Source organism: Aequitasia blattaphilus, assembly GCF_024721305.1.
GTDB lineage: Bacteria > Bacillota > Clostridia > Lachnospirales > Lachnospiraceae > Aequitasia > Aequitasia blattaphila.
The window spans coordinates 1-115343 of sequence record NZ_JAMXOD010000003.1 but is presented as its reverse complement, the minus strand read 5'-3'; the positions used below and the strand labels follow the sequence as shown (position 1 = coordinate 115343).

Here is a 115343-nt window from a genome sequence, read left to right as displayed (position 1 = left end):
AGGTGATTGGATGTTCCGAACAAGGAAGAGGTATTCAAGGTCAGGCACTTCCGATATTTGGAAAGGATAAGCCAGTTTTTACTAAAGAAGAATGGAAAAAACTATGTGATGGAATGAATAAGCTAGGTAAGATAGCGGAAGAAAAAGGGATGAAATGCAGCCTTCATCATCATATGGGAACGGGCATTCAAACACCAGAAGAGATTGATGTTTTTATGGAAGGAACAAATGAAAATGTGTATTTACTGTTCGATTCGGGACATATCTATTTTTCAGAAGGAACGCAAGAAGCAGTAGATGCTCTTATTGAAAAGTACATCCATAGAATTGCCCATATCCACTTAAAGGATGTTCGTAAGGTGAAACGAGATGAGACAATTCAAAACAACATGTCCTTTCTTGATGCGGTAAAAAATGGAACATTTACGGTTCCAGGAGATGGAGATGTATCCTTCGATCATATTTTTGAAGTGATGAGTCAAAATAATTACACAGGATATATGTTAGTAGAAGCAGAGCAAGACCCGGCAAAAGCAAATCCCTTTGAATATGCCTTAAAGGCTCGCAGCTTTATACGAGAGAAGACAGGAATATAGTATTGGTATAATATAAGAGGGACTGAGCACTAAGTGAATTACTAGTGTTCAGTCCCTCTTGAAATATTTATAGTGTGGTTTTTGCTGTATCTTTTTTTATAATACGAGAAAGGATAAAGGAGAAGACGATACAAAGGAGCGCTGCGACAACAGCATACACCCAGGTCATTTTAAAGCCAGCCGCTCCGTAGCTGTCCATCCAGGAACCAACTAAAGTATACATAAATAAGTCAGGTGCGTATCCAAGACAAGAAGCAATACCAGATACACGACCACTCATGGAAACAGGAATGCCAGCATCATCGTGTACTGCGAAATATTGGCTTCTTACAGCGTAGATAAATAAAAGACCAAACATAAAGTTGCCGATTACTGCGCCTAAGAGACTTGCCTCAACTGGAAGGAAAATAAGCATTGCAAAGCAAAGTGCCAAGAAGAAACATCCACCAACAATAACTTTGATTCTGGATTTTAACTTATCTGCAAGGAATCCACCAATTACACCGCCTAGACCCTGTACTAAGTAACGTATAGCACCAAGTGTAGAACCAAGAGCAGCAGATAGCCCGAAGTATTTTACAGCATATGTATTCACGTAACCAATTAGGCCATATACACTGTAGGCAGTAAAGATGATTGCTACCAGAATCCAAACCCGAGGGATTGTAAGTGCTTTGAACATTCCTTTTGTGACTTCCAAAATACTTTCACTTTTTTCTTCCTTTTTAGTATCTTCGATGAAAATAAAGTTTAAGATTCCAATAATAATTACAACAACAGAACATAGTTTAATTGCAGCCGAGGTACCTAGGATCTCACTCTTTACCGCAAAATGGGAGTACACAGCTGTCATACCAAACACAAGAAGTGCGTTTAAAACACCGCGAAGTCCTTCCTGCAGTCCGAAAAGACGGCCTTGTTCCTCAGAAGTACCAAGCATACGGGTTGCTTTAATGCATGCAGACCAGTAGGTGATAATTGTAGATATTCCCATCAATACAAAGATTAATCTTGCCACATTATAACTGGGAAATGTGGAGAACCAAAGTCCTAAAATACCGGTTATAATGAAGGAGAACGTAAGCAACTTTCTGGCTGAGAATTTATCTGCTACAATTCCTCCAATAAAATAAGATAAAGTTGCCATTGTTGCATAGCCGGAAGAAAGAAGACCCATCTGTGCATTCGTAAGACCCATTGCCTCTTGGATTTGTGGGTAGAATGTCTCCCGTATATATGGAAGCTGAAAGATTATTCCTGCGCCTGCTGCTAAGAGAAGCAGTGTTCCATATTTTTTGATAAAGCTTTTTTTTGAATCACTCATATATGACCCTCCCTGTTTTTAGGATAACTATTTGTTTTACAAAAACGACAAAAAAGGCAGCTTCTACCAGTGTAGAAGCTACCTATCTCTCTCATCTCTGCAAGTAACTTGAAATAATCATATAGCGATACCTTTTTTTTGTCAATCAGTCAAATGAACCAAAAACGAATTTCAAATCCTATACATAATGCACAATTGACAATTTTACTATTCTTGTTTATATTGAGATTAGTTACAAACAGAGATAAAGAGAAAAGTAACTCGTAGTGTCCTAACGAATAGGATATTGACGGGGAAGTTTTCTCTTTTTTTATTATCTAAAAATAGAGCGTTCCCCACAGGCACAGTTCATTGTTGAAAGGAGAGCAAGAAAATGGAATTACAAAAAGAGCGGATAGTTGAGGAACTGATTAATATTTTGGGCAGTGACAGAGTTATCACAGATGAGACAGTCTTAAAAGAAAGTAGCTTGGATCGCTACAGAAAATTTGAGCAGGTGCATGAAATATACACACAGCCAATGCCGGCAGCAGTTGTGTATGTGGAGTCAACAGATGAGGTGAAGAAAGTATTGATGTTTGCCAATGAACATGGAGTTAACGTCGTTCCAAGAACGGGACAGTCTGCAATTGAAGGCGGACTGGAAACAGCAAAAGAAAACTCTATTGTAGTAGATGGATCGGGAATGAATAAAGTACTTAAGATTGATAAGTATAATATGCAGGTTACAGTACAGTGTGGTGTTCCATTGCAAGAATTAGATGATATGCTAAGAGAACAAGGATATACAACTGGCCACTCTCCACAGTCAAAACCTCTTGCGCAGTTAGGTGGATTAGTTGCAACCAGGAGTATTGGACAGTTCTCCACGCTATATGGTGGAATAGAAGATATGGTAGTCGGATTGGAAGCAGTATTTCCAAATGGAGAAGTGTGCCGTGTGAAAAACATTCCAAGAAGAGCAGCAGGTCCAGATATCAGACACGTTGTCATTGGAAATGAGGGAGCGCTTTGCTACATTACAGAAGTGACAATTAAAATTTTCAAGTATCAACCAGAAAATAATCTGTTTTTAGGATATACGATTGACAATATGAAAAATGGATTTGATGCATTAAGAGCTGTTATGGTAGAAGGATTTAAGCCTTCAATCGCAAGACTTTATGACGCAGCAGATGCAAGTCTTCATTTTGACTGGTCAGGAGATAAAAATGTATTGATTTTCATGGCAGAAGGTCCAAGTGGAATTACAAATGCAACAGCCAAAGGAATCGATGAAATCGTCAAAGGATTTCCAGGAGTAGATACTGTTGATTCTAAGATTATTGAAAAATGGTTTGCAGGACTTAACTGGGGACCGGAAGAAATTGCAGAAGAAAAGTTGGAGATATTAGCAACCAATAATATTGGTATTACAACGGAAGTTTCAGGATGCTGGGATTGTATCTATGAGATTTATGACAATGCTTGCAAGAGAATTATGGAGGAAGTTCCAGACATGACATTAATGGGAGGACATTCTTCTCATAGCTATATCAATGGAACCAATATGTATTTTGTTTACTATTATAATGTAGTAGATTGTACTCCTGAAGAAGAGATTAATAAGTACCACAACCAAATCAACAGAATTATTTGCGAAGAGGTTATTAAATATGGCGGTTCTATCGTTCACCATCACGGACTTGGAAAAGCCAGAGCGCATTACGTATGGGAAGAATATGGCTCATCTTTCTATATACTGGATACGCTTAAAAAGGCATTTGATCCGAACGGTATCATGAATATGGGAACATTAATCCCAATTAAGCACAATGAAAAGCATCCTTGGGAGTTTTAAGGTTGTACCGGATTTAGATCTTCTGTCTACAGAAGATTGGGAGCCAGGAGATAATCACCTGGTAGATACAAGCTTTGTCAAATCCATGTTGAATGTATTTGACGAAAGCGCATTGGAAATGATGCTTAAGCTCTCTGATATGGGAGAGGGCTTAGGCACTTCCATTAAGCTTAATGGCGTTACGATAGGAAATAAGATATGTGATAATTATCTGAAAACCTTGTATGCATTAGGCTTTGATAGAGCCGATCGGATTGAGAGTGATGGAGATGTTTTGTTTGAGCCGGGGAAAACTACGGCGATAATGAAAGATTACATAGATAGAAATGAAATGCCAGATTTGATTATTATGGGTAGTAAAAGTGCAGATAATGCAAGTGGGTGCGTGCCTCTTTTTCTGGCTGAGGAATTAAAAATACCGTGTGTGACATCTGTAATCAATATGGAACTTTTGGAGAACGATCGAATAAGGGTCACGAATCTATATGATGGAGGAACACAGATTCGCGATATACAAGGAGCTTTTATCGCAGTAATCGGTGATGTTCCAGGTACTTATCTTCGCGTACCAACCTTAAAGGATCGTATGAAGAGAGGTAAGAAAGAAATTGTACCTGTTTCAATAACAAGTGAAGATAGAACAGGAGCTCATACTCTTGTAAATTCTTATCCGGTGATTGAAAAACGAGAAGGTATAATTGTTTCAAAAGAAGATTTATATCCCTTCTATTTAAAGGAAAGGATGATGAAATTATGAGATGTCAGATTATCTTAAATGCTTTTAAGGGAGATTTGGAGAAGCAATTGGAAGAAGTGAATTGCTTTATTTCCGAATCACGAGAGGATATAGAATTGAATAACGTACTTATCATCGGTGGAGACGAAATGGATGGAGATGATAAGGAGAAGCTAACGGAAATGGTCCCCACATCCTCCGTTATTTTTGTTTTCATGGAACGGTATAACAGTGAAATTCTTTTGAAATATCTGGAGACGATAGTTGAAAAGGAAGATATCTGCATTTTTAGTTCTGGTTATATGGGATTGGAAATAGCACCCAGACTGTCCTACCGATTAAAGGGAAGTGTTCTAACAGATTGTGAGAGATGCTACGAAAAAGAAGGAGGGCTTTTCGGTGAGAAGAAGTTCTATTCCGGTCATATGATGGGAGAGTACAAGCTTTTAAATACACCCGTTTTTCTCTGTCTTTCAAAAGGACAAAAACGGTTGCCTGCAGAGAGTGGGATTGAGACGAAAGCTACAGAGGTATACCTAAAGGATGATGGGGATTTCTTCTCAAATGTAAAGCAAGTCGAGGCAAAACAGGAAGAAGATTTTACGAAAAGCTCCTTTGTATTAGTTGCAGGGAAAGGTGCAAAAAATCAAGGAACCATTTCGCAGCTAAGGGAAATGGGAGAGCGCATTGGCGCATCTTTTGGAGTCTCCAGACCAGTGGCGATGAATGGATGGGTTCCAATGGAACGATTAGTGGGAGCCTCAGGAGCAATATTAGCACCAAAGATTGCGATTGTAGCAGGGGCGTCCGGTGCACCGGCACTTTACGTAGGGGTTGAAAAAAGTGATTTCATTATTGCAATCAACAATGATGAAAAAGCACCAATCATAAAAAAAGCAGACATAGCAGTAATCGGTGATGTGACGGAGGTTTTAGAAGCAATTGTAAAAGAAATTCTGGGAGAGGAAGAAGCAAATGAGTAGAGAGATATACCCGATGGAAGAAAAATACCAGGAATACCTGACAGATGAATCCAAAAATCAAGGGAGTGCAGTTAGTATTTCTTTTCCGGAGTCAGAAGAAGAAATCCAAGAAATTATGGAAACTCTTGGAAAAGAGAATATTCCGGTTACAATCCAAGGCTCTATGACAGGAATTGTGGGTGGAAGTGTCCCTGTAGGTGGACATATTATGAACCTACAGAAAATGAAGAGGATAGAGGCATATACAGATAATGATGGTCCGACTGTAACTTTGGAGCCGGGAGTAAGTTTGGAAGAACTGGAGCAGGGAATTAATCGGAATTTCAAGGGGAAAGGGTATTTTTGGCCCCCTTCTCCAACAGAAACGACAGCTAGTATAGGTGGGGTATTGGCTACTGCTGCGAGAGGAATTAACATAGCTTACTATGAAGACACGAGGAAGTATGTCTCAGAGATTCATTTGGTGGATGGAATGGGAAAGCTTCACATATTGGATAAAAGTTCACTCGACACGGTAATCGGAAGTGAAGGTCTGTACGGGGTTATCACAAAAGCCACTTTGCTTTTGGAAAAGAAACCGGAGGAGAATTGGGGAATCACCTTCTTTTTTGAAGAATTAGCCCAGGTTAATGATTTTGTGAATGGAATAGAAGAGATAGAAGATACTCCGTTTGGTTACATCGTTGCAATGGAGTATGTTGACCGTGCTTCCATCGATTTAGTCGAAAGCAAAAAAGAGTTTATGACAAAAATAAAAGAACTGCCGGACGTAGAACCTGAATTCAACCATTTGCTCTATATTGAGATTGGAGGAAAAGAGGATGCAATCACGCAAATAGCCGAGAAACTGATGGAGCTTGTGATTCAATGCGATGGTAATCCAGATAAAGCGTGGGCGGTAATGGGTGAAGCGGAAATACAGAGAATGCGTGCCTTTCATCATAGTGTGGCAGAATGTACGAATCTCTTTATTGAAGAAGCACGAAGAAACGATGACAGGATCACGAAATTAGAATCCGATATGGCATTGCCTGGACTCTCATTAAAAGAGTGTGTGGAATTTTATACGGAGGCGGCAAAGGCGAATAATATAGACATTACAATATTTGGACATGTAGAAGGAAGATATCTTCATGCCAATATTCTTCCGAAGAATTATGATGAGTATGAGAGAGGAAGACGCCTTCTATCATTCTGGAATCAGAAAGCTTATAAGAAATATAAAAAGATTACGGTAGAACATGGAATTGGTAAAGTAAAAAGTGATTTGGCAGGTTGTATTTTCACGAAAGATCAAATTGCTCAGATAGAAGAGCAGAAGAGAAAGTATGACCCCAATCGATTGTTAAATCGAGGAAATATATTCAGTGAGGATGCATATGATAAAGATTGCAGTGTGTATGAAGCAGGTTCCGGCTTATAGTGAAGGAGACATGGATGAAAAAACTGGTCTTATGAAACGAAGTGGACTGGAAACCATTACAAATCCTTATGATTTATCAGCCCTAGAGGCAGCACTTCGCATCAAAGAAGAAGCAAATGCCACGGTCGATGTGTTTTCTATGGGACCAGAGAATGCAGAAGCTATGATAAAGGATGCCTATGCTTATGGGGTGGACAAAGGCTATCTGTTAACGGATTCAAGATTCGGGGGTGCAGATGTACTCGTGACATCTTACACTTTGATGCAGGGGATTCTTGCAGTTAATAAATATGATTTGATTATATGTGGAAAGCAGACAACGGACGGAGACACATCTCAAGTAAGTCCGGCACTGGCAAAATGGTTAGGACTTCCAAATTATCAGGGAGTCATAAAGCTTTTGGAGATATCCAATGATGGCATGGAGATTCATCAGGATCTGGGAGAATTTATTCAAGTTTTGAAAATAAACTATCCTTGTTTGATTTCAGTGAACCGAGAAGGGTTTGTTCCACGAATGCCTTCTTTTAAGGGACGGTTAGAAAGTAAAAACAAAAGTGTAAATGAGATGTCTATTGACAATCTGGAAGATGGTGATGTGAATCATTATGGAATCAAAGGCTCCACAACAAAGGTTAAAAAAATCTTCCCACCAAAAAGAACACAAGCAGTGGAAGCACAGGTTTTAGAAGGAATGGATGGAGCAATGGAGATACTGTCCTTCCTTAGGAAGGATTAGGAAAGCAATATGAGAGAAGAGAAAGGAATATTTGTTTTCTTAGAGTATACCAGAGGGAAAATTGAAAAAGTAAGCTTGGAATTGATTGCCAAGGCTTGTGAATTGCAAAAAATCTGTAATGAGCCTGTTTACGGCGTAGCAATTGGAGAAGAAAGTAAGGAGATTGAATCACAGCTTTGCAGCCTGCCGATTGAAAAAGTGTGGTGGTATATCCAGGAAGGTGCCTGCCTTTCCGAGTTGTGGGAGGAGGCAATGGTGGAATGCATCGAGAAAATTTCACCTTCCATTTTACTCCTTGGAGGGACACCAATTGGAAGTGGATTTGCTTCCCGCATTGCAGTAGCGATGAAAACAGGGGTGACAGCAGATTGTACAATGCTTGAATTTGATGAGAATAGGAATCTGGTTCAAACGAGACCGGCCTTTGGTGGCAATATTATGGCAAGTATTTTGACGGAAAGAACAAGGCCTCAAATTGCAACAGTAAGACCGGGGATTTTTCCGGCTCTTACAGACAGTAGTGGAAAGACAGTAGTTGAAAAGAAGACATTAGGTCAAAAGAATAAATCACCCCAGTTGTTGGCACGAGAGGAAAAGGAAGAGAAGGGAGGAATTACAGATCAGGAGATTTTGGTAGTTGCGGGAAGAGGAGTGAAAAAAAAGGAGGATTTGGAGCTTTTAAGAGAGTTGGCTCACCTTCTGGGAGGAGAGCTTGCTTCCAGCAGAGCGCTAGTGGAAAAGGGATGGATGTCTCAAAAAGCCCAAATCGGAGTATCGGGAAATGTGGTCAAACCAGAGGTGATAATAACCTTTGGAGTATCCGGAACAATTCAGTTTATGACTGGTATGAAGAATGCAAAGAAGATTATCGCAGTGAATATAGACAAGACAGCGCCTATTCTCAGTGTGGCACATTTGCCTATAGTAGGAGATTTGTATACAATAGTACCAAACCTAATAACCCTTTTAAAGAAAGAATAAGTGAGGTCAGATATGGAGAATGCATTACAGTATTTTTTGGATAGTACGGAAGGAACACCGATAATTGCAGGGATAAAAAATGATGAGTGGCTAAAGGCATGCAAAGAGTCCTCTTGCGACATTGTTTACATTTTGTATGGAGATGTGTGCAGTATTGCAGACATTGTAGAGGAAGTGAAGGAAGCCGGTAAAATGGCGGTTGTACATGTGGATTTGATCACAGGATTATCTACACGAGATATTTCAGTGGATTTTATCAAGAAATATACGAAGGCAGACGGAATCATTAGTACGAAACCATTTTTAATAAAGAGAGCAAATGAGCTGGGTCTTTTTACGGTACAGAGATTTTTTATGATTGATGCGATTACTTATGCAAACATCAAGAAGCATGTAAAAGAGAATAATCCAGATGTTGTGGAAATTATGCCAGCAGGTCTTACGAAAATGATTCGGTATGTATTGGAGCAGGTGGATAAGCCTTTGGTGGCCAGTGGATTAGTTCTTGACCAAGAGGATGTAATGGGTGCCTTAAAGGCAGGAGCGATAGCTGTATCTACGACAAATATGGAGGTGTGGAAACTTAATGAGTAAAAAGCTAAGAGTGGAGGGAGCGGATGATTGAGTTTAAAAATGTGTTCAAGGCATACAAAGGGAACAAGGTCATATCCGATATCTCTTTTACGATTAATACCGGTGAGTTTGTTGTAATTATCGGAGCGAGCGGATGCGGGAAAACAACGACATTAAAAATGATTAACCGTCTAATTGACCCCACTGCAGGGCACATATTAATCGATGGAGAAGATATCAGTAAAAAAGATCTCATAAAGATGCGAAGAAAAATGGGATATGTAATCCAACAGACCGGATTGTTTCCACATATGTCTATAAAAGATAATATTGAGATTATACCGAAGGTGGAAAAATACAGTAAAGAGGATATACAAAAGAAAACGTACGAGCTTATGGAGATGGTTGGACTTAATTGCGAGGAGTTTTTGGATCGTTATCCTGCGGAGTTAAGCGGTGGACAACAACAACGTGTAGGAGTGGCAAGAGCTTTTGCGACAGATCCTGATATTATCTTAATGGATGAGCCCTTGTCAGCTCTCGATCCGATTACGAGAATCGGATTACAAGACGAGTTGGTGGAGCTGCAGAGAAAGCTGAAAAAGACGATTGTATTTGTGACCCATGATATGGATGAAGCGATAAAGATTGCAGATCGAATCTGCATCATGGATAAGGGACATATCGTACAGTATGATACCCCGGAAAATATTTTAAAGAGTCCAGCAAATGATTTTGTATCAGAATTTGTAGGGAAGAAACGTATTTGGGCTTCTCCTCAGTTTATTAAAGCGAAGGACATAATGGAGGAGAATAATATTACGGGCAACGGCAACTTATCTCTTTTTAAAGGAATGGAAATTATGCGCAGTGCCAAAGATGACGCATTGATGATTGTGGAGGCAAAAACAAAAAAGATACAAGGTGTTTTGTATGCACAGAGCGTTCCCTTTGATATGGACCGTACTTTGCCTATAAAGCAGGTGATGGAAGAAAACTACATATATGCCAGTCCAGAGGATTCAATACTGCAGGTGTTAAAGGCTGTAATGAAAAATGATATCTCCAGTATTCCGGTAGTGGATGCGGAGGGAATGCTGCAGGGTGTTATTACGAGAAGCACTTTGATTGCCACTTTAAGTCAACAGTATATGAAAGAGGAGGTATAAGATGGGATTTATAGATTATATAATAATGAACCGGAATCAGATTCTGTCACTCCTTTTGAACCATATACAGTTGACGGCGATTGCAGTGGGTTTGTCTCTTTTAATTGGAGTACCTCTTGGTATTTTAATCTGTTACGTTCGAAAATTGAGTAAGCCTATTATAGGTCTTGCCAACGTAATCCAGGCAATTCCCAGTATGGCAATGCTGGGGTTTGCAATTCCTTTTCTTGGAATCGGGACATTACCAGCGGTTATCACAGTTGTGTTATATTCGTTACTTCCGATAATCAAGAATACATATACAGGGATTGCGAATATCGATAAGGATATGGTAGAGTCTGCAAGAGGAATCGGACTGACAAAGTTTCAGATATTAACGAAGGTACAAATTCCTATTGCGTTACCTGTTATTATGGCAGGAGTTCGTATATCAGCGGTAACAGCTGTCGGTATGATGACAATCGCAGCATTTATCGGTGCGGGGGGATTGGGATACCTAGTCTTTTCAGGAATCCGTACAGTCAATAATAATCAGATTTTAGCAGGGGCGATTCCCGCCTGTTTACTTGCCCTATTTGTAGATTATTTGGCGGGATTAGTCGAAAAAATCGTGACACCAGTTAGTCTTCAGAATTCGGAAAGAGTATCATTAGCCCTTGTAAAAAAGAGACGGAAGCATCAAAAAATAATTCTGGCAGTTTGCGCATGTATGGTGGCAGTTCTTTTTCTTTATACGGGAATTAGTACAAACAAAAAAAGTGATAAGTCGATTACAATTGCAGGAAAGGATTTTACAGAGCAAAGCATTTTAACTCATATGCTGGCAGATATGGTAGAAGACAGGACAGACATTGAAGTGCGCAGAGAAAGTGAGTTGGGAGGAACTCAGGTCTGTATGGGAGCTTTAAAAACAGGAGAAGTAGATATGTATATTGAATATACAGGAACAGCCTATGGTGATACCTTAAAACATCCCATGTCCAGTGACATGAAAAAAGTATACAATACAGTTAAAAAGGAATTTAAAGAAGAATTTGATATTGAAGTTTTGGAACAAATGAACTTTAATAACACGTATACGTTAGCGGTTCGGCCGGATACAGCAAAAAAATATAACCTGACCACTATTAGTGACTTGGGAAAAGTGTCTCCGAATCTAACCTTTGGCGCAACCTTGGAATTTCTAAATAGAAGTGATGGATTTCCAGGACTTTCTGAAGTCTATCGTATTAATTTTAAAGAAACCGTTGGAATCGACGGCTCTCCTAGGTATACAGCCCTCAACAGTCAAGAGACTGATGTTGTAGATGCTTTTGCAACAGATGGGCTTATTAAGAAGTTTAATCTTCAAGTTCTGGAAGACGATAAAAATTTCTTTCCACCTTATTATGCTATTCCGGTGATACGTGGAGAAGTTTTAGAAAAATATCCAGAGATACAGGAGCCGATAGAGGAATTAAGGCAGATTCTAACGGATGAAGTGATGATGGAATTAAATTATAAGGTAGATGAGTTACAGATGACTCCAAGAGAGGTTGCAAGAGAATATTTAGAAGATGCAAATCTTTTATAACTTTGTGAAAAACTACCAAAAAAGTAATAGATTATTGGGTGATTTCCTGATATTGACAATAGAAATTATGGCTCGTATAATGAGGTTAGTTACTTAACAGAGACGGAGAGATGAGTGACTTTTACCAAGTTTTGGTGAAAGTTGCTCTTTTTTTGTCTAAAAAAATGAAAAAGTGGAGGTATTACAAAATGGGATATGACATTAATGAATTTGGATTGGATTTCTTTGAGATTAAGGGGAAGAATGTAGTCATTACGGGAGGAAACAGTGGTCTGGGACAAACCTTTGCTCTTTCATTAGCAAAAGCCGGTGCAAACATCTTCTGTGCAAGCTATGTGGATGATGATGGTACGACAAAAAAATTAATCGAAGGTGCTGGGGTACGATATGAGTTTATGCAAGCAGATATATCTGTTAAGGGAGTGCCAAAGACAATCGTTGAAAACTGTGTGGAAAAATTCGGTAGCGTTGATATACTAGTGAACTGTGCAGCGATTTGTAATATCAATGATGTTTTAGACTTTGACAGAGATGACTGGGATCCAATGATTGCAATCAATCTCACAGCCTCTTTTGAGTTGAGTCATGAGTGTGCAAAATATATGATTCCTCAAAAGAGTGGTAAGATTATTAATATCTGTTCTTTATTCTCCTTCCTTGGAGGTTTAGGTTCTCCTGCATATGCGGCAATGAAACATGGGCTTACAGGGCTGACTAAGGCTTATGCAGATGAGCTTGGTAAATACAATATTCAGGTAAATGGAATTGCACCAGGATATTATGCAACTGATATTACGGTACAGACGAGAAGCAATCCTGAAACAAACAAAAAAGTATTGGATCATATTCCAGCAGAAAGATGGGGAGAAAGACAAGACTTAATGGGAGCGTGTGTATTCTTAGCAAGCAAGGCTTCGAACTATGTAAACGGAACGATGCTAGTTGTTGACGGTGGATATCTTGTACGCTAGGAAATGATAACTAAGGGAAGGTACTTAAAAGATGAGTGAAAAATATATTATCGGAATTGATGAAGGCTCTCAAAGCGCCAAGATTTTAATTTTTGATACAAAGGGAAGAATTGTGTGTGAAGGAAAAGAAGCATTACGTCCTTACAATCTTCCAAAAGTTGGATACGTTGAGCATCCTGATGATGATTGGTGGACAGCTATCTGCGTTGCAGGAAAAAAGTGCATGGCAAATTTTAAAGGAGATGTGAAGGACATTATAGGTATTGGTCTTTGTACAATTCGTTATTGCAGAGCGTATTTAAAAGAAGACGGAACCTTAGCACAGCCAGCACTTAGTTGGATGGATGTACGAGTGGCACAACCTTATGAACATACAAATGGTGATGTGAAATATATTGTGGCTTCTTCGGGATATATTACCCATAGATTAACAGGTGAGCGGAAAGATACGGTTGCGAATTATGAAGGGGTTTGGCCAATTGATATAGACAATTGGAGATGGTCAGATGAAGAAGAGGCATACAAAACCACAGGAATGCCAAGGGAAATGCTTTTTGATTTGGTAATGCCTGGAGAGATTCTTGGATACGTTACGAAGGCTGCAAGTCTTGCAACAGGGTTGCCAGAAGGCCTTCCAGTGGTTGCAACTTCAAACGACAAGGCTGTTGAGGGACTTGGATCTGGTTGTGTTGGTGAAACGACAGCGTGTGTGTCTTTAGGAACATATACAGCAGCAATGATGGAAGGGAAAGAAAATTTAAAGAATACAAAAGCAGTATGGCCCAAATTTTCTTGCATTCCGAATAAGTATCTTTATGATAGCAATGGCATTCGAAGAGGAATGTGGATGATTAGCTGGTTTAAGGATATTTTAGGTGAAGGATATGAAATCGTCGCAAAGAACAAAGGCATTTCACCGGAAGAACTTCTCAGCGAAGAGGCGGCAGAGGTTTCTGTGGGAAGTGATGGATTGGTAATGGTTTTAGACTGGCTGGCACCGGTAGACGCTCAGTATAAAAAAGGAATGATGATTGGATTTGATGGACGTCATACTCGAGGCCATATATATCGTTCTCTGCTGGAAGCGGTAGCAATGACAATGAAACGCCACGTGAATGATATGACAGATGAGTTGAAAGTGGGATTAGATAAAATCATCATTACAGGCGGTGGATCCAATAGTGATTTGTTTATGCAGATTTTTGCAGATGTCTTTGGGATTAAGGCGGTTCGTAATGAAGTAAATGGAGCGGCAGGTCTTGGATCGGCGATTTGTGTTGCCATAGCATGTGGTGTATATGAGAATTTTGATGAAGCAATTGAAAATATGGTGCGAATTAAAGATGAGTTTATTCCGAAAGATGAAAATGTGGAAATATATAAACGAATAAGCGAGGTTTATGATGGAATTACAGAATACACCGACCCCTTACTCAAACAAATGCATAAAGTTTTCAAATAGGAAACCTCGTATCCTTATCACAAATGATGATGGCATTCTATCCCCGGGAATCCAGGCAGCAGCAGAAGCTGTTGCAGATTTGGGAGAGCTCCTAATCATTGCACCAGACAGACAGCAGACGGCTATGGGACGATCTTTTCCGAGACAAGCAAATCAAGGAATTATAAAAGAAGTAGCTCTTACACTAAACGGCAAAAAGAGAGTAGCATACTCTATTATTGGTTCGCCGGCATATGCAGTCGCCCATGGTGTTTTGGAGATGACAAAGCGTAAACCGGATTTATGTATCAGCGGAATAAACTACGGTGAAAATTTAGGGCTTTTACTGACTTGTAGTGGAACGCTAGGTGCGGCGATGGAGGCGAATTCTCATAGGATTCCTGCACTTGCCTTTTCAAGAGAGGCAGAGGTAAGTCAACATTTACTTTCTGATTATCCGAAATTGTCGTGGGAAAAGGAAAAGAGTGTGGTACGTTTCTGGACTGAAAAAGTTTTAAAGGAAGGTATGATAAAAGAGTCCAGTATCTTAAATATTAATATACCGAGGGAGATTCAAGCGAAAGAGGATTTTAGAATCACGAGGCAGGCAAGTGAGAATTATTTCGAATTTATTCCACCGAATAAGCGGGATTTGGATACGCCCTATGAGTTAAAATCTCAGAGAATAATACCTGAGAATAGATTGAATAAGAATTCAGACATTTATGTATTTGCTATTGAAAACAAAATATCAGTGACACCTTTGACGTGGGATTTTTCTATATAAGGGTACGAAAGAGAGGCTTAAACGGTCTCTCTTTTTTGCGGAAAAGTAAAAGAGATTTTTTATCATATAATTGATAATGATTTACATTATCAATTAAAAGGATTAAAATAAGCCTATTCATAACGCAGGAATAGAAATGTTATGAACGTACTATCAGATAGATTTATAAAAAGGAAAGAGGTAGAAAAATGGAAAAGAGGAAAGCAGTATTCAGTAATAAAGTATTACTAATTGTTGCAGCTGTAGCATTAACGATGGCAGCAGCAGTAGGATTTACTTATGCATGGTTTACAACATCAGTAAATATGGGAAATACATCAGTAAACATGGGACGACTTCAAGTGGAAGCAACATTTCCAACAGAAGATGAAGCCGTTGTATATGAACCGGGATTAGAAGTAGAGAAAAGCGGAAGCTTAAAAAATACTGGGAGCATGGCATCCTTTGTTAAGGTAACCATTGAACCAACAGTAATCAAGAGATCGGATGAGAACGGAAATCCAACAACTCCAAGTGCTCCAATTACAGATGACCCTAATGTATTGCAGATTTTTGATGATTCTTTACTGGGTTATAAGATGGAAGGAGAGGAGGGAGCAGACAGCTTTTACTGGTATAAAGACGGGGAAGGAAATTATTACGTGCTTATGGATGGAAATGCAGCTCCGGACGTGAATTATACCGTTGCATTTAATGGTTCTGGAATGGGAAATGATTATCAAGGTGCAGAAATTATTATCTCAGGAAATTGGAAGGCGACTCAGGCACTGGAGCAAGCAATTGTTGATGAATTTGGTGTAGACTTTGATAGCTTAGAGTTTATTGCGAATGATTTAGGAGCTTCACCAGTTGGCAGAAGTGCAAGAGTGGCAATGACAGCAGAGCAAGCAGAGGCAAAAGCGGCTGCAATTGTAAAACAACAATAGGAAACCCAATCTATTCTGATAATACGAAACAAATAGTGTTTACTTAGGAGGTATTCATGAAAAGGAAAATGGAAAAAATTTTAAGCACTTTTTTGGCAGCGGCAATGGTACTGGGACTTATGGGGGTAAATGGACTGACTGCTCATGCAGCATATTTATCAGGAGTTTATGAAGGTACCGGCGAGGGCTTTAAAAGTAATATAGTAACATCTGTGACAGTTGAAGATGGATTGATTTCAAACATCGAGGTTACCGCTCAAAATGATACAGCTAAATTCTGGAATAAAGCGTATCCAGAAATGGCGAATCGAATTATCGCTGCACAATCCACAGATGTTGATTGTGTTTCAGGTGCAACATACTCTTCACAAGGGATTATTGATTCCGTTAAGGATGCATTAGCAAAAGCAGAAGATGTGTCAGTACCTGTTGACAAAGGAGAACTTAATGAGTTGATTACAACTGCATTGGAAATTGATCAAGATGCATATACATCAGCCAGTGTAGCAGCGTTTACAACAGCACTTGAAAATGCTCAGTCAGTTGCAGGAAATGAGAGTGCTACCCAAGAAGAGGTAGATGGAGCAGTGGCAGCTCTGAATCAAGGAATCGCAGGTCTTGTACTTAAGGAAGAAGAAGGCACGATTCGGGATTTGTTAAGTCGGTTAATTGAAAGCGTAGAAGCTATGGATTCGACCTTGTATACACGTACGTCATGGTCGGCAGTTACAAGACCTTTAAACAATGCAAAAAGTGTTTTGGGGAATGGTGAGGCGACAAATGATGAGCTTGAAAAGGCATACAATGAATTAAAGGCACCAGTAGATGCTCTTGTAGAATACATCTCAGGAGATAAAAGAGTTTCAACTCTTGATGAATTAAAATCAGTAGTGCCAGATATGCGCAGTGGTGAGACTGTTTATATTGAGGAAGATATTGACGCAGTTTCCAGTGCAACTCTTAACACCTATGAGGATATTACCATTGATGGTCAGGGACATACCTTGGATGGTAATAAATCAAATGGTTTTGTATATGTTAGAGGTGGTACATTGACCATTAAGAATACGGTGTTTAAAGATGCTGCTCAATATAAGGGAAATAACTTGATTGCTGGAGCAGCAGTATATGCAAGACGTGGAAATGCGATTATGGAGAATTGTGCTGTAATTGGTAATAATAGCCGCCAAGGTGGTGTATATGTAGGAAATGGTTATACCTTGGATGTCACCAATTGTACCTTTGTTGATAATAGCGCAACGAATGTTGGAGGCTCAATTATGGCAGCAAATGGATCAACTTTGACACTTGCAAATACAGTGTTTGCTGGTGGCGGTGCGTCGGATTTATCGGTAGGAGACACGGCAACATTTATTGACAATGGTTATAATGTAACTCTTGGTGAGTATACAAAATGGATGAATCCGGATGGAACCCTAATAGGTGGAAAAAATCATCCTGTTATGAATTGTATTCCGGCTGACAATGTTTACCTTCCAACAACTGATCTTACAGGAAAGGCTCGTCCAGTTGAAGGAAAAGGAGACATTGGTTGTTATGAAGCAGATGCTGTAGCGTTGGATAGTCTGAAAATTGCAGAAGGCTCTTTGGTGACAGTTTCGAAGAAGAAGACTGTGACAATTGATACAAAAGCAACACCGGAAAATGCAACCAATCAGGACGTGACATGGTCTAGTGGAAATCCGGCTGTGGCAACAGTGGATGAAAATGGTGTCGTAACACCGAAAAAGACGGGTACGGTGGTTATTACAGCAACCACGGCAAGTGGTATCAGTGCAAAAACGGTAGTACGTGTAACAAATTAATCAGCAAATGAATACGTTGTGACAGGTGGCAGACGAAGTCTGTCACCTGTTATATGTGAGGTTTATGTGAAAAGTAAAGTGATAAAAGCGGTGGGAAATCTAGTGTTTATAGCAATTCTGCTGGCATGTTCTGGCATTATTGTTTTATCAGCTACTGGTAGAATGGAAGAAATCCGATTGGGCGGGAAATCAATGTCTGTTGTTTTGACGAATAGTATGAGTCCGGAGATTGAAGCGGGAAGCTTGATTTTCCTGACAGAGAAGCCAGGTGCAGAGATTGTGGAGGGTGATATCATCAACTATGAAACCGGTGGTATTAGGCTGACCCATAGAGTGGTAGAGGTATACGAAAGTGACAATAGCAGATATTATATTACCCAAGGAGATGCCAATCAAGATAAGGATGTGAAACCGGTTCAGGATACGCAGATAAAAGGGGTGGTTACAGCCAGTGTACCAAATCTGGGACGAATTGCAATTATGATGAAGCAGCCTTCCTTTATTTTATCTCTTTTTTCTTTACTTCTTGCAGTGAACCTCTTTTTTAAAGCGTTAACAATAGATAGAATCGAAGAACAGGATAAGGAAATAACGATATGAAAATAAAACAAATGAATATTGCAGGAGTATTGATTTTATCTTTACTAATCAGTTTTTTTAGTCCCGGACTGACAAAGGAAGTAAAGGCGGAGGAAAGAATTCAAGTATCCACATTTGCAGAACTGAATCAAGCAGTTGCAGATGAGGGTGAGAACAGGGAAATTGTTTTAACGGCAAATTTAACAGCAGATTTAGAAGACCGTATTATTTGTACTGGAAATGTCACCATCAACGGGAATGGATATACCATTGATGGCCAAGGGGCATACGGCGTTTTTAATGTGGTGGGTGGAAAGTTAACACTGCGAAACTTAAGCATTAATCATGCAAAATATATGCTTTGGGGTATGTATAATGGAAAAGGTTCTGCGGTTTTGGTCGAAGAAGGAGGCAGTCTTCGTATGGAAAACTGCACCGTTGTAAACACTTCATCCAGTTGGGGAAGCGTTTATGTGGACAGTGATTGTTATGGAGAAATAGTCCATTGTACTTTTGCTGGAAATTTTGCAACTGGCTATATTGCGAATACCATTTGTGTTGATGGGGCAAGTATGGCTCAGGAGATTTATTTTGATTATGAATCTTCCGTGGTGGATGGAGGCTATAATCTGATTTCTTCCATTAACACGAATTCAACGGGCTTTTTGAATGAAACAACCGTTATTGAAGGTGGGTATTATGGTGAAATTGATTGGATTACAGATTCGCTTGACTTCAATCCGGCAGTAGGGTATCTCCCATTAATTGAAATGGAAAATAGTCCGGCAATGAATAAGATTCCAGCAGACAATATTAATTTGCTGCCTTTTGATGTGATTGGAACAATGAGACCGCAAGCAGGTTTAGGCGATATTGGTGCTCATGAGGTAATAGCGCAGATTACAGAGCCAGAAAGCGTTAAAATTGTAGGAAATGCCTTTCGGACGATGAAAAGGAATGGATCTATGAATATAGAGGTGCAAATCACTCCTGAGTATTTAAGTGATGCAAAGGTATCTTTTATAAGTAGTAATCCTTCTGTAGTCAGTGTAGATGAAACCGGACACGCAGCAGGAAATAAAATTGGGACAGCAGTGATTACTGTAAATACAGAAAATGAAAAATCACACAGTATTACCATTCGCGTGACCCCTTAAGGATAAGTAGAATGAAAAGAAAATGGAAAAAAATAAAGTGTTTTTGCATGCTGCTTTCCGTAATCCTCGCCCAGGCTGGTTGTAGTAAGCAAGAAATACCAAAACTTGTAACAACCACTCAAACGGATCTTTTGGGGACTGCAATCAGCATATCTCTTTATCAAGATGCAAAGGAGATTCGGGAAGTCTGTATGGAAAAGGTGGCAGATATTGATAAAAGGATGTCGGCTAATTTGGAGCATAATGAAATTGCTCAAATTAATAACAGTGAAGGGCAGCCTGTTGAAGTTGAGAAGGATGTATACCAATTGCTGGAAATTGCGAAAGAAGTATCGGAAAAGTCAGATGGAGGGTTTGACGTAACCATTGGGGCGCTTACCACTTTGTGGAAAAAGGATGGGATTTTTTCGATTTTGCCGGAGGAAGAAGCAATTTTGAAAGGCAAGGAATTGGTTCATTATCAGGATTTGGATTTACAAGATGGAAAGGTTACTTTGAAAAAGGGAATGAAGTTAGATTTTGGAGGAATTGCAAAGGGGTATGCTTGTGATCAAGTGGTAAATATTTTAAAAGAAAATCAGATAAACAGTGGGCTTCTGGACTTTGGTGGAAATATTTATGCTTTAGGAAAGAAGGAGGATAATAGCAAGTGGAAGGTTGGAATCAAGACACCAGAGACTGGGGCAGGGGATTTGCTTTGCGCAGTGGAGGTAGAGGACAAGAGTGTTGTTACATCGGGAGTTTATGAGCGTAATTTTATCCAGGACGGTGTAACCTACCACCATCTTCTGGACCCAAAAACAGGTTATCCTTCTGAGAGTGATTTAAAATCCGTTACAGTTATTGCAGAATCATCAACCCTGGCAGACTGTTTGACGACAGCAATTTACGTACTGGGACTGGAAAAAGGAAAAGAGTTATTAAAAGAGTATCCACAGGTAGAGGGTATTTTTGTGACAAAGGAGAATGAAGTTTTTCTTAGTGAAGGAATTGGGGATGGTATTCAGCTTATGAATGAAGATTATCGGATTGTAAAATGAAAATAATAGAGATAAAAAAGAACAATGACATCTTTTGAGATGACCGCTAAATTGTGTATAATATAGAAAAATATGATATACTTAAAAATAGTAAAGAGGTATAGGAGAAGCTATCATGGATGCAAAAGCGATGAAACAAGTTCTGGATGTCGGTGAGACAATTGCTGTTGAGTTTAAAAGATGTGGAAATGGTATTGAAAGCGATACCTATGAAACCGTATGCTCTTTTTTGAATCGATTTGGTGGTGATATTTATCTCGGTGTGAAGGATAACGGAGAGGTTAGGGGGGTATCTGAAAAAGTGGCGCCGGAATTGGTCAAGAATTTCATAAAGAATATAAATAATCCAAATATTCTGCAGCCAACAGTCTACTTAGAACCTAAAATCATCAAATATGAGGGGAAAACAATTATTCATATCCACATCCCACCAAGTTCAGAAGTTCATAGTTATAAGAAAGACATCTATGATCGAGTGGATGATGCGGATATAAAGGTTACAGCAACAAGCCAGATTGCGGCATTATATATAAGAAAACAAAATATTTATACAGAGAAGAAAGTGTTTCCGTATTTAGAATTAGAAGACCTGCGATTAGATTTATTACCGAGAATTAAGCAGATGGCAATTAATCATGCGGGAGGTAAGCACCCATGGGAATCAATGAATGACGAAGATGTGTTGAAAAGTGCAGGATTATATGGCAAAGATGCTGTCACGGGGAAGGCAGGATATAATTTGGCAGCAGCGATGCTATTAGGAAAAGATTCAATGATTCTATCGGTAGCACCGGGATATAGAACAGATGCTTTATTGAGAAAGGTTAATGTAGATAGGTATGATGATAGGTTGATCGTGGAGACCAATTTAGTTGAAAGTTATGATCTACTGATGGGATTTGCAGAAAAGCATCTTTGGGATAAGTTTTATCTTGAGGGTGACAGAAGGATGAGTCTTAGGAATATTATTGCAAGAGAGATGTTGGTCAATACATTGATTCATCGAGAAATAACCAGTTCTTATATTGCGAAGTTCGTGATTGAAAAAGATAGGATGTTTGTGGAAAATGCAAATCGTGCAACTCATGATGGGGTTTTAACACCAGATGACTTTGAACCTAATCCTAAGAATCCTATTATTGCTTCGTTTTTTAGGAATATTGGATTATCAGATCAATTGGGTTCAGGTGTGCGAAACTTATTTAAGTATGGGAAATTATATTCCGGAACAGAGCCCAAGATAATTGAGGGTGATGTGTTTAGAATTGTGATGCCGCTAGATGATGAGTATTCGTTTGATATGAATACCAAAATCAGCGATAAAAAATCAGCGATAAAAATCAGCGATAAAAAATCAGCGATAAAAACCAGCAATAAAAAATCAAAGAATTACGTAAGGATACTTGCCTACATGAAAAATAGACAAGCGTATAAAACAAAGGAGATTGCTGAAGTATTGGGGATTCAGTCACCGCAGACGAGAAGTTTATTAAATGATTTAGTTAAACAAGGTAAAATAGAGGCTTTGGGGGAAAATAGGAATCGGACTTACAAGCTGAAGGAATGAGGAATGAATGCTGGTTCGATCTCTTTAAGCTTAAAAAAGTTATGAAGCTTATTGTCCGGGAGTAATTGAGACAGTTCAAATGGGCTATACCCGTTTAGGTTGTCTCTTTTTTCGCTATTGATATGATTCATAAGTAGAGTAACTTTCTCTTCATCCAAGTCCTCAAATGATGTTCCCTTTGGCTTGACATATCACGAAAACGAGAAATGCGAACAAATGTTCCTTTTCGCTGTACTTTTCAATATTGCTGTGTTAGAATATATGAAGATTCTTATGAGCTAAATGTCGATTTGGGAGGATATTTTATGGCAGATTTCAACTTAAAAGCACCTTTTGAGCCAACAGGTGATCAACCACAGGCGATTGAACAGCTGGTTGCCGGGTTTAAAGAGGGCAATCAAGCTCAAACTTTACTCGGAGTTACCGGTTCTGGAAAGACCTATACGATGGCCAATGTCATTCAGCAACTTGGGAAACCAACGCTAGTCATTGCCCATAATAAGACTTTGGCTGCACAGCTCTATGGTGAGTTTAAAGAGATGTTCCCAGACAATGCAGTTGAATACTTTGTATCCTATTACGTTTTGATGGTTCTTGGTGGCATATACAGTGTTGTTTAATATTGCGATTGCCATATGTTGTGGCTTGGGTGGAGTGAGTGGACGGTGAAATACTGGGTGGAATGGGTGGATTTGTGACCTTGATTCGTAATGAGATTTGATTTATAGTGACAGCGAAGTTGGAGAGGAGAGCCTCTCTTTTTTTCTTATAAGGCGTTATACTATATTTAAAAAAGCAAAATGATTTAGCGGAGAGGAGTATAATACATGTTACCATTAGTTGTTTTTACAAAGGAAGAAGAGTTAACTGAATTAACAGGTCTTTCATATCAGGAGTTACGAGAGAATGGATTTGATTTAGGCGATTGGGACAGGGGAATGCAAATTATGCAGTGTATACATGAACACAAATACTATGACTGCAATGATGATGAGTGTCTTCTTGATAGTAATAAATTTTGTTATATGGAAACTGTCTGGAAAGACGGATATGAAAAGTTTTTTAGAAAATTGAATTCACAGGAACTGCTGGAGTGTACGGAATATGACGAATTGAGATTTCGCGATTGAAAATCAGTAAATAACGTTCATTTTACAGGATTTGCAACTTGCTATTGTTGACTTTCATATCGAAATAAAGTATCATGTCGATATGAAAGTTTCAAAGGAGGGATGAGTAATGAAATTAAATCCTGAATTATATGAAGTAATGAAAAAAAATAATAACATGATTACAACAGCGCAGGTACTTGCGCTTGGATATTCAAAAACATTGTTAACACAATATGTCAAAGGGGGCTTGCTAGATAGATGCCAGCATGGACTGTATACACTGCCTGATTCAGTACATGACGATATGTATACGCTGAGTTTGCGGTCAGATAAAATTGTTTTTTCCCACGATACGGCACTATTTCTAAATGGCTTATCTGACAGGACTCCTTTTTTTCATTCGGTGACGATTCCAAGTAATATGTCATTGTCACCATCTATAAAGGATGAATGTAGTTGCTATTATATCAAATCAGAATTATATCAGGTGGGTCTTATACAGAAAAAGACTACATTTGGAAATGTTGTAAAATGCTATAACTCGGAGCGCACAATCTGCGATATGCTACGGAGTAGAAGTAGATTAGATGAAGAAAATGTTATAAGTGCAGTGAAGAATTTTGCTAATTTTAGAGATAAGGATTTAAATTTACTTACAGTATATTCAAAACAATTTCAGGTTAGTAAGGCATTAAAGAAATATATGGAGGTATTGCTATGAGTTCAAAAGCTATGAGTTTGAAAGGGCGAATAAAGAACTATGCTAAGAGTTGTAATATAGCGGCGCAAGTGGTTCTTCAAAATTATATGTTTGAGCGTTTTTTGATAAGATTATCGCAATCAGAATATAATCAAAAGTTTGTCATTAAAGGTGGTATGCTTATTGCAGCAATTGTTGGACTGGACACTAGATCAACAATGGATTTAGATACGACACTTCGCGACTTGCCCTTATCTGAAGACAAGGTTTTTGCTGTACTAAAAGAAATTTGTGCCATTAACTTGAATGATGATACTGTATTTGAACTGAAATCAATTGCTCCAATTCGTAAGGATGATAGTTATGGAGGCTTTTGCGTTTATCTGGAAGCGAGGTATGATACGATAGTGACACCACTTTCGATAGACGTGTCTACAGGTGATGTGATTACTCCGTTCCCCGTACAGTATGAATTTAGTGGCATTTTTGATGATGAAGTTTGTATTAAATTGTGGGGATATAATATTGAAACAGTAATGGCAGAGAAGATAGAAACCATATTAAGAAGAGGTGTTTTTAATACAAGACCAAGAGATTATTATGATATTTACATCCTTGGTACAACAAAGGAATATAATAGACAGGTGCTTGGAGATGCTGTGCGGGCAACTGCAGAGCACCGAGGAAGTTGGGAAAGGATTGCTGACAGTACAGGAATACTAAAGCAGATTACTGAGAGCGACGAATTGATGCAAATGTGGGACAAGTACCAAAGACGTTATCCATATGCTGTAGATATTACATATGAAAACATTAAGGATGTGTTAAGGGTGCTGATAGATGTAGTGTTTAAATGAGATGCCGATGAATGGAGATAAAAACTGATAATTATAGAAGATAGAGAGGATTAAGGCGTAAATTATCACCTGATCCTCTCTATCTTGATGAAGGTTAAATGAATTTAAGATAGAGGTGTTAGTTATGGAAGAAATGCGAGCGATAGATTGTGAAGAAGAATATAAGGATAATCAGAAAGTGATTCGAGATAGAATTTTAGAAAGTATGAATGATATAAAAGCAGGTAAGGGTAGAGATTATAACGATTTTTTTGATGAGCTGGATGGAAAATATAAAAATGTATAAGTATCAAATAGTTATGCTGTCGATGGCAGAAAAGGATATATTGCGAAACATGGAATTAGTTCCTACAACAGTTCAGTAAAACAAAGCAAACCAACTTCAAAAAGATATTAAATATCATTCAAAAGAAGAAATAGCAGAAATTAGAGGTGCTTTAAGAAGTACTGTTGGACGCCATTTGAAGGAATTGAAGAGTATAGGAATAATTGAACGTACTGGCTCAAAAAAAGAAGGATACTGGAGTATTGAAGAAGAATACCACTCTATTTTTGAAAAGAAGTAATAGTATTTGTATGCTTAAAAGTCAGGAGGTATAATGCCGTAGATAGGTATGATGATAGGTTAATCGTGCAACTTGTGACGGGGTTTTAACGCCGGATGATTTTGAGCCGAATCCTAAGAACCCAATTATTGCTTCCTTTTTTAGGAACATTGGATTGTCAGATCAATTAGGATCCGATGTGCGAAATTTATTTAAGTATGGGAAATTATATTCTGGTGTAGAGCCGAAGATAATTGAAGATGATGTGTTTAGAATTGTGATGCCGTTAGATGATGAGTATTCGTTTAATATGAATACCAAAATCAGCGATAAAAAATCAAAGAATTACGTAAGGATACTTGCCTACATGAAAAATAGACAAGCGTATAAAACAAAGGAGATTGCTGAAGTATTGGGGATTCAGTCACCGCAGACGAGAAGTTTATTAAATGATTTAGTTAAACAAGGTAAAATAGAGGCTTTGGGGGAAAATAGGAATCGGACTTACAAGCTGAAGGAATGAGGAATGAATGCTGGTTCGATCTCTTTAAGCTTAAAAAAGTTATGAAGCTTATTGTCCGGGAGTAATTGAGACAGTTCAAATGGGCTATACCCGTTTAGGTTGTCTCTTTTTTCGCTATTGATATGATTCATAAGTAGAGTAACTTTCTCTTCATCCAAGTCCTCAAATGATGTTCCCTTTGGCTTGACATATCACGAAAACGAGAAATGCGAACAAATGTTCCTTTTCGCTGTACTTTTCAATATTGCTGTGTTAGAATATATGAAGATTCTTATGAGCTAAATGTCGATTTGGGAGGATATTTTATGGCAGATTTCAACTTAAAAGCACCTTTTGAGCCAACAGGTGATCAACCACAGGCGATTGAACAGCTGGTTGCCGGGTTTAAAGAGGGCAATCAAGCTCAAACTTTACTCGGAGTTACCGGTTCTGGAAAGACCTATACGATGGCCAATGTCATTCAGCAACTTGGGAAACCAACGCTAGTCATTGCCCATAATAAGACTTTGGCTGCACAGCTCTATGGTGAGTTTAAAGAGATGTTCCCAGACAACGCAGTAGAATACTTTGTATCCTATTATGATTATTATCAACCGGAGGCATATGTACCGTCTTCGGACACTTATATTGCAAAAGATTCTGCTATCAATGACGAAATAGATAAACTTAGACACTCTGCAACAGCAGCACTTTCAGAAAGACGAGATGTAATCATTGTTGCCAGTGTGTCCTGCATATATGGATTGGGAAGTCCGATTGATTATCAGGAGATGGTAATATCTCTTCGTCCAGGTATGGAAAGAGACCGGGATGATATTATTCATAAGCTGATAGATATTCAATATACAAGAAACGATATGGATTTCCGAAGAGGTACTTTTCGGGTAAGAGGAGATGTATTAGAAGTATTTCCAGCCACATCAGAAGAAGATGTGATTCGAATCGAATTTTTCGGTGATGAAATAGAGAGAATTGCTGAAATAGATATTCTCACTGGAGAAATAAAAAGCGAGTTAAAGCATGCAGCGATTTTTCCGGCATCTCACTACGTTGTTTCAAAAGACAGTATGAACCGGGCAATCGAGGAAATCGAGGCAGAGCTGGTAGAGCAGTTAGCTTATTTTAAAAGAGAAGGGAAATTAATTGAAGCTCAAAGAATAGAAGAGCGTACCAATTTTGACGTAGAAATGATGCGGGAAACGGGATTCTGCTCTGGCATTGAGAATTATTCCAGACACTTGACAGGGTTGGAGCCGGGAGCACCACCCCATACACTAATTGACTATTTTCCAGATGATTTTATTATGATGATTGATGAGTCCCATAAGACCATTCCTCAGATAGGCGGAATGTATAATGGCGACCGTTCCAGAAAAAGTACGTTGGTAAATTACGGATTTCGGTTACCCTCGGCACTGGATAACAGACCCCTTAATTTTCAAGAATTTGAAAGCAAGATTGACCAGATACTCTTTGTATCAGCAACTCCTGGGAACTATGAGAAGGAACATGAACTATTAAGAGCGGAACAGGTGATTCGACCAACAGGATTACTGGATCCAAAGGTAGAAGTGCGTCCTGTGGAAGGTCAGATTGATGACTTGATTGGTGAAGTTAACAAAGAAATCAAAAAGAAAAATAAAGTATTGATTACTACTTTGACAAAGCGTATGGCAGAGGATTTGACAGATTACATGAAGGAATTGGGGATTCGAATTCGTTACCTCCATTCAGATATTGATACTTTGGAGCGAACAGAAATTGTTCGGGATATGCGCTTGGATGTGTTTGATGTTTTAGTAGGAATCAACCTATTAAGAGAAGGGCTGGATATTCCTGAGATTACCTTAGTTGCAATCTTAGATGCAGACAAAGAAGGATTTTTGCGTTCAGAGACTTCCTTAATACAAACAATAGGACGTGCAGCCAGAAATGTAGAGGGACATGTACTAATGTATGCAGATGTGATGACAGATTCGATGAACAAGGCTATTGACGAGACCAATCGAAGAAGAGCAATCCAAATGGAATATAATACACAACATAATATTACACCGAAGACGATTCAAAAAGCAGTACGGGATTTAATCAGCGTGTCTCAAAAGGTGGATACTGCAGAGTTGATTATGGATAAAGATCCGGAATCTATGAGCAGAAAAGAATTGGAGAAACATATCGCAGATGTTTCCAAGAAGATGAAGAAGGCGGCAGCAGAGCTTAATTTCGAAGCAGCAGCAACGTTACGAGATCAATTAGTCGAATTAAAAACAGTTCTTCAGGACTTGTAAAATAGAAAGGGTATGACATGAGCAGGCAGACGAAAGAGAACAAGAAATACATTAAAATAAAAGGGGCAAATGAGAACAATTTAAAAAACATAGATTTAGACATACCGAGAAATGAATTGGTGGTTTTAACGGGACTGAGTGGCTCCGGAAAGACCTCCCTTGCATTTGATACAATTTATGCAGAGGGACAGAGAAGATATATGGAATCCTTGTCTTCTTATGCCAGACAATTCCTTGGACAAATGGAAAAACCTGATGTGGAAAGTATAGAAGGTCTTTCACCGGCAATCTCTATTGATCAAAAATCCACAAACCGCAACCCAAGATCCACGGTAGGCACGGTTACGGAAATTTATGATTATTTCAGACTTTTGTACGCACGTATCGGAATTCCCCACTGTCCTCTGTGTGGAACGGAGATCAAAAAGCAGACAATTGATGAGATGGTTGACCGGGTCATGGAGCTTGAGGAGGGAAGTAAAATTCAAATTTTGGCCCCTGTTGTCCGAGGCCGGAAAGGAAGTCATGCAAAACTTCTTGATAAGGCGAAAAGAAGTGGATACGTTCGGGCAATCGTGGATGGAAATTTATATGAGCTATCAGAAGAGATTATTCTGGATAAAAACTTCAAACATAATATTGAAATAGTGGTAGACCGTTTGGTAGTGAAAGAAGGAATTGAAAAGAGGCTGACAGACTCGATAGAAGACACCTTAAAGCTGGCAGATGGACTACTGGAAGTGGATGTGATAGGAAAAGAAAAAATCAACTTCTCTCAGAGTTTTTCTTGTCCCAATGATGGATATAGCTTAGACGAGATTGAGCCGAGAAGCTTCTCTTTTAACAACCCCTTTGGTGCGTGTCCGGACTGTCTTGGATTGGGATATAAGATGGAATTTGATGAGGATTTGATGATTCCTGACAAGAGACTGAGCATTAACGAAGGAGCCATTGCAGTTATGGGATGGCAGTCGGTAACTGATAAAAAGAGCTACACCAGAGCAATTATGGATGCATTGGCGAAAGAGTATAAGTTTTCCCTTGATACACCTTTTAAGGATTATCCCAAGAAGATTCATGATATTTTAATATATGGAACGGATGGAAAAGAGGTTAAAGTTTATTATAAAGGCCAAAGAGGAGAAGGTATCTATGATGTCGCTTTTGAAGGGATTATCGATAATGTCAAAAGGAGATACCGGGAAACCTCATCAGAGTATTCAAAAGGTGAGTATGAACAGTTTATGCGTATCACCCCTTGTGGAACCTGTCATGGGCAAAGATTGAAACCGGGAGCCTTGGCAGTTACGGTAGGAGAGAAAAACATTGCCGAAGTAACCGATTATTCTATTGTAAAACTTTGGAGTTTTTTGGATCAATTGCAATTAACAAAGCAGCAAGAGCTGATCGGAAAACAAATCTTAAAAGAGATTAAGGCAAGGATTACCTTTCTAAAGGATGTAGGCCTTGATTATCTTACCTTATCGAGAAATACAGGAACCTTGTCAGGAGGTGAGGCGCAGCGGATCCGACTGGCAACCCAGATAGGCTCGGGATTAGTGGGGGTTGCGTATATTTTAGATGAGCCAAGCATTGGTCTTCATCAAAGAGACAATGATAAGCTTCTTCTGACTTTGAAGCGGTTAAAGGATTTGGGAAATTCCGTTCTGGTTGTAGAGCACGATGAAGATACTATGTTGGAGGCGGATTGTGTAATCGACATTGGACCAGGAGCTGGAGAGCATGGCGGAGAAGTTGTGGCAGTAGGTACAGCAAAAGAAATTATGAAAAATAAGAATTCCATAACGGGAGCTTACCTAAGTGGAAGAATTAAAATTCCAGTGCCGGAAATCAGACAAAAACCAAGTGGCTGGCTTAAAATTGAAGGTGCAAAAGAAAACAATTTAAAAAATGTAGATGTAAAAGTTCCGACAGGTGTTTTGACATGTGTAACAGGAGTTTCCGGTTCTGGAAAAAGTTCACTGATTAATGAAATATTATACAAGCGATTAGCGAAGGATTTGAACAGGGCAAGAGTGATTCCGGGAGCTCATAAAGACATTAAGGGAATTGAAAATCTTGATAAGGTGATTAACATTGATCAATCTCCAATTGGAAGGACTCCAAGGTCGAACCCTGCAACTTATACAGGTGTTTTTGATTTGATTCGGGACATGTTTGCAGCAACCCAGGATGCCAAAGCCAAGGGATATAAAAAGGGACGGTTCAGCTTTAATGTAAAAGGTGGACGATGCGAGGCTTGTAAAGGTGATGGAATTATTAAAATCGAAATGCATTTTCTGCCGGACGTTTACGTTCCTTGTGAGGTCTGCGATGGAAGAAGATACAACCGTGAAACCCTGGATGTAAAGTACAAAGGCAAAAGCATATATGATGTGCTAAACATGACAGTTGAAGAAGCGCTTCCATTTTTTGAAAATGTGCCCAGCATTAAAAGAAAGCTGGAAACATTAAATGAAGTAGGGCTTTCTTACATACGTCTTGGTCAGCCATCTACCACACTTTCAGGTGGAGAAGCCCAAAGGGTAAAACTGGCAACGGAGCTTAGCAAAAGAAGTACAGGGAAAACGGTATATATTTTAGATGAGCCTACGACAGGTCTTCATTTTGCAGATGTACATAAATTGACTGAAATATTAAAGAGGCTGTCCTCAGACGGAAATACCGTTGTAGTAATTGAACATAATTTAGATGTGATTAAAACGGCAGATTATATTATTGACATTGGACCAGAGGGGGGAGACAAAGGTGGAAGAATCATAGCCTCTGGAACTCCGGAAGAGGTTGCCGAGGTAGAAAAATCCTATACTGGAAAATATATTAAGCAAGTTCTAAGTAAATAGGGCTTTTACTTTTCTGTTGAATTTTATATAATAGTACGGATAGTAGGAAATATTTTCGTTAGGAGAAGACGCATGTCTATAGATGTAGGAATTGATTTAGGAACCTCAAGTACTCTTGTGTATGTGAGAGGAAGAGGTGTTATTATAAAGGAACCATCCGTGGTGGCTTATGATCGTGACACCAACAAGGTCAGGGCATTTGGTGAAGAGGCAAGAACGATGCTAGGCAGAACGCCTGGAAACATTATTGCAATTCGACCATTAAAGCATGGGGTAATATCGGATTACACTGTGACTGAAAAAATGATTAAATACTTTATTACAAAAGCCCTGGGAAGAAGAACTTTTCAAAAACCAAAGATTAGTGTGTGTGTACCAAGCGGTGTGACGGAAGTGGAACAAAAGGCAGTGGAAGAAGCAGCTTATGCAGCGGGAGCCAGAGAAGTATTTGTGGTTCAAGAGCCTGTGGCGGCGGCTTTAGGCGCTGGTATTGATATCTCAAAACCCTATGGGAATATGATTGTTGATATTGGTGGAGGAACGACGGACATAGCAGTAATTTCCCTGGGAGGCACTGTGGCAAGTGCCTCTATTAAGGTTGCCGGTGATGATTTAGATGATGCAATCATGCGTTACATTCGATCTCAGCACAATTTGTTGATTGGAGAAAGAACGGCGGAAGATATCAAGATTAAGGTGGGTTCGACCTATCCATTAATGGAAGAGGAAGCGATGGAAGTGAAAGGTCGCAATGTTGTGACGGGGCTGCCAAAGACGGTTACAATCACCTCCCTGGAAACAGAAAATGCTCTTCGGGAAATAACAGATCAGATTGTAGAATCCATTATAGCGGTTTTGGAACAGACACCACCTGAGCTTTCAGCCGATATTTTAGACAGAGGAATTATTCTGACAGGAGGAGGCTCCCTGCTGCGTGGACTGGAAGAACTCATTGAAGAAAGAACAGGGATACATACTCTTACAGCAGAAGAACCTATGAAGGTAGTAGCAATTGGTACGGGAGAATATAAAGAGTTAATGAAAAGTGATTGGACTGAGTAGAGAAAATGGAAATAATAAAGGGTTATGTCGACCATATTATTTATCGAAATCAAAGCAATGCATATACAGTATTTGTTCTTCAAAACGAAGAGGGGGAATTATCCTGCACAGGATACTTCTCTTTTATTGAAGAAGGAGAACTTCTGGAGTTAAAGGGTGATTATGTAAGTCATCCTACTTATGGGCTCCAGCTTCAGGTTACAGGATATAAAGAATGCGAACCGGAAGATTTAGTGTCCATAGAACGCTACCTGGGTGGTGGAGCAATTAAAGGCATTGGCCAGGCTCTTGCCGGTAAAATCGTAGGACGGTTTCGGGAAGACACCTTTCGTGTGATTGAAGAGGAGCCGGAATTACTAGCTCAAATAAGAGGTATCAGTGAAAGAAAGGCGATGGAAATCGCCAGACAAGTAGAAGAAAAAAAAGAAGTGCGGAATGCTGTCATTTTTATGCAAAAATATGGGATTTCCACAAGTCTTGGAATGAAGATTTATCAATTCTATCAAAATAATATCTATCGAATTCTGGAAGAAAATCCATATCAACTGGCAGATGAAATTGAAGGTGTTGGTTTTAAAACCGCAGATGAAATTGCAACAAAAGTAGGAATCCTGAGGGATTCTGATTTTCGTATTAAAAGCGGTCTTTATTATACACTTCAGCAAAGTGCATCTGAGGGGCATACTTATCTTGTTCAGGAAGACTTGCTGAACAGAACGAAGGAGCTGCTGGGTGTTCCAGTTTCACAAGTTGAAAATCATCTAATCGATTTATCCATGGAAAGAAAAATAATTATTAAAAATGAAGATTCCCAAGTTCGGATTTATCCTGCAACGTATTATTATATGGAATTAAATGTTGCAAGAATGTTAGATGATTTGAATTACAAATTTAAAGTTTTTTCCAGTGCATTAGAATCCAGAATGGAAGAAATCGAATCAGAAGAAAGTATCATTTTGGATGGGGTTCAAAAAGAAGCGGTCTTTGAAGCGGCTCAAAATGGTGTAATGGTTTTGACCGGAGGACCTGGAACTGGGAAAACGACGACGATTAATGCAATGATTCGATTTTTTCAAAAGGAAGGAATGTCAATACTTTTAGGAGCACCAACTGGTAGAGCGGCTAAACGGATGAGTGAAGCTACGGGATATGAGGCGACAACAATCCACCGGATGCTGGGTGTAAATAAAGGTCCGGAGGAAGAAGAATCTGGATTTAGCAAAAACGAAGATTATCCATTGGAAACGGACGTCGTAATTATTGATGAGGTTTCCATGGTAGATTTGCCTCTTATGAGTGGGCTGTTAAAAGCGATTATACCTGGAACCCGTTTGATTTTGGTTGGAGATATCAATCAGCTTCCCTCTGTAGGGGTGGGAAAAGTACTGGAAGATGTGATTTCGTCAGGTGTGTTTCCAGTCGTTAAATTGACCGAAATTTTCCGTCAAGCAAAGGAAAGTGATATCGTGGTCAATGCTCATAAAATAAATAAAGGTGAAGCAGTTGTTGCCGATAATAAAAGTGAGGACTTCTTCTTTTTGAAACGGCAGGAAGCTTCTACGATTATTAATGTTGTCCTTTTGCTGATTAAGGAGAAGCTGCCTAATTATGTTCATGCCACATCTTATGATATTCAGGTTTTAACTCCCACAAGAAAAGGACTGTTGGGAGTAGATAATCTAAATATTGAATTACAGAAGCATTTAAATCCTGCAAGCCGAAAGAAAAAGGAAAAGCTTTTTGGAGAACGCCTCTTTCGGGAAGGGGATAAGGTGATGCAGATTAAAAATAATTACCAGCTGGAATGGCAGGTAAAAACCAAGTATGGAATGGCGGTAGACAGTGGGCTGGGAGTCTATAATGGTGATATTGGCATAATAAAGGCAATCAACGACTATGAGGAAAGTGTAGAAATCATTTATGATGAAAACAAGAGCGTGTCTTATCCCTACGCCCTTTTAGAAGAAGTTGAATTAGCATATGCCATTACGGTTCACAAATCTCAAGGAAGTGAGTATCCGGGAGTGGTTATACCATTACTAAGTGGTCCAAGGCCTCTGTATAATCGAAACTTAATCTACACTGCAATTACAAGAGCGAAGTCTTGTGTGACGATTGTAGGCAGTGAGACTGTTTTTCAGGATATGATTAAAAATACTATGGAACAAAAAAGAAATACGACTTTGTCAAAGCGAATCCAAGAATTACATGAAGGAGCAAATAAATAAGCTGATCTGGCCGGAAGTATGTCCGATTTGCCAGAAGGTAAGTAAAACAGGAGTATGTACTCCTTGTGCTAAAAAACTGAATCGATATGAAGTTCAGGAACCGAGCTGCTTAAAATGTGGAAAGCCAATTGAAAACGAGTGTGAAAGTATGTGTCATGACTGTGAGAGAAGAGAGCGCTCTTTTGAAAGAGGCAGGGGGATATTTTTACACAGTGGGGTGATACAAAAGGCTATTTATCGCTTTAAGTATCACAATCAAAGGTATATAGGAAGGTTTTTTGCAAATGAGATGGCAGTTAGGGGCAAAGGATTTCTACGGAATTTTTCACCGGAAATACTGGTTCCTGTTCCCATTGATCCATGGAGAAAAAAAGAACGGGGATATAATCAAACCCTGATTTTGGCACAAGAACTTGAGATAATCAGTCGTATTCCAACATTTGATTGTGTGAAAAGAGTCCGCAGGACAATGCCCCAAAAGGGATTGAGCAAAGAAGAGAGAAAGGGGAATTTAAAAGATGCATTTCAAATGAAGGGAGCCCTTAAAAATGTAAAGAAAGCGTTAATTGTAGACGATATCTTTACCACTGGAAGTACAATAGAAGAACTGGCGGATTTACTTAGAAAAGTGGGAGTGCAAGAGGTTGGTTTTCTGACTATAAGTATTGGACAAGGAAAGTAATCTTTGATATACTTTAAAATGATGTGTATTTTTAAAGATTATCGAGGTGTAGAGATGATAGACAAGAGGAAAGTGAGATTAATGACAACGCTTACCATGTATGAGGAAAAGCAGGGTCGGGAGGATATTAAAATCAGTGAATATTACCGAAAAGATTATGTGAGTTTTCATACCATAGCGACGTTGATTTGGGTAACACTGGGATATGTTGCAATATGGGGGCTTATCGGCCTTGGATTTTTAGGTGACTTGCAAGGCGGCGGAGGAACCGGAAAACTAGTGATGCTGGGAATTATTGCAGTTGTAGGGTATTTTGTGGTTTTGGGTCTGTACGGGATTATCGGATATCGGTATTTCAACAAAAAGCATGCAGATTCGAGAAGTAGAATTAGAAAATACAATCACGGATTAATTCGACTATTAAAGACCTATGAGAGGGAGAACAGGCAAAATGGAAAAAATATTGACGCTTAAAGAGGAAATTCAGTTTTTTTACGGGAAATATACGAATGTAATTACACGGCTTTTAACGTTTCTACTTGCATTTGTAACCTTTTATTATATTAACCATACGATTGGATTTATGAAGATGTTGACTTCTCCACTGGTGTCTTTGGGACTTGCGGTTATTTGTGCGTTTTTAACACCGGGAGTAGTTTTGGCATTAGGTACAGTACTGATTTTGGCTCACATGTATGCATTGTCATTAAGTGCATTGATTGTTGTGGCAGTTGTCTTTTTGGTAATGTATGTGTTCTATTTCCGGGTTTCGGATGGAAATGCTGTAATGGTTCTATTGTCACCATTAGCATTCTGGTTACGGGTACCCTTTGTATTGCCTACGGCTTATGGTTTAACGAGCCAGCCGTCGAATGTAATCTCCATGTTGTTTGGAACGGTGATTTATTACGTGCTAAAGGTTGCTAATAAATTTGGAGGAGCTATGGTAAAGGGAGACGAAGGAGAAGGTCTGACCAATCAGATTGTTAGCTTTTCAAAACAAGTCTTTCAGAATAAAGAGATGCTTCTCTATATGATTTCTTTTGTGATTTGTTTTATCTGTGTCTATACGATTCGAAAAATGGCAATCAACCATGGGTGGAAAATTGCAATTATTTCAGGAACAGTTGTTGCAATTGTTACAATTGCAGTGGGAAGCATTTTTATGAATGTTGAATTAAATTTCACACAATTAATGATAGGTGGAGTTTTGTCCATCGTTGTTGGACTAATATTAGAACTGTTTTTGTTCTCAGTGGATTACTCTCGGACAGAGTCGTTGGAGTTCGAAGACGATTTGTATGTGTACTATGTGAAAGCAGTTCCAAAGTCTATTGTGAATATGAAAAGAAAAACAATTAAAACAATTAATAAGCGTCAAGAGTCTCAGGCTACACAGTTATTGGATGCAGATAAGATGAAGGAAGCAGAACCTGAGTCTGAGAGCGAGACAGTGGATGATAAAACAAGGGTGATTACACCACAAAACAACTAGCGGGGAGGTGACAAAGTGAATCAGGCAATTCTGCAATCAATTGAGAGATTTTTCGGAACAGATATTTACTTTCCGAGGATTCATTTTACGGATATTTTGGAAATAGTTATTCTGACCTTTTTAATCTATCAATTAATTCGCTGGATAAATAATACAAAGGCATGGATGCTTTTAAAGGGTATTTTAGTGTTGGCAATTTGTGTATTGGTTGCGACTATTTTACGCATGCATACCATTTTGTATCTGGTTCGAAACTCCATTACCGTTATGGCGACGGCAGTAGTTGTTGTATTTCAACCTGAACTAAGACGTGCATTAGAAAAGTTAGGGGAAAAACAATTTTTAACTTCTGTTATTAATTTGGATGGAAGTAATAGAGAAAGCATCCGTTTTAGTGATGCTACAAAACGTGACATTGTAGATGCGACATTTGCTATGAGCAACGTGAAAACTGGAGCGCTTATTGTAGTGGAACAGGCAATTCAACTAACAGAGTATGAAACAACTGGAATAAGGGTTGATGCAGCGGTATCCAAACAGTTGCTGTTAAATATTTTTGAGCACAACACCCCATTGCATGATGGGGCTGTTATTATGCGTGGAGATCGAATTATCTCTGCTACAAGCTATCTACCTCTTACTGATAGTTCGAATATCAGCAAGGAGTTAGGAACAAGACACAGAGCGGCTCTTGGTTTAAGTGAGGTCAGTGATGCCTTGATTGTAGTGGTTTCAGAAGAAACAGGCTTTGTCTCCGTTGCTCAAAGCGGAAAGCTTGATCGGAACATCACACGAAATGAGTTGGAAGAATGGCTGACTCAGATTCAGATAAAAGCAAATGCAACATCGAATTGGATGGGCAGAATAAAAGGGAGGGTTTTGAAACATGCGCGAAAAGATTCTAAATAATCTTCCTCTTAAAATTTTGGCATTTGTAATCGCCTTTTTACTGTGGTTTTTGGTTGTTAATGTAAGTGATCCAATTGACTCAAAGAGTTTGTCGGGCATTCAGGTAGAAGTCGTGAATCAGGATATTATCACAAAGAATGGACAGATTCTTGATTTCCCAGAGGATACTACAGTGAATGTTACAATCCGGGCGAAGCGTTCGGTTTTAGGAAATATAAAGGCAGAGGATATCGTCGCAACGGCAGATGTGAAGGAAATCATGAATGGTCAGCTTATCCCGGTAAGTGTAAAGGTGTCTGGATTTGAAGGCAGTATAGACGGGGCGACTGCCAATCCTTCAAATATACAGGTAAGTATTGATGATGAGAAAAAGGCGACTTTCCCGATTGGCACGTCATCAATAGGGACGGTACAAGATGGAAATGTTCTTGGAGAGATGACTGCAGAGCCAGAGACTGTTTTAATAGGCGGACCGAAAAAGGTAATCGACAATATTTCAAGGGTGACAGCTCAAGTAGATGTGGCGGGTCTTTCGGAAGACAAAACGTTAGAAGGTGAGCTGTACATTTATGATAATAACAATAATATCATTAATTCGACTCAACTGACGAATAACCTAAGTGCAGACAAAGGTGTAAGGGTTCAAGTGAAACTTTTGAAAATTAAAAGTGTGGATATCAGCATCGATGATTCGGAAATTTCTGCAGCGGAAGGATATTTCTATTCAGGACTTACCTATGAGCCGAAAAAGATTGATATTGCAGGTAAAAAAGAAGATTTAGATAAAATTACGAAGATTAGTATTCCATCATCCATGGTGGTGGCAGAAAATCTATCGGAAAAAGCAGAAGTCACGGTGGATTTATCGAAGGTATTACCTCAGGACATTACACTGGCGGATCCAAATGCAGGAAATGTATTGGTAACAATAAATGTAACTCAGCCAGGTACGAAGAAGTTTGATGTGTCCACGGGTTCTATTATCATCAATAATTTAGATAGTAAATTACAAGTAGATTATGATTCATCTATTAATGTGGAAATTACATTAGAAGGTGAAAGCGGGAAATTGGACAACATTACGAATCTGGCAAATAAAGTAAGCATAGACTTAAAGGGATATGATAAAGCAGGAACGTATAACATTCCATTAGCTATTGAACTCGAAGACGGAGTTAAGGTTGTTGGAAATCCCCAGGTTCAAGTAAAGATAGAGAAAAAATAGCATGGAGGAGTAGTATGGTAAGTCAGAAAGTTGTAATAAAAAATCCAACTGGTTTGCATTTAAGACCAGCTGGGATATTTTGTAATACTGCAGGTCGGTATAAAAGTAAGGTGACATTTCAATACAGAGATTCCATCGCAAATGCAAAAAGTGTACTCAGTGTACTTGGTGCATGTATTAAGCGAGGGGATGAAATCGAGCTGATTTGTGAAGGTGAAGATGAAGAAGAAGCACTAAAAGGAATGGTAAGTGCGGTAGAAGATGGATTAGGAGAGTAGACATGACGAATAAAATCACACTTGTAATTATGGCAGCAGGCATTGGAAGCCGTTTCGGCAAAGGAATTAAGCAGTTGGAAGGTCTTGGACCAAATGGTGAAGCAATTATGGAATATTCTATACGAGATGCAGTTGCAGCTGGTTTTGAAAAAGTTGTAATTGTAATTCGAAAGGACATTCAAGAAGTGTTTGATAACTCGGTAAGAAAAAGACTGGGGGATGAGGTGGAACTTTCTTATGTGTACCAAGAAATGGATCAAATTCCCAATGAATATAATGAGCTGATAGAGGGGCGCACCAAGCCTTGGGGAACGGGACAGGCAATTTTAAGCTGTAAGGATGAAGTCAATGGTTCCTTTTTAGTTATTAATGCAGATGATTACTATGGAAAGGAAGCTTATGAGAAAGCATACTCTTATCTTACCAGAGAAGAAAGTGCAGATACGGAAAAGATGCAGGCAGGGATGGTTGGCTTTGAGCTGAAAAACACATTAAGTGCCAGTGGTGGTGTGACGCGAGGCGTGTGTAAGGTAGATGATACCGATAAATTGATTGAAATCAGAGAAACCCAAAATATTCAATATGATGGGACGTGTATCAAAGGCGAGTATCAGGGAGAAGAAGTAGAGTTTCCAGAGGACACAGTAGTGTCCATGAATATGTTTGCATTTACAAAAGATTTTTTTGGAGTATTAGAAACTGGATTTCGAAAGTTTCTGGAAGGAACACTTCAAGGAACAGAAGATAAAAAGGAATTTCTGGTTCCAGTATTCATAGAGGAATTATTGCAAAAGAATCAAATGGAAGTAAATGTGCTCTATTCCAGTGACAGATGGTTTGGTATTACCTATCAGGCGGATAAGGAAGCAGCAAAAGAGGAATTGGCGAAACTATACAGATAGCGGTGATGATACAGTATGAGAAAATATAGCGAATTTGAAGAATACGATAAAGAGATTCTGGATAAGCTGCATAAGACACAGATTGAAATTCTGAACGAATTTAAACGAATCTGCAAGAAACATGATTTGAATTATTTTATTGCATACGGCTCTGCAATTGGAGCGGTTCGGCATAGAGGCTTTATCCCCTGGGATGACGACATAGATGTAGCTATGCCGAGAAAAGATTATATGAAGTTTATGTCTCTGGCAAAGAAGGAGCTAGCAGACAAGTATTTTCTTATGACACCGGAGATTGATAAACGTTACGCCTGCACCGTTACCCATCTGGAAATGAAGGGTACAATTTTTGTATCTGAGATGAACCAGGATCTAAAATGTGAGCAAGGAATCTTTATGGATATTTTTCCCTTGGACTTCGTCGCAGAGAACAAGGTGAAGGAAAAGTGGCAGGGATTGAGTACGAATTTTTGGGGAAGACTCTTGTTTTTATCAGGAACCGCTTATCCGATTGTACCAGTAAAGGGAGTATTTGGACTTGTATTACGATATTTGTGTGTTATAATTCATTATATGTTAAAGTTATTTCACATATCTCCTGCTTGGATTTATAAGAGGTTTCAAAAAAGCTCCATGTCCTCTTACCGCAAAGGTGGTACTTACGTAACGTCCTTTGAGTATGCCGGAGCAATAAAAGATAAGGTGAAATACAAAGACTTATTTCCATTGAAAGAAGTAAAATTTGAAGATACAACAGTAAACATACCCAGTAATAATCACGAATTTTTAACGAAGGTCTATGGAGATTATCTTAAGATGCCTCCAGTTCACAAAAGGGTGAATCATATGCCAATTATAATAGGGTTTGAGGGAGAAGAGCCCATTTATAAGAACAAATAGAAAAGGGGAAAAGACATGTTAAAGAGACAAGTTAGTTTGATTTTAGTCATGGCAATGGTGTTATCTTTGGTAACAGGGATGACTTCTTTTGCGGAAGAGAGCACGGCTCAAGAGACGCAACAAGAAAATTCAACAGAAAAAGCGGACGAGACAAAAGTTGACGAGACGACGGTAGACAAGACAGAAAAGTCTTCTGTTTCAGGTGAGGTGACGTTGGATTATATTGCCGTCACAAATCCACGAGTGGATAGTCCGGGAAGTCAAGACATTATCGCTGGGTTTAGTGAGGGAGCAAGCCTGGAAGATGCTGTTTTAACCTATGTAAACGAGACCACAGGAGAGGAAAAGACAATTACTCCTTTGGAGTGGGTGAATGATACGGCTCATTATGTAATGGATTTTCCAGAAGGAAGTCCGGCAGGAACCTATCGATTGATAAAATTGAATGTGATGAAAGAAGGAGTTGACACAGATATTCTCCTTTCTGATTTAGGAATAGAAAGTCGTTTCGGTGTGAATCAGGATTGTGAAACTACACCTGATGATGTGGTAGAAGCGGATCAGATGGCGGCAGAAGCAGAAGAGGTGATTGACCCGGAGCTTTTTGATACCAATGCTGAGGTGACGACAGCGACGATGGACGAGAGTGGAGAGGTGTCTGCTCAAACTTTAGAAGAGTCCTTGACACAGGAAATCCAAAGTACTGCAATGCAGACAAGAACAGGCAGAGCAGGGGAAGTCGTAATTGTCTTGGATCCTGGTCATGGTGGGTCGGATTCGGGCGCATCTAATAAAACCTACGGTGCGAAGGAAAAGGACTTGGTTCTTACCATAGCAAATGCTGTCAAAAGTGAACTTTCACAATATTACGGCGTAAGAGTGGAGATGACCCGTACTACAGATGTATTACTTGGTTCTAATATTTCAGAAGATCTAAAGGCAAGGCCAGAAATTGCGAAAAGCAAAGGTGCAAATCTTTTTGTCAGCCTCCATCTAAATGCGTTTAATGGAAGCGCAAAGGGGGCGGAGGTTTACTACGCAAGTGGAAGTCCATCTCCCTCTCAGAGTGTGTCTCAGTCTGTACAAGATGCTTTGGTTTCCCTGGGTCTGGGAAATCGTGGAGTGAAGACTGCGGAATATGTTGTTTTGACAGGCTGTAGAAATTATGGAATACCGGCACTTCTTATAGAATCGGCATTTATTGACAATGACAATGAATATTTAACATATTTGAACTCCACAGCAAAGTTGAATTCAATTGGTACAAAAATTGGTTCTAGCATTGCAAATTCCTTAGGTCTTTTAAAAGGACAATGGAAGCAAAGCGGAAAGAACTGGATGTTCCAGTTTAAAAACGGTTCTTATGCGAAGAATCAATGGCTTTACGTGGTGAATGGCTGGTATTATTTCAATGGCAGTGGATATATGCTAACGGGATGGCAGACGATTGGTTCGGACCGTTATCACTTTGATAGCAGCGGAATGATGTCTAGCAAGTGGAAGTTTATAGATAACAAATGGTATTATTTTGACAAAGATAGTGGAAAATTATTAAAAAATAACTGGCTGTGGGATACAGATTATAATAAATGGCTTTACCTGGATGGTAATGGCGTTATGGTAAAAGGCTGGAAGAAAATAGGAAGCTATAGCTACTATTTTAATGACAGTGGATACATGCTGAGTGGAAAGGTTACCATTGGTGGAAAAGAATATAATATTCCTTCTCACGGAGGATTAAAAAGTGGATGGGTACAAGACAGTACTGGAACATGGTATTATTATTCGGAAAAAGACCTTCTTGCAGCAAAAGGATTCCAGACCATTAATAAAGTTGTGTATTACTTTGATTCCAATGGAAAAATGGCAGTTGGCTGGAAGCTGATTAGTCAAAAGTGGTACTACTTTAATGGTAGTGGTGCTATGCAGAAAAACTGGTTGCTTCAAGGACGTACATGGTATCAGCTTGGCAGCGATGGGAAGATGAAAACGGGATGGTACACAGAAGGAACCACGAAGTATTATTTAGACAGTAACAGCGGTGGGATGATTACCGGATGGAAATTCATTGATAAGAATTGGTATTACTTTGCACCATGGGGCGGAATGGCAAAAAACTCATGGGTATTCGATGGAGTATGGTATGCGGTAGATAAAGATGGTAAAATGAGGACTGGCTGGTTTCAAGAAGGAAGTACTTATTATTACTTGAATTCTTCAGGCCGTATGCTTACAGGAACCCAGACAATCAGTGGAAAAACATATGTTTTTAATAGCAGTGGTGCATTGACTTCAGGTACCCCTGAAACAGGAATGAAGCCTTCCGAGGATTCGAATAATGAGAATGGCTGGGTTCTGGATGGAAAAACTTGGTATTACTATACCAATGGAAAGAAAGCAACGGGCTGGAAATGGATTGGCACGGACTGGTTTTACTTTAATGGATCCGGTAAAATGCTGACCGGTTGGATATGGGTTGGCGATAAGTGGTATTACATGGAATCCAGTGGAAGAATGAAGACAGGCTGGCAATTTATTAGTGGTGAATGGTATAACCTGGATGGAAACGGTGCCATGAGAATTGGCTGGTACAAAGAGGGAAATGCCTGGTATTATCTTCATGGAAGTGGAGTAATGCAACGTGGCTGGTATACAGAAGGCAGCAAAAAGTATTATCTGGACAGCAGCAGCGGCGTTATGGCTACCACATGGAAAAAAATAAGTGGAAAATGGTATTACTTTGATCTTGATTTAGGCGGAGCAATGAAGACTGGCTGGAGAAAGATTGGATCAACCTGGTATTATATGAATAACAACGGTGTTATGGTTACCGGATGGCTGCAGGAAGGCGGCTGGTACTACTTCAACAACAGCGGCGGAATGGAAAAGGGCTGGGTGAAGGATGGCAGCTACTATTACATGTCACCATCAAAAAATGGGGTTTATGCAGAAGGCCAGATGATGCTGGGATATCAACATATAGACGGAACGTGGTACTTTTTAAACAACACACAAAGTCCTTTGGGAGCAAATACTTATACAGGAGTGACTCCGATTATGGGAGGCACACAAAAGGGAGATGTTGTAAACTGGATGGTAAACCAATATAAATCCAGCGGAGTATCTTATCCAGGAACAGCCCTTTCAAAAGGTGGTGCTTCTACGATTACACAATTTGCTCAAATCATTAAAGAAGAAGCAGAGCGTGAGGGAGTAAGACCGGAAGTGGTGTTTGCTCAGGCAATGGTTGAAACCGGATGGCTTAAATTTGGTGGTCAGGTAAGCATTGATCAATATAATTTTAGTGGTTTGGGAGCAACAGATGACGGAGCAGCAGGGGCAGGATTTACCGATGTAAGAGAAGGCATTCGGGCGCAGGTACAACACTTAGTTGCCTACGCATCATCGAAAAATTTAACCACGACCTGTGTGGATCCAAGATTTCATTTGGTAACCAGAGAAGCAGCTCCATATATAGAATTCTTAGGAACAAAAGAAAATCCAAAAGGATATGGATGGGCCACTGGAGCAAGATATGGTTTCAAACTAATGGACATCATAAACAAATAGGAAGAGGTGTTTTATGAAAAAGAAAATCTTAATTCTTTTATCTCTTTTCTTGATTATTCTTTTAGCAGGCTGTACAAAGACATCAACAGTGGATGAGACAGAGAGCACAAAAAAAGAAGATGTGAAGGAAGAAGAAAAGGAAACAAACGATAACAATGATAAAAGCACCAATGAAGAAGCAGAAGAACCTGAGAAAGAAGAAGAAGCAGAAGAAGAGCTGGAAGAAGAGCCAGTGATAACAGGGAAACAAATACAAATATTTTATCCAAATGAAAATGGAGATGAAATGTTAGAAGAAACAATTTCCATTGAATCCCTTACACCGGATAATATTATGAAAGCCCTTTCAGATAAAGGTGTGCTTCCTGATGGTATAAGGGCACTCAACGTTAATTTAGAGCCTGGAGATGTTGAAAATGGAATGCAAGTGAATTTTACGACTTCATTCCAAGATTATATGGGAACCATGGGATCAGCAGGAGAACGTGTGATTCTTAAGAGTGTCGTAGATACTTTCTTGGGAGCTTATGGAAAAGGACAGATACTGATATTAGTAGAAGGAAATCCATTACAAACAGGACATGGTGTTTATGATTCCTATCTGTCTGTTGGTTCTTTGTAATAATAAAAGCGGGTGAAGACCCGCTTTTATAAAGTAAAAAAACAATCATTAAAAAGGGAGAAAAAAAGATGTCGGAATTACTCATTATTATTCCAGCATACAATGAAGAAGAGAGCATAGAAAAAGTGGTTTCTTTTATCCAGGAAAAATACAGCTGCTATGATTATGTTGTGGTAAATGATGGATCCAAAGATAAAACTGCAGATATTTGTAAAAGTAAAGGTTATGAACTAATTGATTTACCAATTAATTTAGGCTTAACAGGAGCTTTTCAGACGGGTCTAAAGTATGCATGGAAAAAAGGATATCAGTATGCCATTCAATTTGATGCTGATGGACAGCATAGGCCAGAGTTTATTGAGCCCATGCTCACAAAGATAAAAGAGGGATATGACATAGTAATCGGGTCCAGGTTTTTAGAGGAAAAGAAAGGTAAGGGTCTGCGTATGCTGGGAAGCAATCTTTTGACGATGGCAATACGTTTAACCACTGGGGTTAAAGTAAACGATCCCACCTCTGGCATGAGAATATTTTCAAAGAATATGATTAAAGAGTTCGCACATAATATTAATTATGGACCAGAGCCGGATACAGTATCCTACTTGATAAAAAATGGCGCTAAAATTGCAGAAGTACAGGTGAAAATGCAGGATAGAGAGTTTGGTGAAAGTTATCTGAATGCAGTGAATGCCGCTAAGTATATGTTTAAAATGCTGATCTCTATCTATATCGTACAAAACTTCAGGAAGAGAGGATAGAAATATGAGTGGTTTGATCCGAATATTACTAATTATAGGTGCTATTCTTTTGTTGGTTTTCATGTTAAAGAGAATTCGTCAATCGAAGTTGAAGATTGAATACTGTAGCTTTTGGCTTTTGTTTTCAGTTGTTTTAATTATTATTGCGATTTTTCCAGCACCCCTCTACGTATTTTCAGCGTGGCTGGGATTCCAGTCCCCTATTAACTTTGTGTATCTGGCAATTCTATTTATTTTAATTGTAAAGGCCTTTACAACGACAATACATATTTCTGCATTGGAGCACAAAATAGAAGAGTTAACACAAAAAATTGCAGTAGAAGATAAAGAAAAAAGAGACAAAGAGAAATAAGAGGAATTGATATGACATACTGTATATTTGCGGCGCAGTTTTTGCCCCATATGGGTGGAGTTGAAAGATATGTATATAACCTCTCAAAGAAGCTGATTGAAAATGGGGAAAGAGTGATTGTTGTAACCTCCCATATGGATGAAAACCTTCCGTATCAGGAAAATATGGAGGGAATAGTAGTTTATCGAATTCCAAGCATACCGGCAATAAATGAACGCTTTCCAATTCCTAAAAACTGGAAGAAGGTCATGAACCGGTTAGATAAGGAGAAGATTGATTTTATAGTGGTTAATGCCCGGTTTTATCTATTATCAATACTTGGACTTCGCTATGGAAAGAAAAGAAAAATTCCGCAGATTGTAATTGAACACGGTTCGGGGCATTTATCTGTTCATCATTCGGTTTTGGATTCCATTGGAGGGTTTTACGAACATTTTCACACGGCTATTGTTAAGCGCTATTGTAAAGATTTTTACGGGGTAAGTGAGGCTTGTAATGAATGGCTGGATCATTTCCGTATTAAAGGAAAAGGAACAATATATAATTCAATCAGTCTTGAAGAGCTTGAGGAAAGTAAGGTTCTTTCTCCACATTACCGCAAGGAATTAAAAATTGACGCCTCATCGAAGGTGGTTATTTTCACTGGACGTCTTTTGAAGGAAAAAGGAATTTTGCAATTAGTAGAAAGTATAATCCAACTGAAAAAAGACGGATACGATGTTCATTTGCTTATTGCGGGTACGGGAGATTTGGAAGAAGAAATCCGAAAAATAAAGAATGAAAACATTCATCTCTTGGGATACTTGTCTCACGAAGAAGTTCTTTGCATGTTAAGAGAAGGGAATATATATTGTTTGCCGTCGGATTCAGAGGGATTCAGCAGTGGTGTACTGGAAGCGTCTGCTTGTGATTGTTATATAATTACAACCAGGAGAGGCGGCTCAAAGGAGTTGATATCCAGCCCTGAATATGGAATGATTTTAGAAGACAACAAACAGGAATCAGTTTATAACGGACTGCGCTATATCTTAGACCACCCAGAGGAAGAGAAAAGTGCAATTGGGAAGGCACATAAACGTGTGTTAAATGAATTTACATGGAATATTACAACAAGGAAGCTGATGAATATAGCTGAAAGTATGAGAAAATAGGCGAAAGCCTATTTTTTTTGAAAAGATATTGCAATTTACAGTGAAAGAAGATATACTTTATTTGTTCACTAAAATAAGAGAGGTAAAATTCATGAACATTCAAGAGTATGATATTTTGAACGAGCTCCAACGTAAAGAAGGACAAAAGCAAAGAGAGTTGGCAAAGAGTACAAAGTATTCTTTGGGAAAGGTAAACAGTTCTGTGAAGATGCTGCTGGAAGAAGGATATATTACGAAAGATATGAAACTCACTTCAAAAGCTGAAAAGGAGTTTGAGGTGAAAAGGCCAGAGAATGCGATTATTTTAGCGGCTGGATTTGGACTTCGTACGATTCCTCTTAACCTGGAAATTCCGAAAGGATTAGTAGAGGTGAAAGGGGAAGCCCTGATTGAGCGCCTAATCAAGCAGCTTCATGAGGCTGGAGTTTACAAAATCGATATTGTTGTTGGCTTTATGAAGGAACAATATGAATTTTTGATTGATGAGTATGGTGTAAATCTAATCTACAATGAAGAGTATAAAAGAAAAAATAATCTTTATTCTTTGAAAATGGTAGAAGATAAAATCAACAATACATACATCTTGCCTTGTGATGTTTGGTGCAGGGACAATCCTTTTAGTGAAAGGGAACTCTACTCCTGGTACATGATTACACAAAGAATGACGAGAGATACCTTCTTCCGGTTGAATCGAAAAATGGAGCTGGTGAGAATAAAAGAGCCAGAAATGGGAAATGAAATGATAGGAATTTCCTATATTTTACCCGAAGAGGCAAAGTTGATTCGAAAGAATATAAGTAAATTTACAGAGGATTCTTTCTATGACAATGCTTATTGGGAAGAAACACTTTTTGAGAATAGCAAAATGCGAATTCAGCCAAGAATAATTCCAGACAACGATGTGCACGAAATTAATTATTATGAACAGTTACGTGAAATTGACGATAACTCAAAACACCTAAGCACAGAAGCGATTCAAAAGATTACAGAAGTATTTGATTGTACAACAGATGACATTGTGGAAGTCGATGTGGTCAAACGTGGAATGACAAATCGCTCTTTTCTCTTCAGTGTAAGAGGTGAACGCTACATTATGCGAATTGCCGGCGAGGGAAGTAATTTAATTGTGAATCGGTATCAGGAGTATGAGGTCTATCAGAAAATCAAAGAATATGATTTTTGCGATCCGGTCATTTATATGTCACCGGACGAGGGGTACAAAATCACGCGGTTTATTGAAGGAGTTCGACAGTGTGAAGGTGATAATGAAGAGGATTTAAAACGTGGAATGGAAACAGTAAGAAATTTCCACGAAAAGAAGCTTCAGGTTGAACATTTCTTTGATTTCAAAGAGAAAATCAACTATTATGAATCACTGTGGCAAGGAACACCCTCCGTTTTCCGAGACTATCATGAGACAAAAGAAAAGGTCTTTGAGCTTATAGATTATGTGAATACATTAGAGCGCCCTATTGCGTTAACTCACATGGATGCAGTTGTAGACAATCTGCTTATGACGGAGGATAAAGTTTATTTGATTGATTGGGAGTATGCAGCAATGCAGGATGTCCATGTTGACTTGGCAATGTTTGCAATTCTAATCAGTTATACCAGAGAAGAAGCAGATCATCTGATGGACATTTACTTTCAGGGAAATGTGACAGAAGAGATCCGCATAAAGATTTACGCCTATATGGCAATCTGTGGATTCCTCTGGAGCAATTGGTGTGAATTTAAGCGTATTGAGGGGACAGAGTTTGGAGATTATAATCTGGAACAGTATAGATATGCAAAGAAATATTATAAAATCGTAAAAGAATATCTGGAGGAAAAGTAATGAACGGTCTCATAATGGCGGCTGGAACTTCCAGCCGTATGGCACCTTTATCCTACGAATGTCCAAAAGCTTTACTGGAAATCAGAGGAGAAATACTGATTGAACGGCAAATCAGGCAAATGCAGGCAGGGAATATCAAAGAAATTGTTGTGGTTATTGGTTATAAAAAAGAGCTGTTTTATTATCTGAAAGAAAAATTTGGAGTGATATTAATTGACAACCCAGATTATGAGCGTTTGAATAATTATTCAACTCTTTATCATGGAAGAGACTACATACAGAATACATACATCTCCTGTGGTGATTACTATTTTGTGGAGAATCCTTTCATAGAAAAAAGAGAAAATAGTTGTTATGCGTTGGAATATTCTTTGGGAGAAACAGATGAGTGGTGTGTTGATATGGATGCATCAGGCTGTATTAAGCAAGTTGCAATTGGCGGAAAAAATCAGTGGTTTATGAAAGGCTGGATATACTTCACGGAAGACTTTTCGAAAAAACTGATGGGATACATTATTTCTGTTTATAAAGAGGGAATAGAAACGGATATTTACTGGGAAGATATTTATATTCGACATATCGATGAGCTTATGCTCTATGGAACCTGTTATGAGAAAGATGAGATTTTGGAATTTGATTCTTTGGAGGATTTAAGAGCAAAAGAGCCCTCATATATCAAAGATTCCAGAAGCAGAATTTTAAAATCAATCGCAGATAGTCTTCATTGCAGCGAAGATAAAATCATTAATATTATTCCTGTGAAGAAAAATCAAGAATCAATCGGATTCGAATTTAAAGCATTAAACAATTATTATTCATACATTTACGAAGAAAAAAAGTTGTGTAAGAAGGAGACAGTATAATGGATAAGAAAAAAAAGAAAATTGGACTGCTGGGTGAAATTGATCTTATGATTTTAGTTGTTCCTACCATATTAGTAGCAGTATTATGCTTTTTATTTATGGGGTATCCAGAAGCATCCACGAAAGTACTCAATGGAGTACGAGCCTTTTTAGGAGGGGAAATGGGTGTATTCTATATGCTTCTGGGGATTGGAAGTCTAGTCTGTGCTATGTATATGGCCTTTTCCAAATATGGAAAAATCAGGCTGGGAAATCTGGACAAGCCACAATTTCCAGGATTTAAATGGGGGATGATGATTTTTACATCAACTATGGCTGCGGATATTTTATTTTATTCCCTATGTGAATGGGCTCTTTACGCAAATGAATCTCATATAGAAATGATGGGTGGAATGCAAAAATGGGCTCCTACTTATGCGCTTTTTCACTGGGGACCTACTGCATGGAGCTTTTACATTGTATTAGCAGTGGCATTTGGGTTTATGCTTCATATACGTGGAAAAAACAAGCAGAAGTTTTCGGAAGCTTGTCGTCCTATTTTGGGGGATAAAGTAGATGGTATTCTTGGAAAAGCCATTGACTTGTTCGCAGTGTTTGCACTTTTAGCAGGAACGGCTACAACCTTTTCCCTTGCCACACCTCTTTTAGCGCGTGCCTTAGCCCGGGTTTTCAAGATCCCTGCATCTATTGCTTTGACGATTATTGTATTGCTTGCAATTGCAGCGATTTACACAATTACCGTATGGTTTGGAATGAAGGCAATTTCAAGATTAGCAGCACTATGTGGATATATCTTTTTCCTTCTTTTAGCTTATGTGTTTTTTGGAGGGGGAGAAGGCCGTTATATCGTGGAAACAGGCGTGTCATCTCTTGGAAATATGCTTCAGAACTTTATTTCTCTGTCCACATGGATGGATCCACTAAGAGAAACTTCTTTTGTGGAAAACTGGACGATTTTTTACTGGGCTTACTGGTTGGTTTGGTGCGTGGCAACGCCATTTTTCATTGGAAGCATCAGCAAAGGAAGAACCATTAAGAATGTTGTTCTTGGTGGGTTTGGATGGGGGCTTGCAGGAACCTATACGTCTTTTATAATTTTAGGAAATTATAGTCTGTCGCAGCAAATGAAGGGTGCCATTGATATGGCAGGAGATATTGCAAAGGGAGGAGAAGTTCAGGACTCGATTATACAGGTTTTTGAGACTCTGCCTGTAACGGAGGTTGGACTAATTCTTTTGGTGGTTGCTATGGTGGCGTTTTACGCAACCACATTTGATGCATTAACCATGGTAGTTTCTTTCTATTCCTATAAACAATTGACAGTTGGAAAGGAACCAGATAAACGGATTAAAACATTTTGGTCCTTGTTATTTATTTTGTTCCCAATTGTTCTGATATTTTTAGGTGAATCCATGGCATCATTACAGTCTGTAACGATTATTGCGGCCTTGCCAGTTGGTATTATTTTGATTTTGATTGTGGCTAGTTTCTTTAAAGATGCCAGTAAATATCTGAAAGAAAAATAATTCTTATAGCAAAACCTTGAAAACTTTGATATAATGTCAAGGAATAAATTTGGAGGTGTTCTATGAGAACTTATTTGGTAACAGGAGGAGCAGGATTCATTGGCTCAAACTACATTCATTATATGTTTCGTAAATACAACGAGGAGATTCGTATCATTAATGTAGATAAGTTGACCTATGCAGGTAATCTGGAAAACTTAAAAAGCGTAGAGGACAGAGAAAACTATACGTTCATAAAAGCGGATATTTGTGATGCAGAAGCAATCAATAAAATATTTGAAGAAAACGACATTGACAGGGTGGTACATTTTGCAGCAGAAAGTCATGTGGACAGAAGTATCAAAAACCCGGATGTATTTGTAAAAACTAATGTGTTAGGAACTTTGGTTATGCTAAATGCAGCAAAAGCTTCCTGGGAGATTGGGGATAATATATACAAAGAAGGAAAGAAATTTTTACATGTATCAACAGATGAGGTATATGGCTCATTAGAGGATGATGGAAGCTTTTTCTATGAAGATACCCCTTATGATCCCCATAGTCCTTATTCGGCAAGCAAGGCATCATCAGACATGCTTGTAAAATCATATATGGATACATATAAGTTTCCGGCGAACATTACGAACACAAGTAATAACTATGGACCGTACCAGTTTCCGGAAAAATTAATTCCGCTGATTATTAACAATGCGTTAAAGGGAAAGAATCTTCCTGTTTATGGAGATGGAAAAAATGTAAGAGACTGGTTGTATGTAGAAGACCATGCAAAAGGTATTGATATGGTTCAGGAGCAGGGACGTCTGTTTGAAACTTATAATATCGGTGGTCACAACGAAAAACAAAACATTCAAATCATTCACATTATTTTAGATACGCTAAATGAAATGCTGGATGAAAATGATCCGAGAAGAGCAAATGTAAGCGAGAAGCTGATTACTTATGTAGAGGATCGAAAAGGTCACGACAGACGCTATGCAATTGCGCCAGATAAAATCAAGAAAGAAATTGGCTGGTATCCGGAAACTAAATTTGAAGATGGAATCAAAAAGACAATTCAGTGGTTTTTTGAAAATGAGGACTGGATGGAAAATATAACCAGTGGTGATTATCAGAAATATTATGAAGAGATGTACGAATAAAGTGAAGGGTTGTTGCAAAAGCATTTTGCAACAGCTCTGTTTGTGTTTTGAAGAATTTGCAGGAGGACGAAATGGGTAAAATACAAGTTGAGACATGTGAAATAGAAGGATTAAAGGTGCTTACACCGGCTGTGTTCGGTGATAACAGAGGCTATTTCATGGAGACATATAACTATAATGACTTTAAAGAGGCTGGAATTGATCTGGAATTTGTTCAAGATAATCAATCAAGCTCAACGAGAGGAGTTCTAAGAGGACTTCATTATCAGATCAACCACCCACAGGATAAGGTGGTGCGTGTAGTAAGTGGAGAAGTGTTTGATGTTGCGGTAGATTTACGGACAGATTCAAAAACCTATGGACAATGGTTTGGAGTGGTACTGTCGGCAGAAAATAAGAAGCAGTTTTTTATTCCAAAGGGTTTTGCCCATGGCTTCTTAGTTTTATCCGATACCGCAGAATTTGCTTATAAATGTTCGGACTTCTATCATCCAAATGATGAGGGGGGTCTAATCTATAATGATCCAGACATTGGCATTGACTGGCCGTACCAGGAAGGTGTAGAATTAAACATCTCGGACAAGGATCAGAAATGGTCAAAACTTAAGGACTTGAAATAATTGGAGGAAACATGTCGGTTTATATACAGAATTTTTTAAAGTTTAGACCGCTGCTCAATGAGTTGGTGGCAAGAGATATAAAGATTAAATATAGAAGGTCTGTTTTAGGTGTACTTTGGACATTGTTAAACCCATTGTTTATGATGATTATTCTATCAGTGGTTTTTTCCAATATTTTTCGCTTTGAAATCGAGAATTACCCCTTATACATCTTAAGTGGTCAGGTGGTATTCAACTTCTTTTCAGATGCAACGAATGGAGCAATGACATCAATCATTAATAGTGGACCATTGATTAAGAAGGTGTATGTACCTAAATATTTATTTGTAATTTCCAGAATCTTTTCCAGCTTTATTAACTTAATGGCATCCTTTACGGCTCTTTTGCTTGTAATGGTGGCAACAAGGTCAGAATTGCATTGGAGTGTTTTGTTAGTTCCGGTTCCCTTACTGTTTCTTGTTGTTTTATCCACGGGAGTTGGTTTGATTCTATCTGCAATTACAGTGAAGTTCAGGGATATCGTACATTTGTATGGTGTTTTTACAACAGCTCTTATGTACCTGACACCAGTCATCTATCCAATTACACAGTTGCCAGAGTGGCTGAGAAAATTGGTGGAGTTAAATCCATTAACCAATATTTTAAGTATGGTAAGAGATGTAATGATTTACAATCATATATTTAGTCCCATGTCTGTAATAATCGCAATTGTTGAGTCTTTTGTTATGCTTGTATTGGGGCTGTATGTATTTTATAAAAAGCAAGATTCATTTATTCTAAGTATATAGGAGTTCATATGAATGATAATTTAGCGGTGAAGGTTGAACACGTATCCATGAAGTTCAACATGTCATCAGAACGTTTTGATAATTTTAAAGAGTATGTAATAAAAACCTTAAAAAGACAAGTGTCATATAATGAATTCTGGGCGCTCAAGGATATATCCTTTGAAGTAAATAAAGGTGATTCAGTGGGATTGGTCGGTTTAAATGGAAGTGGGAAAAGTACACTTCTAAAGACAATAGCCGGTGTACTTAAGCCTACAAAAGGAAGCGTGGCGGTATACGGTACAGTTGCGCCATTGATTGAGCTTGGTGCAGGGTTTGATTATGATTTGACAGCAGATGAGAATATCTATCTGAATGGTGCGCTGTTAGGGCACAGCCGTAAAGAGATGGGAGAGTACTACAAGGATATTGTGGAGTTTTCAGAGCTTTCAGAATTCATGAACGTACCCATTAAAAACTTTTCATCTGGTATGGTTTCCAGATTGGCTTTTGCAATTGCTACGATTGGAACACCAGACATATTGATTGTTGATGAGGTGCTTTCTGTAGGAGACTTTCGTTTTCAGCAAAAATGTGTGGAACGAATCCAGGCAATGATGGATGCAGGGACAACGATTCTATTTGTATCTCATAGTATTGAGCAAGTTCAATCCATCTGCAATAAAATTGTATGGCTGGAAAAAGGAAACATGGTGAAATACGGAGACGCAAAGGAAATAGCCAAAGAATATCAAAATACATAGCAAAGAGGAAATCGATGAAAAGATTAAAGATACTTATATTACTGATAGCTGCTGTTATATTTAGCTTTTTCTACGCACATATCGAAAAGAAGCATGCAGTTTATAATGATAATCTAGAGGAAAACACATTTCTTACAACGGGTGTATTGTCTGGACAGATGGAACAAACATTTATATCTAAGGAAGACGCCATAGATGGGGTTAGCGTTAAGCTTCAACATGTGGGAGATGTTTCGAAAACTACGATACACTTCACCCTTCTTGATACAGAAAGTGGAGATGTATTAGGAGAAAATACATTAAAGGGAATCGATACGGAGAATAATAAGTTTAATAAAATTCCCTTTTCGTCTATTAAGGGAGTGAAAGGCAGAAATTTAACCTTAGTGATACGTGGGGAAAATGAGGATGACAAAAATGGACTTTCTTTTGTTTATCATACGCAACAAGAAGAAAATACAACCTTTATATTAGGAGAAGAGAAGATTGAGGGAACTTTGTTTTTAAGAACGTTAGTGAAGATGTTTGATATCGAAACGTTTGTAATCCTCCTTGTATTTATTGCATACATTGTAGGGTTCATGAGTTTTCTTTACAAGCTCTTTAAATAAGAGGAGGATATTGAAATTGGGAATTAAGCATTATATTGATAAAAAAAGATATAAGAACCTTCCAGACAAACAGCTGTTTATTGTTCGGGGATGGTGTTTTGATTCAGAGGGAGAAGAGGTAACATTTGTTGCCCGCGTGAACCAGAAGAAACGGGTATTTAAACTCAAGACAAGCAACCGTTCGGATGTAAAAAAGAAGTTTGAAAAAAAATACAAGCCAGATTTGAAGTGTGGATTTCATATTACAGTGGAGTTACCAAAGGATATAGAGCCAACAGAATTTGAATTGATTGCAAGGACAGAAGTGGAAGCAAAAACAATTCTAAAGCTGAATGAGAGAGGCCTAAACAAGCTGGAAGATAAAAAATCAATTACCTATGCAATTGACTTTGTAAGTGTGAATGAGGACGTTGCAAAGATTAGAGGATGGGCTGTCTCTTATGAAACAAATGATCCTTTGAATTTGGCAATTGTAGACCAGTCGAAGAAAAAGCAGGATATCCGCTTGGCAAGACAGAGCCGGAAAGATCTGGTAAAGCTGGGAATCATTGAAGAGGCACAAGTGGAATGCGGCTTTGAAATTGATGTTAACTATATACATGGAGAAAGTGTAATTCTCATACTGTCAGATGGAGTAGAACATACAAAAGTAAGCTTTGATCCAGATAAGATTGACAAAAAGAATCAATATTTGACCAAGGTTGGTATGGTTAAAACGGTTGTAAAGAAAGTCAATGCAGCCAATGTGAAAAAAGGAATTGTCCAACTGCAGAATCACGGTTTTAAAGGCTTTAAGGAATATTTGATTAATCGAATCAATCATGGAGGGAAACCTTATGAGTTATGGTTCGAAGAGAACAAGGCTACAAAAGATGAGTTAGAGAAACAGGCAAAGAAAGAATTTGAGTATGCACCACTGATTAGTGTGGTAACGCCAACCTATAAGACGCCCCAGAGCTTCTTAAGGAAGATGATAGACTCTGTTATAAATCAGTCCTATAGTAACTGGGAGTTGTGCATTGCAGATGGAAGCGGTGGAGATGCTGTTGTAGAGGCAGAATTGAAAGCTTATGCAGAGAAAGACAGCCGGATCAAGTATAAAATTTTAGAGGAAAACTTAGGGATTGCGGATAATACAAATGAAGCAATAACTCTTGCCACAGGAGAATACATAGGTCTCTTTGATCACGATGACGAATTAGCACCAAATGCACTTTACGAAGTGGTCAAGGCTTTGCAAAAAGAGAAATATGATATTTTATATACGGATGAAGATAAAATCAGAGGTGAGAAAGAAATCCATGAAGATCCGAACTTTAAGCCTGATTTCAGCCCGGATTTGTTTACCTCTCATAACTATATTACCCATTTCTTTGTTGTAAAGCATGAGATAGTCAAAGAGATAGGTGGGTTCAGAAAGGAATTTGACGGGTCACAGGATTATGATTTAATGTTCCGCTGCATTGAAAAGGCAAAAAGCATCAAACATATTCCGAAAATTTTATACCATTGGAGAATTCATGAGAATTCTGTTGCAGGAGATCCATCCAGTAAGATGTATGCTTATACGGCAGGACAAAAGTCGATTGAGGAGCATTTGAAACGGGTTGGTGTAGATGCAGAAGTAGAGATGATGGATTTATGGGGAATGTATCACGTAAAGTATAAAATCAAAGGAGACCCATTGGTGTCGGTTATTATACCAAACAAGGATCATAGGGAGGACTTGAAGCGCTGTTTGGATTCTATTTTTGCAAAAAGTGTTTATAAAAATCTGGAAATCATTATTGTGGAGAACAACAGTGAAGAGAAGGAAACCTTTGCTTATTACAAGGAGCTTGAAGAGAAACACAAAGAAGTAAAGGTGGTTACGTGGAAAGAAGGATTTAATTATTCAGCGATTAACAACTTTGGTGTTGAACATTCATCAGGAGAATATCTTTTGTTTTTAAATAATGATACAGAGCTTATTAGTCCAGAAGGTATTAGTGAACTTTTGGGATGCTGTATGAGAGAAGATGTTGGCGCAGTTGGAGCAAAGCTATTATACGAAGATGAAACGGTACAGCACGCAGGAGTAGTCATTGGTTTTGGCGGATATGCAGGTCATGTAAATACAGAAATTGGAAGAAATGACTATGGATACATGGTTCGCGCAAGAATTAACGGGAACTACAGTGCCGTCACAGCGGCCTGCTTGATGACCAAGAGAGCAATATTTGAAGAAATAGGTGGGTTTGACCCAATCTTTGAGGTGGCAGGTAATGATGTAGACTTATGCCTGCGAATCCGTGAGCTTGATAAGTACATTGTGTTCAATGCATTCTCGGAATGGTTCCATTATGAATCTAAATCCAGAGGATATGAGAACACATTAGAAAAAATGAAACGGTTTGATGAAGAAGTTAACAAATTCAGAGAACGCTGGGATAAAATTCTGAAAGACGGAGATCCCTTCTATAATAAAAACTTTGCAATTCATCAGGCACCTTATACACTCCCATAAAGGTAAAGGTAGGTTGTTTTGAAAAAAGCAGTTCAATATTTAAAAAAGTATGGAATAAAACCTCTTTTAATCAAGGGGCTGGATAAAGTATATCAAAGAGGATTCGATTATTCGAGTTTTTACGAGAAACAAAAAGCAGGGGAAGAAACGCTTCAAAGTCAAAGAGAAGCGTCTCTTTCCCTTGTTCCGTTGATTAGCATTTTAGTACCAGTGTATGACGCACCTAATAAATATTTAGAGGAAATGCTTAAATCTGTGGAAAATCAATCCTATGAAAACTGGGAATTATGCATTGCGAACGGTAATCCTGGGAACAAAGAAAATAAGAGCATCATTGAGAAGTTTACGGATCATCGCATACGTGTTGTGGAGCTGGAAGAAAACAAAGGAATATCAGAAAATACAAACCATGCGCTTTCTATGGCACAAGGAGAATTCATAGGGCTTTTGGATCATGATGATGTTTTGGCACCGAATGCATTATTTGAATACGTGAAATTATTGAACGAAGACCCTTCTCTGGATATGATTTATTCTGATGAAGATAAAATAAAAGAAATGGATGAAGAGCACTTTCTTCCAAACTTTAAACCGGAATTCAACTTGGATTTACTACGTTCCAACAATTACATCACCCATTTTTTAGTAGTGCGAAGAGAGCTTGCTTTGAAAGTGGGCGGATTTCATAGTGATTATGATGGTGCTCAGGATCATGATTTTCTGTTTCGCTGCATTGAGAACACAAATAAAATCAAACACATTGACAAAGTGCTGTATCATTGGCGAGTGCATGAGAACTCTACTGCAGATAATCCCTATAGTAAAACATATGCGTATGATAGTGGTGTAAAGGCAATCTCAGATCATCTTACTCGCTGGGGAGATGCCGGGAAGGTGTCTAAGACAAATAATCCGGGATTCTACCATATTGACTATGAAAAGAAAGGAAACCCAAAAGTACTTGCACTGGTAAAGGGAGATTTTTCTTATTTTAAGTCTCATACAGATTATGATAATGTGACCTTTTGTTCGCGTAAAGAGGTACGGGATAAGGACTGTGAATTTATGGTTTTTCTGGAAGAGGGAATGGTAATCAAAGATTCCAAGTGGCTGGATAAGCTGGTGGCTTCTGGGATGCGCAGGGATGTAGGAATGGTTGGAGTGAAATTGGTTGACAGAAAAGGGCGCTATCAACATGCCGGTATTTTTGCTGGAGAAGGTGATGTGAAGTATATTTTTCAGGGAATGCCAAGAATACTAACTGGATATATGCACCGAGGTGACTTGTTTTCGGAGGTATCAGCCGTTTCTTTAAAGGGAGCGTTAATCAAAAAGCAAGCATTTGATTTGACTGGTGGATTTCTAAAGGGTCTTTCTGAAGAGGAGAGAAGCGTGGATTTGGCTTTTCGGATACGAGAACAAGGCTATCGCATTGTGTATAACTCAGATGTGATGATTCAAAGAAAAAAAGGCTTGCCAGATTTTTCGGAGACTTCCAAAGAAAAACTATCAAAAATCCATAAGGAAAGAATGAAGAAAAGGGATCCATATTACTATTATAATCCAAAGGAGGCGTAAATGAAGGAAGTAACAATCGTAATTCCGAATTACAACGGAATCAAATTTCTAAATCATTGCTTGTCTTCGATTCAAGAGAAAAACACTCTGGACGTAGACGTGATTATTGTAGACAATGCCTCGGAGGATGGAAGCATTCAAGAGGCAAGAAGAGAATATCCTCATTATGAATACATACTATTGGATAAGAATTACGGCTTTTCCAGAGCTGTAAATGAAGGGATTAAAAGGGCAAAAACCCCTTACGTTCTTCTGTTAAACAATGACACTGAAATTGAATATGGGTTTGTGGAAGAGCTTCTTTCTTCTATTAAGAAAAATGACAAGGTGTTTTCAGTAGAAGCTTTGATGATTCAATATAACAATCGAAATAAGGTAGATAGTGCCGGTACTTTTTACAATGCAATGGGGTGGGCTTATGCGAGAGGCAGAGACAAAGATGTAGAAAACTATAGGACGGAAATCAATACATTTGCAGCTTGTGCAGGAGCAGCCATCTACCGAAGAGAGGTTTTTAAAAAGATTGGTCTTTTTGATGAGAGCTTTTTTGCATATTTGGAAGATATTGATGTTGGATATCGAGGCAGAATAGCGGGTTATAAAAACAAGGTTGAGCCTAAAGCAAGGGTTTATCACATTGGAAGCGGCTCAAGTGGATCCAGATATAACCTTTTTAAGATTGGTTATTCCTCAAGGAATAATATCTATTTGATATATAAGAATATGCCAACTTTGCAAATAATTTTGAACCTTCCCTTTTTGCTGATTGGATTTGGGATAAAGTATGTATTTTTTGTGAAAAAAGGATTTGGAAAAGAGTATTTTAAAGGATTAATCAGTGGTTTTAAATATTCTTATAAAGTACGGAAAACAAAGGTCAGGAAAGAAAACATCAAAAATTATATTCTGATTCAAATGGAACTTTGGGTTAATATTTTTCGGAAGTTCCTTTCGAAATAGAGGTCTTCAACCTTGCAGTACATGGAAAAATATTGTATTATAGTTTAGATAGTTGTAACAATATTGTAACAATTGTTAATAATCAGTTGAATACGAGGCAGACATATGTATCGGTCTACTCGTTTTTCTTTTGTTATAGGAGAAGGAAATGAAAAGAGTTAAGGAAAAAAAAGTACGACACAAAAGGAAAAAAAGAGCGATATTTCTTGTGGTTGAGGTGCTTATTCTAAGTGTTCTGAGTGTGGTTGCTTATGGAATGATGAAGATGGACAAAATCAATGTTCAGGACATTCAGACCAACGTAACAAATAAAAATTTGAATTTGGATGATTACACGAATGTTGCACTCTTTGGTTTGGACGCAAGAATTGGTGAAACGGATGGGGTGCGAAGCGACACGATTATTGTTGCTAGTATTGATAACAAAAATAAGAAAATCAATTTGATTTCTGTTTTTCGAGATACCTTTCTTCAGCAAAAGGATGGAACATATGATAAGGCAAATTCAGCATATGCCTATGGCGGAGCGCAAGAAGCAGTAGATATGCTGAACAAGAATCTGGATTTAGATATTGAAGACTATGCAAGTGTGAATTTTAAAGCTTTAGCAGACGTAGTTGATTTATTGGGAGGGATTGAGATTGAGTTAACCTTGGAAGAAATTGGACACTTAAATAACTATAGTGTTGAAACCTCGGAGGTAACAGGTCTTAGTTACACACCCTTACCAGCAGAGGCAGGAAATTATAACCTCTCAGGAGTGCAGGCCGTGTCCTATGCACGAATACGCTACACAGATGGAGGCGATTTTAAAAGAGCAGAGAGACAGAGAATTGTTCTTGAAAAAATCATGCAAGGTCTGAAAAAGGCAGGAATTCTTAAGCTGAATAAAATTATAGATAAAGTATTACCAGAAGTTACCACCAGCCTGGATATGAAGCAAATGCTTCAAATGGCGGAGTATTTAATTGAGTATGATATGGGAAGTACAACGGGATTTCCCTTTGAAAACCAAACGCCTGATTACATTTCTGGGTATTCAGGATCTTATGTTGTTCCTGTTAACTTACAGGCAAATGTAGAAGAATTGCATGCCACGCTTTTTGCAGGTAAAGAATATGAGCCTTCAGAAACGTTGGTGCAAATCAGTAATGAAATTATATATATGACAGGTATTGATAAGGCGTATGAGGATCCGGCTGTGGCGGAGCCGGCGGATACAGATTCCGCTTACACGGATCAAGGGTACGAAGAACCGGGATATCAAGAGCCTGTGTATGAGGAACCACAATATGAGTGATTATACGGTTGATGTAATAATACCGGTTTATAAGCCGGGAAGAAAGCTGAAGCAGCTTTTAACAGGGTTGCAGAAGCAGACAAAACCAATTCATAGAATCATCTTGATACAAACATTGGAAGTTGGACAGAAGCCTCTGTGGGAAAATAAAAAGAAGAATATGGAAATACATACGATTCAAAAAGAGGATTTTGACCATGGAGGTACAAGAAATTTAGGAGCAAGCCTTTCGGAAGCAGATTATTTAGTTTATATGACTCAAGATGCTGTTCCCAGAGATGAATATTTGATTGAAAATCTTATCGCATCATTAGAGGACTCCTCTGTGGCGGTAGCCTATGGCAGACAATTTCCAAATGAGGATGCAAATCCTATTGAAGTGTTTACCAGGCAATTTAATTATCCAGAGACTTCATTGGTAAAGGATGAAAGAGATGTGGATAAACTGGGAATTAAGGCGTATTTCAGTTCCAATGTGTGTGCTGCCTATAACCGCAATACTTTCATGAAGCTTGGAGGGTTTGAAGAAAAGGCATTGTTTTCAGAGGACACCTTATTCGCTGCCAAAGCAATTACTGCAGGATATAAGGTGGTCTATGCAGCTGAGGCAGGTGTAAATCATTCCCATAATTTATCTTTGACAGAGAGTTTTAAGCGCAATTTTGATATTGGTGCAACTCATGGAATGTTTCCGGAAGTTTTTGGTCATGTAAGGTCTGAATCGGAAGGACTTAAGCTAGTAAAAGAGACGGCAAAGTATTTGGTGAAAGAAAAGAAGCTCATGCTGATACCAAACTTATTTCTGTTAAGCGGGGGTAAATATTTGGGATATCGTTTCGGAAAGAGTTACCAACATTTACCTAAAGTGTGGATTCAAAAGATGTCTTTGAATCCCAAATACTGGGTGAAAGAGTAGAGATATTGTATAAGTATCTTGAAATAATCCCATATTTAGTATAAGATGTATGAATAAAATATGCGAGTGAAAGGGTTTAATGATGGCGCGTAACAGCAACAACCGAAGACGGTATCAAAGAGGTAGAAGAAAAAACAAAGGATTTAAAACTTGGTCCTTTCGAAAGAAGCTGATTACAATATTCAGTTGCTTGATAGTATTGCTTTTATCCTCTGGTATTGTTTATGCAGCAAATAAATATCAAAAGATAGAAAAACAAGAAGTGAGTGCAAAAGAGCTGGATATTTCAAAGGATGTAGTTCATGAGAAGGGTTATCTCAATGTAGCTCTATTCGGACTGGACTCAAGAGATGGAACTCTGGGAGAGGGAAACCTAAGCGATACCATTATGATTGCAAGCTTAAATCAGGAAACGGGAGAGGTGAGACTGGTATCGGTCTTTCGAGATACTCTTCTGGAATTAAAGGATGGAAGTTTGAATAAAGCAAACTCTGCTTATGCTTTTGGAGGACCAGAAGACGGAATTGCTCTTATCAATAAAAATATGGATTTAAATATAGACAAATATGTAGCAGTAAACTTCAATGCATTAGTAGACATTATTGATGCCTTAGGTGGAGTTGAAATTGAACTGACGCTTGAAGAGATTGGGCATTTGAATAATTACAGTGTTGAGACTTCGGAAGTAACGGGAGTAAGCTATACCGCCCTTCCGCCAGAGGCTGGAACTTATAACTTATGTGGTGTACAGGCAGTTTCTTATGCACGGATACGTTACACAGAGGGTGGAGATTTTAAACGGGCAGAACGGCAAAGATTAGTTTTGGAGTTGATTGCGGAAAAAACCAGAAGAGCAAATATTGGAACCTTGAATAAAATAATCGATAAAGTATTTCCACAGGTTTCTACAAATTTCACTTTAGCAGATATTCTAACCTATGCAAAAGATATTCTACATTTTAAGATGGGAGAAAGCATGGGATTTCCCAGTACGAATGAATTTGCTATGCTCAGTCAGGTAGGGAGCGTGGTCGTACCAGTTACTTTGGAGAGTAATGTAAAAGAAGTCCATTCTTTTTTATTTGGAGACAATGGTTATTTGCCTTCGGATACTTTGAAAAGTGTGAGTGCTTCAGTTGCAGCCAGAGCATCAGGGCAATCTACAGAGAGCGCTTATACAGATGAAGATGAGGATTTCTACGTTCCATATACAGATACAACTCCGACAGATAACTATTATGAGCAAGGAAACGAATCAATGCAAGCGCCGGTAACTGATACTCCAGTTCAAGAGGAAACTGTGCCAGAGCAAACAACACCAGAGCCTGTTCCGGAAGAGCCGTTACAGACAGAGTAAGTATAAAACTATAAAGAAAAGAGGAAGTAAGATGAGAAAACTATGCAAAGGATTTTTAAGTGCTGCAATCTTCTTTATCAGTGTATTATGTGTGAATATTCAAGCAAATGCAGAAAACGCACTTTATTTTGATGATCCCACAGCGAAAGTAGGAGAGCAGATCACAATTCAGGTTACCCTGGTGGCCGACAGTAATATAAATGAAGGGAAAGGTACTTTGGCATATGACCCGGCAATGATTGAGTTCGTGAGTGGAACAAATGCACAAGGAAGTAATGGAAGTGTTGAAATATCCGGAGCAGGGCCAGCGGATAAGATTACTTATAGTTTGACTTTTCGCGCTCTTCAGGTGGGGACTGCTAAAGTTGAAGTAAGCGGATTTACTGCAACTACAGATTCTGGAGATTTAAATGTTGAGTTAGGGAACTCTACCATTACGATTGAACCGGGAGCAAATGGTGAAACGTCGGTAGAGCCATCGACAGAAACCTCCAATACTGGGGAGGCGGTTACAACCACAGCGGCTGGAACTCTTGAAGTAGACGGAGTTATGTACTCAATCGCACAGGATTTTGCAGAGATTGATATTCCAGATGGATTTAAAGAAACAACAATCCAATTTGAAGGAAATCAGATTAAAGCAGTTGTACAGGAGCAAAGCGGACAAAATCTTATTTACTTAGCTTCACCGGAAGGTGACAAAAAATTCTTTTTGTATAACGCTGACAATGGTGGAATCAGTCCTTTTGAGCAAATATATGTAACAAATGATTTCTACATTGTTTTATTGGATGATGCTTCCAAGATTAGTGTTCCAAGTTATTATAAGGAGACAACTTTGACTTATGCCGGACATGATTATCCAGCTTGGCAAAACACAGAGGAGTCTGATTATTATGCGGTTTATGCCCTAAGCAGTGACGGGAATAAAGGGACATATAGCTATGACTCAATTGAAGAAACTTATCAAAGAATGCTATTAAAAGAAGATAAGGCTGAGGTAGAAAAGAAGCAAGAACCAACCGGAATAGTTGGTAAAATAAAAGACTTTGTTGATCGGTATTTCCTTGTTGTAGGAATTGCTTTAGCAGCCCTTGTTTTATTCTTCTTGATTTTCTTGATTGTTCTAGGAGTTAAGCTAAGACATAGAAATCTTGAACTGGATGATTTGTATGATGAATACGGAATTGACTCAGATGAGGAAGAAGAAGTAATTCGAAAGAAAGAGGCACCACGAAAGAAGTCAAATGAAAGCATGGAGTTATTTGAAGAGTTAGGTTCAGATACAGATTTTATTCGATTGGATGAGGAGTTAGATGAGGATCTGGATGAAGACTTCGGTGATGATTTTGATGATGAATTAGAGGATGATCTTGACGACGACTTTGACGATGATTTCGATGACGATTTCGATGACGATTTTGGCATGACAGAGGAATTTGACAGTGATATTATTGAGGATTTAGATGAAATGCTTGAGGTGCCAAAAAAGAATGAGCATAAAAAAGATTTCTTAGACACAGACTTTATAGACTTAGATTAAAAGCAGGGAGACGTATATGTGTGGTATTGTAGGTTATATAGGCAGTAAACAGGTTGCACCAATTCTTTTAGATGGACTTGAAAAACTTGAGTATAGAGGATATGATTCGGCAGGAATTGCTGTATATGATGGAGAAAACATTAAAACAGTGAAGTCTGTGGGAAGACTAAAGGTTCTAAGTGAACTAACACATGAAGGAAGCCTTCTTCCGGGAACTTTAGGAATCGGTCATACAAGATGGGCAACTCACGGTGCCCCCTCGGACATAAACGCTCATCCTCATGAAAATGCAGAACAAACAATTGCAGTTGTTCATAACGGAATTATTGAAAATTATTCGAAGTTAAAAGGAAATCTGGAAAAGAAAGGATATCATTTTATTTCAGATACGGATACAGAAGTAATTGCACATCTTTTGGACTATTACTATAAAGGAAATCCATTGGAAGCAATTACAAAGGTTATGCACCGAATGGAAGGCTCTTATGCCCTTGGTATTATTTTTAAAGAATATCCAGATGAATTTTATGCTGTGCGAAAAGACAGTCCATTAATTACAGGACACACTCAGGAAGGAAGCATTATAGCCTCAGACGTACCAGCAGTATTAAAGTATACAAGAGATGTTTATTTTATTGAGAATGAAGAAATCGTAAAGCTTACGAAAGATAGTATCTCTTTTTATAATGTGGATGGTGAAGAGATTCAAAAAGAATCTAAAAAAATTGAATGGGATGTAAATGCAGCGGAAAAAGGCGGTTATGAACATTTCATGTTAAAGGAAATGTATGAGCAGCCGAAAGCAGTGTCTGATACATTTTCGCCTCGCATTAAAAATGGTGAAATCGTAATCGAAGAGTTGAATATGTCTGAAGAAGATATTAAGAAGATTCGTAAAATCACGATAGTAGCTTGTGGGTCGGCTTACCACACTGGAGTTACAGCGAAATATGTATTTGAGGGTATGGCAAGAATTCCGGTGGAAGTAGATGTGGCATCAGAATTCCGTTATCGAAATCCAATCTTAGAAGAGGATACACTGGTAATCGTAATCAGTCAGTCTGGTGAAACAGCAGATACCTTAGCAGCTCTTCGAGAAGCACAAAAGAGGGGAGCAAAGGTACTGGGAATTGTCAACGTAGTGGGTAGCTCCATTGCCAGAGAAGCAGACAGTGTTATGCATACCTGGGCTGGACCGGAAATTGCAGTAGCAACTACAAAAGCTTATTCAGCGCAATTGATTGCACTGTACTTACTGGCAACAAAGTTTGCCGGTGTCAGAGGACAGATTACTGGAGACGAGCAGAAGGAAATTTTAGATGATATTCAAAGACTGCCTGTGCAAATTGAAAGGCTTCTGGAAAATAAAAAGAATATCCAAAAATTTGCAAATCGCTATTTAGCAGCAGATCAAGTTTTCTTCATAGGAAGAGGAATTGATTATGGAATTTCGATGGAGGGCTCTTTAAAGCTCAAGGAAATATCCTATATTCATTCCGAGGCTTATGCAGCTGGCGAGTTGAAGCACGGTACCATTTCATTGATAGAAGAAGGTACATTGGTTGTTTCTGTCTCAACCCAGAAAGACTTATATAAGAAGATGATCAGCAACATGGAAGAAGTAAGAACGAGGGGAGCCTTTGTAATGGCCGTTAGTGTGGAAGGTAACTTAGAGGTTGAAAAGGCAGCGGACTACGTTCTTTACATTCCAAAGACAAATAAATATCTTATGAACTCATTAGCAATTATTCCTTTGCAGCTTTTCGGTTATTATATCGCAGTTGGAAAGGGAGCGGATGTGGACAAACCAAGGAATTTAGCAAAGTCTGTAACCGTTGAATAGAAACGAATAAACTTCTTTTTTTCAAGTTTCTTTCACAGTTTTAACACAAGTAGTTGGTAAACTGTGGATATGAACGAGAAAGAAAGGAGTTTTTTTATGGATAACAATTATTATTACGAAATGCCGGACAATAATTCAAATCAGGAAAGTCCGATTCATCAAAATAGAAAGCCAGAAAGACCGAAACATCCAACTCCAGGATGGGTAAAAGCGATTATCTTTGGAGTAATTTTTGGAATGGTGGGAGGCATCACATTTCAGGGAACTAGCATTTTGATTTCAAAAGTTGCAGGATACCAATCCTCGGGGAATAGTTCAGCAGATGCAGCCACAACGAAAACCGCAGAGAGTACTACGTTAACAACGAGCTCAGGCAGTACAGTAAGTTCAGATATTTCTGCAATTGCTGAAAATGCAATGCCATCGGTAGTGTCAATTACGAATATGAGTGTACAGCAAGTAAGAGATTTCTTCGGGGGAATCCGAGAGAGTGAAAGTGAAAGTGCAGGATCTGGTATCATCATTCAACAGAATGATACGGAATTGCTAATTGTAACGAATAATCATGTGGTGGAAGGCAGTGATACACTGACTGTATCTTTTGTAGATGAAGAAAGCGTAGATGCTCAAATTAAGGGAACAAATGCAGAAAAAGATTTGGCAGTTATTGCAGTTAAAAAATCAGATGTAAAAGAAGAAACAATGGATGCAATAAAAGTTGCAACGATAGGGGATTCTACCAAGTTAAAGGTAGGAGAACCCGCTATAGCCATTGGAAACGCCCTGGGATATGGACAATCCGTAACGACAGGTATTGTATCTGCAATGGGACGTACACTGGAGTTAGATGGTTTTGAAAGTGAGTTAATTCAGACCGATGCAGCAATTAACCCTGGTAATAGTGGGGGCGCACTTTTAAATGCAAATGGTGAAGTAGTAGGGATTAATACGGTGAAAGCAAGTGACGTTACAGTAGAGGGTATGGGATATGCAATTCCGATTTCTGATGCAAGTGAAGAAATAGCAAATCTAATGAATCAGGAAACAAAGGAAAAGGTTGCAGAGTCAGAGCGAGGCTACCTAGGTGTATCGATTGTAGATATTTCACAGGAAAATGCAGAGCTTTATAATATGCCAAAAGGTGTTTTTATTTCAGAAGTTCAATCTGGCGGTGGAGTTGATAAAGCAGGAATCAAAAAGGGAAGTATTATTACAGGCTTGAATGGTACCTCCATTAGCAGCATGGAGGTTCTCCAAGAGCAGCTTCAGTACTATCGTGCAGGTGAAACGGTTACCCTGAAGATTCAGGTAGCAGATAAGGATGGACAATACAGCGAGCAAGAAGTAGAAGTCACACTTTCATCTAACAGAAAATAATGATATAATGAGCCTGGGGAAATATTACAAATTACCTAGGAGGAAACAATGTACGAATTTGAAGAATTAAAAAAATGTGACCCAGAAGTTGCAGATGCAACAATGAAAGAGGTTGAAAGACAAAATAGTCACCTTGAACTTATCGCATCTGAAAACTGGGTATCAGATGCAGTGCTAGCTGCCCTTGGAACACCACTTACCAACAAATATGCCGAGGGATATCCCGGTAAGCGCTATTATGGCGGCTGTGAGTGGGTGGATGTAATTGAGAACCTGGCAATCGAGAGAGGAAAAAAGCTTTTCGGTTGTGATTATGTAAATGTGCAGCCTCATTCGGGAGCGCAGGCAAATACAGCAGTATTTTTTGCCATGCTGGAACCGGGAGATAAGGTTTTAGGCATGAACTTAAATGATGGAGGCCATTTAACCCATGGATCTCCGGTAAATATTTCGGGAAAATACTATAATATTATTCCTTATGGGGTGAATGAAGAAGGATATATTGATTATGAAGCGCTGAGAGAGTTGGCAATAAAGGAACGCCCTAAGCTTATCATAGCAGGTGCAAGTGCCTATGCAAGAGCTCTTGACTTTAAGAAGTTTAGAGAAATTGCGGATGAATCAGGAGCGTATCTGATGGTAGATATGGCACATATTGCTGGTTTAGTAGCAGCAGGTCTTCATATGGATCCAATACCTTACGCAGATGTCGTGACAACGACCACTCACAAAACCCTTAGAGGACCAAGAGGCGGAATGATTCTTTGCAATCAGGAAGCGGCAGATAAATTCAACTTTAACAAAGCGGTATTCCCTGGAATTCAGGGCGGACCTCTTGAACATGTGATTGCAGCAAAAGCAGTTGCTTTAAAAGAAGCGTTAGAGCCTGGGTTTAAAGAGTACCAGGAGCAAGTATTGAAAAATGCCCAAAGGCTGGCAAGTGAGTTGATGAAACGAGGAGTCAAGATTGTTTCTGGTGGTACCGATAATCACTTAATGCTAGTGGATTTAGGACAAGAAGAAATTACAGGTAAAGAACTTGAAAAGAGATTGGATATTGCTCACATTACCTGTAATAAAAATACAATACCAAATGAACCAAGATCTCCATTTGTAACCAGTGGCATCAGATTGGGAACGCCTTCTGTTACAACGAGAGGACTTAAAGAAGAGGATATGGAGCAAATTGCGGAATGTATTTATCTGATGATACAGAGCGAGGATAATGCTGAGAAAGTAAGAGGAATTGTAAAAACGATTACGGAAAAATATCCTTTAGTATAAAAAGATTAAAAGGACACTGTACAGTGTCCTTTTCGCTTGTCCTAACTTAAGTAGGATTCAATGTTCCGAATAACCTTTTGTGCCAACCTTACTTTTGCAAGAGAAGTCAAACCGGCACTTCTGTTTCCGCAAATCACATTTTTTAAATCAGAGATTTCTTCTCCGATACCCGCAGGGGTATCACTGAGAGCAAGATTTCCGCTATAGGAAAGCCAGTTCTTAAGAGCTGGTATTTCATGAGAGGGAGAAATCGATACGTTCATTAGTATTTTATCATTTCCAAAAAGACGAAACTCGTCTTCCCCTAAGAGTACAACGTTTTTATTTAGGCATGTAATTAAAATGTCTACCTGAGGCAGTATATTAGCCAAAGGAAGGTAATGAATGGATAAATCCTGTTCCACATCCTCTTTTCTTGTACGGCTGTAATAGTAAATGTTTGCCCCGAAGAAACGCAATGTTTTCGCGATTAAAGTGCCAAGAGTTCCAAGTCCTAAGATTCCGATGTTTAAATCTGTAAGCTCCAAAGCCTCAGGCCTGTTATGTAACAGACGTACCAATTCGCTTACTACGTATTCCCGAACGCCGTCATCTCCATAATCCCGAACTCCTGTTACAGTGATAGAGTGTGCTTGTGCCCAAAGAATATCCACATTTGCATTTTCCGGGGCATAGAGGCTACAGCACATACCAATGTATTTGATATTGGGACAAGACTTCATTACATTTGAATTTATCCCACTGGTGTAGCTGAGCAGAACGCAGTCCGCATCACCGATTCGAGAGATAATTTCTTTATCATGAGAAGGGATGTCGTCATAAAAAACACATTCTTCTCCATAGACTCTTAGTTTTTCGTTCCATTCAGGCAAAAGCTTTGTTGGCTCAATTGCAACAATCTTTTTGAAAATCATATGAGTATCCTCCTGTTGTGTGTTTCAATTATTATAGTGGGATAAAAAAAGAGTGTCAACTATTGACAAACACCCCGTGGGGGTATAATATGACGATATACCCATCGGGGGTATGTGAAGGAGGCGAAGTGTATGATTACAAAACAATATGAAATAAAAGGAATGACTTGTGCGGCTTGTTCCAGCGCAGTAGAGCGGGTGACGGCGAAAATGGAGGGTGTTACAAAGAGCAGTGTAAACCTCACAACAAATCTTTTGACGATAACCTTAGATGAAAATAAGGTAAAGGATGAGGATGTGGTTGCGAAGGTGGATCGTGCAGGCTTTGTTGCTACACCATACATCAGAAAGAGCAAAGAGGAAAGAGATAAAGCAGAAGAGAATTTAGCTCTGGAGGTGAAGAAAACCCAAAGGAAGGTTTTCGTAAATATTATTTTAGCGATTCCTTTACTGTACGTTTCGATGGGGCATATGGTACCATTTCCCTTGCCTCTTCCCCAAATTATTGATATGCATCATAATCCATTGAACTTTGCATTGACACAGCTTATTCTTACGTTGGTGATTTTGATAAATGGCAGCAAGTTTTATAGTGTTGGTATAAAAAGTCTTTTTAAAGGACACCCCAATATGGATTCTCTGGTTGCGGTAGGAACCGGTAGTGCATTCCTATACAGCTTGGTTATGACAATCGGAATCCCATTAGATTCTTCGAAAGTTCACCATCTTTATTATGAATCGGCAGCAGTTGTGGTAACACTTGTAATGGTAGGTAAGTTTTTAGAACAACGAAGTAAAAGCAAAACGGGTGATGCAATTAAAAAACTAATTCAACTAACACCGGACACAGCAACTGTAGTAAAGGACGGTGTATATACGGAAATTTCAATTGCTCAGATTCAGGTAGGAGATACTGTTTTAGTGAAACCAGGCGAACGTATTCCGGTGGACGGTATTATTGTAGAAGGAACTACAACGGTAGATGAAGCAATGCTGACAGGAGAGAGTATTCCTGTAGAAAAGGAGCAAGAAGACCAGGTAATTGGCGGAAGTGTAAATCACAAAGGCAGTATATTGGTGAAAGTAAACCGAGTGGGGGAAGAAACTACATTATCTCAAATTGTAAGGATGATGGAAGATGCCCAAGGAAAAAAGGCGCCTATATCAAAGCTTGCAGATAAAGTGGCAGGATATTTTGTTCCAGGGGTAATGATAATTGCGGTGATAGCCGCAGGCACCTGGGCGTTGTTGGGGCATGATTTAGCCTTTTGTTTGACCATATTTGTTTCGGTTCTTGTGATTGCGTGTCCTTGTGCGCTGGGGTTGGCAACACCAACTGCTATCATGGTGGGCACAGGGGTAGGAGCCAATCATGGTATTTTGATTAAGAGTGGGGAGGCATTGGAAACGGCTCATCACGTTCAATCGATTATTCTTGATAAAACAGGAACCATTACAAAAGGACAGCCTGAGGTGATAGGGGTTTTGTCCAAGGATATTGAGGAAAGGCAGCTTCTTGGTATTTTAGCTTCTCTGGAGCAAAATTCGGAGCATCCATTAGGGGAAGCAATTGTCAAGAAAGCCAAGGAAAATAATGTGGAATTGGGAAAAGTTCAGGATTTTCAAAGTCTCACAGGTATGGGAATTAAAGGAAAGCTGGAAGGTGTTCCGTATTATGTGGGGAATAAAAAATTGATGGATGAGCTTGGAGTTGAAATCAATGAGTATGCTCAGGACGGAGACAGGGCAGCAGAATTAGGACAGACACCAATGTATGCAGCAACAAAAGACAAAGTGATTGGATTGGTTTCGATAGCAGATCCGGTAAAACCAGATAGTAAAAAAGCAATTCGGAAAATGAAGAACCTTGGAATTAAAGTCTATATGGTGACAGGTGATAACAAAAAGACGGCCAATGCAATTGCAAAACAGGTAGATGTTGATGAGGTGATTGCGGAAGTTCTGCCGGATGAAAAAGTGAATGTTGTGGAAATGTTGCAGAAAAAAGAAGGACTTGTTATGATGGTAGGGGATGGGATTAATGATGCTCCTGCTCTTTCGGGAGCAGATGTGGGAGTGGCAATTGGAAGCGGAAGTGATATTGCCATAGACTCAGCGGATATGGTTGTGGTAAAATCATCATTGAACGATGTTTACAAGGGAATACTCTTGAGTAAGGCAACGATTCGCAATATTAAGCAGAATTTGTTCTGGGCATTTTTTTATAATACCTTGGGAATCCCTCTGGCAGCCGGAGCGCTTTATGCAATCAACGGCACACTGCTCAGTCCGATGTTTGCAGGATTGGCGATGAGCCTAAGCTCTGTGACGGTAGTGGGAAATGCATTGATGTTACGACACCGGGCATTAAAGGGGGAAGAAAATGACGAAAGAAAAACAGCGTGATACAAAAGAGTATAAAGATTTAATGAATCGATTGAACCGGATTGAGGGACAGATTAGAGGTATTAAACGGATGGTGGAAGAAGAACGCTATTGTGTAGACATACTTACTCAGGTCTCGGCAATATCTGCTGCACTAAATTCTTTTAATAAGACATTGCTATCCAATCATATTCATACCTGTGTGGTACGAGATATCAAAGAAGGTAATGATGAAGTGGTAGACGAACTTTGTGATACGTTGCAAAAATTGATGAAATAGGAGGAATAAAAATGACTGTTATAAAAGTAGAAGACATGCATTGTATGAAATGCGTTAGTCGAATTGAAAAATTGTTTCAGGAAGAAAACCTAAAATTTTCCGTGGATTTGGAAAGTAAAACGGTAAGTGTGGACGGGGATGATCAAGAAGTGAAAAAAGCCTTAGAAGCACTGGATGATTTAGGTTTTGAAGGAAAACTATAAAGAAGGAGTTTGAGAAAATGAAGTGTCCAACTTGTGGAAACGAATTAAAAAGAAGCGAAAAAAATCCGGAGTATTTATTGTGTTTAACTTGTAGAAAGAAATATAAGGTAGCACCGAAAAAGTACTCGAATATTCCGGAAGCGGAAGTGAGGGAAAAAAGAGAGCGCAAAGTTAAAAAGGGTTATAAAGAGATGGTAGATGCCGGATATGAAGAAGAAAAGAGCGGATCAATCATACCTTTGGTTATACTTGGAATCTTGATTGTGCTCGTGGCAGCCTTTATTATTTACCTGTATTTTTTTAAGTAGAAAGAGCTTGATTATTGAGAAAAATGATGGTATAGTTTCCTTAGTAGGAAAGGTTCTTTATTACTGACGGAATTAGTGGGAATAACCACGAGGGAATAAAGAGCAATAAGTTTAGCCGACCGTCTGGGCAGCATCACACGTTTGATGCTGCTTTTTTTGTTTCTTTAACAGAGGAGCAGCTGGTGATGTCACATTTTCAGGAGGTAAATATGATGAAGTGTTGGGAAGGATTTAAATCAGGAAATTGGGAAAAAGAAATTGATGTAAGAAACTTTATTTTGGAGAACTATTCTCCATATGATGGGGATCATAGTTTTTTACAAGGGGCAACAAAGAGAACAAAAGAGCTTTTGGCAAAGTATGAAGAGCTTCAAAGACAGGAGCAGGAAAAAGGTGGTGTGCTGGATATCGATACAACGACAGCATCCTCTCTTCTAAACTATCAGGCAGGATACTTAGACAAAGATAAAGAGTTGATTGTAGGGCTTCAAACAGATGCTCCTTTAAAGAGAGCAATTCATCCATTTGGAGGAATTCGCATGACCCGGGATGCTTGTAAAGCTTATGGATACGAGCTTTCTGAAGAGGTGGAAAACGAATTCAAGTATCGTACAACTCATAATGATGGTGTGTTCCGTGTTTACAATGAAGAAACGCGAAAGGCGAGAAAAGCAGGACTCATAACCGGATTGCCGGATGCATATGGAAGAGGACGTATTATTGGTGATTATCGAAGAATCGCTCTGTATGGAGTGGACTACTTAATCGAAAATAAAAGAAAAGACAAGGCGGTGTTGTCACAGGATGTAATGGATGTGGATAGTATTCGCCAGCAAGAAGAGCTTTTCCAGCAAATAAGCTTTTTAGAAAAGCTAAAAGATATGGCTTTGATTTATGGAATTGACATTAGTAAGCCGGCAAACAATGGAAAAGAAGCGATTCAATGGCTTTACTTTGGATATTTGGGAGCGATTAAGGAGCAGAATGGTGCAGCCATGAGTCTGGGAAGGACAACAACCTTTTTAGATATTTATTTGGAGAGAGATTTAAAAAATGGAACCTTGACAGAAGAAGGCGCTCAGGAGTTAATGGATGATTTTGTATTAAAGTTACGTATGGCCAGAATGCTTCGCACGCCAGATTACAATGAGCTTTTTGCTGGAGATCCTATGTGGATTACGGAAGCAATCGCAGGAATGACAGAGGATGGCCGCCATATGGTAACCAAGACCTCCTATCGTATTTTACATACTTTGTATAACCTCAATCCGGCAGCAGAACCAAACCTTACCGTATTATGGTCAAAGGATTTGCCAGAAAACTTCAAGCATTACTGTGCAAAGGTTTCTTGTGATACAGACTCGATACAATATGAAAATGATGATTTAATGAGAAAAGATTACGGAGATGATTATGGAATTGCCTGCTGTGTCTCTGCAATGAAGATTGGAAAAGACATGCAATTTTTTGGGGCAAGAGCAAACCTTGCTAAAATGCTTCTAGTGGCATTAAACGGTGGAGTGGATGAGAAGCTGAATTTGGAAGTGGGTCCTAAAATGGAGGTATACAGCGAAGAATACCTGGACTATGAAAAGGTAGTCGAGAGACTGGAAATCTATCGTCCATGGTTGGCGAAGACCTATGTTAATACAATGAACATTATACACTATATGCATGATAAATACGCTTATGAGAAAACGCAAATGGCTCTTCATGATACGAAAGTAAGAAGGCTTATGGCCTTCGGAATTGCAGGACTCAGTGTACTTGCCGATTCTTTATCTGCAATAAAATATGGAAAAGTCAAATGCATTCGGGATGAAGAGACGGGATTAATTAAAGAATTTGTAAATGAACAGAATTATCCGGCATATGGGAATGATGATGACAGGGCAGATCAGATTGCTCAAGAGCAAGTTGAACTTTTCTATAAAGAATTAAAGAAAAACAAACTGTATAGAGATGCAGTGGCGACCCTTTCTATTTTAACGATTACATCCAATGTTGTTTACGGTAAAAAGACAGGAGCAACTCCAGATGGAAGAGGGGCAGGCGAACCTTTTGCGCCAGGAGCAAATCCGATGCATGGAAGAGATAAAAATGGTGCCCTGGCTTCTTTAAACTCTGTTGCAAAGTTGGATTATGAATATTGTAAAGATGGAATATCCAACACCTTCAGTGTGGTTCCGGAAAGCCTGGGTAAAACAGAGGAAGAGCGTTTGAAAAAGCTGACAGCGATTTTAGATGGGTATTTTGCTATGATGGCACATCATTTGAATGTGAATGTATTGAACAAAGAGGTCTTATTGGATGCCTATGATCACCCTGAAAAGTATCCGAATTTAACAATTCGAGTATCTGGATATGCAGTAAACTTTAACCGTTTGACGAAGGAACAGCAAAGAGAAGTGATCAGCCGAACCTTCCATGAGAAAATCTAAGTCTTGTTTTTAGCCTCCGTTCTCAGTATAATAGGGAAAGAATGGAGAAGAAAATGGCGAAACAGATGACGAAGAAAAAAACAAAAAAATCAGTAATGCAAAGAAAGGCTATAGTGAAGGAGCAATATTTCGACTATAGCCTCTTGGCAGTACTGATTTTTTTAGTGTGTTTTGGTTTGATAATGCTTTATAGTACCAGTTCATACAGCGCTCTTGTGACAACGGGAGACAGCATGTTCTATTTGAAGAGACAGCTTCTATTTACTGTAGCAGGTTTCATAGGAATGTTTATTATATCAAGGATTAATTACAGAATTTATTTTAAGCTGGCACCACCGATTTATGCTGTGGCAATATTTTTAATGTTTCTGGTGAAGTTCACTCCCTTGGGAAAAGAGGTAAATGGAGCAAGAAGGTGGATTAAGCTTCCGGCAGGACAACAGCTGCAGCCATCCGAAATTGCAAAAATTGCAGTTATTTTACTGATACCTGCTCTTATTATTCAAATGGGAAAAAAATACCGGAAATTTAAGGAAAGTTTTAAAATCTTAGCAGTGGCGGGATTTGCAGCTTTCTCAGCTTATTTCTTTACGGAAAATCTCAGTACTGCAATTATAATATTTGGAATTGGTGCAGTTGTAATTTTTGTATCCCATCCTAATGCAAAACCATATGTTGCCATTGCAATGGCTGGAATTGCGTTACTGGCAATCGCAGTTCTTTATATAGGAGCAACGTTGGATTCAAGTGACAGCTTCCGAATGCGTCGTATCGTAGTATGGCTCCAGCCGGAAGAGCATGCAGCGGAAGGTGGATTCCAGGTGATGCAGGGCCTGTATGCCATTGGATCTGGAGGTCTTTTTGGGAAAGGCTTTGGAAACAGCACACAAAAGATGATTATACCGGAAGTACAAAATGACATGATTTTGTCGGTAATATGTGAAGAATTAGGGATATTTGGAGCAATCATGATACTGTTACTTTTCGGTTTGCTTTTATATCGACTTGTTTTTATAGCCCAGAATGCACCGGATTTGTTTAGTGCACTGATTGTAACGGGGATATTTGCCCACATTGGACTTCAGGTGATTTTAAACGTGGCGGTTGTGACCAATGTAATACCCACAACAGGTATTACTCTTCCCTTTGTAAGTTATGGGGGAACGTCCACCTTATTCCTGTTGGCAGAAATGGGAATCGCTTTAGGTATTTCCAGAAAGATACGATTCGATTAGGGGGTTTTCTTTTTAATAGGGATATGATATTCTTGTAGTATTGAATACTACATGAAATAGAGTTTTAAACCTAGGGCGATAAACTCTGGAAGGAGTTATATGGAATACAAAGTACTGGTAGATAGTTGTGGGGAACTAACAGAAGAAATGAAGGAATCGGGTATATTTACATCGGTTCCTCTGTCAATTTTAGTTGAGAATTATCATATTGTAGATGATGAAAGTTTTAATCAAGGGGAATTTATCAAGATTGCAAAGGAGTCAAAGGAGTGCCCAAGAAGTGCCTGTCCTTCTCCGGAACAATATATGGACTTGTTTAAGGGGGAAGAAAAGCGTGTATACGTTGTGACACTTTCTTCCAATTTAAGCGGTTCTTATAATAGCGCAAATTTAGCGAAGCAAATGTATGAAGAAGAGGATGGAGAAAAAGAAATTCATATTTTTGATTCAAATTCGGCATCAGTAGGAGAAACATTAATTGCCCTTAAGATAAGAGAGTGCGAAGAAAGAGGACTTGATTTTGCGGCTTTAGTGGAAGCAGTGGAAAGCTATATTGAGGAGCAGCACACATATTTTGTGCTTGAAGACCTGGATACACTTCGGAAGAACGGAAGACTGACAGGGATTAAGCTTTTGGTTGCATCAGCCCTTAATATTAAGCCGATTCTTGGATCGACACCGGAAGGCACGATTCAGCAATTGGGACAGGGAAGAGGAATCAATAAGGCATTGCAAGGTATGGTAAAGAAGATCATTCCAGAAATAAAAAATTCTTCTTCAAAAATATTGGCTATTTCTCATTGCAACTGTAAAGAAAGAGCGCTGCAAGTGAAGGAAATGATTCTCAAGCTAACAAAGGTAAAAGAAGTAATTATATTGGATACAAGGGGAATTAGCACAATGTATGCTTCCAACGGCGGAATAATTGTGGTAATATAGAAAAAGAAAAAAGTTGGAGGATATGATAGATGAGTCAGGAAAAGGTAGAACGTTATAAAAAGAGTAAGATTAACAGAAAGGCTCAGGTACAAAAGGAAAAGAGAATAAAGATGGCAAAAAGAGTTGCCTACTCTCTTGTAGGACTGTGTCTTATTGCCTGGTGTGGAATATCAACAGTAAGATATATTGAAAATCGCAAGCCGGTTGAAAGCGTTGAGGTTGATTATACTGAAGTGAATAATTATTTAAATGGAATAGAGTCAGCAGAATAAGGGGAGATTATATATTCATAGGAGGGAGAAATGAATATTAAGAGATTATTGTGCAGCGGCGTGTTGGTTATGAGCTTGGCATCGACCAGTCTTTTGTCTTTTGCTCAGGATAATGTATCAGAGAATGTACAGGAGATAACCGAGGGAGAAGCGCCAGAAGCGATAGGGGAAACAGAAGAGCCGGAAGAGCCAGAAGCAGAGCCGGAAGTTGTAGAGTCTTATGATGAGTATGACGAGTATGGAAATTTGATGTTTGCTTCCCCTTCATCCATGGAAGAGGGAATGAACGAGGCAGCAGAAGGCAGGATGTATGCACGGGCTATTGGCTCACAGCAAAGTTTTATCAACCAGATTGCACCTTTAGCAGAGAAGGCTGCCAGGGAAAATGATATGTATGCCTCTGTCATGATTGCCCAGGCGATTTGTGAAAGTGGCTGGGGTGGCAGCTCGTTATCAAAAGCACCGAATTATAATTTGTTTGGAATTAAGGGAAGTTACAATGGGCAGAGTGTTATGATGCTTACATCAGAATATGATGCTTCAAAAGGAGGATGGTATCAGATTAATGCTGCATTCCGAAAGTATCCTTCTTATAGAGAGTCTTTGCTGGATAATGTGCATGTAATTCGAACCACATCCTTCCAATCAGGTGTTTATTATTATTCGGGAGCCTGGAAGAGCAATACAAAGTCTTATAAAGAGGCGACGGACTGTTTAAAAGGGCGTTATGCAACCAGCCCAACATACAATACAACCTTGAATCGGATAATCGAAGAATATGGACTGACAAAATACGATAAAGACCCTGGAATGTATCGTTTGTATAATCCGGGAAATTATGAGCATTTTTATACGGCCAGTGCAACAGAAAGGGATTACCTTGTTCAAACGGGATGGGGGACTTATGAAGGCGTGGCATGGTATCCGCCGAAGACAGGTACACCAGTTTACCGTTTATACAATCCTGTTTTAAAGGATCATCATTACACAACGGATTGGAATGAAGTATCAACCTTAAAGAGTAAGCACGGTTGGAATTACGAAGGTGTTGCCTGGAATTCAGGTGGTACGAAAACCGTCTATCGTTTATTTAATCCGGGATTGAAAAGTGGATCTCACCATTATACTTTGGATCAAAACGAGGTAAATGTATTGAAGAGCCAAGGATGGAAATACGAAGGAATAGCATGGTATGGAGAGTAAACAGTCCTGAACAAGTGCAATAAAGTGAATTGTTTCAAAAAAGAGTTTTGCAAGATGCGAAACTCTTTTTTTTATTCTTTTTTAAGAAATTTGGGGCTTGATTATGCTTATAATATGAGGTAAAATGGTTTCAAGTGGTAGAAAGTGTCAAAAAGTGGTAAGAAGTGGTAAATCTACTTCAAAGGGAGAAGGTGAGTACATTGCTGAAAGGGGAATACCGTCATAATATTGATGCAAAGGGCCGATTGATGATACCTGCAAAGATGCGTGATGATCTAGGGGAGAATTTCGTCATTGCAAAAGGTATGGATAATTGCCTGAATGTATATCCTGAAGAGCAATGGAACACTTTTGAACGCAGATTAAATGAACTGTCTACTACTACCAACGCAAAGGCAAGAAAGCTTGCCAGGTTTATACAGGGAAGTGCAAATGATGCAGACCTGGATAAACAAGGAAGGACACTTATCCCGCCGGCGCTCAGAGATTTTGCGAAACTAGATAAAGAAGTTGTTTTCGTTGGTGTGGGGAAGCACGCCGAAATCTGGGACAGAGCTATGTGGGAGGCACAAAGTGCTGAGATTGAGGAGTCAATTGAAGAACTGGCTTCTGGTCTTGAAGACAGCGGTTTCAGTTTCTAGAGGGAGAGAAAATGGAATTCAAACATACATCAGTACTTTTGCACGAAACAGTAGACGGTTTAAACATTCAAGCGGATGGAAGCTATGTAGACGGAACGCTTGGTGGAGGTGGGCATGCTTTTGAAGTGTGTAAACACCTGAGCAACAAGGGGAGTATTATAGGAATAGATCAGGATGAGATGGCAATCGAAGCGGCGACGAAGCGGCTGAGTACCTTTGATGGAAATGTCATTATCATTCGAAGTAACTACAAGGATATGAAAGTAGTGCTGCAAGAAAGAGGTATTTACAAAGTGGATGGAATTCTCCTTGATTTGGGCGTGTCTTCGTATCAACTGGACACTCCGGAGCGAGGCTTTTCCTACAGGGAAGATGCTCCCTTGGATATGCGGATGGATACACGTCAGGAATTGACGGCAAGGGACATCGTAAATACCTATAGTGAAATGGATTTGTATCGCATTATACGAGATTATGGAGAAGACAAATTTGCGAAAAACATTGCAAAAAATATTGTCAAGGAAAGACAGAACAGATCCATTGATACTACCAATGAGTTAACGGAAATTATAAAGATGTCTATACCAATGAAAATACGAAAAAAGGGCGGACATCCATCGAAAAAAACTTTTCAGGCAATTAGAATCGAGCTGAACAAGGAATTAGAAGTTCTTAGAAACACCTTAGAGGATATGATTGATTTGTTAAATCCAGGTGGAAGATTATGCATTATAACCTTTCATTCTTTAGAAGATCGTATCGTGAAACAGCTGTTTAGAAAAGCTGAGAATCCTTGTACGTGCCCTCCGGATTTCCCAATATGTGTTTGTGGAAATCAATCAAAAGGGAAAGTGATTACAAGAAAGCCGATTTTGCCAGGAGAAGAAGAGTTAAATGAAAACTCGAGATCCAAAAGTGCGAAATTAAGAATATTTGAAAGGAGTAACCATGGCAAACCAGAGAGCTAATTACGTTTATGGAAACGTAGTGACAAAGCCTGCATATACACCAAAACCGGAAAAAAAACCGGTAAAGAAACAGAATAGAAGTCCTAGAACGAGTAAAAACGTTAAAAGGGAAAGTCAGATGAATGCAGGATATGTCTTTTTTTTGGCTATTGCCTCAGTTATTACTCTTTTTGTGTGTGTGAACTTTATAAATGTGCAGTCTAAGGTAACAGAAACTTCCAAAGCGATTAGCGAAAAACAGGAAGAGCTAGCCTCGTTGAAGGAAGCAAATAATGCGAAGGAAAATGCGATTAAGGATTCCATTACTTTAGAGACGGTGAGACATAGAGCTATTTCAGAACTTGGAATGGTTTATGCAATGCCGGAACAAATTATTCGCTATGACTGCCCTACAAGTGATATTATAGAACAGGTGAACAACATTCCTGATAAGGGGACAGTTGTAAAATCTGAAATAGGAACCAAGTAGGAGACGCTATGAAAAAAAGAATTTTTGAAAAATTTATGAAAAAAAAACTAGCGATATTATTTGTGTCAATATTGCTGGTTTTTCTCATTTTAGTGGGTGTTATATCAAAAATAAATGCATCGGATGGAGATAAGTACAAAAAAATAGTCTTGGATAATCAAGAGTTTTCGAACCAGCCAATTGCATTTAAAAGAGGAGATATATTGGATCGGAATGGTACGAGAATTGCCACAAGTGAGAGAGTGTATAACGTTATTTTAGATGCAAAGGTTTTACTTGGCAAGGAAGAGTATAAGGAACCTACGTTAGAGGTTCTTGAAAAGATATTTGAGATTCCAAAAGAAGAAGTGGAAGAAAAACTGGAAGCAAATCCGGGAAGCAGTTATCAAATTCTGAAAAAAGATATTTCCTATGAGGTTGCAACCCAGTTCAATGAAATTGTAGATGATACAGAGAATAACCCATACGTAAAAGGTGTCTGGTTAGAGGATGATTATATACGTTCTTATCCTTACAATACATTAGCATGCGGTACGATTGGATTTGTAGTAGATGGTAATGTGGGCAGTAATGGGATTGAGGCATATTATAATGATGTCTTAAATGGAATTAATGGAAGAAGATATGGATACCAGGATGAAGAAGCGACATTTAATCGTACGATGAAAGAACCGATCAATGGAAAAAATGTTGTGACAACAATTGATGTACAAATACAAAGTATTGTGGATAAATATGTAAGAGATTTTAACGAAGCGAACAAAGATGGCCCAAATGAAGGCGGTGGAAGTAAAAATACAGGTGTCATTGTAATGAATCCACAAAATGGTGAAATTTTGGCAATGTCAACTTATCCCAGCTATGATTTAAATAACCCCAGAGATCTGAGCAGCTATTATACGGAAGAAGAGCTGCAAGGCATGGACGAAGAGGAAAAAACCACCAAGCTAAATGGTCTTTGGAATAACTTCTGTGTAAACACACCTTTTGAACCAGGATCTACCTTTAAGCCCTTTCCAATTGCTGTAGCACTTGACAAGGGTGTTCTGAGTGGCGATGAGATTTTTCACTGCTCGGGAAGCTTGAACGTAGGAGGGTTTAATATAACTTGTTACGGAGGAACAGCCCACGGGACAGAGACCTTAAAACAAGTAATGGAAAATTCTTGTAATGTTGGGTTGATGCAGATTGCGAAAAAGCTGGAGCGTGAAAATATGGTAAGCATCCAAGAACAATTTGGATTTGGTGAGTTCAACAATATCGATCTGCCAGGAGAAGAACAAGGTCTTTTGTACACTGTGGACAATATGGATGATGCAACCCTTGCAACAAATGGATTCGGACAGAACTTTACGGTTACGATGAACCAATTGGCATCAGGTTTTTGCTCCCTTATTAATGGAGGCGATTATTACAAACCTCACGTAGTAAAACAGATTCAAAATGAAGATGGCACCGTAACGGAAAACATAGAGCCCATTCTTTTGAAAAAGACGATTTCCAAGGAAACCAGTGAATTAGTTAAGGATTATTTACGAGGAGTTGTAACAGACGGAACAGGTAAAGCGGCTAATATTGAAGGATATGATATTGGAGGGAAAACAGGAACAGCGGAAAAACTTCCCCGAGGGAATGGAAAACATGTCCAGTCCTTTATTGGATATGCGCCCCAGGACAACCCAGAGGTCTTAGTCTATGTAGTGATTGATGAGCCAAATGTGGGTTCTCAGTCATCAGGAGGATATGCAACTATAATGGCTGGACAGATCATGGAAGAAATCTTCCCCTATTTAGGAATCCAAAGAACACATTGAAAAAAAACATGAAATGCAGTATACTTTGTAAGTTAGAGGAGGAAGAGACAAAATGGATAATAAAGTTTTACTTGCAGGAATTGCTGCATTTATAATATGTGCCATACAGGGACCTTTTGTAATCCCGTTTTTACAAAGGATGAAAATGGGACAGACGGAAAGAGAAGAGGGTGTGGCATCTCATCTAAAAAAAGCAGGAACTCCGACGATGGGTGGAGTAATGATATTAAGTAGTGTGGTGTTGGTTTCTCTCTTTTTTGTACGAGACTATCCCCATATTGTACCGGTGCTTATATCTACTGTGGGATTTGGACTCATTGGATTTATAGATGATTATTTGAAAGTAATCAAAAAAGATTCGGATGGCTTACTTCCGAAGCAGAAATTGGTTTTGCAATTTTTGGTGACAATCATTTTCGCATTCTATGTGAATTTTCTGACCGATGTCAGTTTTGAAATATTAATCCCCTTTTTGAAAGGCAGATACTTTAATATTGGATGGTTTTTTGTACCCCTTCTTTTTGTTGTTGTTTTGGGAACGGTAAATGGAACCAATTTTACAGACGGACTAGACGGTCTTGCATCCAGTGTGACCATCCCGGTTGCTATTTTTCTGAGTGTGGCATCGGTGGTGTTAAATGGTGGGATAGAACCAATTGCACTGATAATGGTAGGTGCACTTATGGGATTTTTGCTGTTTAATTCCTATCCTGCTAAGGTATTTATGGGAGATACTGGTTCCTTAGCTCTTGGAGGGTTTGTGGCAGGTGCTGCCTATATGCTGAATATGCCCTTTTTCATCCTTATATTTGGGTTGGTTTATTTAATTGAAGTAGTTTCTGTGATGATACAGGTAACTTATTTTAAAAAAACAGGTGGGAAGCGCTTCTTTAAAATGGCACCAATTCATCATCATTTCGAACTTCTGGGCTGGTCTGAAACAAGAGTGGTAACGGTGTTTACAATTGTTACAACAATACTTTGTGGGATTGCTTATATGGCAATGTAAGGAGGAAAAAAATTGTTGAATAAGAATGTACTGGTATACGGTCTTGGGAAAAGCGGGATTGGAGCCGGGAAATTAGTTGAAAATCATGGAGGAAATCTCCGGTTTTATGATAGTAATAACGGGCTGATCCGGGAGAAAATACAAGAAGAGTTTCAAAAAGAGGTTCTTATTTATCTCGGTGAGTTTCCAAGAGAGATTATCGGTGAACTGGATATGGCAATATTAAGTCCAGGGGTTCCCACTGATTTGCCTGAAATCCTGGAGATGAAGGAAAAAGGCGTAGAAATCATTGGAGAGATTGAACTTGCATACCGCTGTGGACAAGGGAAAATCCTTGCTATAACGGGAACGAATGGGAAAACCACAACCACAACCTTGTTGGGTGAGATTGTAGAACGCTATACAAAGAATTTTTTTGTGGTAGGTAACATTGGTAATCCATATACTTTGGTCGCAGATCAGACAACAAAAGATTCGATAATAGTAGCGGAAATAAGCAGCTTTCAATTGGAAACAATAGATCGTTTCAGACCTCAGGTAAGCGCAATACTCAATATTACACCGGATCATTTGAATCGGCATCATACAATGGAAGCCTATGTTGATGCAAAGGTTTCCATAACAAAGAATCAGGATGGTCAGGAGTTTTGTGTTCTGAATAAAGAAGATCCTTATACACAGGAAATCGAAAAACGTATTCCTGCAAAGAAAGTATACTTTAGCAGTAAGAGAGTTCTCGATCAAGGAATGTACCTGAAAGATAAAAAAATAATTTGTAAAATGGATGAAGATATTAAGGTTCTCTGTAATACAGCGGATTTGCATATCTTAGGAGACCATAACATGGAAAACGTAATGGCTGCATCATTGATAGCGATTGCGGCGGGCATTCCATTTGATATCATAAAGGAGAGTGTTCTTTCGTTTAAAGGTGTTGCCCATCGAATTGAATACATTAAAGAAGTAAAGGGCGTGAAGTACTATAATGATTCCAAGGGTACGAATCCAGATGCTGCGATTAAGGGAATTCAGGCAATGGAAAGAAGAACCGTTCTAATCGGTGGGGGATACGATAAGGATTCATCTTATACAGAGTGGATTGAGAGCTTTGACGGCAAAGTTAAAATGCTGATATTGATAGGTGATACGAAAGAGAAAATCGCTCAGACTGCAAAAAAAGCAGGTTTTTTGGATTATACTCTTGTAGACACTTTTGAAGAGGCTGTTTTATTAGCTTCAGAAATTGCAAATCCAGGAGAAGCAGTCCTTCTATCACCGGCCTGTGCCAGTTGGGGAATGTTTCCGAACTATGAGGTCAGAGGAGATAAATTTAAAGAAATTGTCAATTCTATATCTTAAACAAAGGGGAGAGATGATTTGAGGAAAAAAAAGTTGAGTGTAAGAATCTATCATTTTTTCACTGCATTGATAGGAATTGGGATTGTTGCTCTGTCACTTTTTGTTTTCTTTCACATTCAGAAAATTGAGGTTTCGGGAAATGAGTATACGGACTCAAATTCAATTACCGAATTAATTACAGAGGATCCATATGGGACGAATACGTTATATGTTTGTGGGAAGTACATGCTTGGAAAAGGAAAAAGTCTTCCTCATTTAGATTCGATAAAGGTAAGCATAGGGAAACCCTGGGTTTTAAAAGTTCATGTAAAGGAAAAGACTGTTTCTGGCTATATTGAAAATGAAAATGGTATTTTTTATTTTGATGGGGAGGGAATGGTTGTTCTAAAAAGTAATACACATACAATTGATGTTCCTTTAATAGAAGGAGTTGAAATTGGAGAATTGAATTTATATGAATCTTTGAAAACAGAAGAGAAAGAAGTTTTTAAAGAATTGTTAGAAGCAACCAGGCTTTTGCAGACACAAGAGATTCATGCAGATAAAGTAGTCTATAAAAATAATAGTATTTATGTATACTACGGAGCGGTGTATGTGAATCTGGGAACTAAGGTAAGTGAAGATCAGATTTTACAGCTTCCCCCTATAATTGAAAAATTAGAAGGTCAGGAAGGCACCCTTCATATGGAGGATTATCAAAGAGGGAATCATACAATTACTTTCAAAAAAGGTGAGATTCCTCCCGATAGTTAAGTGAAATGCAGAAAAATTCGGGAAATTAGGCAAAAGTTATTGAAATTTTACACAAAAAACTATATTATATACTATAGGTGTATCAGAGAAAATACCCAGTGGGAAGTATAGATGATAAGGACGAACAAAGGAGGACGAACCCTTGCTAGAAATTAAAACGAATGAATCAGAAGCAGCAGCTAAAATAATAGTTGTTGGTGTTGGTGGAGGTGGTAATAACGCCGTTAACCGAATGATCGATGAACAAATTGCAGGAGTCGAGTTTATTGCTATAAACACAGATAAACAAGCATTGCAGCTTAGTAAAGCTCCAACACTTATGCAGATAGGTGAGAAAATCACAAAAGGTCTTGGCGCGGGAGCAAAGCCAGAGGTTGGAGAAAAGGCAGCGGAAGAAAGTTCAGAAGAGATTTCTGCAGCTTTAAAAGGTGCTGATATGGTATTTGTAACTTGCGGTATGGGAGGCGGAACCGGAACGGGAGCAACTCCAGTAGTAGCAAGAATTGCAAAGGAGTTGGGAGCTCTGACGGTAGGTGTGGTTACAAAACCTTTCCGTTTTGAATCAAAAACCAGAATGAACAATGCTCTTACAGGTATTGAAAAGCTTCGTGATTCTGTTGATACTCTGATTGTTATTCCAAATGACAAGCTTTTAGAGGTTGTAGATAGACGCACTACGATGCCAGAAGCATTGAAGAAAGCGGATGAAGTTTTACAACAAGGTATCCAGGGTATTACGGATTTGATTAATGTTCCATCCTTAATTAACCTTGACTTTGCTGATGTACAGACCGTTATGACTGATAAGGGTATTGCCCATATTGGTATTGGACAAGGCAGAGGTGACGATAAGGCACTTGAAGCAGTAAAACAAGCTGTTGCCAGTCCTTTATTGGAAACAACTATTGCAGGCGCAAGCCATGTTATTATTAATGTATCTGGAGATATTACTTTAATGGATGCATCCGATGCAGCTGAATATGTTCAGGATTTGGCCGGTGAAGAAGCGAACATTATCTTCGGTGCTATGTATGATGATTCGAAAGCTGATGAAGCTACGATTACGGTTATTGCCACAGGTCTTCATAATGAAGGTGGAACAGCTTCAAAGCTAAAGAGCCGGTTGGAAGGGCAGACAAAACCAGTTCAGCCAAGTACAAACTTTGAGAGAAAGCCAATACGCAAAGATTTGGATTTAGGTTTTGCACCTACAAGAAGTTCTGATAGCAGTGTAAAAAAACCTTTGGGTGGTACAACACCATCTCTGAACAATGTGAAGACGCCAAAGAGTAGTGTGAAGGAACAGGATATCAAAATCCCAGATTTCTTTAAGAAATAAAATGATAAACAACAAGGACTATCTTTGAGATAGTCCTTTTTCAATCGAAGAGAGGAGGAGTTTAGTATGAAATTAATGTTTATTGGTGCGGCCCACGAGGTTACGGGAAGCTGTCATTACTTGGAGGTGGGAGACAAACACTACCTGATTGACTGCGGGATGGAGCAAGGTCCGGATTTATACGAAAATCAAGAGTTGCCGATAGAGGCTTTAGAAGTTGATTATGTTCTTTTGACCCATGCTCATATTGATCATTCGGGTAAAATTCCTCTGCTGGTGAAAGAGGGCTTTAAAGGTGAGATTATATCTACTTTTGCAACCAGAGACTTGTGTAATGTTATGCTTCGTGACAGTGCTCACATTCAGGAATTTGAAGCGGAATGGAGAAACAGGAAGGCAAAACGAAGTGGAGAAGCACCTTATTTGCCTATTTATAATATGATTGATGCAGAAAATGCAATGAAGCTGTTTGCGCCGGTGCCTTATGATGAAATCGTTAAAATTAGTGATGAGGTATCCGTGCGATATACAGATATGGGACACCTTCTGGGATCTGCTGCTGTAGAGGTGTTTATTACAGAGGGGGATGAAAAGAGAAAAATTGTTTTCTCAGGGGATATAGGAAATGTGAATCAACCCATCCTAAAGGATCCCAAAAAGATTAAGGATGCAGATTATATTGTTGTAGAATCTACATATGGAGAGCGCTTGCATTCGATGGAAAAAGTGGATTATACCGGGAAATTTACCGAGATACTCCGAAGCACCTTTCAAAAAAAGGGAAATGTTGTAATTCCTTCCTTTGCAGTTGGACGTACACAAGAAATGCTTTACTTCATTCGGGAAATAAAAGATCAGAATTTGTTGCCGGAATATCCCGATTTTAAGGTTTATGTAGATAGTCCATTAGCAATTGAAGCCACTCAGATTTTCGGGAAAAATTATTTAGAGAACTATGACGAAGAAGCAATGGAAATTATTCGGTCAGGTCGAAATCCATTACTTTTCCCAGGTTTAAAGACAACGGTTACCAGCGATGAATCGAAAAAAATCAATGAAGGTTTTGAGCCGAAAGTCATTATATCTGCCTCGGGTATGTGTGAAGCAGGCCGCATTCGTCATCATTTGAAGCATAATCTCTGGAGAGAAGAGTGTACCATTTGTTTTGTGGGATATCAAGCCGTTGGTACATTAGGAAGACGCATACTGGAAGGAGAAAAAAGTGTTCGTCTGTTCGGTGAAAGTGTCGAAGTAAAAGCGAAAATTGTATCCTTGGAAGGTGTAAGTGGGCATGCAGATATGAAGGGACTGCTGGACTGGCTTTCTGGTTTTGATACTCCGGTTCAAAAAGTATTTGTTGTCCATGGGGAAGATACGGTGACGGATACATTTGCCCAGCATGTGGAAAATCAGTTAAAGTTCGAGGCGTATGCACCGTTTTCAGGAGCAGTCTATGATTTGAAAAGCAATGAGCTTATTAAAGAGGGCATTCCTATATCTGCAAGGATGAAGGAACGAAAGAAACAGAGTAGAAATCAAGCAATATTTAATAATACCTTAGTCTCTGCAAAACGATTAGTTGAGCTGATTTATCAAAATGAGGGGCTTGCAAACAAGGAATTGATTAAGCTAAAAGATCAGATTGATAATCTGATTCATAAATGGAGTTAAAAAGTCTTGAATTTTTACTCTTTTCATACTATGATTAAAAAAATGGAGGGTAATAAAATGAAGGCTTGTATATTTGACTTGGATGGAACCTTAGCAAATACATTGGAATCTCTTGTTTATTCAGTAGAAAAGACGTTAAAAGAGATGAATCTGCCAATGATATCAAAGCAGCAGTGCTGTTCCTTTGTAGGGAATGGTGCAAGGGTGCTTTTGGAAAAATCAATAGCGGCTGCAGGAGCTGATCAGGATAGAATTGAAGAGGCAATTGAAATTTACATACGTATATTTGATGAGCATTGCACATATCACGTTGAATCCTACTCAGGAGTGGAGGATACACTCAAGCAGTTGAAGTCAGAAGGGTATAAGCTGGCGGTATTGTCAAATAAGCCTCATAGGCAGACACAGAAGGTGATTTATGAGCTGTATGGAGAAGATTTTTTCGATGCAGTATATGGACAGAGAAAAGGTGTGGAAAGAAAACCCAGCCCAGCACCTCTTCTGGAAATTGTTGAAGAGATGAAATTAAGCAAAGAAGACTGTGTTTATATTGGTGATTCAGAGGTTGATGTAAAAACAGGACATAACGCACAGTTAAAGACAATAGCTGTAACTTGGGGATTTCGGGAAAAATCAGAGCTGGAAGCCGCAGGGGCGAAGAAACTGGTGGATTCACCAGAAGAGCTATATCAATGTATCAAAGCGTTATAGGGAGGGATAAGGAATGTATGAGTATAGTGAAGAGGTAGTAGAGGCTTTTTTGAAACAGCAGGGAAAGCTCTTTGATGAACCGGTGGCAGATAATGCTCCAGAGGCAGAGGCCTTTTTGGAGGATTGTATGGCAGTTGTGGTAGACAGTATCGAAGAGGTACAAGAATATCTTGAAGAGATGGGAATCGATGTAGGAAATATGAGTTTAGATGAGCTGGAAGAGGCTTCAGAGGTTTTCCCTATTCCCAATGGACAATATTTAATAGTAGAAGGATAATCAAAAAGGGCTGTTGCACGGTTTGCGATAGTCCTTTTACTTGGAGGAAGAATATGTATATAATTGCAGGACTGGGAAATCCTGAAAAGCGATATAATGGTACCAGACATAATGTTGGATTTGATGTGATTGATAAGTTGTCAGGATATTATGGGATTTCCGTGGATCAAAAGAAAAGCAGAGCTTATATTGGGAAGGGGATTATTGAAGGGGAGAAGGTCATTCTAGTCAAGCCACAGACCTATATGAATTTAAGTGGAGAAAGTATACGGGGATTAGTGGATTATTTCAAAATTGATCCAGCCAGAGAACTCATCATAATCTATGATGATGTTAGTCTTCCGGTAGGACAGCTGCGCATACGGAAAAAAGGAAGTGCAGGCGGTCATAATGGAATAAAAAGTATTATTTCTCATTTGAATAGTGAGGTGTTTCCACGTTTGAAAGTCGGAGTAGGTGAAAAACCACCAAAGTATGATCTGGCAGATTATGTCTTGGGACATTTCAGTAAAAATGAGAAGGTACTGATGGAAGAAGGGTATGAAAATGCAAGAGAGGCGATTACCTATATTCTTCGGGATGAGATTGACAGAGGAATGAACATATATAATACAAAGATTCGTAAAGAAGAGGAATAAAATGAAGGCAATCTTAGAGCCATTGGGAGAATTGGCAGAATATGAGTTGATTACAAAGGAGTTGAAAAGTGGAAAAGGCATGGTACAAGTGAGTGGAATTGTACCTTCTGCCAGAAGCCACATGATCTATGGTCTTTCAGAAAACTATAAATACAAAGTGATTTTGACGGCTTCGGAAGGACGGGGAAAAGAAATCCTGGAAGAGATTAAAATGTTAGATGAAGATACTTACTATTATCCCCCTAAGGATTTGCTGTTTTATCAGGCGGATTTAAGAAGTAAGGACATTATGAAGGCAAGAAGTGAGGTCACCCAAAAGATTATAAGTGGGGAACCAATCACAGTTGTTACTACGATTGATGGATGTATGGACGCTCTTCCCAAAAAGGATGTGATTCAAAAAGAAATGATCAAAATTTCCATAGAGGATCAGGTGGATTTAGAAAAACTATCTATGGATTTAATCCGTATTGGATATGAAAGAGTTGAGCAAGTAGAAGGTTTTGCTCAATTTGCAGTAAGGGGAGGGATTTTAGATGTTTTTCCTCTTACCGAAGAAGTTCCCATACGTGTGGAATTATGGGGAGATGAAATTGATTCGATTAGAAGTTTTGATTCACTGTCCCAAAGATCAATTGAAACACTGAATGAAGTATTTATCTATCCTGCAGATGAAGGGATGAATCATCAAAGAGTCTGTTCTTTTCTGGATTACTTTAAAGGAGATGATACGCTTCTTTTTTTGGATGAACCAATTCGGCTGCGGGAAAAAGCAGAAGGAATTGATGAAGAGTATATCGAAGCAAGTAAGCGAAGAATAGAAGAAGGCTTTGAAGTAACAGATTTGGAAGCACTGCTGTTTTCTCCTGAAGAAGTGATTCAAAGGGTGAATCAGTTTTCTTCGGTAGGCTTTTATACATTAGATATGAAAAAGAGTGGATTCAAAACGAAAGGAGCCTATCCTTTTCATTCCGTTAGTATTAATCCATATAATGGGAGCTTTGAAACGCTCACCAGAGATTTAAAACGGTATAAAAAAGAAAAATACCGTGTTTTGCTTTTATCTGGTTCCCGATCAAGGGCAAAACGACTTGCGGAAGATTTAAGAGACTATAATCTCCAGAGTTTTTATAGCGAAGAGACAGAACGGGATATTAAAGAAGGGGAAATTATGACGGCCTATGGACATATAAAGGCGGGCTATGAGTATCCTTCTATTAAATTTATTGCAATTTCAGAAAGTGATATTTTCGGCAGACAAAAAAAGAAAAAGAAGCGAAAAAAACAAGAAGGCAGCGTCATTGACAGCTTTTCACAACTGAAGGTGGGGGATTATGTAGTACATGAGAACCACGGTCTTGGAATTTATCAAGGCATAGAAAAAATCCAAGTAGACCGGGTAACCAAGGACTACATGAAAATAACTTATGCCAAGGACGGAAATCTCTATATACCGGCCACTCAATTGGACTTGATTCAAAAGTATGCCAGCAGCGATGCAAAGAAGCCTAGACTAGACCGTCTGGGTTCTACCCGTTGGTCTACAACTAAGTCGAAGGTGAAGCATGCTATTGATGAAATTGCAACGGATTTAGTGGAACTCTATGCAAAAAGACAGATGCAGGAAGGTTTTCAATACCAGGAAGATACCCCGTGGCAAAAAGAGTTTGAAGAGCTTTTTCCCTTTGAAGAAACAGAGGATCAGCTGCATGCAATAGAGGATGTAAAACGAGACATGGAAAGCAAAAAAATCATGGATCGTCTTATTTGTGGAGATGTGGGTTATGGGAAAACAGAGATTGCCATTCGAGCAGCCTTTAAAGCCGTTCAGGAAGATAAGCAGGTGGCTTATTTAGTGCCGACAACCATTTTAGTCAAACAGCATTACAATACCTTTGTACAAAGAATTAAGGAGTATCCGGTAAGGGTTGAAATGCTTTCCAGATTTCAAAGTGCCAGTCAACAAAGAGAGATTATACGTAATCTTAAAAAGGGACTGGTTGACATTATCATTGGAACACACCGTATTTTGAGTAAGGATATTATGTTTAAAGATTTAGGGTTGTTGGTTATTGATGAAGAACAACGCTTTGGTGTGAAGCATAAGGAAAAGATAAAACAATTAAAGGAAAATGTAGATGTTATGACTTTAACAGCTACGCCAATACCACGAACCCTTCATATGAGCATGATAGGAATTCGTGATATGAGTGTTTTGGAAGAGGCACCGAATGAACGGATACCAATTCAAACTTACGTTATGGAGTACCATGACGAGATGGTAAGGGAGGCAATTGAAAGAGAGTATTCAAGAGGCGGACAGGTATACTACGTTTATAATCGTGTAGAAGATATCATTGAAATGGCAAACCGCATCCAGAAGCTGGTTCCGGAAATGCAGGTAGCCTATGCTCATGGACAGATGCGAGGGGATAAGCTGGACCGCATTATGCTGGACTTTATTAATGGAGAGATTGATGTACTGGTTTCTACTACAATTATTGAAACAGGTCTGGATATTCCCAATGTAAATACAATGATTATTCACGATGCAGATCGCTTTGGCTTGTCTCAATTGTATCAGCTAAGAGGCAGAGTAGGCAGATCGAACCGAATGGCGTATGCATTTTTGCTTTACCAAAGAAATAAGCTTTTAAAAGAGGAGGCTGAAAAAAGATTGGCTGCAATTCGTGAATTTACGGATCTTGGAAGTGGATTTAAAATAGCGATGCGGGATTTGGAAATACGAGGAGCGGGAAACCTTTTAGGAGAAAGCCAACATGGACATATGGATTTAGTGGGATATGATTTGTATGTGAAAATGCTGCGAGAGTCCATCAAGCACTTCAAGGGTGAAGGAAGTGGAAAAGCTTTTACAACCACAATCGATATAGAAGTAGATGGCTTGATACCGGATACTTATATAGGGAATGCCAATCATAAGTTGGAAGTATACAAAAAAATCGCAACAATTGAGAATCAGGAAGATAAAGAAGACTTAATTGAAGAATTGATAGATCGATTTGGTGATTTGCCGAAAAAAGCAGAGATATTGATTGAGGTGGCATTACTAAAAGCAAAGGCTCACAGTCTTTCTATTGTTTCGATAGAACAAAAGAAAAATATGTTTTACTTTGAAATGGCAGAAGATGCTCCTGTTATTACGGAAAAAATTGCGGAATGGCTTCAGAAAAATGAAGATGTTATTACGCTAAAAAGAGAGCCTAAGCCAACATTTATTGCTAAACAGCAGAAGAAAAAGAAAGAAGAATCCCCTCTTGCTGTAGTTGAGAGAATTCTTTCATTGATAGAAGAAATTATGGAGTAGAGTCTTTTCGTATCATGCGTTGAGAACAAATAAAAAAGATTAAAAGTGTAAAAATTAAAATAATCAGGCAAGAAAAGAAAAATGACAAGGCAGCCCCTTTTAATGCTAGTACCGGTATCAGCCTCGAAGAGAGCAGTTTCGCAGAAAGCAAAGCGATTAGATATACCCCCAGCAAAAGGTGCTGCTTTCGTATTAAGGTTACGGCCTGATCAGTAATGGTAGACAATGAATTGATTGCCCCGGCAACAATAATAATCATGAGTTCACTCCGATAAGGAGATAACCCGCTGCCTGTTCCATATACAGCAGATAAAACAGGGATTCCCAAAAAGTATCCAAGAATCAGTGCGGCCACCATACCACCAAGGATTGCTGCGTAAATAGCACCCAGCTTTTTGTAGGTCTCTTTGTATTCTTTTCTACTCCAATGGATTGCCATAGAGGTTAAAAAGGGCCGAAAAAAAATAATGAGCAGATTCATAGCAAAAGCTGGCATAAACAAGATATTGTAATAGGTTTGGGCACCTACGGAGAGAAGACCTGATTCCGTCAGTGAACCAATCACAAGTTTCGGCTCATTGTAGATAGCCATTAAGAGATAGCCATTTAAAAAAAGAGGGAAACATACAATAAATAATTCTTTTGTATTCCTCCATGAAAAGCTTCGCAGGTTTAGGCGTTCCTCCGGATATTCTTTCGCAATCTTTAAGTAGATAGGAATATCATAGAGGAAAAAGAAAAGCAAGCCTCCAATAAAGAACCACAGAGTACTTATCAGCAAATCACCGGACAGGAGTAAAGAAAGTATAAAAAATGTTGAAGCTGCAAGTATTTTTATAGCGATGGATTTTCCGGCCAAATCCAGGCGTTCCTTCAGCTGAAATACTCCTTGAAAAACGTCGGAGAAAGCTTCTACGATACGATAGATGCAAAGAAGGAAAATGACACCAAACTTCCAGCCCTCATATCCGTGGAACAAGATGTATACGGTGGATGCTGCAATGGTTAGTGCGCAGGTAATCATACGGAAGATGAAGTAATCATTAAAAGAAAATTTTCCAGTCACATCAGTAGACTGATAAATACGCACATTATAGCATGCCAATATATACATCATCTGGGAGATTGAAAACCCGAGACTGAAGATATCTCCAGCACCGGATTTAATACCCAGGATGCGGTTAACGGCTGTTAACAGTATGACGGAAGCAAGGGCATTTATGATACTTCCTGTCAGATTCCAAAATAAAATTGATTTATATGACACTTTGTTTTTAATATTCATAAAAATGATTATACCAATAAAAGGATTGATTGAAAAGCGGAAAAGAGATATAATGCAATAGAATGACAAACTTTAGGAGGCAATATGTTATGAAAAAGAAGATAATTTTGTGCTTATTATCTGGTATACTTGGAGTATCCTTGTTGACTGGATGTTCATCAAAAATAAATGAGGATGCAACAGTAGTAACGGTAGGGAAAAATGAAGTGACTCTGGGAGAAGCGAATTTCTATGCACGAATGACACAAGCTCAGTGGGAAACATATTATTCCAGCTATTTGGGAGAAGAAATGTGGAAGCAGGAAGCAGAAGAAGGTGTCACATACGAAGAGAGTGTTAAAAAAGACATTCTAACCCAACTGGAGCAGATGGCAGTTTTAAAAGATCATGCAGAAGAGGAAGGCGTTGGAATTTCGGAGGAAGAAAGCACGAAGATTAAGGAAGCGGCAAAGGCTTTCGTAAAAGCAAATAAAGAAGATGATTTGGAGAAGGTAAGTGGTTCAACGAAATCTGTGGAAAGTGTTCTGGAAATGTTGACCCTGAACCAAAAGATGAGTACTGTTATTGGCAACAAGGCAGATTCAGAAGTAAGTGATGAAGAAGCGGCACAAAAGAGTATGGATTACGTAAGCTTTCCTTTTACGGTAACAGATGAAGAGGGACAGTCGAAAGAGCTGACAGAAGATGAGATTACCGCCTTGAAAGAAACTGCAAAAACCTTTGCAGCAGAAGGGAAAACGGCAGAGGATTTTAAGGCCTATGCAAGTGAAAAAGGGTATGAGGCAACAACCGTGACATTTGACAGTGAAAGCACCAGTGTGAATGCAGATCTTTTAGCTGCGGCAGAGGGATTAAAAGCAGGGGAAACAACAGAGGCAATCGAATCAGACAGTGCTGTTTATGTAGGAAGAGTAACCAGTCTGTTAGACCGGACAGCAACCGATGCAAAGAAAGAAAGCATTGTTGAGGAACGAAAAAGCGAACTCTATAAAACCACTGTTGAGAAATGGGTAAAAGATGCAGGAACAAAGGTAGACAAAGGAAACTGGAAGAAGGTAGACTTTCAAAGCCTTAAGGTTACAATTAAACAAGTAGAACAAACAGAAGAGGAAGCCAATTAGGCTTCCTCTTTTTACGCCATATAGGACTGAACAATTTCGTTTACAAGTTTTCCATCTGCTTTTCCTTTTACTTTAGGCATCAGACTTTTCATAATAAGCCCTTTGTCTTTTCCAGTAGGAGCATCAAGGTTTAAATCAGCTAAAACACCTTTTACAATTTCTTTTATTTCATCAGCATCCATCATCTTAGGAGCATAACGTTCTAACACTTGAATTCTTTTGGTGCATTCGTCAATGATATCGGTACGATCTTCAGGTGTCATTTCAATGGTTTCCTTAGTTTGCTTGATTTCTTTTAGGATAACCTGTATTTCTTCCTCGCCGGTTAAATCCTCTCGTTTATCAATTACTTTATTTTTCAATGCTGCTAAAAGCATGGAAAGAGTTTCCTTTGTGTCCTTGTCACCAGCCTTCATGGCACTGATCATGTCAGCGCGGACTTCTTCTAATTTGCTCATGTGATTTCCTCCATCTGTTTAATAGTTCTATATTAGTATAAAATGCTTGGTATTTCAACCAATTCTATGCTATAATATTTAAAGCTCTTTAGAAAGCGAAGGAGGAATGGTTATGAAGCATATTCAAACAATTAACAAACAAACTTTGAATAGTACAATCAAAAAAGGCGGATGTGGAGAATGTCAGACTTCCTGTCAGTCTGCATGCAAAACTTCTTGTACCGTGGGCAATCAGACTTGTGAACAAAAGAAGAAATAATCGAGAATAAAGATATGATTGTATGAGGAGCTGTTACATGACAAATATGTGGCAGCCCTCTTTTATTGGAAAACGTGAGAGGAGAATTTTTTTGGTACATCAATATAAAAACAACGGATACAATATTGCAATAGATGTAAGCAGCGGAGGAATTCATCTGTTAGATGATGAAAGTTACGAGGTCCTTGCTTATGTGAAAGAAAAAAAAGAAGAGTTCGAAGACTTTACAGCAGAAGAGTTAGAAAGCTATAAAAAAGAGGCCTATTTCCATAATCAAGAAGAAAGAAAAGAAATTCTGGATGAATTTATTGAATTGATTCAGGCAGAGCAGCTTTTTTCAAAGGATGTAAGCGAAGAGATTTTACCTCAAGTTGCCGAAAGAAAGACTGTGGTAAAGGCACTTTGTCTGCATATTGCTCATGACTGTAATTTGGCCTGTAAATACTGTTTTGCAGAAGAAGGAGAGTATCACGGCAGAAGAGCGTTAATGAGCTATGAAGTTGGTAAGAAGGCTCTGGACTTTCTGATTGCAAATTCAGGAACAAGAAAGAATCTGGAAGTGGACTTCTTTGGTGGTGAGCCACTGATGAATCTGGAAGTGGTAAAGGAACTTGTAGAATACGGCAGAAGCCAGGAGTCTTTACACAATAAAGTATTTCGTTTTACCTTGACAACCAATGGTGTGCTTTTAAACGATGAAACCATCGAATTCCTGAATCAGGAAATGGACAATGTAGTACTAAGTTTAGATGGACGAAAAGAAGTAAATGACCGGATGCGCCCCTTTCGAAATGGAAAGGGCAGCTATGATTTAATTGTCCCCAAATTCCAAAAGCTTGCAGAGAGCCGGAATCAGGAAAAGTATTACATAAGAGGAACATTTACGAGAGACAATCTGGATTTTTCAAAAGATGTATTACATTTTGCGGACTTAGGATTCGAACAAATGTCTATGGAGCCTGTAGTAGGAGGGGAAGATGACCCCTATGCAATACGGGAAGAAGACTTGGGTAAAATCAAGGATGAATATGATAAATTGGCTCAAATTATGTTACGCAGAGAAGAGGAAAGAAATAGTTTTAATTTCTTCCACTTTATGATAGACTTAGAAGGTGGTCCATGCCTCTCTAAAAGGCTTTCCGGTTGTGGCTCCGGGACAGAATATCTGGCCGTTACTCCGTGGGGAGACTTTTATCCTTGCCATCAATTTGTTGGGCAGGAAGAATTTTTGATGGGAAATGTAGAGGAAGGAATCGTTAGAGCTGAAATAGCGGATGATTTCCGCAGATGTAATGTTTTTTCAAAAGAGGAGTGTAAAAAATGCTTTGCTAAATACTATTGCAGTGGCGGGTGCATGGCAAACTCCTACAATTTTCATAAGGACCTTTTCAAATCCTACGAAATCGGATGCGAAATGCAAAGAAAACGCGTGGAGTGTGGGATTATGATGAAGGTGGCAGAAAAAATCAAATAGAGGAATGAAAGGGAAACAGAACATGAACAAAAAGAAAAGCGTACTAAGTTTATTATTAGTCATTATCTTACTGGGCTTATTGGCCTTTACAGCAATTTTTGGGTTTGGAAAAAATCAAACCGGTGCAGCGAAAAACATTAAACGTGGTTTGGATCTTGCAGGTGGTGTCAGCGTTACCTATCAGGTCAAGGACAAAGATCCTGGAGCAGAGGAAATGAGCGATACCATCTACAAGCTGCAAAAGCGTGTGGAAGGATATAGTACGGAGGCAAGCGTTTATCAGGAAGGTGCCGATCGTATCAATATTGAAATACCAGGTGTAACAGATGCCAACGCTATTTTAGAGGATCTTGGAAAACCGGGATCTCTGGAATTTACAGCAGAGGATGGAACAGTTGTACTAAGCGGATCTGATATACAGACAGCAAAAGCACAGTCAGGAAATGATGATTTGAATAATACAAGTTACTATGTACAGCTTGAATTAACATCAGAAGGTGCTACGAAGTTTGCAGAAGCAACAAAAGCAAATATTAATAAGCCAATTAACATTGTTTATGATGGAGAAACCATTAGCAGTCCAAGAGTTAATCAAGAGATTACTGGAGGACAGGCTCAAATTACGGGGAACTTCACATTTGAGGAAGCGGAACAACTTGCATCCACCATTCGAATCGGTGGGTTGAAGCTGGAGTTAGAAGAACTGCGTTCAAATGTTGTAGGAGCGCAACTGGGTGAAGATGCAATTCGCACCAGTTTATTAGCGGGATTAATTGGACTGATTATTGTCATTCTATTTATGATTTGGGTATATAAGCTTCCCGGAGTGGCTTCAGGAATTGCACTTTTAGTATACATTGGTCTTGTTCTGGCAATCATAAATGCTTTTGAAGTCACGCTGACACTGCCAGGTATTGCAGGTATTATCCTGGGTATTGGTATGGCAGTTGATGCCAATGTTATTATCTTTGCCCGTGTAAAAGAAGAGATGAGTAAGGGGATAACAGTTAAGAATGCATTAAAAGCAGGTTTTAGTAAAGCCCTTTCAGCAATTATTGATGGAAATGTTACGACCTTAATTGCAGCAGCAGTTCTTTGGATGCTTGGTTCAGGAACGGTAAAAGGCTTTGCGCAAACCCTGGCAATCAGTATTCTTGTGTCGATGTTCACAGCCTTGCTTATTACGCGTTTGGTTATTTATTCTTTCTATGGTTTAGGTATACGCAAAGAAAGTTTTTATTACCGCCCATTGAAAGAAAGAAAAGGAATTGATTTTGTTGGAAAGAGAAAAATTTTCTTTACTGTGTCCATCCTTGTAATGGTAGTAGGGGTTGGAGTGATGGGATTCAACAAAGTAAATGGAAAGGGAGCATTCGCATATAGCCTTGAATTTGAAGGAGGAACTTCTACAAATGTAACATTTGAGAAGGAATACTCACTGGATGAAATTGATGAAACAATCGTACCTGTGATTGAAGATGTAACAAAGGATAAAAATGTACAGATTCAAAGAGTAGCAGACACAAACCAGGTTATTATTAAAACCGTCACCCTGGATGTGGCAACAAGAGAAGCTCTGAACAATGCTTTGGTTGAACAGTTTGGAGCAGAGAAAGATACAATTACAGCGGAAAATATCAGTTCTACTGTAAGCAGTGAAATGAGAAAAGATGCGGCTATGGCCTTAATTGTTGCTTCGATTTGTATGCTTCTTTACATCTGGCTGCGATTTAAGGAATTAACCTTTGCAACCAGTGCCATTATTGCGTTGTTACATGATGTTGCTATTGTGGTACTGTTCTATGCCGTTTCAAGAATTACGGTAGGAAATACTTTTATCGCGGTGGTTCTTACCATTGTGGGTTACTCTATTAATGCAACGATTGTAATCTTTGACAGAATCAGAGAAGAGATGAAACTGAAGACCAAGAAGGTGGATTATAAAGAGGTTGTAAATCTTAGTATTAATCAGACACTGACAAGAAGTGTTTATACAAACCTTACCACAGTCGTAATGGTAATTATTCTATATATTCTTGGAGTAAGTTCCATTAAAGAATTCTCCCTGCCATTGATCGTAGGTATTGCATGGGGAGCCTATTCTTCTGTATGTATTACCGGATTACTTTGGTATACCATGAAGACATTGGGAAAAAAGAAAGATAAATAAAAATCATCACATAGAAAGGGTTGTCGCTAAGCGACAGCCCATTCTGTTCTTAACAGATAGGAGATACAAAGTGGAAGAGTGGATTATAAAAAGAAAGGGCGGGGACTTTGAAAAAATCGCAAACCGATTTCATATCAGTCCAAGAATTGCTTCTTTAATACGAAATAAGAATATCATAGAAATGTCCGACATTCAGATGTATCTGGAGGGAAGTATTTCAGATTTAAATGATCCGATGTTCTTAAAGGATATCGACAAAGCACTGGATATTTTGACGGAAAAAATTGATCAGGGGAAGAAAATCCGGGTCATTGGGGATTATGATATTGATGGAATTAATGCTACGTACATCTTACTCACCGGAATTCGACGATTAGGTGGAAATGTGGATAGCGATATTCCCGACCGTATGAAAGATGGCTATGGAATTAATGAAGAGCTAATCGAGAGAGCTTATCATGATGGAGTTGATACGGTGATTACCTGCGACAATGGGATTGCAGCCAAGGAAGCTATTGATTACGGGAAAAATCTTGGAATGACGATTATTGTAACAGATCATCACGAAGTACCTTATGAAATGGAAGACGGTGAAAGGACTTATATCTTACCAGCAGCAGATGGGATTGTGAATCCAAAGCAGGAGGATTGTAATTATCCATTTAAAGATTTATGCGGAGCAGGAATCGCCTATAAATTGATAGAGGCTCTTTGTGAAATAAGAGGAAAAGACGTGGATGAAATGGATGATTTACTTGAAAATGCGGCCATTGCAACAGTGGGAGATGTGATGGACTTAGTGGGGGAAAATCGCATTCTGGTGAAGGAAGGATTGGCCCGTATCCGGAAAACGAAGAACATAGGTCTTAATGCATTGATTGAAGCAACAAATCTTACAAAAGAATCCATTGGAACTTATCATATTGGATTTGTTTTAGGACCGGTGATGAATGCCAGTGGAAGGCTGAGTACTGCAAAGAAAGCTTTAGAGCTGTTGGAGATTACGGATGAAAGAGAAGGAAAGCTCCTGGCGGAAGAACTAAAGGCTTTAAATGACAGCCGAAAAGAGATGACCGAACAAGGGGTAAAAAAAGGGGTAGAAAGTCTGGGAGAGAGTCCAGAGGCTAAAGTTTTGGTATTGTATTTAAAGGACTGTCATGAAAGTATTGCAGGAATTGTGGCTGGGCGGATTAAGGAAGCATATCACCACCCGGTTATTGTCCTGACCGATGGGAAGGATGGCTTGAAGGGTTCGGGCAGATCGATAGAGGCCTATGATATGTATGAAGGAATTAACGAGTGCAAGGATTTACTGACAAAATATGGTGGACATAAGATGGCGGCAGGCCTCAGTCTGCCAAAAGAAAACCTTGAGGAATTCACAGCTCGTATCAATCGTAATGCAAGACTGTCTCCAGATGATTTTAAAAAGGTGATACGAATCGATATGGAACTTCCTTTTTCGGCTGTAAGTGAAAGATTTATCTACGAGCTTTCCCTTTTAGAGCCTTTTGGGAAAGGAAACGAAAAACCAGTATTTGCTTTGCGGGGCGTGGAGATAATAAAAGGGGATATTATTGGAAAGAACCAGAACGTTTTAAAAGGCATTATAAAAGATGGAAAAGGAGATAAAATAGACTTTATTTCCTTCCAGAATGTTGAGGAATTGCAAGAAAAAAGTAAAGGAAATAAGATGAATATTACCTACTACCCTCAAGTGAATGAATATAATGGATATAAAACTCTTCAAATAGTGATTACAAACTATAGAATTGTTTGAAAAACCCAGGAAACAATGATATACTTCTTTTATCTAAAAAATGAGAAAAGAGTTGGAGTTTAGAAAATGAAAATAGAAGATTATGTATTGAGCATTCCCGATTTTCCAGAACCGGGAATTGTCTTTCGGGATGTGACAAGTATATTACAGGATGCCGATGGCTTACATTTGGCAGTTGATTTAATGCAAGAGAAGTTAGAAGGGATTGACTTTGATTTGGTTGTAGGACCGGAATCCAGAGGCTTTATTTTTGGTGTTCCGATTGCTTATAATATGCACAAACCTTTTATCCCAGTGCGTAAGGAAGGTAAGCTTCCAAGAGAAACGGTATCCGTAGAATATGAATTGGAATATGGTACTGGAGTTTTGGAAATACATAAAGATGCAATAAAGCCAGGACAAAGAGTGGTTATTATAGATGATTTAATGGCAACGGGAGGTACAAATCAGGCAATTATAAACTTAGTTGAAAGTCTGGGAGCCACTGTCGTGAAGACAGTATTTTTAATGGAACTTAAGGGTCTAAAGGGAAGAGATAAATTAGTAGGCTATGATGTGGAATCGATTATCGCCTACGAAGGTAAATAGTCATCGTGAAAAAGCAGAAAGGGGGAGTGTATATGTCAAACAAAACAACGTATGAATCAATTGATGGGAAAGTGGCACCGGAATTTTTGACCAATGATAATGCATTAGGCTTGGAGATTGTAGATGGGCATGCCGTAAAAGCACCAGTTGATTATGAAGAACCACAGAAGCTTTTTGATTTGTTAGTGGAACGTATCCAAAAATATCATCCTTCTGCAGATATAACGATGATACAAAGGGCTTATAATCTGGCACAAAAGGCTCATGGGCCTCAAGTACGTAAATCCGGCGAACCATACATTGTACATCCTTTATGGGTAGCAATTATTCTGGCTGATCTTGAAATGGATAAGGAAACCATAGCGGCAGGTATTCTTCATGATGTAGTTGAAGATACAACCATTACGATACAACAGGTGATGGAAGAGTTTGGAGAAGAGGTTGCTCTTCTCGTAGATGGTGTTACAAAGCTTGGACGGTTAAGCTACTCCAGAGATAAGCTGGATGAGCAAGCAGAAAACCTGCGGAAAATGTTCCTTGCCATGGCAAAGGATATTCGTGTCATTATCATAAAGCTGGCTGACCGCCTTCATAATATGCGAACCTTGGAGTTTATGACTCCTGAGAAGCAAAAGGAGAAAGCAAGAGAAACTCTGGATATCTATGCTCCAATTGCCCAAAGACTTGGTATATCAAAGATTAAGACAGAGCTAGATGATCTTTCTTTGAAATATTCCAATCCGGAAGTCTTTTTTGATTTGGTGAAACAATTAAATGACCGCAAAATGGAACGAGAAGAATTCGTTCAGCAGATTGTGGCAGATGTTTCCACGGAAATGGAGAAATCGGGGATTAAGGCAGAGGTCAATGGGCGTGTAAAGCACTTTTTTAGTATCTATAAAAAAATGGTAAACCAAGATAAATCAATGGATCAGATTTATGATTTGTTTGCCATTCGGATTATTGTGGATTCAGTAAAAGATTGTTATGCAGCATTAGGAGTCATTCACGAACAATATACTCCAATACCCGGCCGGTTTAAAGATTACATTGCAATGCCCAAGGCAAATATGTATCAGTCTTTGCATACCACACTTATGAGTTCGGTAGGACAACCCTTTGAAATACAGATTCGTACGAAGGAGATGCATAAAACAGCGGAATATGGTATTGCAGCACATTGGAAATATAAGGAATCCGGAGATGGCAAAAAGAGCGTTAAAAACCAGGAAGAGGAGAAACTGACCTGGCTTAGACAGATTTTAGAGTGGCAGCAAGATATGGCAGATAACCAGGAATTTTTGAGCCTGCTAAAAGGAGATTTGGATCTTTTTGCAGAGGATGTCTACTGCTTTACACCTCAAGGAGATGTCATTAACCTGCCGACTGGTTCCACGCCAGTTGACTTTGCTTATGCAATTCATAGTGCTGTTGGAAACAAGATGGTAGGGGCAAGAGTAAATGGAAGACTCGTAAATATTGATTATCAGATACAAAATGGTGATCGAATTGAAGTGTTGACTTCTCAAAATTCTAAAGGTCCCAGCCGGGATTGGTTAAATATCGTTAAAAGCACTCAAGCGAAGAATAAGATTAATCAATGGTTTAAAAAGCAGAACAAAGAAAGCAATATATCCAAAGGAAAAGAAATGCTTTCAGCTTACTTCAAAACAAAAAGCTTAACGGCTGCAGACTTGGTTCAGACAAAATACCAACAAAGCATCCAACAAAAGTATGGTTTCAGAGATTGGAATTCTGTTCTGGCGGCGATTGGCCATGGAGGCTTAAAAGAAGGTCAGGTGGCAAACCGGTTAGTAGAGGAGTACAACAAAGATCATAAACAGATTGTTACCAATGAAGCTGTTCTTGAAAAGGTGGCAGAAGCATCGAAGAACCGCATACATATCGCAAAATCTAAAAGCGGTATTGTTGTAAAGGGCATTGATGACATGGCAGTACGCTTTTCAAGATGCTGCAGCCCGGTACCAGGGGACGAGATTGTTGGCTTTGTAACAAGAGGAAGAGGACTTTCTATACATCGTACAGATTGTGTAAATATGCTTCACTTATCCGATACAGAAAGAGCCAGACTCATTGATGCGGAGTGGGAAAGTGATGTAACAGAAAAAGAAAGCGGTAACTATCTGGCGGAAATCAAAATGTATGCCAGAGACAAGCAAGGGCTTCTTATGGAAATTTCAAAGGAATTTATAGAAGAAACTATTGATGTAAAGTCTATGAATGTACGTACCAGTAACAAGGGAACGGCAACCATTGAAGTGGGATTTATTGTACATGGAAGAGATGAGCTTGGCAGAATCATCAATAAGCTGCGTCAGTTAGAGGGCGTTATTGATATAGAAAGGACAACTGGTTAGAATGAAAATAGAAAGTTTTTCAGTTGGATTAGTGGGTGCCAACTGTTATGTGATTTGTAATGAGGAGACAAAAGAAGGGGTAGTCATTGATCCCGGCGGAACCTCAAAGAGTTTGTTGGATTACTTAAAACAAGACATTAGCACAGTAAAGGCAATACTGCTGACTCATGGACATTTTGACCATATTATGGGCATTGATAAGATTCGCGAAATCTATCCCGCTGATGTGTATGTCTATGAGGCAGAACAAGATTTTTTAAAGGATGCTAATCAAAATGGTTCCATGCCATTTGTCAATAGTGGATATACTTACCATGAAGCAATCAGCTTAAATGAAGAGGAAGATTTTGAAGTGATTGGACTGTGCTTTCAAATACTTCATACGCCAGGGCATACACCGGGCAGCTGTTGCTTTTATGAGGAAAACGAAGGCATACTATTTACGGGAGATACCCTTTTCCTGGAGTCCATAGGAAGAACAGATTTGGCAGGAGGGAGCCCGGAGATTTTTCCTTCAATAAAAAAGAAGCTGCTGACTCTTCCAGAAGAAACCGTGGTGTATCCAGGGCATATGGGAGCAACCACAATTGGACACGAAAAAAAGTATAATCACTTTTTAAGGTAAAGAATATGATCGAAATAATCGTACAGAAAGAAAAGATGCTCTATAATGTATACCATTTAGTAAAGGCTTTTTATCCATCCGAAGAACTGCAAACAAGGGTGGAAGAAAAAGCCTCTACTTTTGTTGGAGTTTTCTTTGAAGAAGGAGCCTCCTTTTTATCAGATACAGAAGTTAAGAAGGACTTAGACCAAGAACTCTATCAATTTTTGTCGGATAAAACGAAAAGGGTTTTGGATTGGGGAGTGCTTCAAGGAGTGCGTCCCAGCAAGCTTGCTATGAAAAAAGTGGAAGAAGGAATGGAAAAGTCTGATTTTATTACCCATATTGGAGAAGAAAGGCTTGTAAGCAAACAGAAGGCAGAGCTCATTTATGAGATAGCAAAACGTGAAAGACAGATAATGAAACCTCTTGACTTGCAAAGAGGGTGGAGTCTCTATGTGGGAATTCCATTTTGTCCAAGTGTCTGCACCTATTGTTCCTTTAGTTCGGGATCGGTGAAGGAGTATGAAGCATATATCGAGGATTACGTGGATGCTCTTTGTATGGAAATCCGTTCCTTGAAAGAGGTTGTTAAAGAACGGAAGCTAAATACGATATACATAGGAGGAGGCACCCCTACTTCTTTAACGGCAGAACAGCTAGAGAAGCTGTGTCGTTGTATTGAGGATACTTTTTCCTTTGAAGATTTATTAGAATATACAGTAGAGGCAGGGAGACCAGACAGTATTACCAAGGCAAAGCTGGAAGTTTTAAAGAGATTTAAGGTGAGTCGTATTTCGATAAACCCTCAGTCTATGCAGCAAAAAACTTTGGATATAATTGGTCGAAACCATTCAATCGAATCCGTTAACGAAACATTTTATTTGGCAAGGGAAGTAGGATTTGATAACATAAATATGGATTTAATCATGGGACTTCCAGGAGAAGGAGTGGAAGAGGCCCGGGATACTCTTGAGAAAATCAAGACCCTCGGTCCAGAGAGCCTGACAATCCACTCTTTGGCCATTAAGCGGGTGGCGCAACTGACAAAACAAGAAATAGATGGGAAGACTGTGGAGAAAATGTTAGAATTAGGAAGAGAGTATGCTTCCGTAATGGGGCTGCGGCCCTATTATCTCTATCGACAGAAAAACATAGCCGGCAATTTTGAAAATACCGGATATGCAAAGGTTGACAAAGAAGGATTATACAATATACTAATTATGGAAGAGAAACAAACCATATTGGCCTGTGGGGCAGGAGCAACCTCAAAGATTGTTTTAGAAAAAGAAAAGGACAATCTAATTCGGATAGGAAATGTGAAAAATATACGAGAATATATTACCAGAATAGAGCAAATCGTGAAGGGGAAGGGAGATATACAATGGCATTAAAGAAAAAGCCGGTAACAGGGATGAAAGACATCATGCCAAAGGAAATGGAGATACGAGATTATTTAATCTCATTGATTAAGGAAACTTATAAGTCATATGGATTTATTTCAATGGAGACACCTTGTGTGGAGCACATTGAAAACCTTACCAGTAAGCAAGGCGGAGATAATGAAAAGCTTATTTTTAAGATTCTGAAAAGAGGGGAGAAGCTTAAGCTGGATGTGGCAAAGGAAGAAAGTGATTTAGTAGACGGTGGATTGCGCTATGATTTAACCCTTCCTCTAGCCAGATATTATGCAAACCATATGAATGAACTTCCTTCTCCTTTTAAGGCTACACAGATTGGAAGCGTATGGAGAGCAGACCGCCCTCAGAAGGGAAGGTTCCGTCAATTTACCCAGTGTGACATTGATATTTTGGGAGAGGGAAGTATTCTTTCTGAAATTGAGCTGATTTTAGCAACGACAACAATGCTTGGTAAAATTGGATTTTCAAATTTTACGGTTAATATTAATGACCGCAATATTTTAAAGGCTATGGCGGTTTATAGTGGCTTCAAGGATGAAGACTTTGATGATGTGTGTATCATTTTGGATAAGCTGGATAAAATCGGTGAGGAAAAGGTGGCAGAGGAGCTTTGCGATCTGGGGTATTCTACAAAAGAATCGGATACCTACCTGTCTTTGTTTAAAGAAGTTACGAGAGATATCACAGGAATTCGATTCTTGAAAACAAAGCTTGCCGGTTTTTTAGATGAAAAAACAGCAGATAATTTAGAGATGATTATCGACAGTGTGGAAAGAGCAAAAGAAGCAGAGTTTAGTGTGGCATTTGATCCAACGATGGTACGGGGACAATCTTACTATACAGGAACAATCTTCGAAATTGCAATTGAAGGCTTTGGTGGCTCAGTAGCAGGTGGCGGCAGATATGATAAAATGATTGGAAAGTTCACAGGACAAGATACTCCTGCGTGTGGATTTTCTATTGGGTTTGAAAGAATCGTAATGATTCTGTTAGAGTCGGGATATGAAATACCTACAAAGAAGGAAAAGGTTGCATATCTTTTAGAAAAAGGACTTTCAGACCAAGAGATTATCACTGTTCTAAATCGAGGCAAAGCAGATCGTGAGGCTGGAAAGCAAGTTCTGATTGTGTATATGAAGAAAAATAAGCGTTTCCAAAAGGAACAGCTTGCTGAGGAAGGTTACGAAAAAATTATAGATTGTTATAAGGAGAATTAGGATGACAGAATCAATGAAGGGTCTAAAAAGAACACATAGATGCGGGGAAATATCATTAGAGCAAGTAGGCACAGAAGTAACCATCATGGGATGGGTACAGAAAAACAGAAACAAAGGTGGTCTTATTTTTGTGGATGTAAGAGATCGAAGTGGAATTATACAGGTGGTATTCCAGGAAGATTGCATGGAAGGTGAACTTCTTGAAAAGGCTGCTTCACTCCGTCAGGAAGATGTTGTTGCAATACGGGGAAGGGTAAAAGGAAGAGATGGGGATGCCAATGTAAACATTAAAACAGGAGCCATTGAGGTGGCACCTTGCGAGCTGCGTATTTTATCGAAATCTCAGACGCCGCCATTTCCAATTGAAGAGAATATTAAGACAAAGGAAGATTTGCGGTTAAAATATAGATATCTGGATTTACGCAGACCAGACCTTCAGAAGAATCTTATTATGAGAAGCAAGGTAGCGACTTTGACGAGACAATTTTTAGCAGATGAAGGCTTTCTGGAAATTGAAACTCCTGTTTTGGTAAATAGTTCACCAGAGGGAGCAAGAGATTATTTGGTACCCAGTCGTGTGCATCCAGGAGAGTTCTATGCTTTGCCACAGTCACCACAGCTATTGAAGCAGCTCTTAATGTGTTCCGGCTATGACCGCTATTTTCAAATAGCAAAATGTTTTCGGGATGAAGATTTAAGAGCAGACAGGCAGCCGGAGTTTACTCAAATAGATATGGAATTATCCTTTGTGGATGTAGAGGATGTTTTGGAAGTGAATGAACGTCTGCTATCCTTCTTATTCAAAGAGGTTTTAGAAATAGACGTGGAGTTACCAATTCAGCGTATGACCTGGTTAGAAGCTATGAATCGATATGGTTCAGATAAACCAGATACAAGATTCGGAATGGAACTGCAGGATGTATCTGAGATTGTGAAGGATACGGAATTTGTAGTGTTCCAGAATGCCCTGAAGGATGGAGGAAGTGTACGAGGTATTAATGCAAAAACCAAAGGCAGCCTTGGAAGAAAGCAAATCGATAAATTGGTAGATTATGCAAAAGATTTTGGTGCCAAAGGACTTGCCTATATTGCAATTGGTGAAGATGGAAATATTCGCTCCTCCTTTGCGAAATTCCTGACGGAGGATACCATGAAAGCATTGGTTGAGGCAATGAAGGGTGAAAATGGAGACCTGCTTCTTTTTGCAGCAGATAAAAATAAGGTAGTATGGGATGTTCTTGGAAATCTTAGATTAGAGCTTGCCAGACAAATGGAATTACTCGATAAGAATGAATATAAGTTTTTGTGGGTTACGGAATTTCCGCTTTTGGAATACAGTGAAGAGCAAGGACGTTTTGTTGCGATGCATCATCCTTTTACTATGCCAATGGAGGAAGATTTGGAGTTTCTTGATACAGATCCAGGACGTGTACGAGCGAAAGCCTATGATATTGTATTAAATGGAAATGAAATTGGAGGCGGAAGCGTCCGGATTTTCCAAAACAACATACAGGAAAAAATGTTTGAACTCTTAGGTTTTACAAAAGAAGAGGCAATGAATCAATTTGGCTTCTTGCTAGAGGCTTTCCAATATGGAGTACCGCCTCATGCAGGATTGGCTTATGGGCTGGATCGTTTGGTTATGCTTATGGCCAAAGAAGATAGCATAAGAGATGTCATTGCATTTCCAAAGATGAAAGATGCTTCGGATTTAATGTTAGAAGCTCCAAGTGTCGTAGATGAAAAGCAGCTTCAGGAGCTTTGCCTTGAAATTACGAAGATAGACAAAAACGAGGAATAATATGAAAAAAAGCGGGACAGTACTGATTACGAATATGTATCTCCAAAGGTACAGTGGTTCAGAATTACATACACTAAGCATTGCAAAGGGCTTTCAGGAAAAGGGTTATGACGTGATTATTGGGGTAAGTTCAAAAACTTATCCCTTGTTGAAGGAGACAAAAAAATTCCAGGTAATCAATGTTTTGGAGGAAGAGCTGCCAGTTACACATTTTGACATCTTGTTTCTTCAGCATTTTCCTGTGTTTGACTATTTGTGTACGAAGTATAACATCACATATAACAAAATGATTATTTCGAAACTGGGTCCCACTCATCCATTAGAGCATTTGCCCAGTTTTGCGAACAAGGCCGATTTAGTTGTGTGTGTCAGCGAAGAAATTCGAGAACAGATTCGAGAGGATGTGGATTCTTCTGTCCCGATTATGGTTTTTCCGAATTATGCCACGCCGGAATACTTTGCTGGATACGAAGCAGATAAATCTATAGATAAGCTTCAAAGGATTGCTGTGATTTCAAACCATGTACCGAAAGAGCTCAAGGAATTGAAGATGCAGTTGGAGTTGGTGGAAATGGATTTTATTGGTGAGGAGTTTACTCCGAAGCTGGTGGATGCTTCACTGCTAAAGGAATATGATTTGATTATTACAATTGGAAAAACAGTCCAATACTGTATGGCAATCGGAATTCCAGTATACGTCTATGACCATTTTGGGGGACCTGGATATTTAACGGAAGACAATTTTGAACATGCCGAAAAGCATGTATTTTCTGGACGGGGATTTGCTAAGAAAGATGTCCGGGAGCTAAGAGAGGATATATGCAACCATTACCTTTCCGCTGTTGAAAGACTGCCATGGTTAAATGAGCGGGCGAGAAGGCGCTATAATTTCGACGTTCTTTTTGATCAGGCTCTTTCACTTATAGGTGAAATGAATGAAGATAATAAGCCGGCAGAATTCTATAATCTATTTGAGAAGAAAAATATAAATTTCTACAGCTCCTTGGTTCCAGTTGTGTTCAGTGTACATGAAGTGTGTACCTCTAAAGTGTATTTTGAATTCGACAATGGATTTGAAGAAGAAAAGTCGAAGAAATGGGATATCAGATACAATTATAAAATCAAAAAGAAGCTTGAAGTTCTAGCAGGAACGAAGCAAATTCGTTTTGATCCCAGCGAAGAAATGTGTAAATGTGTTATTGAGCGTGTCGATGCACCGATGAATGTAAGGGTTATTGGAGTGAATCACATACCAAACCGAAGAGATATGGATGTGTTTTTAACAAATGATGCACAATATATTCTGGAATTAGATGAAGCTGTAAAAGAGGACTGTGAAATCTTTATTACTTATTATTGTGAAAAAATCAATGTTTTAGAAATTGAGGATATTTTCCGTAACTATAAGCATACAATTGAAGGTTTAATGGAAAAAAACAGAGATCTTAATGAGCAGATGAACAGCAGCTTATTCGGAAAAATAAAAAAATGCATAAAATACTTAAAAAAGGATTGACTTATAGCGAGCCCTATAGTATTATATTAAATGTTCGTAAGAACATGTGCGACAGTGGCTCAGCTGGTAGAGTACGACCTTGCCAAGGTCGGGGTCGCGGGTTCGAACCCCGTCTGTCGCTTAAAAAGAGAGATTCTCACATTGGAGGGGCTCTTTTTTTATACAAAAAAGAGTGCACAACAGTGGAAAAGAGGAATTAAGTTGGGGAATCGATTAGAGACAGAAAAAATAGGGAAATTAATGGCAAAATTTGCAATCCCAGCCATTATCAGTATGTTAGTAGGATCTCTTTATAATATTGTGGATCAGATTTTTATTGGACAAGGAGTGGGAATATTAGGAAATGCGGCAACGAACGTAGCGTTTCCCATTACAACCTTTTGCGTTGCCACAGCCCTTTTGTTTGGAGTAGGAGGGGCCTCGAACTTTAATCTGGCGGCAGGAGCAGGAGACGAAGAGAAGTCGCATCAATTTATGGGAAATGCACTTATGCTGCTTATTCTTGGAGGCCTGATCATTGCTTTAATTGTACTGCTATTTCTCAATCCATTGCTGGATTTATTTGGTGTAACGGAAAAGGTCTTGCCATATGCAATTGATTATACTGGAATAACAGCCTTTGGAATACCGTTTTTAGTGGTGACCACAGGAGCGAGTCACTTAATGCGTGCAGATGGAAGTCCCACATTGTCAATGGCTTGTACATTAGCAGGAGCTATCACAAACACAATCTTAGATCCTCTTTTTATTTTTGGTTTTGGATGGGGGATTAAGGGGGCAGCATGGGCTACAGTAATCGGTCAGGTTGCTTCAGGTGTACTGGTGTTTTTCTATTTCACTAAGAAATCCAATATACAATTTAAAAAGAAGATGTTCCGGATTCAAAAAGATATTGCCAAAGAAATATGGGAATTAGGAATGGCATCTTTCATTAATCAAATTGCCATGGCATTTGTGCAGATTATTATGAACAACACACTTCGTCACTACGGAGCAAAATCGGATTACGGAGCAGAAATACCTTTGGCAGTAGTTGGAATCATTTCAAAAGTAAATATGGTCTTTATGGCAGTCTGTATTGGAGTGAGTCAGGGATGTCAGCCAATATGGGGATTTAACTATGGAGCAAAGAACTATAAACGAGTAGAAGAGACCTATAAAAGAGCGGCTACGATTTGTGTGGCGGTGGGTGTGGCGTTTTTCCTGTTGTTTCAGCTTTCCCCCAGAACAGTTATCAATCTTTTCGGAGACGGAAGTGAGATCTATTACCGTTTTGCGGAAAGATATTTAAGAATCTTTATGTTTTTTACCTTTATTAACGCAATACAGCCAATGAGTGCAGGGTTCTTCACCTCCATGGGGAAAGCAAAGCTTGGTGCCACAGTATCTCTTACGAGACAGGTACTGTTTTTACTGCCGTTGATTATTATTTTCCCGCTGATTATGGGAATTGATGGAGTTATGTATGCAGGCCCAATTGCTGATTTTTCAGCAGCAGTATTGTCAATTGTATTTGTGATTCGGGAAATCAGATGGATGAGAAGTCAAAGATGAGTGATTTAACATTAGGAGCTACAATAAAAAGAATTAACAACATATATGAAAAAGAATTTAATATGCAGCTGAAAAGCATAGGGATTACAGCATCTCAGTGTGCTGTATTGGATTACCTGTTTTGTACACAGAAGGAATCAATCAGGCAAAAGGATGTAGAGGAGGCTTTAAGTCTTCAAAATCCTACTGTCACAGGACTTTTGAAACGATTGGACGAGAAAGGCTACATACTAAGTGTACAGAGTGAGCAGGATAAAAGGTGCCGGAATATATATTTGACAGAAAAGGCCTATGACATTCGAAAGAGGGTAGAGGAAGGTCGAAAAGAGATTGACAAAAGGCTAACCTTAGGACTTACAAAGAAGGAAGCAAATGCATTACAAAGAAGCTTAGAAAAAGTGCTTTATAACATATCGTAGACAGAAAACAAGAGGAATAAAAAAACCTCTTGTTTTTTTTGTTGTATCGGCGATAAAATAAACCACTTGCTATGCGAGTGGTTCCCCTCCTGCTTT

The 115343-nt window shown here is 38.8% G+C and carries 99 protein-coding genes, 1 tRNA gene, 3 pseudogenes and 1 riboswitch (1 of these 104 running past the window's edge); of the genes and pseudogenes, 97 read left to right on the top strand and 6 right to left on the bottom strand.

Annotation, left to right across the window (positions count from 1 at the left end; genetic code table 11):
• Positions 1-596 carry the 3' portion of a myo-inosose-2 dehydratase gene (iolE, locus tag NHH15_RS03165; RefSeq protein ID WP_262065196.1) on the top strand. It extends 307 nt beyond the left edge of the window, so the window shows 596 of its 903 coding nt (coding positions 308-903); its start codon lies off the left edge, out of view; its stop codon occupies positions 594-596.
• A 67-nt stretch (positions 597-663) separates the two neighbouring features.
• Here iolE and NHH15_RS03160 read toward each other — a convergent pair whose 3' ends face one another.
• The gene (locus NHH15_RS03160) at positions 664-1920 is read right to left on the bottom strand and encodes an MFS transporter (RefSeq protein WP_262065195.1); all 1257 of its coding nucleotides are present in this window, start codon (positions 1918-1920) and stop codon (positions 664-666) included.
• 373 nt (positions 1921-2293) lie between these two features.
• Here NHH15_RS03160 and NHH15_RS03155 point away from each other — a divergent pair, with 373 nt between their 5' ends.
• The 18 genes from NHH15_RS03155 (at position 2294) to NHH15_RS03070 (ending at position 22231) form a co-directional block, all read left to right on the top strand.
• Entirely contained in the window at positions 2294-3760 is a 1467-nt protein-coding gene (locus NHH15_RS03155; protein ID WP_262065194.1) for an FAD-binding oxidoreductase, read from the top strand.
• The gene (locus NHH15_RS03150) at positions 3735-4517 is read left to right on the top strand and encodes an electron transfer flavoprotein subunit beta/FixA family protein (protein ID WP_262065193.1); all 783 of its coding nucleotides are present in this window, start codon (positions 3735-3737) and stop codon (positions 4515-4517) included. The genes NHH15_RS03155 and NHH15_RS03150 overlap by 26 nt, the downstream gene beginning before the upstream one ends.
• Positions 4514-5479 carry an electron transfer flavoprotein subunit alpha/FixB family protein gene (locus NHH15_RS03145; protein ID WP_262065192.1) on the top strand — a complete coding sequence of 322 codons (966 nt, stop codon included), beginning with the start codon at positions 4514-4516 and terminating at the stop codon, positions 5477-5479. Before NHH15_RS03150 ends, NHH15_RS03145 begins: the two co-directional genes overlap by 4 nt.
• Positions 5472-6902 carry an FAD-binding oxidoreductase gene (locus tag NHH15_RS03140; RefSeq protein ID WP_262065191.1) on the top strand — a complete coding sequence of 477 codons (1431 nt, stop codon included), beginning with the start codon at positions 5472-5474 and terminating at the stop codon, positions 6900-6902. Before NHH15_RS03145 ends, NHH15_RS03140 begins: the two co-directional genes overlap by 8 nt.
• Positions 6859-7641, top strand: coding sequence for an electron transfer flavoprotein subunit beta/FixA family protein (locus NHH15_RS03135; protein WP_262065190.1), 783 nt, complete (start codon positions 6859-6861; stop codon positions 7639-7641). The genes NHH15_RS03140 and NHH15_RS03135 overlap by 44 nt, the downstream gene beginning before the upstream one ends.
• 9 nt (positions 7642-7650) lie before the next feature.
• On the top strand, positions 7651-8622 hold the full coding sequence (locus NHH15_RS03130; protein ID WP_262065189.1) for an electron transfer flavoprotein subunit alpha/FixB family protein: 972 nt from the start codon (positions 7651-7653) through the stop codon (positions 8620-8622).
• Between the two features lie 12 nt (positions 8623-8634).
• Positions 8635-9216: a glycerol-3-phosphate responsive antiterminator gene (locus tag NHH15_RS03125; RefSeq protein WP_262065188.1), complete on the top strand. Its 582-nt coding sequence runs from the start codon at positions 8635-8637 to the stop codon at positions 9214-9216.
• Between the two features lie 23 nt (positions 9217-9239).
• A complete protein-coding gene (locus NHH15_RS03120; RefSeq protein ID WP_262065187.1) occupies positions 9240-10364 on the top strand; it encodes a betaine/proline/choline family ABC transporter ATP-binding protein in 1125 nt (374 codons plus the stop codon).
• A gap of 1 nt (position 10365) precedes the next feature.
• Positions 10366-11937 (top strand): ABC transporter permease/substrate-binding protein, encoded by a 1572-nt coding sequence (locus NHH15_RS03115; protein ID WP_262065186.1) that lies wholly within the window; start codon positions 10366-10368, stop codon positions 11935-11937.
• A 188-nt stretch (positions 11938-12125) separates the two neighbouring features.
• Positions 12126-12908, top strand: a complete 783-nt coding sequence (locus NHH15_RS03110) for an SDR family oxidoreductase (RefSeq protein ID WP_262065185.1) — start codon at positions 12126-12128, stop codon at positions 12906-12908.
• A 31-nt stretch (positions 12909-12939) separates the two neighbouring features.
• Entirely contained in the window at positions 12940-14370 is a 1431-nt protein-coding gene (locus tag NHH15_RS03105) for an FGGY-family carbohydrate kinase (RefSeq protein WP_262065184.1), read from the top strand.
• Positions 14312-15136 (top strand): 5'/3'-nucleotidase SurE, encoded by an 825-nt coding sequence (surE, locus tag NHH15_RS03100; protein ID WP_262065183.1) that lies wholly within the window; start codon positions 14312-14314, stop codon positions 15134-15136. Before NHH15_RS03105 ends, surE begins: the two co-directional genes overlap by 59 nt.
• Before the next feature lie 188 nt (positions 15137-15324).
• Positions 15325-16062, top strand: coding sequence for a hypothetical protein (locus tag NHH15_RS03095; RefSeq protein WP_262065182.1), 738 nt, complete (start codon positions 15325-15327; stop codon positions 16060-16062).
• A gap of 56 nt (positions 16063-16118) precedes the next feature.
• On the top strand, positions 16119-17888 hold the full coding sequence (locus NHH15_RS03090; protein WP_262065181.1) for an FMN-binding protein: 1770 nt from the start codon (positions 16119-16121) through the stop codon (positions 17886-17888).
• A 66-nt stretch (positions 17889-17954) separates the two neighbouring features.
• Positions 17955-18488, top strand: a complete 534-nt coding sequence (locus NHH15_RS03085) for a signal peptidase I (protein ID WP_262065180.1) — start codon at positions 17955-17957, stop codon at positions 18486-18488.
• Positions 18485-19624, top strand: a complete 1140-nt coding sequence (locus NHH15_RS03080) for an Ig-like domain-containing protein (RefSeq protein WP_262065179.1) — start codon at positions 18485-18487, stop codon at positions 19622-19624. The genes NHH15_RS03085 and NHH15_RS03080 overlap by 4 nt, the downstream gene beginning before the upstream one ends.
• A gap of 11 nt (positions 19625-19635) precedes the next feature.
• On the top strand, positions 19636-20664 hold the full coding sequence (locus NHH15_RS03075) for an FAD:protein FMN transferase (RefSeq protein WP_262065178.1): 1029 nt from the start codon (positions 19636-19638) through the stop codon (positions 20662-20664).
• 115 nt (positions 20665-20779) lie between these two features.
• On the top strand, positions 20780-22231 hold the full coding sequence (locus tag NHH15_RS03070) for an RNA-binding domain-containing protein (protein WP_262065177.1): 1452 nt from the start codon (positions 20780-20782) through the stop codon (positions 22229-22231).
• Here NHH15_RS03070 and NHH15_RS15840 read toward each other — a convergent pair.
• Positions 22213-22422 (bottom strand): annotated as a pseudogene (locus NHH15_RS15840) (hypothetical protein); the annotation flags it as partial. The gene NHH15_RS03070 and the pseudogene NHH15_RS15840 sit on opposite strands and share 19 nt — an antisense overlap.
• 114 nt (positions 22423-22536) lie before the next feature.
• Here NHH15_RS15840 and NHH15_RS03065 point away from each other — a divergent pair.
• The 6 genes and pseudogenes from NHH15_RS03065 to NHH15_RS03040 all read left to right on the top strand — a co-directional run.
• Positions 22537-22812: pseudogene (locus tag NHH15_RS03065) on the top strand (DEAD/DEAH box helicase family protein); the annotation flags it as partial.
• Between the two features lie 246 nt (positions 22813-23058).
• Entirely contained in the window at positions 23059-23361 is a 303-nt protein-coding gene (locus NHH15_RS03060; RefSeq protein ID WP_262065176.1) for a hypothetical protein, read from the top strand.
• Positions 23362-23470: 109 nt separating this feature from the next.
• Positions 23471-24064 (top strand): type IV toxin-antitoxin system AbiEi family antitoxin domain-containing protein, encoded by a 594-nt coding sequence (locus tag NHH15_RS03055; protein ID WP_262065175.1) that lies wholly within the window; start codon positions 23471-23473, stop codon positions 24062-24064.
• A complete protein-coding gene (locus NHH15_RS03050) occupies positions 24061-24900 on the top strand; it encodes a nucleotidyl transferase AbiEii/AbiGii toxin family protein (RefSeq protein ID WP_262065174.1) in 840 nt (279 codons plus the stop codon). Before NHH15_RS03055 ends, NHH15_RS03050 begins: the two co-directional genes overlap by 4 nt.
• 124 nt (positions 24901-25024) lie before the next feature.
• Positions 25025-25186 (top strand): hypothetical protein, encoded by a 162-nt coding sequence (locus NHH15_RS03045; protein ID WP_262065173.1) that lies wholly within the window; start codon positions 25025-25027, stop codon positions 25184-25186.
• A gap of 434 nt (positions 25187-25620) precedes the next feature.
• Entirely contained in the window at positions 25621-25968 is a 348-nt protein-coding gene (locus NHH15_RS03040) for a FaeA/PapI family transcriptional regulator (protein WP_262065172.1), read from the top strand.
• On the opposite strand, the pseudogene NHH15_RS15835 reads toward NHH15_RS03040, so the two are convergent.
• A pseudogene (locus NHH15_RS15835) lies at positions 25950-26159 on the bottom strand (hypothetical protein); the annotation flags it as partial. The gene NHH15_RS03040 and the pseudogene NHH15_RS15835 overlap by 19 nt on opposite strands.
• 114 nt (positions 26160-26273) lie before the next feature.
• On the opposite strand from NHH15_RS15835, the gene uvrB reads away from it, so the two are divergent.
• The 35 genes from uvrB to NHH15_RS02865 all read left to right on the top strand — a co-directional run bounded on the left by uvrB (position 26274) and on the right by NHH15_RS02865 (position 70045).
• The gene (gene uvrB / locus NHH15_RS03035; RefSeq protein WP_262065171.1) at positions 26274-28256 is read left to right on the top strand and encodes an excinuclease ABC subunit UvrB; all 1983 of its coding nucleotides are present in this window, start codon (positions 26274-26276) and stop codon (positions 28254-28256) included.
• A 17-nt stretch (positions 28257-28273) separates the two neighbouring features.
• Positions 28274-31120 carry an excinuclease ABC subunit UvrA gene (uvrA, locus tag NHH15_RS03030; RefSeq protein WP_262065170.1) on the top strand — a complete coding sequence of 949 codons (2847 nt, stop codon included), beginning with the start codon at positions 28274-28276 and terminating at the stop codon, positions 31118-31120.
• 72 nt (positions 31121-31192) lie between these two features.
• Positions 31193-32182, top strand: a complete 990-nt coding sequence (gene mreB / locus NHH15_RS03025) for a rod shape-determining protein (protein ID WP_262065169.1) — start codon at positions 31193-31195, stop codon at positions 32180-32182.
• 5 nt (positions 32183-32187) lie between these two features.
• On the top strand, positions 32188-34410 hold the full coding sequence (gene recD2, locus NHH15_RS03020; protein WP_262065168.1) for an SF1B family DNA helicase RecD2: 2223 nt from the start codon (positions 32188-32190) through the stop codon (positions 34408-34410).
• Positions 34391-35092 (top strand): ComF family protein, encoded by a 702-nt coding sequence (locus NHH15_RS03015; RefSeq protein WP_262065167.1) that lies wholly within the window; start codon positions 34391-34393, stop codon positions 35090-35092. The genes recD2 and NHH15_RS03015 overlap by 20 nt, the downstream gene beginning before the upstream one ends.
• A 54-nt stretch (positions 35093-35146) precedes the next feature.
• Positions 35147-35566: a hypothetical protein gene (locus tag NHH15_RS03010; protein WP_262065166.1), complete on the top strand. Its 420-nt coding sequence runs from the start codon at positions 35147-35149 to the stop codon at positions 35564-35566.
• Positions 35544-36587 carry a hypothetical protein gene (locus tag NHH15_RS03005; protein WP_262065165.1) on the top strand — a complete coding sequence of 348 codons (1044 nt, stop codon included), beginning with the start codon at positions 35544-35546 and terminating at the stop codon, positions 36585-36587. The genes NHH15_RS03010 and NHH15_RS03005 overlap by 23 nt, the downstream gene beginning before the upstream one ends.
• A 15-nt stretch (positions 36588-36602) precedes the next feature.
• A complete protein-coding gene (cdaA, locus tag NHH15_RS03000) occupies positions 36603-37496 on the top strand; it encodes a diadenylate cyclase CdaA (protein WP_262065164.1) in 894 nt (297 codons plus the stop codon).
• Entirely contained in the window at positions 37474-38721 is a 1248-nt protein-coding gene (locus NHH15_RS02995; protein ID WP_262065163.1) for a CdaR family protein, read from the top strand. Before cdaA ends, NHH15_RS02995 begins: the two co-directional genes overlap by 23 nt.
• 14 nt (positions 38722-38735) lie before the next feature.
• Positions 38736-38999, top strand: coding sequence for an HPr family phosphocarrier protein (locus tag NHH15_RS02990; RefSeq protein ID WP_262065162.1), 264 nt, complete (start codon positions 38736-38738; stop codon positions 38997-38999).
• A 2-nt stretch (positions 39000-39001) separates the two neighbouring features.
• On the top strand, positions 39002-39901 hold the full coding sequence (locus NHH15_RS02985; protein WP_262065161.1) for a nucleotidyltransferase family protein: 900 nt from the start codon (positions 39002-39004) through the stop codon (positions 39899-39901).
• Positions 39902-39916: 15 nt separating this feature from the next.
• Positions 39917-40801: a LicD family protein gene (locus NHH15_RS02980; RefSeq protein WP_262065160.1), complete on the top strand. Its 885-nt coding sequence runs from the start codon at positions 39917-39919 to the stop codon at positions 40799-40801.
• Positions 40802-40816: 15 nt separating this feature from the next.
• Positions 40817-44371 (top strand): N-acetylmuramoyl-L-alanine amidase, encoded by a 3555-nt coding sequence (locus NHH15_RS02975; protein WP_262065159.1) that lies wholly within the window; start codon positions 40817-40819, stop codon positions 44369-44371.
• A 13-nt stretch (positions 44372-44384) separates the two neighbouring features.
• Positions 44385-44993, top strand: coding sequence for a GerMN domain-containing protein (locus NHH15_RS02970; protein WP_262065158.1), 609 nt, complete (start codon positions 44385-44387; stop codon positions 44991-44993).
• Positions 44994-45061: 68 nt separating this feature from the next.
• Positions 45062-45751 carry a glycosyltransferase family 2 protein gene (locus tag NHH15_RS02965; RefSeq protein ID WP_262065157.1) on the top strand — a complete coding sequence of 230 codons (690 nt, stop codon included), beginning with the start codon at positions 45062-45064 and terminating at the stop codon, positions 45749-45751.
• Positions 45752-45755: 4 nt separating this feature from the next.
• Complete coding sequence (locus NHH15_RS02960) at positions 45756-46103, top strand: DUF2304 domain-containing protein (protein ID WP_262065156.1); 348 nt, start codon at positions 45756-45758, stop codon at positions 46101-46103.
• 11 nt (positions 46104-46114) lie between these two features.
• Positions 46115-47254 (top strand): glycosyltransferase family 4 protein, encoded by a 1140-nt coding sequence (locus tag NHH15_RS02955; protein ID WP_262065155.1) that lies wholly within the window; start codon positions 46115-46117, stop codon positions 47252-47254.
• A 91-nt stretch (positions 47255-47345) separates the two neighbouring features.
• Entirely contained in the window at positions 47346-49091 is a 1746-nt protein-coding gene (locus NHH15_RS02950) for a phosphocholine cytidylyltransferase/choline kinase family protein (protein ID WP_262065154.1), read from the top strand.
• Positions 49091-49954 (top strand): NTP transferase domain-containing protein, encoded by an 864-nt coding sequence (locus NHH15_RS02945; RefSeq protein WP_262065153.1) that lies wholly within the window; start codon positions 49091-49093, stop codon positions 49952-49954. Before NHH15_RS02950 ends, NHH15_RS02945 begins: the two co-directional genes overlap by 1 nt.
• Entirely contained in the window at positions 49954-51480 is a 1527-nt protein-coding gene (locus NHH15_RS02940) for a BCCT family transporter (protein WP_262065152.1), read from the top strand. The genes NHH15_RS02945 and NHH15_RS02940 overlap by 1 nt, the downstream gene beginning before the upstream one ends.
• A gap of 62 nt (positions 51481-51542) precedes the next feature.
• A complete protein-coding gene (gene rfbB, locus NHH15_RS02935) occupies positions 51543-52619 on the top strand; it encodes a dTDP-glucose 4,6-dehydratase (RefSeq protein WP_262065151.1) in 1077 nt (358 codons plus the stop codon).
• A 71-nt stretch (positions 52620-52690) separates the two neighbouring features.
• Positions 52691-53239 (top strand): dTDP-4-dehydrorhamnose 3,5-epimerase, encoded by a 549-nt coding sequence (gene rfbC / locus NHH15_RS02930; protein WP_262065150.1) that lies wholly within the window; start codon positions 52691-52693, stop codon positions 53237-53239.
• An 11-nt stretch (positions 53240-53250) separates the two neighbouring features.
• A complete protein-coding gene (locus NHH15_RS02925; RefSeq protein ID WP_262065149.1) occupies positions 53251-54027 on the top strand; it encodes an ABC transporter permease in 777 nt (258 codons plus the stop codon).
• 8 nt (positions 54028-54035) lie between these two features.
• Positions 54036-54770, top strand: coding sequence for an ABC transporter ATP-binding protein (locus NHH15_RS02920; RefSeq protein WP_262065148.1), 735 nt, complete (start codon positions 54036-54038; stop codon positions 54768-54770).
• A 14-nt stretch (positions 54771-54784) separates the two neighbouring features.
• On the top strand, positions 54785-55381 hold the full coding sequence (locus NHH15_RS02915; RefSeq protein ID WP_262065147.1) for a hypothetical protein: 597 nt from the start codon (positions 54785-54787) through the stop codon (positions 55379-55381).
• A gap of 16 nt (positions 55382-55397) precedes the next feature.
• A complete protein-coding gene (locus tag NHH15_RS02910) occupies positions 55398-57887 on the top strand; it encodes a glycosyltransferase family 2 protein (RefSeq protein ID WP_262065146.1) in 2490 nt (829 codons plus the stop codon).
• An 18-nt stretch (positions 57888-57905) separates the two neighbouring features.
• Complete coding sequence (locus NHH15_RS02905; RefSeq protein ID WP_262065145.1) at positions 57906-59465, top strand: glycosyltransferase family 2 protein; 1560 nt, start codon at positions 57906-57908, stop codon at positions 59463-59465.
• Positions 59466-60425, top strand: a complete 960-nt coding sequence (locus tag NHH15_RS02900) for a glycosyltransferase family 2 protein (protein WP_262065144.1) — start codon at positions 59466-59468, stop codon at positions 60423-60425. It begins immediately after the preceding gene.
• A gap of 148 nt (positions 60426-60573) precedes the next feature.
• Positions 60574-61725, top strand: a complete 1152-nt coding sequence (locus tag NHH15_RS02895) for an LCP family protein (RefSeq protein ID WP_262065143.1) — start codon at positions 60574-60576, stop codon at positions 61723-61725.
• Positions 61718-62641 carry a glycosyltransferase family 2 protein gene (locus NHH15_RS02890; RefSeq protein ID WP_262065142.1) on the top strand — a complete coding sequence of 308 codons (924 nt, stop codon included), beginning with the start codon at positions 61718-61720 and terminating at the stop codon, positions 62639-62641. The genes NHH15_RS02895 and NHH15_RS02890 overlap by 8 nt, the downstream gene beginning before the upstream one ends.
• A gap of 79 nt (positions 62642-62720) precedes the next feature.
• Positions 62721-63998 carry an LCP family protein gene (locus tag NHH15_RS02885; RefSeq protein WP_262065141.1) on the top strand — a complete coding sequence of 426 codons (1278 nt, stop codon included), beginning with the start codon at positions 62721-62723 and terminating at the stop codon, positions 63996-63998.
• 31 nt (positions 63999-64029) lie between these two features.
• Positions 64030-65541 carry a cohesin domain-containing protein gene (locus NHH15_RS02880; RefSeq protein ID WP_262065140.1) on the top strand — a complete coding sequence of 504 codons (1512 nt, stop codon included), beginning with the start codon at positions 64030-64032 and terminating at the stop codon, positions 65539-65541.
• A gap of 16 nt (positions 65542-65557) precedes the next feature.
• A complete protein-coding gene (gene glmS, locus NHH15_RS02875; RefSeq protein WP_262065139.1) occupies positions 65558-67384 on the top strand; it encodes a glutamine--fructose-6-phosphate transaminase (isomerizing) in 1827 nt (608 codons plus the stop codon).
• 96 nt (positions 67385-67480) lie between these two features.
• On the top strand, positions 67481-68761 hold the full coding sequence (locus NHH15_RS02870; RefSeq protein WP_262065138.1) for a S1C family serine protease: 1281 nt from the start codon (positions 67481-67483) through the stop codon (positions 68759-68761).
• 48 nt (positions 68762-68809) lie between these two features.
• Positions 68810-70045, top strand: coding sequence for a serine hydroxymethyltransferase (locus NHH15_RS02865; protein WP_262065137.1), 1236 nt, complete (start codon positions 68810-68812; stop codon positions 70043-70045).
• A gap of 41 nt (positions 70046-70086) precedes the next feature.
• Here NHH15_RS02865 and NHH15_RS02860 read toward each other — a convergent pair whose 3' ends face one another.
• Positions 70087-70956: an NAD(P)-dependent oxidoreductase gene (locus NHH15_RS02860; RefSeq protein ID WP_262065288.1), complete on the bottom strand. Its 870-nt coding sequence runs from the start codon at positions 70954-70956 to the stop codon at positions 70087-70089.
• Positions 70957-71091: 135 nt separating this feature from the next.
• Here NHH15_RS02860 and NHH15_RS02855 point away from each other — a divergent pair, with 135 nt between their 5' ends.
• The 22 genes from NHH15_RS02855 to mfd all read left to right on the top strand — a co-directional run bounded on the left by NHH15_RS02855 (position 71092) and on the right by mfd (position 95202).
• On the top strand, positions 71092-73365 hold the full coding sequence (locus NHH15_RS02855) for a heavy metal translocating P-type ATPase (protein ID WP_262065136.1): 2274 nt from the start codon (positions 71092-71094) through the stop codon (positions 73363-73365).
• On the top strand, positions 73343-73624 hold the full coding sequence (locus tag NHH15_RS02850; RefSeq protein ID WP_262065135.1) for a metal-sensing transcriptional repressor: 282 nt from the start codon (positions 73343-73345) through the stop codon (positions 73622-73624). Before NHH15_RS02855 ends, NHH15_RS02850 begins: the two co-directional genes overlap by 23 nt.
• 11 nt (positions 73625-73635) lie before the next feature.
• Complete coding sequence (locus NHH15_RS02845; RefSeq protein ID WP_262065134.1) at positions 73636-73827, top strand: heavy-metal-associated domain-containing protein; 192 nt, start codon at positions 73636-73638, stop codon at positions 73825-73827.
• 17 nt (positions 73828-73844) lie between these two features.
• A complete protein-coding gene (locus NHH15_RS02840; RefSeq protein WP_262065133.1) occupies positions 73845-74135 on the top strand; it encodes a hypothetical protein in 291 nt (96 codons plus the stop codon).
• A gap of 49 nt (positions 74136-74184) precedes the next feature.
• A riboswitch (ZMP/ZTP riboswitch) is annotated at positions 74185-74271 on the top strand.
• A 73-nt stretch (positions 74272-74344) separates the two neighbouring features.
• A complete protein-coding gene (pflB, locus tag NHH15_RS02835) occupies positions 74345-76576 on the top strand; it encodes a formate C-acetyltransferase (RefSeq protein WP_262065132.1) in 2232 nt (743 codons plus the stop codon).
• A 53-nt stretch (positions 76577-76629) separates the two neighbouring features.
• Positions 76630-77811, top strand: a complete 1182-nt coding sequence (locus tag NHH15_RS02830; RefSeq protein WP_262065131.1) for an FtsW/RodA/SpoVE family cell cycle protein — start codon at positions 76630-76632, stop codon at positions 77809-77811.
• 99 nt (positions 77812-77910) lie between these two features.
• Positions 77911-78750 (top strand): DegV family protein, encoded by an 840-nt coding sequence (locus NHH15_RS02825; protein WP_262065130.1) that lies wholly within the window; start codon positions 77911-77913, stop codon positions 78748-78750.
• Between the two features lie 29 nt (positions 78751-78779).
• The gene (locus tag NHH15_RS02820; protein ID WP_262065129.1) at positions 78780-79022 is read left to right on the top strand and encodes a hypothetical protein; all 243 of its coding nucleotides are present in this window, start codon (positions 78780-78782) and stop codon (positions 79020-79022) included.
• Between the two features lie 30 nt (positions 79023-79052).
• Entirely contained in the window at positions 79053-80225 is a 1173-nt protein-coding gene (locus NHH15_RS15450) for a glycoside hydrolase family 73 protein (RefSeq protein ID WP_276008585.1), read from the top strand.
• 200 nt (positions 80226-80425) lie between these two features.
• Positions 80426-80866 carry a division/cell wall cluster transcriptional repressor MraZ gene (gene mraZ / locus NHH15_RS02805; RefSeq protein ID WP_262065286.1) on the top strand — a complete coding sequence of 147 codons (441 nt, stop codon included), beginning with the start codon at positions 80426-80428 and terminating at the stop codon, positions 80864-80866.
• An 11-nt stretch (positions 80867-80877) separates the two neighbouring features.
• Positions 80878-81834: a 16S rRNA (cytosine(1402)-N(4))-methyltransferase RsmH gene (gene rsmH / locus NHH15_RS02800; RefSeq protein ID WP_262065128.1), complete on the top strand. Its 957-nt coding sequence runs from the start codon at positions 80878-80880 to the stop codon at positions 81832-81834.
• Positions 81815-82303, top strand: coding sequence for a hypothetical protein (locus tag NHH15_RS02795; RefSeq protein ID WP_262065127.1), 489 nt, complete (start codon positions 81815-81817; stop codon positions 82301-82303). The genes rsmH and NHH15_RS02795 overlap by 20 nt, the downstream gene beginning before the upstream one ends.
• An 8-nt stretch (positions 82304-82311) precedes the next feature.
• Positions 82312-84117: a peptidoglycan D,D-transpeptidase FtsI family protein gene (locus tag NHH15_RS02790; protein ID WP_262065126.1), complete on the top strand. Its 1806-nt coding sequence runs from the start codon at positions 82312-82314 to the stop codon at positions 84115-84117.
• A gap of 52 nt (positions 84118-84169) precedes the next feature.
• The gene (mraY, locus tag NHH15_RS02785) at positions 84170-85126 is read left to right on the top strand and encodes a phospho-N-acetylmuramoyl-pentapeptide-transferase (RefSeq protein ID WP_262065125.1); all 957 of its coding nucleotides are present in this window, start codon (positions 84170-84172) and stop codon (positions 85124-85126) included.
• A 15-nt stretch (positions 85127-85141) separates the two neighbouring features.
• Entirely contained in the window at positions 85142-86485 is a 1344-nt protein-coding gene (gene murD, locus NHH15_RS02780; RefSeq protein WP_330639133.1) for a UDP-N-acetylmuramoyl-L-alanine--D-glutamate ligase, read from the top strand.
• 18 nt (positions 86486-86503) lie between these two features.
• Entirely contained in the window at positions 86504-87238 is a 735-nt protein-coding gene (locus tag NHH15_RS02775; protein WP_262065123.1) for a cell division protein FtsQ/DivIB, read from the top strand.
• Between the two features lie 142 nt (positions 87239-87380).
• Positions 87381-88577, top strand: a complete 1197-nt coding sequence (gene ftsZ, locus NHH15_RS02770; RefSeq protein ID WP_262065122.1) for a cell division protein FtsZ — start codon at positions 87381-87383, stop codon at positions 88575-88577.
• A gap of 66 nt (positions 88578-88643) precedes the next feature.
• Complete coding sequence (locus NHH15_RS02765; protein ID WP_262065121.1) at positions 88644-90248, top strand: MBL fold metallo-hydrolase RNA specificity domain-containing protein; 1605 nt, start codon at positions 88644-88646, stop codon at positions 90246-90248.
• Between the two features lie 57 nt (positions 90249-90305).
• Positions 90306-90959, top strand: a complete 654-nt coding sequence (locus NHH15_RS02760) for an HAD family hydrolase (RefSeq protein ID WP_262065120.1) — start codon at positions 90306-90308, stop codon at positions 90957-90959.
• A gap of 13 nt (positions 90960-90972) precedes the next feature.
• Positions 90973-91236 carry a glyoxalase gene (locus tag NHH15_RS02755; RefSeq protein WP_262065119.1) on the top strand — a complete coding sequence of 88 codons (264 nt, stop codon included), beginning with the start codon at positions 90973-90975 and terminating at the stop codon, positions 91234-91236.
• Positions 91237-91289: 53 nt separating this feature from the next.
• Positions 91290-91874, top strand: a complete 585-nt coding sequence (gene pth, locus NHH15_RS02750; RefSeq protein ID WP_262065118.1) for an aminoacyl-tRNA hydrolase — start codon at positions 91290-91292, stop codon at positions 91872-91874.
• A 1-nt stretch (position 91875) separates the two neighbouring features.
• Positions 91876-95202 carry a transcription-repair coupling factor gene (gene mfd, locus NHH15_RS02745; RefSeq protein WP_262065117.1) on the top strand — a complete coding sequence of 1109 codons (3327 nt, stop codon included), beginning with the start codon at positions 91876-91878 and terminating at the stop codon, positions 95200-95202.
• Here mfd and NHH15_RS02740 read toward each other — a convergent pair.
• Entirely contained in the window at positions 95192-96487 is a 1296-nt protein-coding gene (locus tag NHH15_RS02740; RefSeq protein WP_262065116.1) for a lipopolysaccharide biosynthesis protein, read from the bottom strand. The genes mfd and NHH15_RS02740 overlap by 11 nt on opposite strands.
• 62 nt (positions 96488-96549) lie before the next feature.
• On the opposite strand from NHH15_RS02740, the gene NHH15_RS02735 reads away from it, so the two are divergent.
• Positions 96550-97608 carry a SurA N-terminal domain-containing protein gene (locus NHH15_RS02735; protein ID WP_416386570.1) on the top strand — a complete coding sequence of 353 codons (1059 nt, stop codon included), beginning with the start codon at positions 96550-96552 and terminating at the stop codon, positions 97606-97608.
• Positions 97609-97619: 11 nt separating this feature from the next.
• Here NHH15_RS02735 and NHH15_RS02730 read toward each other — a convergent pair whose 3' ends face one another.
• On the bottom strand, positions 97620-98066 hold the full coding sequence (locus tag NHH15_RS02730; protein WP_262065114.1) for a GatB/YqeY domain-containing protein: 447 nt from the start codon (positions 98064-98066) through the stop codon (positions 97620-97622).
• A gap of 112 nt (positions 98067-98178) precedes the next feature.
• On the opposite strand from NHH15_RS02730, the gene scfA reads away from it, so the two are divergent.
• The 14 genes from scfA to NHH15_RS02660 all read left to right on the top strand — a co-directional run bounded on the left by scfA (position 98179) and on the right by NHH15_RS02660 (position 115247).
• The gene (gene scfA / locus NHH15_RS02725; protein WP_262065113.1) at positions 98179-98325 is read left to right on the top strand and encodes a six-cysteine ranthipeptide SCIFF; all 147 of its coding nucleotides are present in this window, start codon (positions 98179-98181) and stop codon (positions 98323-98325) included.
• Positions 98326-98416: 91 nt separating this feature from the next.
• Positions 98417-99799: a thioether cross-link-forming SCIFF peptide maturase gene (gene scfB / locus NHH15_RS02720; RefSeq protein ID WP_262065112.1), complete on the top strand. Its 1383-nt coding sequence runs from the start codon at positions 98417-98419 to the stop codon at positions 99797-99799.
• Between the two features lie 22 nt (positions 99800-99821).
• On the top strand, positions 99822-101969 hold the full coding sequence (secD, locus tag NHH15_RS02715; RefSeq protein ID WP_262065111.1) for a protein translocase subunit SecD: 2148 nt from the start codon (positions 99822-99824) through the stop codon (positions 101967-101969).
• Positions 101970-102039: 70 nt separating this feature from the next.
• The gene (gene recJ / locus NHH15_RS02710; protein WP_262065110.1) at positions 102040-103749 is read left to right on the top strand and encodes a single-stranded-DNA-specific exonuclease RecJ; all 1710 of its coding nucleotides are present in this window, start codon (positions 102040-102042) and stop codon (positions 103747-103749) included.
• A gap of 66 nt (positions 103750-103815) precedes the next feature.
• Positions 103816-104337: an adenine phosphoribosyltransferase gene (locus NHH15_RS02705; protein WP_262065109.1), complete on the top strand. Its 522-nt coding sequence runs from the start codon at positions 103816-103818 to the stop codon at positions 104335-104337.
• Between the two features lie 32 nt (positions 104338-104369).
• The gene (locus NHH15_RS02700; RefSeq protein ID WP_262065108.1) at positions 104370-106715 is read left to right on the top strand and encodes a RelA/SpoT family protein; all 2346 of its coding nucleotides are present in this window, start codon (positions 104370-104372) and stop codon (positions 106713-106715) included.
• Position 106716: 1 nt separating this feature from the next.
• Positions 106717-107340 (top strand): MBL fold metallo-hydrolase, encoded by a 624-nt coding sequence (locus NHH15_RS02695; protein WP_262065107.1) that lies wholly within the window; start codon positions 106717-106719, stop codon positions 107338-107340.
• 5 nt (positions 107341-107345) lie between these two features.
• On the top strand, positions 107346-108713 hold the full coding sequence (gene hemZ, locus NHH15_RS02690; RefSeq protein ID WP_262065106.1) for a coproporphyrinogen dehydrogenase HemZ: 1368 nt from the start codon (positions 107346-107348) through the stop codon (positions 108711-108713).
• Positions 108704-109957, top strand: coding sequence for a histidine--tRNA ligase (gene hisS, locus NHH15_RS02685; RefSeq protein ID WP_262065105.1), 1254 nt, complete (start codon positions 108704-108706; stop codon positions 109955-109957). The genes hemZ and hisS overlap by 10 nt, the downstream gene beginning before the upstream one ends.
• 1 nt (position 109958) lies before the next feature.
• Positions 109959-111758 carry an aspartate--tRNA ligase gene (aspS, locus tag NHH15_RS02680; protein ID WP_262065104.1) on the top strand — a complete coding sequence of 600 codons (1800 nt, stop codon included), beginning with the start codon at positions 109959-109961 and terminating at the stop codon, positions 111756-111758.
• A gap of 1 nt (position 111759) precedes the next feature.
• Positions 111760-113274: a glycosyltransferase family protein gene (locus tag NHH15_RS02675; protein ID WP_262065103.1), complete on the top strand. Its 1515-nt coding sequence runs from the start codon at positions 111760-111762 to the stop codon at positions 113272-113274.
• A gap of 48 nt (positions 113275-113322) precedes the next feature.
• Positions 113323-113395, top strand: a tRNA-Gly gene (locus NHH15_RS02670).
• A gap of 80 nt (positions 113396-113475) precedes the next feature.
• Positions 113476-114828 (top strand): MATE family efflux transporter, encoded by a 1353-nt coding sequence (locus tag NHH15_RS02665; RefSeq protein WP_262065102.1) that lies wholly within the window; start codon positions 113476-113478, stop codon positions 114826-114828.
• Positions 114825-115247 carry a MarR family winged helix-turn-helix transcriptional regulator gene (locus NHH15_RS02660; protein ID WP_262065101.1) on the top strand — a complete coding sequence of 141 codons (423 nt, stop codon included), beginning with the start codon at positions 114825-114827 and terminating at the stop codon, positions 115245-115247. Before NHH15_RS02665 ends, NHH15_RS02660 begins: the two co-directional genes overlap by 4 nt.
• Positions 115248-115343: the final 96 nt, after the last annotated feature.

Bases quoted from the DNA above. Each gene is read 5' to 3' on its own strand.
- rfbC (WP_262065150.1), top strand. From the start codon at position 52,691: ATGGGTAAAATACAAGTTGAGACATGTGAAATAGAAGGATTAAAGGTG.
- NHH15_RS02915 (WP_262065147.1), top strand. From the start codon at position 54,785: ATGAAAAGATTAAAGATACTTATATTACTGATAGCTGCTGTTATATTT.
- NHH15_RS03010 (WP_262065166.1), top strand. From the start codon at position 35,147: ATGATAGACAAGAGGAAAGTGAGATTAATGACAACGCTTACCATGTAT.
- uvrB (WP_262065171.1), top strand. From the start codon at position 26,274: ATGGCAGATTTCAACTTAAAAGCACCTTTTGAGCCAACAGGTGATCAA.
- NHH15_RS02970 (WP_262065158.1), top strand. From the start codon at position 44,385: ATGAAAAAGAAAATCTTAATTCTTTTATCTCTTTTCTTGATTATTCTT.
- NHH15_RS03130 (WP_262065189.1), top strand. From the start codon at position 7,651: ATGAGAGAAGAGAAAGGAATATTTGTTTTCTTAGAGTATACCAGAGGG.
- NHH15_RS02675 (WP_262065103.1), top strand. From the start codon at position 111,760: ATGAAAAAAAGCGGGACAGTACTGATTACGAATATGTATCTCCAAAGG.
- recD2 (WP_262065168.1), top strand. From the start codon at position 32,188: ATGGAAATAATAAAGGGTTATGTCGACCATATTATTTATCGAAATCAA.
- NHH15_RS03045 (WP_262065173.1), top strand. From the start codon at position 25,025: ATGGAAGAAATGCGAGCGATAGATTGTGAAGAAGAATATAAGGATAAT.
- NHH15_RS02705 (WP_262065109.1), top strand. From the start codon at position 103,816: ATGAAAATAGAAGATTATGTATTGAGCATTCCCGATTTTCCAGAACCG.
- NHH15_RS02695 (WP_262065107.1), top strand. From the start codon at position 106,717: ATGAAAATAGAAAGTTTTTCAGTTGGATTAGTGGGTGCCAACTGTTAT.
- rfbB (WP_262065151.1), top strand. From the start codon at position 51,543: ATGAGAACTTATTTGGTAACAGGAGGAGCAGGATTCATTGGCTCAAAC.
- NHH15_RS02990 (WP_262065162.1), top strand. From the start codon at position 38,736: ATGGTAAGTCAGAAAGTTGTAATAAAAAATCCAACTGGTTTGCATTTA.
- NHH15_RS03135 (WP_262065190.1), top strand. From the start codon at position 6,859: ATGATAAAGATTGCAGTGTGTATGAAGCAGGTTCCGGCTTATAGTGAA.
- NHH15_RS02765 (WP_262065121.1), top strand. From the start codon at position 88,644: ATGAAATTAATGTTTATTGGTGCGGCCCACGAGGTTACGGGAAGCTGT.
- hemZ (WP_262065106.1), top strand. From the start codon at position 107,346: ATGATCGAAATAATCGTACAGAAAGAAAAGATGCTCTATAATGTATAC.
- hisS (WP_262065105.1), top strand. From the start codon at position 108,704: ATGGCATTAAAGAAAAAGCCGGTAACAGGGATGAAAGACATCATGCCA.
- NHH15_RS02790 (WP_262065126.1), top strand. From the start codon at position 82,312: ATGAAAAAAAGAATTTTTGAAAAATTTATGAAAAAAAAACTAGCGATA.
- NHH15_RS03090 (WP_262065181.1), top strand. From the start codon at position 16,119: ATGAAAAGGAAAATGGAAAAAATTTTAAGCACTTTTTTGGCAGCGGCA.
- NHH15_RS03120 (WP_262065187.1), top strand. From the start codon at position 9,240: ATGATTGAGTTTAAAAATGTGTTCAAGGCATACAAAGGGAACAAGGTC.
- NHH15_RS02895 (WP_262065143.1), top strand. From the start codon at position 60,574: ATGAAAAGAGTTAAGGAAAAAAAAGTACGACACAAAAGGAAAAAAAGA.
- NHH15_RS03005 (WP_262065165.1), top strand. From the start codon at position 35,544: ATGGAAAAAATATTGACGCTTAAAGAGGAAATTCAGTTTTTTTACGGG.
- NHH15_RS02735 (WP_416386570.1), top strand. From the start codon at position 96,550: ATGACAAACTTTAGGAGGCAATATGTTATGAAAAAGAAGATAATTTTG.
- NHH15_RS02995 (WP_262065163.1), top strand. From the start codon at position 37,474: ATGCGCGAAAAGATTCTAAATAATCTTCCTCTTAAAATTTTGGCATTT.
- NHH15_RS02920 (WP_262065148.1), top strand. From the start codon at position 54,036: ATGAATGATAATTTAGCGGTGAAGGTTGAACACGTATCCATGAAGTTC.
- NHH15_RS02950 (WP_262065154.1), top strand. From the start codon at position 47,346: ATGAACATTCAAGAGTATGATATTTTGAACGAGCTCCAACGTAAAGAA.
- NHH15_RS02985 (WP_262065161.1), top strand. From the start codon at position 39,002: ATGACGAATAAAATCACACTTGTAATTATGGCAGCAGGCATTGGAAGC.
- scfA (WP_262065113.1), top strand. From the start codon at position 98,179: ATGAAGCATATTCAAACAATTAACAAACAAACTTTGAATAGTACAATC.
- NHH15_RS02870 (WP_262065138.1), top strand. From the start codon at position 67,481: ATGGATAACAATTATTATTACGAAATGCCGGACAATAATTCAAATCAG.
- NHH15_RS02825 (WP_262065130.1), top strand. From the start codon at position 77,911: ATGGAATACAAAGTACTGGTAGATAGTTGTGGGGAACTAACAGAAGAA.
- aspS (WP_262065104.1), top strand. From the start codon at position 109,959: ATGACAGAATCAATGAAGGGTCTAAAAAGAACACATAGATGCGGGGAA.
- uvrA (WP_262065170.1), top strand. From the start codon at position 28,274: ATGAGCAGGCAGACGAAAGAGAACAAGAAATACATTAAAATAAAAGGG.
- NHH15_RS03115 (WP_262065186.1), top strand. From the start codon at position 10,366: ATGGGATTTATAGATTATATAATAATGAACCGGAATCAGATTCTGTCA.
- NHH15_RS02850 (WP_262065135.1), top strand. From the start codon at position 73,343: ATGACGAAAGAAAAACAGCGTGATACAAAAGAGTATAAAGATTTAATG.
- NHH15_RS03080 (WP_262065179.1), top strand. From the start codon at position 18,485: ATGAAAATAAAACAAATGAATATTGCAGGAGTATTGATTTTATCTTTA.
- NHH15_RS03105 (WP_262065184.1), top strand. From the start codon at position 12,940: ATGAGTGAAAAATATATTATCGGAATTGATGAAGGCTCTCAAAGCGCC.
- mfd (WP_262065117.1), top strand. From the start codon at position 91,876: ATGAAGGCAATCTTAGAGCCATTGGGAGAATTGGCAGAATATGAGTTG.
- NHH15_RS03070 (WP_262065177.1), top strand. From the start codon at position 20,780: ATGGATGCAAAAGCGATGAAACAAGTTCTGGATGTCGGTGAGACAATT.
- NHH15_RS02890 (WP_262065142.1), top strand. From the start codon at position 61,718: ATGAGTGATTATACGGTTGATGTAATAATACCGGTTTATAAGCCGGGA.
- NHH15_RS03125 (WP_262065188.1), top strand. From the start codon at position 8,635: ATGGAGAATGCATTACAGTATTTTTTGGATAGTACGGAAGGAACACCG.
- NHH15_RS02700 (WP_262065108.1), top strand. From the start codon at position 104,370: ATGTCAAACAAAACAACGTATGAATCAATTGATGGGAAAGTGGCACCG.
- NHH15_RS02975 (WP_262065159.1), top strand. From the start codon at position 40,817: ATGTTAAAGAGACAAGTTAGTTTGATTTTAGTCATGGCAATGGTGTTA.
- pflB (WP_262065132.1), top strand. From the start codon at position 74,345: ATGATGAAGTGTTGGGAAGGATTTAAATCAGGAAATTGGGAAAAAGAA.
- NHH15_RS03060 (WP_262065176.1), top strand. From the start codon at position 23,059: ATGTTACCATTAGTTGTTTTTACAAAGGAAGAAGAGTTAACTGAATTA.
- NHH15_RS03055 (WP_262065175.1), top strand. From the start codon at position 23,471: ATGAAATTAAATCCTGAATTATATGAAGTAATGAAAAAAAATAATAAC.
- NHH15_RS02980 (WP_262065160.1), top strand. From the start codon at position 39,917: ATGAGAAAATATAGCGAATTTGAAGAATACGATAAAGAGATTCTGGAT.
- NHH15_RS02940 (WP_262065152.1), top strand. From the start codon at position 49,954: ATGGATAAGAAAAAAAAGAAAATTGGACTGCTGGGTGAAATTGATCTT.
- NHH15_RS03140 (WP_262065191.1), top strand. From the start codon at position 5,472: ATGAGTAGAGAGATATACCCGATGGAAGAAAAATACCAGGAATACCTG.
- NHH15_RS02925 (WP_262065149.1), top strand. From the start codon at position 53,251: ATGTCGGTTTATATACAGAATTTTTTAAAGTTTAGACCGCTGCTCAAT.
- NHH15_RS02885 (WP_262065141.1), top strand. From the start codon at position 62,721: ATGATGGCGCGTAACAGCAACAACCGAAGACGGTATCAAAGAGGTAGA.
- NHH15_RS02830 (WP_262065131.1), top strand. From the start codon at position 76,630: ATGGCGAAACAGATGACGAAGAAAAAAACAAAAAAATCAGTAATGCAA.
- NHH15_RS02965 (WP_262065157.1), top strand. From the start codon at position 45,062: ATGTCGGAATTACTCATTATTATTCCAGCATACAATGAAGAAGAGAGC.
- secD (WP_262065111.1), top strand. From the start codon at position 99,822: ATGAACAAAAAGAAAAGCGTACTAAGTTTATTATTAGTCATTATCTTA.
- NHH15_RS03015 (WP_262065167.1), top strand. From the start codon at position 34,391: ATGAAGGAGCAAATAAATAAGCTGATCTGGCCGGAAGTATGTCCGATT.
- NHH15_RS03160 (WP_262065195.1), bottom strand. From the start codon at position 1,920: ATGAGTGATTCAAAAAAAAGCTTTATCAAAAAATATGGAACACTGCTT.
- NHH15_RS03095 (WP_262065182.1), top strand. From the start codon at position 15,325: ATGGAAAAGAGGAAAGCAGTATTCAGTAATAAAGTATTACTAATTGTT.
- rsmH (WP_262065128.1), top strand. From the start codon at position 80,878: ATGGAATTCAAACATACATCAGTACTTTTGCACGAAACAGTAGACGGT.
- NHH15_RS02730 (WP_262065114.1), bottom strand. From the start codon at position 98,066: ATGAGCAAATTAGAAGAAGTCCGCGCTGACATGATCAGTGCCATGAAG.
- NHH15_RS03150 (WP_262065193.1), top strand. From the start codon at position 3,735: ATGAAAAGCATCCTTGGGAGTTTTAAGGTTGTACCGGATTTAGATCTT.
- NHH15_RS02880 (WP_262065140.1), top strand. From the start codon at position 64,030: ATGAGAAAACTATGCAAAGGATTTTTAAGTGCTGCAATCTTCTTTATC.
- NHH15_RS02845 (WP_262065134.1), top strand. From the start codon at position 73,636: ATGACTGTTATAAAAGTAGAAGACATGCATTGTATGAAATGCGTTAGT.
- NHH15_RS02945 (WP_262065153.1), top strand. From the start codon at position 49,091: ATGAACGGTCTCATAATGGCGGCTGGAACTTCCAGCCGTATGGCACCT.
- NHH15_RS02855 (WP_262065136.1), top strand. From the start codon at position 71,092: ATGATTACAAAACAATATGAAATAAAAGGAATGACTTGTGCGGCTTGT.
- NHH15_RS02660 (WP_262065101.1), top strand. From the start codon at position 114,825: ATGAGTGATTTAACATTAGGAGCTACAATAAAAAGAATTAACAACATA.
- NHH15_RS03155 (WP_262065194.1), top strand. From the start codon at position 2,294: ATGGAATTACAAAAAGAGCGGATAGTTGAGGAACTGATTAATATTTTG.
- NHH15_RS03050 (WP_262065174.1), top strand. From the start codon at position 24,061: ATGAGTTCAAAAGCTATGAGTTTGAAAGGGCGAATAAAGAACTATGCT.
- NHH15_RS02840 (WP_262065133.1), top strand. From the start codon at position 73,845: ATGAAGTGTCCAACTTGTGGAAACGAATTAAAAAGAAGCGAAAAAAAT.
- mreB (WP_262065169.1), top strand. From the start codon at position 31,193: ATGTCTATAGATGTAGGAATTGATTTAGGAACCTCAAGTACTCTTGTG.
- NHH15_RS03075 (WP_262065178.1), top strand. From the start codon at position 19,636: ATGAAAAGAAAATGGAAAAAAATAAAGTGTTTTTGCATGCTGCTTTCC.
- NHH15_RS03110 (WP_262065185.1), top strand. From the start codon at position 12,126: ATGGGATATGACATTAATGAATTTGGATTGGATTTCTTTGAGATTAAG.
- NHH15_RS03145 (WP_262065192.1), top strand. From the start codon at position 4,514: ATGAGATGTCAGATTATCTTAAATGCTTTTAAGGGAGATTTGGAGAAG.
- NHH15_RS02795 (WP_262065127.1), top strand. From the start codon at position 81,815: ATGGCAAACCAGAGAGCTAATTACGTTTATGGAAACGTAGTGACAAAG.
- NHH15_RS02820 (WP_262065129.1), top strand. From the start codon at position 78,780: ATGAGTCAGGAAAAGGTAGAACGTTATAAAAAGAGTAAGATTAACAGA.
- NHH15_RS02960 (WP_262065156.1), top strand. From the start codon at position 45,756: ATGAGTGGTTTGATCCGAATATTACTAATTATAGGTGCTATTCTTTTG.
- NHH15_RS02740 (WP_262065116.1), bottom strand. From the start codon at position 96,487: ATGAATATTAAAAACAAAGTGTCATATAAATCAATTTTATTTTGGAAT.
- NHH15_RS02900 (WP_262065144.1), top strand. From the start codon at position 59,466: ATGAAGGAAGTAACAATCGTAATTCCGAATTACAACGGAATCAAATTT.
- pth (WP_262065118.1), top strand. From the start codon at position 91,290: ATGTATATAATTGCAGGACTGGGAAATCCTGAAAAGCGATATAATGGT.
- NHH15_RS02955 (WP_262065155.1), top strand. From the start codon at position 46,115: ATGACATACTGTATATTTGCGGCGCAGTTTTTGCCCCATATGGGTGGA.
- NHH15_RS02755 (WP_262065119.1), top strand. From the start codon at position 90,973: ATGTATGAGTATAGTGAAGAGGTAGTAGAGGCTTTTTTGAAACAGCAG.
- mraY (WP_262065125.1), top strand. From the start codon at position 84,170: ATGGATAATAAAGTTTTACTTGCAGGAATTGCTGCATTTATAATATGT.
- NHH15_RS15450 (WP_276008585.1), top strand. From the start codon at position 79,053: ATGAATATTAAGAGATTATTGTGCAGCGGCGTGTTGGTTATGAGCTTG.
- surE (WP_262065183.1), top strand. From the start codon at position 14,312: ATGGAATTACAGAATACACCGACCCCTTACTCAAACAAATGCATAAAG.
- glmS (WP_262065139.1), top strand. From the start codon at position 65,558: ATGTGTGGTATTGTAGGTTATATAGGCAGTAAACAGGTTGCACCAATT.
- NHH15_RS02760 (WP_262065120.1), top strand. From the start codon at position 90,306: ATGAAGGCTTGTATATTTGACTTGGATGGAACCTTAGCAAATACATTG.
- NHH15_RS02865 (WP_262065137.1), top strand. From the start codon at position 68,810: ATGTACGAATTTGAAGAATTAAAAAAATGTGACCCAGAAGTTGCAGAT.